Genomic DNA, 113,207 nt, shown 5'->3' with positions numbered 1-113,207 from the left:
GGTGAAGGTACCGCCGAGATCCAGAAAATGATCATCGGTCGCAGGCTGCTCGAAGAGTATCGACTCCAGGGCTAGATGTCCGGGTTGGGGGTGTTTTCTTCGCGAAGAAGATCACACCCCGTCAACACTCTTCCGCTGCCGACTCGGCTTCCTGGCTTGCCCAGTTGTAGCCCGCGACCGGTACGATCGCGTGAAAGCCGCCGTCCCCCTCACGCAGCGCGGCATCATCCGCTACGAAGGTCATCCATGCCCCACAGCCAAACCTCTGCACCACGCGACAGCCTGGCAGGCGTACGCCTGGCGCGCGGAGCATCGCCGTGGCTTCTCCCGACCGTCGCCACCGCAGCCCTCAGCCTGGTCCGCGCGCGCCGCTCCGGCGCCGCCAGAGCCGTGGCCGTACCCGCCACCGCGCTCGCGGCGGGCATGCTGTGGTTCTTCCGCGACCCCGAGCGCGAGATCGCCACGGGCCGGGTCATCTCGCCGGCCGACGGTGTGGTGCAGAGCATCATGCCGTGGAAGGACGGACGTACCCGCGTCGCGATCTTCATGAGCCCGCTCAACGTCCACGTCAACCGTGCTCCGCTCGCCGGTACCGTGGCGTCGGTCGAGCACATCCCCGGCGGGTTCGTTCCGGCGTTCAACAAGGAGAGCGAGAACAACGAGCGCGTAGTCTGGCATTTCGACACCGAACTCGGCGACATCGAGATGATCCAGATCGCCGGCGCGGTCGCCCGTCGCATCGTGCCGTACGTACCGCAGGGCACGAAGGTCGAGCAGGGTGACCGGATCGGTCTGATCCGCTTCGGCTCGCGTGTCGACATCTACCTGCCCGAGGGCGTGGAGGTCGCGGTCGAGGTCGGGCAGAAGACCGTGGCTGGGGTGACTCGCATTGACCGTGACTGATCCTGAGACTCAGGCGGGCTGGGTGCCGGAGGCCGACGAGGTGGTGGACGAAGAGGAGGAGATGCCTCTTTCTCTCCGCCTCTCGATAGCGGACACCCTCACCCTCGGCAACGCCACGTGCGGCTTCATGGCGGTGTACTTCACCACCACCGGCATCCTGATCCCGCACCTCACCGACAGCCAGGAAACCGGCATGGCCCGCAACAGCGCGGCCACGGCGGTCATCCTGATGCTCTGCGCGGCGGTCTTCGACCTGTTCGACGGCCTGGTGGCGCGCAAGCTGCGCTCCTCCCCCATGGGCGCCGAGCTGGACAACCTCTCGGACCTGGTCAGCTTCGGTCTGGCCCCGGCGTACTTCGTCCTGGTCTACGGCATGGTCGCGGACGACGCGTACCAGAAGGTGGCCGCGGTCGGAGCGGTCGTGGTGCTTCTGGCGGTGGTGCTGCGGCTTGCCCGCTTCTCGTGCGTGACACCGCCGAACGGCATGTTCCAGGGCATGCCGAGCCCCTTCGGGGCGCTGACGGTGGTCTCGATCGTGCTTCTGGAGCTGCCCTTCGTGGCGACGCTCCTGGCGATCCTCGGTACGGCCTGGCTGATGGTGAGCCGAGTCGAGTACCCGAAGCCGCGGGGCCGTCTCGCGGTCGCGATGCTCACCTGGATCGTCCTGGGGATGGGCCTCCTCGCGGCCTGGGCGTTCGGCGCTCCCGGCGGACAGCTCCTCCTCCAGACAGGCTGTGCTCTGCAGCTGGTCATGGGCGCGGTGATCCCCCTGTTCGCCACGGCCCGCCGGGTGAACAACTTCCGCGACAACCGGCGTGAGGCACGGGCGGCGCAGCTGCCGTAAACACTGGTCAGCAACACGTAGGGCCCGAACCATCTGGTTCGGGCCCTACGTGTTGCTGCACTCGTTCAGGCACCCGGCGTGTACGCCTCGGCGACCGACGACGCCTCCGCCTCCCGTACGACCTTCATGCCGCCCGTCACGCCCTTGTCCGGCTGCAGGATCACGCTCTGCCGGGACGACGGGGCCTTCGGGTCGGTGAAGTCCTGCGGGATGCCGAAGCCGACGTCGAACGCGTCGATCGTCAGCAGCGCCTTGTCGACGCCCGCGCGCGTGAGGTCCTTGCTCGCGCAGGCCTTCTTCAGGGCCTCGCCGAAGACGGAGACCGCCGTCCAGCCGGCCACCACGCCGTTGTCCAGCGCGTCCTTCGGATAGGCCGCCCGGTAGTCCGCGACGAGCTGCTTCGCCTCCGGGGTGTCGGCGCCGATGGGCAGCGACGGGGAGGCCACCCAGTAGTTCTTCGACAGGGCGGGACCCGCCTGGGTGGCGAGCAGCTGTGGGGCGAAGGCGGAGTTGTTGCCGATGACCGGGACATTGAAGCCGCTCGCCGCCGCGACGCCGACGAGGGAGGCCGCCTGGCGCGGCCCCGCGCTGATCACGACCGCCTTGACGCCCGCCTTCTTCAGGGCGGCCACCTGGGCGGTCATGTCGTTGTCCGTCGGCTTGATCTTCTGCTCGACGACCGTCAGCCCGGATTCCTGCGCCATGTGCTTCGCACCGACCAGGGCGCTCTCCCCGTAGTCACCCTCGAAGTAGACGTGCCCGATCTTGTCGCCCTTCTTGATCCCCTTCTCCTTCATCAGGAAGTCGACGGCGTTGATCGTCTCGATGTCGTACGTCGATCCGATGACACGGATGTACGGGCTGCCGAGCAGCGAGTGCGCCCATGCCTGCGGCAGCACCAGGCCCTTGTCCTGGCCGTCCACGCGCTGCTTGACCGCGGCGACGAACGGCGAGCCGATGAACTGGGTGAAGCCCAGCACCTTCGGCGCCAGCTCCGTGTACCCGGACACGGCCTTCTGCGGGTCGTAGCCGTGGTCGCGGACGGAGAGGGACACCTGGTAGCCGCAGACGCCGCCCTTGGCGTTCAGCTGCTTCACATACAGCTGCTGCGCCTGGGTGACGCTCTTGCCGAGGGTCGCGTAGACGCCGGTCATGTCGGTGAGCACCCCGAGCGTGATCGTCTTGCCGGAGATCCCCTCGCCGGTCTTCACACCGCCCGCGGCGCCCTCGTCCTTGCCGTCGTCCTTGGCCTTGGAGCTGCAGCCGGCCAGCACGAGCAGCGCGGCGAGCGCGCCCGCGGCGACCCTGGCCGCATACGTCGTGGTCATCGTTCCTCCCCTGGTTTGCGTGGGACGCGATTCCGGGCGGCGAGCCTGACCAGGCCGCCCGGCAGAAAGAGCACCACCGCCACGACGGCGGCGCCGTACAGGTACCGGGACGCCTCGCCCGGTGCGATCCCGCCGGTGCCCGGGTCGGAGACCAGCGGGAGCGCGTCGCTGTAGCGGGTCAGCAGCTGGGGCAGCAGCGAGACGAACGCCGCCCCGAGCACCGCTCCCCGGACCGAGCCGAGCCCGCCGATGACGATCATGGCGAGGTACTCCAGCGAGAGCGTGATCCCGAAGTAGTCGGGCACGGTCCGCTGGAAGACCAGCGCGAGCAGCACTCCGGCGAGGCCCGCGTACATCGAGGACAGGACGAAGACGGCGGCCCGGTAGCGGGCGACGGGCACACCGATCACCCCGGCCGCGATGCGGTGGTCGCGGATCGCGTTCATGGCCCGGCCCGGCCTGCCGCGCAGCACTCCGCGGGCGAACAGCGCGCAGCCGAGCAGGACGACGAGTCCGGCGTACCAGAGCTTCTCGGCGGAGCCGAACGGCACGTTGGCGACGAGGAGTTCACGGTCGTCGAAGGTGAGGCCGAAGAGGTTGAGGGCGGGTACGTCGCGGCCGTTGAAGCCCCCGGTGAGGTCGCGAGAGTTGAACAGCACGTGCTGGCCGATGAAGATCAGCGCGAGGGTCGCGATGCCGAGGTAGGCGCCGCGCAGCCGGCCCGCGATGGGACTGAAGAGGCCTCCGGCGGCTCCGGCGACCAGGGTGGCGAGCACGGCGGCGAGCCAGGTCGGCAGCCCGAGTCCGGTCAGGCCGTCGCGCCCGTCGCCGGCGAACACGCAGTAGCCGTAGGCGCCGACAGCCAGGAAGAAGGCGTGGCCCATGGAGAGCTGGCCGGTGGCGCCGGTGAGCAGGTTGATGCCGATGGCGCCGATCGCGGCGGCCATGGCGAACAGGCCCGCCTGGAGCCAGAAGCGGTCCAGGTAGAAGGGCAGGGCGAGCAGCAGGACGGTGCCGCCGGCCCAGACATAGGTACGGGTGCGGGTGAACCACATCGGCCGGGTGCCGCCCGCGATGGCTTCAGACACGGGCGAGCTCCTTCGTGCCGAACAGCCCGGCGGGCCGGATGAGCAGGATCGCGAGCATGACGAGGTAGGGCGCCAGGTCGCCGAGGCCCCGGCCAAGGAAGGTCAGGTCGCTCTGGTAGCCGGTGGCGAGGGACTCGGTCACGCCGATGATCAGTCCGCCGACCAGGGCGCCCGTCGTCGAGTCGAGGCCGCCGAGGATCGCCGCCGGGAAGGCCTTGAGGGCGGCGAGGGAAGTGGCCCGTTCCAGGCCGGGCGTCGGGAAGACGGTGAGGAAGAGGGCGGCCACGGCGGCGAGTCCGCCCGCGACGGCCCAGGCGCCGAGGGACACCCGGCCGAGCCTGACTCCCATGAGGGCGGCGGTCTCCGGGCTCTCGGCCGCCGCGCGCATCGCCACGCCCCAGGTGGTGTAGCGGAAGGCGAGCAGGAACGCGGTGATGAGCAGGGCCGCGGCGACGAAGGCGGCGATCCGGGTGTGGGCGAGGGAGATCGGGCCGAGGGTGAGGACGGCGTCGCCCCAGGGGTCCCCCAGCGTCAGGACGTCCGTGCCGATGCGCCGGGTGAGTTCGGTGGTGAGCAGGATGTCGACGCCGATGGTCACGATGGCCAGCACGCTCTGGTCGCTGCCCCGGTAGCGGCGCATCACCAGGAACTCGACGGCCGCTCCGACCAGCGCGGCGCCCGCGATGCCGGCCAGCAGCGCGGGCCAGAACCCGATGTCGTCGTGCAGGACCGCGGTGACGTATCCGCCGGCCAGCAGCAGTGAGGCGTGCGCGAAGTTGACGACCTCCGTGGCCCGGAAGATCACCACGAACCCCAGGGCGATCAGCGCGTAGACGGAGCCCAACGAGACGCCGTTGAGGAAGAGTTCGGCGAAGGTGCTCACGACGCGGCCTCCTCACCGAGGTAGGCACGCACGACGGCCGGGTCGTTCTGTACGTCGGCCGGTGCCCCGTCCGCGATCAGCCGCCCGAAGTCGAGGACGGTCACCGTGTCCGCGAGCCTCATCACCACCCCCATGTCGTGCTCGACCAGGACGATGGAGATCCCGAGGCTGTCGCGGACCCCGGCGATGACGCCCGCGACCCGGCGCCGCTCGTCGGCCGTCATGCCGGCAACCGGTTCGTCGAGGAGCAGCAGCCGGGGCTCCATGCACAGCGCGCGGGCCAGCTCGGCGAGCTTCTGCTGCCCGTACGGCAGGGAGCCCGCCGGCCGGCCGAGGTGGTCCTCGAGGCCCACGAACGCGGCGATCTCCCGGACGCGTGCCCGGTGCCGGCGTTCCTCGCGCCCCGCCGACGGCAACCGCAGCCCGGCGGCGACGAAGCCGGTCCTGGTCAGCCGGTGCCGGCCCAGCAGCAGGCTGTCCTCGACGGTCGCGTGCGGCGGCAGGGCGAGGTTCTGGAAGATGCGGGCGACGCCGAGCGCGGCGATGCGGTGCGCGGGCATGCCGGTCAGCTCGTGGCCGCCGAAGCGGACGCTGCCGGAGGTGGCCCGGTAGACCCCGGACAGGACGTTGAAGCAGGTCGACTTGCCTGCCCCGTTGGGTCCGATCAGGGCGTGGACGGTGCCGGGGCGCACGGTGAAGGTGACGTCGTCCAGGGCGAGGAGGCCCGCGAAACGGACGGTGAGGTGGTCGACGTACAGGGTCTCCATGTCAGCCCTCCCATCGGGGCAGCGCCGGGTGGGATCGCGTGGCGCCCGCCGCGTCGGCGGCCGCGTCCTCGTCGACCACGCCCAGATAGCGGCGGCGCACCTCGTCGGAGGCGGCCAGTTCGGCGGTCGGACCGGAGAGCGTGACCTCGCCGACCTCCAGGACGTGGGCATGGGTGGCGAGGCGCAGGGCGAGCGCCGCGTTCTGCTCGACCAGCAGGACGGAGGTGCCCTGTTCGTTGATCTCGCGCACGGTCTCGGCGATCCGCGCGGCCATCAGCGGGGCCAGGCCCAGCGACGGCTCGTCGAGCAGCAGCACTTTCGGTACGGCCATCAGGGCGCGGGCGACGGCGAGCATCTGCTGCTCACCGCCCGACAGCAGCCCGGCCCGCTGCTGGGCCCGCTCGGCGAGGACGGGGAACAGTTCGTGGACGCGGCGCAGGGCGGCGGCCCGGTCCGTGCGACCGCCGGCCGCGCCGAGCGCCCCGGCCCGCAGGTTGTCCGCGACGGTCATCCGGGCGAACACCCGCCGTCCCTCCGGCACTTGGGACACCCCGGCGGCCACCACCCGGTCGGGGGCGAGCCCGTCGATACGGCGTCCGCCGAGCGTCACGGTGCCGCCGGTCGTCGCCCCGCCGTGGAAGGCGAGCGTGCGGCTGACCGCCCGCAACAGCGTCGACTTGCCGGCGCCGTTCCCGCCGAGGACCGTCACCACGGCCGCCTCCGGCACCTCCAGCGACACCCGGCGCAGTGCGCGCACCGGGCCGTACCCCACCGACAGATCCCGCACGACCAGATCGGAGCCCCCCATGGCACCGCCCCCTTCCTCCGCCCTGTGTGGCGCTCACCCCAGCACCGGGTGGGGTGTCCGTCCACGGGTCGCGGCCGAAACGCTGCTGGTGACCAGCGAATACGGCCGCCCGTTGTGCACGCGCACAACACTGCGTGTCAGGGGCCTGCCCAAGCCGGGCGGCGGGTGGCATCCTCCGGCCATGGGAGCGCGCAGAAGGCGTACCGGTCACGACTGGAAAGTGCTCGCGGAGTCCTGCACGGCGCTCCTGGAGCGGCTGCCGGAGCTGGTTGACGAGCATCTGCGGCTGCTGGCGGAGCACTCCCCCGTCTACGACCAGGTCCTGCCGTACGACCAGCAGTGGCGGGAGGCGGAGGAAGCGATGCGCATCGGCATCGAGACCATCTCCGCACCCCGCGACGCACCGCGCCGCGACCTGGCGTACGCGGAGGAGGCGGGGCAGCGCCGTGCCCAGCAGGGGCTGCCCCTGGAACTGCTGGTGCACGCGTACCGGAGCGCCGGCTATCTGGTCTGGGACGCCCTCTTGGAGGGCGCCGGGGGTCAGGAGCCCGAGCGGCTCGGGGTGCTGATGCGCTCGGCGACGCTCGTGTGGGCGGCGATAGACGCCCAGACGGCCGTGGCATCGGAGGCGTACCGGGCGACCGAGATGGAACTGCGCCGCCGGACCGACGAACAGCTGCACGCGCTGCTGGACGCCCTCCTGGAGGGTCAGGAGACGCCGGGCCTCGCCGCCAGGGCCGCGGCAGGGCTCGATCTGCCGGAGCGGGGCGCGTACGCCGTGGTGGTGCTGCGGACCGAGCGCCGGGACGCACGGGAGGCCTTCCATCGGCCACTGCCGGCCGCCGGGTACCGCTTCCTCTGGCGGATGCGGGCCGACCGCGAGGTGGGCGTGGTGCTGCTGGGCCCCGGCCAGGACCTGGACACGGTGGCGCGGCTGCTGAGCGGGCGGTGCTCGGGCCCCGGCGGGATCAGTCCCGTCGTACCGGGTCTGGCCGAGCTGGGCCGGGCACGACGCCTCGCCGAGCTGGCGCTGCGCACCTGTCCACCGGACGCCCACGAGGTCGTACGCCTCGACCAGCGCATGCCCACCGCCCTCGTCGTGAGCCAGCCCGAACTCGCGGCCCGTCTGGTCGCGGACGTCTTCGGCGCGCTCATCGGCCTGGAACCCCCCGACCGCGCGGTCCTGCTGGAGACCCTGGACGCATGGCTGGCCTGCGAGGGCTCGGCAGGCCGCGCCGCCGGCCGCCTGTACTGCCACCGCAACACGGTCTTCAACCGCTTGCGCCGCCTGGAACAACTGACGTCCAGATCACTGGCCCGCCCGAGAGACCTGATCGAACTGACGCTGGCGCTGGACGCGTACCGACTGACCTGAGCAGGACGCGCCCCGAAGGGGCGCGGGGAACTGCGCGACCAGCCCCAACGGCGCCGCAGCCGACCGACAACCCACCTAGCTCAGGAAATCCCGGCCGATGTTCTCGGCGACCCGCTCCAGAATCGCCCCCGCATCCGCGATGCACTTCGCCACGTCCGGCTCGACCTCCGTCAGCGGATACGCCCGCCGGATCCCCGCCCGCCCCAGCGCCTCCGGCGGCAGCGCGAGACGCCCACACACCGCGACGACCTCCTTGCCCTGAGCCCGGGCCGCCGCAGCGACCCCCGCCGGGGCCTTGCCGTGCAGCGTCTGCTCATCGAGAGAACCTTCGCCGGTGATCACCAGATCGGCGCGCTCCAACGCCGGTGCAAAACCGAGAACGTCCAGCATCACCTCGATGCCGGGACGAAATACCGCGCCGACGATCAGCGCGCCGTAGCCGATGCCGCCGGCCGCCCCCGCACCGGGCGACGCGGCGTACTCCGCCGCCTTCGGGCCGATCGCCGCCTCCAGGGTCTTGGCGTAGTGCGCGAGGGCCTCGTCCAGCGTCTGTACGTCGTCCGGGGAGGCGCCCTTCTGCGGGCCGTACACCGCCGGGGCCCCCTTCGGCCCGGTCAGCGGGTTGTCGACGTCGCTGGCGAGCACCAGCTCGACCTCGCCGAGCCGCGGGTCCAGGTCGGACAGGTCGGCCGACGCCAGGCCGGCCAGTCCGCCGCCGCCCGGGGACACCGGCTCCCCGTCCGCGTCCAGGAAGCGCGCGCCGAGTGCGGACAGCATGCCGGCGCCCCCGTCGGTGGTCGCGCTGCCGCCGACGCCGAACACGATCGTGCGGGCGCCCGCGTCCAGCGCGGCCCGCAGCAGCTCGCCGGAGCCGTACGTCGATGCCGTGAGCGGCGCGAAGACTCCGGCCGGCAGCCGCTGCAGCCCGCTGGCCTCCGCCATCTCCACGACCGCGGTGTCACCGCGCAGCGCGAACGCGGCCGTCACCTCGTTCCCGAGAGGGCCCGCGACCCGTACCTCACGTCGCTCGAACCCGGCCGCGACCGCCGCTTCGACCGTTCCGTCGCCGCCGTCGGCGACCGGCAGCGCCTCGACCTCAAGGCCCGGCACGACCGTGCGCAGCCCGGCCGTCACCCGCTCGGCGACCTGGACGGCCGTCAGTGACCCCTTGAACTTGTCCGCGGCGATGAGGACCCTCTGGGCCCCCCTGCCTGCAGCGTTCGCCACTTTGCATCCCCTTGCTCTACGGGCCCCGCACATGTCGAGGCCAGTCGCGCCGCTGTGACCTTAACCGGAGGACCCCCCGGCAGTCATGCCCCGAGCGGCCGCGCCCGGAATCGGGTAGACCGGTCCTATGACCCCTGTGGGCACTGAGCACGAGCTCGCGGACCGCATCCTCGGGGGCTGGCTGGGCCGGATCGCGGGCAACATGCTCGGCAAGCCGGTCGAGCAGGGCGATCTGTGGACGCGGGACCGTATCGACCGATATCTGCGGCAGGCCGCCGCCCTGCCCCTCACCGACTATCTGCCCGAGCCGGTCGACGAGAGCGACGGCTTCGAGCTGCGGCCCGAGTGGCGCCAGTGCGTCCGGGGCCGTATCCACGGCAGCTGCCGTGACGACGACGTCGACTACGCGATCCTCGGCCTCGACCTCCTGGAGACCCACGGATTCGGCTTCAGCACCGAGCAGGTCGGCGACCTGTGGCTGCTGCGCATGCCGTATCTGCAGACGTTCACGGCCGAGCGGGCGGCGTACCGGAACCTCGCCAACGGGCTGAAGCCGCCCGTGACCGCCACCGTCGACAATCCGTACCAGGAGTGGATCGGCGCCCTCATCCGCGCCGACATCTACGGCTGGACCTGCCCCGGCGTCCCCCGCCGCGCCGCCTCCCTCGCCCGCCGGGACGCGGTGCTGTCGCACACCGGCAACGGCGTGTACGGGGCGCTCTGGGCGGCGGCCCTGATCTCGGCGGCGTTCACGGCGCCGACCGTGCGGCACGCCGTCGACGAGGCGCTCGCCGTGATTCCGGCGAGCTGCCGGCTCGCCCGTACGGTACGCCGGGTCGTCTCCCTCCACGACACGCGGATGACCTGGGAGGACACGCTCACCACGGTGGCCGGGGAGACCGCCGGGCTCGGCTGGATCCACACCATCCCGAACGCCGCCGTACTGACGGCCGGGCTGCTGTATGGCGACGGCGACTTCACCCGCACCGTCACCCTCACCGTCCGCGGCGGCCTGGACACCGACTCCAACGGCGCGACCGCGGGCTCGGTGGCCGGCGTCCTGACCGGCGCGGACGCCATCCCCGCGCAGTGGAAGGACCCGCTGGAGGACACGGTGCGCAGTGCGGTGTTCGGCTTCGACGGAGTACGGATCAGCGAGTTGGCGGAGCGGACGGTGCGGTTGGCGCAGGCGGAGGGCTGAAGCGGGCCAGCTTGCCGGCCGCACGGGGGCGACCACCAACTTGCCGAAGCAGCGGGGGCTCAGCCCGGCGAACGGGGCTATCCAGGACGGTTCCGATGCCGTGATCACGCCAGCCATCGCAAGATCATCCCACCGCGACCAGGCGCTACAGGAAAGCCTCGGGCGGCTCCTGATCGGGCCGTGACGGGGGACGATGCCTCAAGTACCCCGTAGTTGCCGACCAGAGGCAGGGTTCCTCCTTCCCGCAGCAACCACAGTCGCCCGGAAGATCACCTGCTTGTCCTCAACCGAACTTGAGGTCATACGGTCTCTCCATGACCTGCACGGTGCGCGGGCTCCACACTGAAGTACACGGAGGGGATACCCCATGACGACACAGCAGGTCTCCGACGCCGAACTCGCCGGACAGCCCGCCGCGTACTGGACCGGCGTCGCCTACGAGGCTCTCATCGCGTACACCCGCGCCCGGCAGGCCGAAAAGGGGTACACCCAGCCCCAGTTCTGGCTGCTGCGCAACCTGTCGGTGAACGACATCTCGCCCGACGGTGAGGGGATGACCCTGTCCGAGCTGCGGGAGGCAATGGCCTCCTACATCCGTCCAGAGGACGACCTGGCGGCCGAAGCAGAGGGGCTCCTTGAACGCGGCTGGCTGACCCAGGACGCCGAGGGCCGGCTGTGGCTCACCCCGGAAGGGGAACAGGCCCGCGTCGATCTGGCCCGCAATGCCCCCGCGATCCGCGCCGCCCTCCATGAGGGCATCGACGACGCGGACTACGTCACCACGGTGAAGGTGCTCCAGCAGCTGATCCGGAACGCGGGTGGGGCAGTCGCCTGATGGACCGCAAGCCCGGGACAAAGCGCCCCGGGCCACTCAAACCGATCTTTGCGGGCCAGCCCTTAGTCGATGAAATTCACGACAGGGTGACCGCCGGATTCGAGGGCGCCGAATCGAGCGACCCGATCACCGCCGGGCCGCCCACCTACGACTTGGTCTTCGGGGAGCTTGTAGCGGGCCACCTGCATCGCGGTAAGTGCGGCGCGGACCGATTCAAGGCTCAGGTGGGCCCCCGGCTCCACGACCACCATCGCGCACACCCGCTCCCCCAGGTCGGGGTCGGCCTTTGCGACGGACGCGACCCGGGCGACACCCGGCAGGCGGTAGATGAGGTTCTCGACCTCCTCGGCGGAGATCTTCTCGCCGCCCCGGTTGATGAGGTCCTTGTCTCGTCCTTCGACGACGAGATTGCCCGACGGATGGAGCCGGACGACGTCACCGGTGCGGTACCAGCCGTCGGGGGTGAACGCACGGGCGTTGTGCTCAGCGGCCCGGTAGTAGCCACGTGGGGCGTACGGGCCGCGGGTGAGCAGGGCGCCCATCTCGCCGGGCGGGGCCGGGTTGTCGGAGGCGTCGACGACGAGGATCTCGTCGTCCGGGCGCATGGGACGCCCCTGCGTCTCGATCTTGATGTCGTCGGGGTCGTCGGGGCGCGTGTAGTTCAGCAGCCCCTCCGCCATGCCGAACACCTGCTGGAGTGTGCCGCCGAGCACAGGTTCGGCGCGGCGCGCGACCTCCGGCGCGAGGCGGGCGCCGCCCACCTGCACCAGTCGTGGTGCGGGCGGGGCCGGCCGCCGTGCAAGCGAAGCCGGGTGCCCCGCAAACCGGCAAATCAGGTCATTCCGAAGACACGCGAAACTCGAATTCGGGACGGTCCCACGGCACGGCGGGCGGGTTCGCGAGCGCGGTCCCGATCCGCACTGCACCTGCGCGGTGGTAGAAGTCCGCGGCGGGAAGATGCGACACGACCTTGACACGGTCGAGCCCGGCGGCACGGGCCTCGGACTGCATGTGCGCGACGAGCAGCCGTCCGATACCCCGTCCTTGCGCTTCGTCGGCGACGAACAGCAGGTCGAGCTCCGGCGGAGCGAGGACGAGCGAGTAGAACCCGAGGACCCGGCCTCCATGCTCGTCGGCGCCGACGGCCACGAAGGCGCGGTGGGCCTCGATGTAATCAGGCCCGACCCGGTAGCCCGCGACTGCGGCTGCGTACTTACCCGCGTAGGCGCCTGAGCCACGCACGAGCCGCGTGAGCCGTTTGGCATCCCGCGCAACGGCCCTCCGTATGGTGATCGGCTGGCTGATCGGGGAAGTGCGTGAACTCATCGGGAGAGTCTCTCGCACCGGGGCGTGCCGCCGCGCGGCGGGTCGGCTGCTCGGGCCCCGATCGACCAAGTCACTGCCGCAGCGAGGGCCAGCCTGTGCAGGACGACTTCAGGCCGGCCTCGTGAGCCGCATCAGGAGACGCTGGACTTTGCGCCAACCCACCTGTTCGGAAGCCCCGCCAGGCCGCACCCGCGGGCTTCTCATCGAGTGCCGCTCTCACACAGCCCCTATGGCGGGGGTGGTGAGGATGTGGGTCGCATCAGGTGAACCGCAGCGCGCGCGGTCAGGTCGCCGCCGCCGTGCCCTACGGGTTGTCACCGATCCGCACCGCATCCGGTCGTAGTCATGCACGGCACTGGTGTTGCCGGCTCCGGCACCGTTCCCCCTTTGAGATCAGGACTTCATGAGTCAGTCATCCCACGCGTCCAGCGCTTGGTACCGGCCGATGCTCGCCCGTCATGCCGGCGAGGATCACCGCACGGCCAGTGCGCTGGAGTTGTTCTTCGACCTTTGTTTCGTCGCCGCCGTGGCGCAGGCGTCCTCGGCGTTCGAGCACGAGATCGTCGCGGGCCGTACGCTGCACGGCCTGCTCGGCTACGCTCTCGTGTTCTTCGCGATCTGGTGGGCCTGGATGAACTTCACCTGGTTCGCCTCCGCCTACGACACGGACGACGTGCCGTACCGCCTCCTGACGCTGGTCCAGATCACGGGCGCCCTGTTCATGGCGGCAGGCACCACCCAGGCTCTGGAGCACGGCGACTTCACGGTCGTCACCTGGGGTTATGTCGTGATGCGGCTGGCCATGGTCAGTCAGTGGCTGCGCGCCGCGTACACGGACCGAAAGCGCCGACGGTCCGCGCTGCGGTACGCGGTGGGAATCCTCGTTCTCCAGATCGGCTGGCTGGTCCGGCTGCTCCTCCCGCACGACGGTGGCACCGTCTCTTTCGTCGTCCTCGCGATCGGTGAACTCGCGGTGCCGGTCTGGGCCGAGCGTGCGATAGGCACCACCTGGCACCCGCAGCACATAGCGGAGCGCTACGGCCTGTTCACCCTGATCGTGCTCGGCGAGTCCGTCATGGCCGCCGGTCTGGCCGTCCGCGCCGCCCTGGACACCCACAAGGAGCTCGGCTCCGTCCTGGTCATCGCACTGGGTGGGGTGCTGACCGTCTTCGCGCTCTGGTGGCTGTACTTCGCCCAGGATGCGCCGCGCCGGCTCAGAACCCAGTCCACGGCCATGTTGTGGGGGTACGGGCACTACGTGGTGTTCGCGGCCGCGGCTGCCGTGGGTGCGGGGCTGGCAGTCAACGTTGCCCACGTCACCCACCAGCACGCTCTCACCGACGTCCAAGCCGCAGCCACGTACACGCTGCCCGTCGCCCTGTTCATCACATGTGTGTGGCTGCTGCACCGACGGGCCGCGCAGCCGTCCGGCAGGGCCAACGTGCTGCCCCCTGTCGCGGCGCTCGCCGTACTCGCCACCACGTTCACGGCGGCGTACGCCGTGCTGCTCACCGGCGTCATCGCGTCCCTGCTGATCGGGACGCACCTCGTCGCCGCACGACGCGAAGCCGTCGAACGCTGAACGTTCGCACGCTGAACGTTCACGTACTGAGCGTTCGCGCCCCGCCTCGGCGGGGCGCGGCCGTCAGGCGCGGTCCTCCGGCGCGACATAGTCGAAGGTCGGGCCCACGAACTGTCCGTCCTCGTCCTGCATGGCCATCAGGCTCTGCGCCTGTCCCTTGATCGCATACATCGTGCCCACCGAGATGCCCAGCATCGCCGGGTTGCCGTTGAACGCCTGCTCCAGTTGTTCCAGCATCTTGCAGTACGTCTTGTTGAACGCCTCCTGTGCGCTGCGGATCGCACTGCCCTCGGGGTGATCCTCCAGCCGAGGGTTGGGGCGCAACGGGCGAACTCCCGCCGGGTCGACGGTGACTGCTTCCCCGGTGGGCCCGGACTCGGGCGTGTCACCAGGCTGATAACGCCGGCCCAGGGCCAGTTCCTGGAACCGGTAGTAGTGGGACACCGCCTTCGTCTCGGGGTGGAACAGGTCCATGTCCCCGTCCCAGACCTCGGCTCGGGCCGCGCCCTCACCCTGCTCGACGATCTCCTTCAGCGCCGCGAGCGCCGAGTCGAGGTCCGTGACCGGGCTGAGGTGGCCCGCGGTGTGGGCGAACGGGCCGCCGGCGACCTGGCGGGCGGGGTCCCCGGTGAAGACCTGGTTCTCACCGAGTTCGGCGCACAGGTGGCGCAGCCCCTTCTCGATCGCGTCGTAGAACTGTCCGATGGTCTCGTAGTTGTCGTCCTCGGCCGGATCGCCGGAATGCGCCGGCTGTTCGAGTCGGAGGAACATGTCGAGGGCCTCCTTGCCAAAGGGCAGCAGGGCCAGCTCGATGGACGGATCGGCATGCGGCATGGTCCGCGGGTGCGGCGGCAGCAGGTGCGGTGCGTCGAGTCGGGGCTGTCCACCGACGGCGTTGAGCAGATTCGCCACCAGCGCGAGGTGGATCATCTCCTCGACGAAGACACCGCTGATGAGTTGGGCGGCGTCCGGGTTCCGCTCGGCGTCGAGGGAGTACAGGGTGGTGAGGTAGGGCGGAAGGGTGGCGTGCTCAACTTCGATGGCCCACTGCAGGTGCATACGCAGGTCCTGCAACGTTGCGATGCCTGTCGCTGAAACGGTGTCAAAGTTGTCGGGCCGGGCCTGGGACATGGTCAGGGGCTCACTTTCGAGTCGTCGTCGCAAGGGCGGAGGGTCCGGAGCCGTCTCACGCCGCCGGGAGGATGGGCAGGGCTCCTTGCAGTCAACTCACTGACAGGGCAGGCAAAGTATCTGTGACATCCAGGGCCCCTCCGCCTGTGACCTCCGGCGCCCCTCCGCACACCGGCGGCGACGCACAGTAGGTGTGAGATAGTTTTTCCATCGGGCCGGAGTGGGCGAGGCAACACTCTTCCGGCTCGCGCGCAGCAGCGTGGGCGCCCACCCTCCTGGCCCAGGTTTCCACCCTCCACACTCTTCGGAGGCGCTCCACTCACTCGCGAGCGCCCTCGACATTCCTGTCGCCCCGGGGAGTTGCCCATGAAAGGTGAGTTGCATGGCCGAGCTGTTCTACGACGCCGACGCCGACCTGTCCATCATCCAGGGCCGCAAGGTCGCGGTCATCGGTTACGGCAGCCAGGGCCACGCCCACGCGCTGTCGCTCCGTGACTCGGGTGTCGACGTCCGGGTCGGTCTGCACGAGGGCTCCAAGTCCAAGGCGAAGGCCGAGGAGCAGGGCCTGCGCGTGCTGAGCCCGGCGGAGGCCACCGCCGAGGCCGACGTCGTCATGATCCTGGTTCCGGACCCGATCCAGGCCCAGGTCTACGAGGACTCCATCGCCCCGAACCTGAAGGACGGCGACGCGCTGTTCTTCGGCCACGGCTTCAACATCCGTTACGGCTTCATCAAGCCGCCGGCCGGTGTTGACGTCTGCATGGTCGCCCCGAAGGGCCCGGGTCACCTGGTCCGCCGTCAGTACGAGGAGGGCCGCGGCGTTCCCTGTCTCGTGGCCGTCGAGCAGGACGCGACCGGCAACGCCTTCGCGCTGGCACTGTCGTACGCCAAGGGCATCGGCGGCGCCCGCGCCGGCATCATCAGGACGACGTTCACCGAGGAGACCGAGACCGACCTGTTCGGTGAGCAGGCGGTCCTCGCCGGAGGTGTCAGTGCCTTGGTGAAGGCGGGCTTCGAGACGCTGACCGAGGCCGGCTACCAGCCGGAGATCGCGTACTTCGAGTGCCTGCACGAGCTGAAGCTGATCGTCGACCTCATGTACGAGGGCGGCCTGGAGAAGATGCGCTGGTCGATCTCCGAGACCGCCGAGTGGGGCGACTACGTCACCGGCCCGCGGATCATCACCGACGCCACCAAGGCCGAGATGAAGAAGGTCCTCGCGGAGATCCAGGACGGCACGTTCGCCAAGAACTGGATGGACGAGTACCACGGCGGTCTGAAGAAGTACAACGAGTACAAGCAGCAGGACGCCGAGTCCCTGCTGGAGGCCACCGGCAAGGAGCTGCGCAAGCTCATGAGTTGGGTCGACGAAGAGGCGTGAGTCCTCGGTCGGCCGGTGGCTGACGGGCCCCGCGATCTGGAGTGCTGCCTCCGCCCGGTTCGGTCCGGACGGAGGCAGCACGGTCGGGGAAGGGCAGCGGGGACTTGGCTCCTCCCCCGGTCTGGGTGCTCCCCCAACGGGGAGGGTCAGCGTCGGTGCTGGGCCGGTCAGCCCATCTCCTCCAGCGCCTTGCCCTTCGTCTCCTTCACGTACTTGAGGACGAACGGGATGGAGAGCGCGGCGAAGAGCGTGTAGATCACGTACGTGCCGGCGAGGTTCCACTCGGCCAGCGACGGGAAGCTCGCGGTGATCGCCCAGTTGGCGATCCACTGTGCGGCGGCGGCCACGCCCAGCGCGGCGGCGCGGAACCGGCTGGGGAACATCTCGCCGAGGAAGACCCAGACGACCACACCCCAGGACAGGGCGAAGAACAGGACGAACACGTGGGCGGCGATCAGGGCGACCCAGCCCTGCGTCTGCGGCAGCTTGCCGTCGACCAGGTCGAAGGAGAACGCCCACGCCTCCAGCGCCAGGCCGATCACCATGCCGACCGAACCGATCAGGGCGAGCGGTTTGCGGCCGACGCGGTCCACGAAGATGATCGCGATCACGGTGCCGACGATGTTGATGATCGACGTCGTGAAGGAGTAGAGGAACGAGTCCGTCGGGTCGACGCCGACCGACTGCCACAGGGTCGAGGAGTAGTAGAACGCGACGTTGATGCCGACGAACTGCTGGAAGACCGACAGGCCGATACCGATCCAGACGATCGGCTTGAAGAAGAAACTGCCGCCGAGCAGGTCCTTGAACCTGGACTTCTCCTCGCTGTGCATCGCGGTCTCGATCTCGATGACGCGGGCGTCGAGGTCCACGCCCTTGCCCTCGACCTCTTCGAGGATCCGGCGGGCGCGGGCGTGTTTGCCGACGGAGATCAGGAAGCGCGGCGACTCGGGGATGGCGAAGGACAGCAGGCCGTACAGGACGGCCGGCACGACCATGACGCCGAGCATGACCTGCCATGCCTCCAGGCCCAGGATCTTGCCGCGCTGATCGCCGTCGGCGGCGTTCAGCAGGCCCCAGTTGACGAGCTGGGACACGGCGATGCCTATGACGATCGCGGCCTGCTGGAAGGAGCCGAGCCGGCCACGGTAGGCGGGCGGGGCGACCTCGGCGATGTAGGCGGGGCCGATCACGGAGGCCATGCCGATGGCGAAGCCGCCGACGACCCGCCAGAAGGCTAGGTCCCACAGCGTGAACGGCAGCGCGGAGCCGATCGCGCTGACGGTGAACAGGGCGGCGGATATCTGCATGCAGCGGATACGGCCGATACGGTCGGCGATGCGGCCCGCGGTGGCGGCGCCGACGGCACAGCCGATGAGCGCGATGGCGATGACCTGGGCCAGGGCCGCGGAGCCGATGTCGTAGCGGTCCCTGATGGCCTCGACGGCGCCGTTGATGACGGCACTGTCGTAGCCGAAGAGGAAACCGCCCATCGCGGCCGCCGCCGTAATGAAGATGACGTGCCCAAGATGATCGGGCTGAGCCGCTCCGGCTCCTGACTGGGATGCCTGCGCTGTGCTGGTCACATGTACTCCTCGGGCCACGGCAGCTGTGCCGGGACGTTGCTGGATGTACTGGAAGACAGCTTTCGCCCGGCTCATGTGACGCTTTCGAACCCACGGTTCTTGACCGACGGACGATTCCGCAGGCCGTTTCGGCTTGCCGGGTCGAGGCGCCGGCCCTTCTGACCTGCGCCTCGACCCGCCCGTGGTGACCGAGTCACCTCACGGACATGTCACACTCTCAGTCGCGCACAACGTTGGGGGCGATGTCCTCGGTGAATGCCTCACCACCGGATCGGGCGACCTTGGTGTTCTTGGTGGGGTCGACGCCGCAGAAGGCCGCTTCCAGCGTGCCCGCGAGGGCGGCGTTGACCGTGCCGTTGTTCGACGTGTTGGCCATCGACGTCATGCTGCGCTTGCCGTCGGCCGAGGTGAAGGCGTACGTGTAGTAGCCCTGCATGGTGCCGGTGTGGCCGTAGACCTTCACGCCGCAGGAAAGCACCCTGCCCCGAAGGCCGAGGCCGTAGAACTGGGTGCCGTCCGCGTTCACCGGGACCATGCTCAGCATCTCCTGCAACTGCGGCTGGGGGACCAGCTTGCCGGAGACGACAGCGGCGAAGAACCGGTTCAGGTCCGCCGAGTTGGAGATCACGGCTCCGGCGGACTGAGCCCAGGAAACGGTCTGCTCGGTGGAGTCCACCAGCGGCAGCGTCGTGTCGTCGTCGCGCAGGTAACCCCGTGCGTGGGACCCGGTGATGGTCGTCCGCGGGTGCACGTACGAGGTGTTCCGCAAGTCCAGCGGCTGGAAGATCCGCTGCTCGTAGTGAGTGGTCATCGGCACACCCGTGATGTGCTCGATCAGTTGGCCCAGCACCACGAAGTTGGTGTTGGAGTAGCTGTAGGCGGCCCCCGGAACGACCGTCGGCTGGTGCGCGGTCGAGAGGTCGATGAGCTCTTGGAAGGAGAACACCTTGTTCCGGACTGCCTCGAAGCCCGGAACGGTGTGGTAGAACATGTCGTTCGTGAAGTCCCAGAGACCGCTGCGATGGCTCAGCAGGTGCCGCACGGTGATGCGGTCGTCCGGCAGCGGCTTGGGGAGGTAGTCGTTCGCCGGCGCGTCCAGGTCGACGCGGCCCTCGGCGACGAGCTGCATCAGTACGACGGTGGTGAAGCTCTTGCTGACGCTGCCGACGCGGAACCTGCGGTCCGCGTCCATCGCGGTACCGGCCGCGGTGTCGGCCTTGCCCGAGGCGATCCGGTAGCTGGAGGCACCGAAGTCGATGCGGGTGAGCGCGCCGGGCGCCCCGTTGGCCATCGCCTGCTTCTGCACGGCGAGTACACCCGTGATCGACGGGCCGGGAAGGTTGGTGGTGGCGGCACTGGTCGGAGTAACGGCCAAGGCCGTCATGACGGCGGTGCCTGCGAGCGCGACGCTCACGTTCTTGATGCGCATCCGATTCTCTCTCGTGAAGACGCTGAACAGCATCTCCGGGCCGCGTCTGTCCATGACAGGAGTCGCTGATCCCCAGTCCTGAGGACAGTCGTGGGGCCGGAGGGTGCTGGCCAGAACCATAACGCACACGGTGTGTAACGATGGCAAAGAAGGTGAGCCGGACGAAGGTTACCGATTCGCCGAACTGGCCCGGATCGCTGGGCAGTCGGTCCTCGACGAGGGACCGGACAAACAAGAGCTCTCCTGCGGCACCTACGGTTTCAGGGACTTGCGTTACCTCTGCCCAACGCCCGGCGAGCCGTGGCGCTGCTCGACGACCACGCAGGTGCTGGTACGCAACACTGGACCGGCCCCTGTGTACGTCACCGCCATCCACGGCGCTCGACAGGGCGTGCGTCAGCAGGGCCCGGAACAGGAGATCAACCCCCGTCACACAGTAGCCGTTCGCCCTGGGCCGGGACATCTGTTGTTCGACCTCACCCTGCGCGGCGCCGGCCCCGTCAAGTCTCTGACGGTCGCCTCGGTGCGCTAACTGGCTCTAACAAAAGCTGTTGATCATGTGAGTTTCGAGTTGTCGGCTCGTTGGTCTGGTCATGGGGAACCGTCAGTCTCGGCCGTGGATCGTGTCGGATGAACTGTGGTCACTCATCGAGCCGTTGCTGCTCGAGCCGGCGCCGAAATTGGTCGAGGGCAGGCCTCGAGTGCCGGACCGGCAGGCTCTGTGCGGGATCCTGTTCGTCTTGCACACGGACATCCAGTTGGAGTACCTGCCCCAGGAGCTGGGCGTCGGTTCAGGCATGACCTGCTGGCGGCGCCTGGGACCAACTCCACGTGCTGCTGCTGGAGAAGCTGCGGTCCAAGAACCAGCTGGACTGGTCCCGGGCGGTGATCGACTCCTCGCACGTCCGCACGGCCCGGCGGGGCCCGAAAGCGGTCCCAGCCCGGTCGACCGAGCACCTCCGGGCAGCAAGCATCACCTCATCGTCGACGGGCAGGGCATCCCGCTCGCCGTGTCGCTGACCGGCGGGAACCGCAACGACGTGACCCAGCTTCTGCCTCTGCTGGACAAGATCCCGGCCGTTGCGGGCCGGGACGGCAGACCGTGCCGACGGCCGGACACATCGCTAGCCGACCGCGGCTACGACCACGACACGTACCGGCGCCTGCTCTGGCAACGCGGGATCCGCCCCGTGATCGCGAAACGGGGCCAGCCCCGTGGCACCGAACTGGGCATCTTCCGCTACGTCGTCGAGCGCACGATCGCCTGGCTCCACGGCTTCCGCCGCCTGCGCATTCGCTGGGAACGACGCGACGACATCCCCGAAGCGTTCCTCGGACTCGCCGTCTGCCTGATCACCCACCGCCACGTCCAACGGCTTTGTTGGGGACAGTAAGGCCTCAAGCTGCGCTGAGGACTCACAGAAGGTCCCCGTCACGGAGCACCGCGACGGGAACGGAACCACAACCTTCAACTCGCCCGACGCTATACGGTCAAGCCAGCCAGTCGGTGTAGCGGGTGGCGGCGAGGTGAGCGTTCCTGTCGGTGAGGACGTCTCCCTCGACGACCGCGAACATGCCGGCGGTGGGGTCGGTGACCACAGATCGAGCGTCGCCCTTGCGGGACAGAATGATCCGTCCCAGCTCGTCGAGCTTGAAGATCTCCGGGCCTCCGATGTTGCGGATGCCGTTCAGGGGGGCGCCGACGGCGACCTGCGCCACCGCGTCGGCCACATCCTTGGCGGCGATCGGCTGGATCGGTGTAGCGGGCAGACGGACGGTCTCCGCGTCGGCTGTCCAGGAGAGAACGGAGTCCATGAACTCCATGAATTGCGTCGCCCGGACGATCGAGTAAGGGACGGGGCCTGCCTTGAGGAGGTCTTCCTGCAAGACCTTGGCGCGGTAGTAATCCAGCTGCGGTACCTGATCGACCCCGACGATCGACAGGATGACGAAGTGACCGACCCCACCCTTGTGGGAGGCTGCCAGCAGGTTGTCCATCGACGCCTGGAAGAAGCCCGGCGAGGCCTCGTCGAAGGTCGGCGAGTTGGTCAGGTTGACGACGACGTCGGCACCGGTGACGGCCTGCTCGACGCCCTGGCCGCTGATGACGTCGACTCCGGTGGACTGGGAGTGCGGTACCGCCTCGTGTCCGGAGTCGTTCAGGATCTGGACGACCTGCGAGCCGATCAGCCCGGTTCCGCCGATGACTGCGATCTTCATGTCGCATCTTCCTTAAGCAGTGGGTGCAAATTGGGGCATACGAGACTCCTGTGAGAGCGAACGGTACTTCCAGCATCCGTACGGCTGCTCCAGGACACAGTGCTGACCGAACAGGTCGCTCGTTTGTGACACCGCGTCGCGCCTCCTCGGCAGAGTCCGCTCCCCTCGTCCGCCAGGGCCACCGCCGTACGGCGAGCAGGAGGTGCCGACGCACTGGGACCAGCTCCTCCGGAACCGCCATGGACACGGCTTTGGGAAGTCGGATCAGATGAGTTCCCGCCCGCCGTCGACGGTGATCACGTGACCGGTCGCATGGCGCCCGGCCGGGTCGGGCGAACGGAGAATGCAGTGAGCTAGCTCGTCCGCGCTCGCGATGTGGTGGGTCGGGATGCGGTCGCCTTCACAGGCGTACACACTGTCGGCAGCCCTCGGGGTCACACCAGCGTGCAGCGCCGCGGCACAAGAGTGGGCTGATGCCTCTCAGTGAGCGGCGACGGAGTCGTCCGGTTGGGCATGGGCGATCACGCTGTCACCCGCGTTTCCACAGAGGTAGCGCAGCAGGTCGCTGTCTGTCTCCTCGTTGCCGAGTTGCCGCACGACCTCCTCGACCGCCTGACGCAGAATGGGCGAACCCAGCCGTAGTACGTGGTGCGCGACGGCGGTCAGCTCGATCTCGACGCTCCGACGGTCGACCACCGAGGTGTGCGTGGTGATCAGACCGCGGTCCTGCAGGCGTGTCACCAGGCGACTGGTAGCGGACTGGCTCAGCCCTACCCCGTTGGCCAAGTCGTTCAGGTACAGCAGCCCCGCACCGGCCCGCACCCCCTCACTCAAGGTTCGGAGGGCGTAGAACTCGCTGACGCCCAAGCCCAGTTGCCGGTGAAGGTGTCGCTCTATGGAAGCCTCGATCCGACGATGGACACGAGTCAGACTGTTCCACTGCGTGATCAACGTGGCATCGTCGTTCATGGGCGGTGACCTCTCTGCTGTCCACGGCGTCCAACTGCTCGATGCCGGGACGGGTCCCGGCAGGTGGGCCGCGGCGCTTGCCTGCACCCGAAGGGACATGATCGACGTCGGCCCCCAGACAGAGGGACTCGTCGCGTCTCAATCGAAGCAGGGCTTCCACTCCGCCGCCTGCTGTCACGCGGCATGGCGAGCGGGAAGTTGCGCCGGGCCGGGCGGCCGACGGAGTGACGGCGCCGAACGACGGACACGGTCCTCGGGGACGAGGAGCCGCACGAGGCGTTCCAGGTCGCCGGTGCTGGCAGCTGCCCGGAACGCGGCGACGAGACGACGGTGCGACTCGACGGGGACCGGCCGCTCGCGGTCGCTGTCGAGGCGGGCCTGGGCGCGGTGGACCACCGCCCGGGCGTTCGGGGCACTGATCCGCAGCAGCTTCGCGAGATCGGAGTAGGGGTAACCGAAGCCCTTGCGCAGCACGTAGGCGGCCAGCCGGTCCGGTGTCAGCCTGGCCATGAGCAGGGCCAGGGCCGCCTCGAGCGCCGAGGTTCGCTCGGCGTGCAGCAGAGGGTCGTGGGCGGAGTCGTCACCGAGTTCGGCCAACTGCGGATCGGCCGGCGTCTCGTGACGGTGCCTCCCGGACTGGATGACGTTGATGGCCAGACGGGTGGTGGCCGTGGTCAGGAACGCGCCCGGTTTCTTGATCTCCGCGCGGTGGGTGAGCTGCCAGCGCACCCACACCTCCTGGATCACGTCCTCGGCTCGGGAGACGTCGCCGACGATCCGGTAGGCGATGCGGAACAGTCGTTTGCGATAAGCCAGGAAGTGGTCGAGGGCGATGTCCAGGTCGTCCCCGGCGGGCCGGTCGGCCGGCAAAACATCGGGCGACTTCATGTCTGGACTGGGCGCGGACATCGGGGCTCCTCTTTCACGAACGGCGCCCTTGAGGGCGTTGGTTCCACCCTCCGTCCGCGGCATCCCCCGCCGCGCCCTTAGTGTCCGTAGTCCGGTCCGTGGGCCCCCGGGATTTCCCCTACGGGCGCTCAGCCCGCGCGCATCATGCCCTCGTCATCGGCGCCCCCGGCCAGCGTGCTCTTGAGGGCGCCGGGCAGCGCGCGACGGGAGTTGATCCCGAGCTTCGTGTACACCTTCCGCAGGTGCCACTCGACGGTGTGCGGGCTGATGAACAGCTCCGCGCCGATCTTCACGTTCGTCATGCCGGCGGCGGCGAGCGCGGCGACCTGGGACTCCTGGGGGGTGAGTGCGCTCGCCGGCTTGGTCTCCCGTGCCCTGACCTCCGCGCCGGTGGCGAGCAGTTCGCGGCGGGCCCGTTCGGCGAATGCCTGCGCCGGCATCCCGTCGAACATCTCGTGGGCCGTGCGCAGGTGCTCGCGGGCCAGCGATCGGCGGTTGGTGCGGCGCAGCCACTCCCCGTACAGCAGGTGGGTGCGCGCCACCTCGACGGCCACGCCGCCCCGCCCGAACTCCTTGATCGCGGTCCGGTACAGACGGTCCGCCTCGTCACCGTCGGCGAGCAGTGCCTGGCTGCGGGCGCCGGCGCCACGGGCCCAGCCGGAGTCGGCGGCGCGGGTGAGTTCCACCAACCGCTCCAACGAGTCCCTGGCCTGGTCGAGTTCACCGCAGCGGGTGGCGGCTTCGACGTGTTCGACCAGGGAGAGGCCGGTGAAGTTGAACCCGTCGTGGTCGATGCCGGCGCGAGCGGCCTGCAGTGCCTCCTCGTAGCGTGCCAGGCCGTTGTAGAGCACGCCCTGGACGTAGCCCATGGCGCCCAGCAGGGACACCTCGCCCCGCTGGTCGGCGCGCTGCCTGGCTTCCTCGACGACGCCGGCGACGACATCCGCCTCGCCCCGCCACGCCGCCAGCACCAGGGTCGCGTACTTGTGCGGCGCGTGGCCGGTCGCGGCGGCGAGCGCGTCGGCTTCGTCGATCATTCTGGCGGCTTGGGCGAAGTCGCCGTAGTGGATGTGCACCCCGCCGGCGTAGATGAGAGCCGGTGGCAGCGCGCCGAGCGCTCCTATGTCGCGGGCGAGGCGCACCGCGCGGCTCGACAGCGTGTCCCAGGCGTGCAGGTCCCAGGCGTAGTGGATGAACGCCTCCAGCGCGACCGGTGCCAACAGCAGCCAGCGTACGGTCGCTTCCCGGGTGCGGAGCTCTTCGTGGGCCAGCAGTTCCAGGGCGCCGCGCAGCGCCGGGACACCGGTCTCGTATCCGTCCGCGATGAGCGCGGACACACCGTCCAGAAGCAGGTCGGCGGCCTCGGAGCCGGAAGTGGGAGCGCCCGACCCACGGGCCGCGATCGCGGCGGCGCGGGCGCCCGTGGGGCCGTGCACGCGGCCCGCGAAGATGATCGCGCTGATCGCCTCAAGGTAGGTCTCCCGCGCCAGCGGCGATCCGGCGGCGGTGAATTGCGCGGCGGCGTCGAGGAGCAGGGGCGCCGCTTCGTCGCTGCGGCTGCGGGCGAAGAGGATCCTGGCCCGCAGCCGTGCCAGGCGGGCGCGGTCCAGGGCGCTCAGGGGGCACAGTTCGGCCACCGTCGCGAGCTCCGTGGCGCGGTCCGGCGCCGCGGCCGAGAAGTGCGCCTCCGCTGCCGCCAGGGCGCGGCGTCCTCGCTGCCCACGGTCCGGCGTCACTTCAGCGGCGCGTTCGAGGAGTACCGCCTCGGCCGCTATGCCGCCGCGTTGCCGCGCGCGGTCGGCCGCTTGTTCCAGGCCCGCGGCCACCTCCTCGTCCGGTCCGTCCGCGGCCTGGGCGGCGTGCCAGGCACGGCGGTCGGGGTCCAGGACCGGGTCGGTGGCCTCGGCGAGCGCCCGGTGCACCGCTCGGCGTTCTGCGGGTGCGGCCCCGTGGTAGACCGCCGAACGGACCAGCGGATGCCGGAAGCGCACGGACTCACCGAACTCGATGAGGCCGGCGGCCTTGGCCGGAGCCGCATGGGGCGTGATCTTGAGCGAGGCGGCCGCACGGACCAACAGGCGTGCGTCACCGACCGGTTCGGCCGCCGCGATCAGCAGCAGCGTCCGGGTCGCCTCAGGCAGGGACGTGAGCCGGCCGGCGAAGTCCCGTTCCACACGACTGGCGACCGGCCCGTGAACGGTCGGATGACCGGACGAGTCCAGGCCATAGGCCAGTTCGGCGGCGCTGCGGCCTCGGGAGAACTCCAGCAGCGCGAGGGGGTTGCCGTCCATCTCGGCCACGAACCGGTCCCGGAGCCGCTTCTCCAGTTGTCCGCCGACGGCGGTTTCGAGGAGTTCTCCGGCGGCGGTGGTGTCGAGGCCGCCGATTCGCAGCGCCGGCAGGTCGTTGAGTGCGGCCTGCCCTTCGGGGTCGCGGACCGCGAAGGCCATCGCGACCGCCTCGGCGAGCAGCCTTCGCGCCACGAATTCCAGGGTCTGCAGGGAGACCCGGTCCAGCCACTGGGCGTCGTCGATCAGCACGAGCACCGGTCGGGTCTCCGAGGCGCGGGTGAGCAGGGTCAGTACGGCGAGGCCGACGAGGAAGCGGTCGGGCGGATCGCCGGCTGCCATGCCGAACGCCACGCGCAGGGCGTCGCGTTGCGGTTCCGGCAGCGCGTCGAGCTCGTTCAGGAACGGTGCGCACAGTTGGTGCAGGCTCGCGTAGGGCAGCTCCATATCGGCCTCGATGCCGTGCGCCCAGGTCACCTTCACCCGGGACGCCTGCTCGGCCAGGTACTGCAGCAGCACGGACTTCCCGATGCCGGCTTCGCCCCGGATCACCAGTACTCGGGACCCGACTTCGCGGAGGTCGACCAGCAGGTCGTCGAGTGCCGCGCACTCGCGGTGCCGGCCGACCAGGTCCGGAAGCGGGCTGGCGATCATGAGACGTGGCTCCTTCGGCGGACCGGGATGGGAGTTCCCGCAATGGTGGGAGGAAGGGTCCTTGTCACGATACCTGGAAGAGTGTCCACACCTTATGTGCAAACCTTGTGACACATTCCACGTGAGCAAACCCCGCGAAGCTGTCACACCCGCGTTCATCATCCGGTCGACCACTGCCTACGATCTCGCTCGTCCACTGCAGCAGGAAGGTCCCATGTTGTCACTCGGGCATCAGCTAGCCACATCCGTTCTCGTGATCGGAGCCGGTGAGGAGGGCCTTCGAGCCGCCGTCGAGGTCGCCGAGGCGGGCGTCGCGGTCATGGTGGTGGCGAAACACACGGCTGACGACGATCACAACGTCGAACGGCAGGACGAGGGACCGGTCCTCCGCCGGCGGGTTCTGCGCGAACACACGGAACGACTCGGCATTCCCGTCCTGTCCGGCGTCTACGTCACCAGGCTGCTGGTCGACGACGGCACGGTTTTCGGTGCCTACGGCTTCGACCTGGCCGACGGCGCGCGCTACCTCGTGCACGCCGACTCCGTGATCCTCGCGACCGGAGGTCACACGCGCATCTGGCGGCGTACGTCGTCACGTCGCCACAAGAGCACCGGTGACGCCTTCCGCCTGGCTGTCGAGGCCGGCGCCCGGCTGCGCAACCCCGAGCTGGTGCGCTTCCACCCCCTCGGCCTGATCGCGCCCGAGCCCGCGGCGGGCGTACTCCTCGGTGACGCGGCACGCGATGAGGGCGGAATCCTGCTGAACAACCTCGGCGAGCGGTTCATGGCACGCTACGACGCCGAGCGCATGGAACTCGTCAGCCGTGACCGGGTCGCCCTGGCGTCCTGCACGGAGATCAGGGAGGGCCGGGGCACGCGGGCCGGCGGTGTGTGGCTCGACCTGTCCCACCTGCCGCGTGAGACCGTCCTGACGCGTCTGCCGCAGCTTCACCGGTCCTTGTTGCGCCTCCAGATGCTCGACATCACCCACGACCCGGTCGAAGTCGCGCCGACGGCCCAGTACTCCCTGGGAGGCGTCCGGGTCCGGCCCGAGGACCACGGCACCGACGTCGGCGGGCTCTACGTCGTCGGGGAGGCGGCCGGCGTGCCGCACGGCGGGAACCGGTTCGAGGAGCACTCGCTGAGCGAACTCCTCGTGTACGGCCGTATCGCGGGCCGGGCCGCGGCGGACTACTCGGCCGGACTCGCCGCCCAGCACCGGTCCCCTGCTGCGGTGCGCGCCGCGGCGTCGGACGTGAACCGGCTGCTGGCCTGCGACGGCCACGAGAACGCCCGCGCACTGCTACGGACGGTGCGCCACCTGATGACGGAGTATGCCGGTGTCGTACGGGACGGGAGCGGGCTGGCCGCCGGGCTCGCCGGCCTCGACGAGATCGAGGACCGCATGCGGCACATCGCCGTGCACATCGACATCGGCGGTCACCAGGACCTCGCGCACGCCTACGATCTGAGGTCCGCGGTACTCGCCGCGCGCGCCACGCTGGAGTGTGCGAGGGAGCGGCGGGAGACCCGGGTCGGTCACCACCGGTCGGACCACCCCGATGTCGACCCCGATCCGGGCGTCAACCTGGTCTGGTCCCCGACGACCGGGGTGCGTCATGAGCCCGCCCCCTCCCTCCCCGCCCACCTCGCCGAATTCATGCACGACGTCTCGGCCGACGCGTTCCACTACGGCCATGTCCTCTGATCCGCGGGCCGGCCCAGTGGTTCCGCCGGCCTGCTCACGGGGTCCGCCCGCCCCGCGAGGTCCGTGATTCCGGCAGGTGCTGGGAGGCCCATCCGGCCAGTTCACCGAGGATGGGCATCAAAGCTCTTCCGTCCGCGGTGAGGCGATAGCGCACCGTGACGGGCGGGCCGGGCTCCACGTCCCGGAGCGTGAGACCGGCGGCGGACAGTTCCGAGAGCCGCTCCGAGAGCACCGAGTCGCTGATGCCCTCGACCGCGCGCCGCAATTCGGCGTAGCCCAGGGGCCCGTGCTGCAAGGTGGCCAGGATGACACCGTTCCACCGCTTGCCGAGAAAGCTGAACGCCCTGGTCAGCGCGGAGTCACAGGCCGCCGGATGGTGCTGCCCGACATCCGCGCCGCTCGCCTCGGCCGACTGAGTCTCCTTCGCCTGCTCCATGACCTCAGGGTATCCGGGTGCTAGCCTGCCGGCCGCTGCTCTGTTTTTCATAGCAGCAGTTCTTTTACTAGTTACTTCACTCAGACGAGCCAGGAGATCCCGCATGTCCGTCCCAGGAGCCCTCCCCCGCATCGACGCCGAGGCCCGCGCCGCGCTCTTCACCGACGCACGCACCGCGTACTCCTTCGCGGAAACGCCGGTCGACGACGAGACGCTCACCGCCATATGGGAGCTCGCCCGCTGGGCCCCGACCGCCGCGAACACCCAGCCGCTGCGGGTGCTGTACGTCCATACGCCCGAAGGCAAGGAGCGGCTGCTGCCGCACCTGGACGAGGGGAACCGGCCGAAGTCGGCCTCCGCGCCCGTCGTCGCGGTGCTCGCCGTGGACCGCCGCTTCCACGAGCACATCCCGCAGATCCTGCCGATCCGCCCGGAGATGAAGGAGCACTTCGAGAGCGAGCCCGCCCAGCGTGAGGCCGTCACCGCGTTCAACGGTCCGCTGCAGGCCGGCTACTTCATCCTCGCCGTCCGCGCCCTCGGCCTGGCCGCGGGTCCGATGGGCGGCTTCGACACCGCCGGGATCGACAAGGAGTTCTTCGCCGACGGCGACTGGACGTCCATCCTCGTCGTCAACATCGGCCACCCGGCCGGACCCCCGGCGTTCGACCGCATGCCGCGGCTGGACCACGAGCACGCCCTCGACTGGGCCTGACGCCAGGGGGCGCCGGTCCCTCCTGCCGGTCGGTCCGGGGCCGTGCCCCTACCTGACCGGCAGGAGGGACAGCAGCCGGAGGTTGGTGTGGCTCTCGGTTCCCGGTGCCGCGGTGTACACCACGAGCCGCTGGGACTGGTCGGGGTCGACCAGCGTCTGGCAGTGCAGTTCGAGCGCCCCGACCTGCGGGTGGTGGAAGCGTTTCGGGGCGCAGTACGGCCTCAGCACGGGGCGCTCCCGCCAGATGGCGGCGAACTCGGGGCACTCCCTGTTCAGTGCGTCCACGAGCCCGGCGGCGCGCGAGTCGCGTCCGTCGCGGGAGTAGGCGCTGTGGAGGTCCGCCACCATCAGGCGGCTCTGCTCGGCGTGGTCCTGCTCGGGATGGACGAGGCGGGCGCCGGGGTCCGTGAACCACCGGTAGTGGGAGCTGCGCGCCAGTCCGGTGTGGGCCGTCTGGTCACCCAGCAGCGCCACGGCGGGGCGCGTCTGCCTCAGTGTCTCGCCCAGGTGGTTCATCACCTGGGCGGGCGTGTCCTCCAGCCGGTCCAGGATGCGCATCATCCCGGGGGCGATGTGGTCGCCGCCCGGCGCACGGCGCGGCAGGGCGTTACCGGCGAGTTGGAAGAGGAGGTCTCGTTCTTCCAGCGACAGGTGCAGTCCTCGGGCGATCGCGGCGAGCATCTGCTCCGAGGGATTGGGGCCGCGCGGCTGCTCGAGCCGGCTGTAGTAGTCGACCGACATGTCGCACAGCGCCGCGACCTCCTCGCGGCGCAGCCCTCCGGTGCGCCTGCGGCGACCGCGGGGCAACCCGACGTCCTCGGGTTGAAGGGCCTCGCGGCGGGCTCGCAGGAAGGCGGCGAGCGCTGCCCGGTCTGCCATGGTTGTCCTTTCGCACGCGACGCGGGAAACAGTCGGCTCGCACGCGACGCGGGAAACAGTTGGTTCGCACGCGACTGCGGGAGCCGCTTGGTCTGTCAACACTGTGTGAACAGTCCGACCAGCTCCCGCATTCCATCAAACAGTGTGTTCTCCGGTCCTGACGGCGTCGCGTCAGCGGGTGATCGCCTTGGTCTCGAGGAACTCCTCAAGGCCGGCTCGGCCCATCTCCCGGCCGTTGCCGGACTGCTTGTACCCGCCGAACGGGGCCTGGAAGTTGTGCTGTGCACCGTTGATGTCGACCTGACCGACGCGCAGCCGCCGGGCGATGGCCAGGGCATGGTCCTCGTCACCGGTCACCGCGGCGTTGAGCCCGTACATCGTGCCGTTGGCTATCGCGACGGCGTCATCGTCGTCGGCGTAGGGGATGACGACGAGGACGGGGCCGAAGATCTCCTCCTGGGCGATGACCGACTCGGGGTCGACGTCGGAGAAGATCGTGGGCTGGACGTAGGCGCCGGTCTTGAAGCCCTCCGGGCGGCCGGGGCCGCCCACCACCAGCGTGGCGCCGTCGGCGATGCCGCGCCGGATGTAGTCGTCGACGCGTCGGCGCTGGGTCTCCGAGGCGAGCGGGCCGATCCGCGTGGCCTCGTCGGCGGGGTCGCCGACCACGTACTCCTCGGCCGCTTTCCGCAGCTTGTCGACCACCGTCTCCTGGAGGTTCTCGGGCACGAGCATGCGTACGTAGGCGCCGCATGCCTGACCGCCGTTGGCCCAGGCGAAGGCCAGTCCGCGAGTGACGGCGGAGTCGAGGTCGGCCTCGGGCAGGACGATGTGGGCCGCCTTGCCTCCCAGTTCGAGCGCGACGCGCTTCACCGTGCCGGAGGCGGCGACGGAGACGCTCCGGCCGGCGCGGGTGGACCCGGTGAAGGAGATCATGTCGATCTTCGGATGCCGGGAGAGGGCCTCACCGACGACCGGGCCGGTGCCCTGCACCACATTGAACACACCGTTCGGGACGCCCGCCACGGTGGCGATCTCCGCGAACATGCGGGCACTGAGGGGAGAGGTCTCCGAGGGCTTGAGGACGACAGTGTTGCCCGCGAGCATCGCGGGGACCACCTTGGTCACCAACTGCTGCAGCGGGAAGTTGCACGGGGTGATCGCCCCCACCACACCGATGGGCTCGCGGACGACGAGCGAGTTCTCGATCACTTCCGTCCACTCGATCTGTTCGGCCGAGGCGACCGCGGCCAGGGTCGACGCGACCGGGAATCCGACCTGCGCCTGCCGCGAGAAAGCGATCGGGGCGCCCATCTCCAGGGTGATGGTGGCCGCCAGTTCCTCGCTGCGTGCCTGCAGGCCCTCGGCCAGGCGCCGCATGGCGTCCGCACGGTGCTGCGGGGACGTCGCCGCCCATCCGGGCTGGGCGGCGAGCGCGGCTTCCACCGCCGCGTTCACGTCCTCTTCCGTGCCCTCGTGCACCTGGGTGACGACCGATTCGTCGGCGGGGTTCACCACGTCGATCAACGGCCCGGAACCGCGGACGGAGCGGCCGTCGATCCAGTGGGACGGGGCTGGGAAAGGAGTCTTGACGCTTTCGTTCATGTCGCCAAGGGAACATCGCTCGTCGCGGGACATCCATGCCCTCTCATGCCCATGATCCAGGTCACGCGGCAGTGGATCTCAGCGCTGCGGAGGCACCCTCACAACGGCCTCGGCAGCCAGCGGTGTTGTTATGCTCGCCGCGTGCGGGGGCGGGCGTGAACGGGGGCGGCGCGGAGCGACTGCGCGGTCGGCGCCACGAGTACGGAGCGCTCGAAGAGCTGGTCTCCGAGGTCGAGGCCGGACGCAGCGCGGTCCTGGTCCTGCGCGGAGACGCCGGAATCGGGAAGTCCGTTCTCCTGGATCACCTCGCGGCACGCGTCGCGGTGCACCGCGTCGCCCGTGCGGCGGGCGCCGAGTCGGAGATGGAGATCCCCTTCGCGGGACTGCATCAGCTCTGCGCTCCCTTCCTCGGGCACGTCGATTCCCTTCCGCCGCCTCAGCAAGAAGCCCTGGCCACGGCGTTCGGGGTGAGCGCGGGGCCGCCTCCGGACCGGTTCCTGGTCGGCCTGGCCGTGCTCGGGCTGCTCACCGACGTGGCTGCCCGGCAACCGCTGTTCTGTCTCGTGGACGACGCGCAGTGGCTCGACCGGGTCTCCGCCCAAACCCTGGCCTTCGTGGCGCGACGGATGCTCGCCGAACCGCTGGCTCTGGTCTTCGCCTCCCGTGAGCAGCGCGGACACGACGACCTGGCCGGCCTGCCCGAGCTGACGCTGCACGGCCTGGACGACGCCGACGCCCGCGCTCTGCTGGACACGGCGATCGTCGGCCCGATGGACGAGCGGATCCGCGACCGCGTCCTAGCCGAGGCACGCGGCAACCCCCTCGCGTTGCTGGAACTCCCCCACGGCCGCATCGACGCGGAACCGGTGGGGGGATCCGCTCCTCCCGGCCTCGGGCGGGTGACCGGCCGGATCGAGCGGAACTACCTGGCACGGGTGCGCTCGCTGCCGACCGCGACGCAGCGACTGCTGCTGACCGCCGCCGCCGAGCCGATCGGTGACATGACGCTGCTCAGAAGCGCCGTCGAGCTCCTGGGCATCAGCCCGGACGCGGCCGGCCCGGCCGTGACGGCGGGGCTGCTCGAAGTCGGGGCCCTGGTGCGTTTCAGGCATCCGGTGCTGCGCTCCGCCGTCTACCGGTCGGCCGGACTCGCGGAGCTGCGAGAGGTCCACCGGGCCCTGGCGGAGGTGACCGACCCTGTCCTCGACCCCGACCGCCGCGCCTGGCACCTCGCGCGGGCGACGGTCAGGCCGGACGAGACCATCGCCGCCGAACTCGAGTCGTCGGCCGGGCGGGCGGTGGCCCGGGGCGGCACGGCGGCGGCGGCCGCGTTCCTCGCCCACGCGGCCGTGCTGACGCCCGACCCACGGCGCAAGGCCGAGCGCGCCCTCGCCGCGGCTCAGGCGAAGCTCCGGGCCGGTGCGCCCGCCGCGGCTCGCGATCTGCTGGCCCTGGCGCGGGCCGGAGTTCTCGACGAACTCGGTCGCGCCCGCGCGGACCTCGTCGAGGCCCGGCTGTCGCTCGCCTCCAGTCGCATCGCCGAAGCGCTCCCCCAACTGCTGGTCACCGCGCGGCACATGGTGCCGCTCGATGTCGGGCTGGCTCGCGAAACCTTCCTGGACACCCTGTCGGCCGCCATCTTCGCCGGGCGCCTCGCGTCCGAGGCGGGCGTACGCGAGGTGGCGGCGGCGGCGCAGCAGACGTCCCCGCCGTACACGGGACCGCCGACCAGCGCCGATCTGCTCCTGGAGGCCCTCGCCACCCGCTTCACCGCCGGGTTCCGCGACGCTGTCGCCGTCTCGCGCGCCGCGGTGAGCGCGTTCCGCCGGGAGGCCGAGCCCGACAAGGTGCTGCGCTGGTCGTGGCTGGCCTCGACGCTGGCGGCCGAGATGTGGGACTTCGAGGGCTGGACGGAGCTGACCGCACGCCATGTGCGGACCGCCCGCGCCGTCGGCGCGCTGACCGAGCTGCCGCTCGCGCTCAACTCACGGGTCGTCATCCACGCATGCGCCGGTGAACTGGACGCGGCGGCGCTGCTCGTCGCGGAGATCGACCGGGTCCAGGAGGCGGTCGGCAGCGGCTTCGCGCCGTACGGCACGATGACGCTCGCCGCCTGGCAGGGGCACGCGAGCGAAGCCGCCGCGTTGATCGGGGCCAGGATGGAGGAGGCCGTCCAGCGAGGTGAGGGCCTCGGCGTGGCCGTCGCACGCCGGGCCGGAGCTCTGCTCCACAACGGTCTGGGCAAGTACGAGGAGGCATGGGAGGCCGCCCGGCTGGCGAGTGCCCATCCGCAGGACCTGGTCGCGGCCAACTGGGGACTGGTCGAGCAGGTGGAGGCCGGGGTGCGCAGCGGCCGCCCCGACGCGGCGGAGGAAGCGCTGGTCCGGCTGATCCAGATCACGGACGCCGCCGCCACGGACTGGGCGTTGGGCGTCCAGGCGCGTTCCCGGGCGCTGCTCAGTCAGGGCAGTGCGGCCGAGGAGTTGTACCGGGAGGCGATCGAGCGGCTCGGACGCACCCGCGTCGCCATGGAGACGGCCCGGTCGCATCTGCTGTACGGGGAGTGGTTGCGGCGCGAGGGCCGCACCGCTGACGCCCGTGCGCAGTTGCGGAGGGCGCACGCCCTGTTCGCGCAGTTCGGTGCGGGCGCCTTCGCGGAGCGCGCCGTACGTGAATTGCGGGCCACCGGTGAGTCGGTGGCCCGTCGCGACGGCACCGCCGCGACGGCGCTCACCGCTCAGGAGGCCCAGATCGCACGTCTGGCCCGGGACGGGCTCACCAACTCCGAGATCGGCGCCCAGCTGTTCTTGAGCCCGCACACCGTGGAATGGCATCTGCGGAAGGTGTACGCCAAGCTCGGCATCACGTCCCGGCGGCTGCTGCGCACTGCCTTGTGAGCGGCGCTTCGCGGACGTGGCATCTCAGGACGCCCCGCGGGGCGTGAGATGGGCGTCGAAGGTCCGGCGCCCCCGGACGTACTCTCCACGCGGCAGCAGGCCGCCCGTGGTCAACGCTCTGCCGACCTTGCCAGGAAGCGTCACCGGCACGACGAGGCGGCGCCGGCCCTGGGAGCGCACGATGCGACGCGCCATGTCCACCATGTCCAGTTGGTCGGGCCCCGCGATCTGCGGTGCCATCCCGGCCGGGCCGCGTACCGCGTGCTCGACGAGCGTCTCCGCGACGTCCTGCGCGGCGACGGGCTGGGTGAGCATTCTCGGCATCATGACCACGGGGAATCTCGCGGCCAGCAGGGGCTCGGGGAACTCGAAGAACTGGGTGGCGCGCAGCACCGTCCACGGCACTCCTCCGTCGCGGACCAGTTCCTCCTGCACGCGCTTGCCGAAGTAGTAGCCGAAGTCGACCTCGTCGCTGCCGACGATCGACAGGGTGACCAGATGACCGATTCCGTGCGAGCGCGCCGCGGAGATCAGGTGGCCGGTCGCTCGGGAGAAGAAGTCGACGGCGACCTTCTTCCGCGTGGTGACGACGTTCGCCACGTCGATCACCGCATCGCTGCCGGCCAGCTTCTCCGCCAGGCCTGCGCCGGTGGTCAGGTCCACGCCGTGCGAACGAGCGAGGATCACCGGCGAGTGTCCGGCGGCTCGCAGCTCCGCGACGACGTGTCTTCCCACCAGACCGGTACCTCCGGCCACGGCCACCTGCATGTGATCCCTCTTTCCACCGACCTGGTTGTCAGCTCCGTCCTACAGACAGGACAGGCGCCACGTCTGTGACAGCACACGGCCAGGGTCAACCGTCCGCAGTCCGAGCCGCCGACGCGCCCTCGGGCCGTCCGACGTCGTTCAGGAGGACCTGCTCCAACCGGGCCATGTCACCTGCCTGAGCGGCCGCGAAGAACGCCTGCACGAGGCGGCGGTGCGTGACGGCGTCCACCGAGCGCCGCCGGCCGTGTCCGAGGAGGCGCCGCTGGGCACGGGCGACCTGCTGTCGCGCGTTGACGACGCTGATGTCGAGCAGCGCGGCGATTCGATCGTACGGATATCCGAACCCCTCCCGAAGGACGAACGCGGCGCGCTGCCGGGGTGTCAGCGTCTCCAGCAGCAGGCCGACCGCTCCTTCCACCGCGTCCTGTCGCTCGGCCACGGCCTCCGGTGTGGCGTCGGGGTCGGGCGGCTCCGGAAGCCAGGGGGTGGCGCAGTACTCGCGCCGTCTGCGGGCCGAGTGAAGGACGTTGATCGCCACCCGGACGGTGATCGTCCGGAGCAGCGCCGACGGGCTGTGCACGGCATGGCGGTCCGTGCGGTGCAGCCGCAGCCACACTTCCTGCAGCACGTCCTCGGCCTCGGTCGCGTTGCCGACGATGCGATGGGCGATCGTGATGAGTGAGGGCCGGATCCGCCAGTAGACGGCTGCCGCGTCCTCCAAGTCGTCGATGGTCGAGGCCGCCGGGCGACCGCCCAGGACCGGCGTGCGCCTGGCTTCCCACAGATATGTCTCCACGGTCGACTCCTCCGCCGGGATGGGTCAGCGGCTTCGGAACACCGCTGGTCCCAACCTCGCGCGGCGGCGCCGGCACCGCGCCATTGACGGTCCGTGGGAGCTGCGTGGTGGTGCCGTAGTCAGGCCGTGGTGGGACCGTGGTCGCGCTCCGCGACCCGGGACCGGCCAGGACACTCGATCTTTTCCGGGCCGACCTGTCACATGGCCGTACGCCGCTCGGTCTCTGAGGCAGAGGGATGAGCCACACCATGGTCCCCGCGTCTCGGCCGAGAGGAAGACCCATGACCACGCGCATCGTGACCGTCGCCGAAGGTGGGCGGCTCACCCGATCCGTCACGATCGGCCCTCACCACCTGACGGCCGACGAGCCCGAGCCCATGAGCGACGACTCGGGTCCCACCCCGGGAGAGCTGCTGCTGGCCGCGCTGGGGTCCTGCACCTCCATGGCGGTGCGGGCCATGGCGGACCGGCACGACTGGCCACTGGAACGGGTCGACGTCGCCGTCCGGTTCGGAGAGCAGAAGGACATCGTCAAGAACGTCGGGCTGACCGGCGACCTGGACCCGGCTCAGCGGGAGCAGTTGCTGGCGGCGGCCGGACGCTGTCCCATTCACCGGCTGCTGACCCGGGAGGCGAAGATCGTCACCGTACCCGCTCTGCTGGCGGAACCGGACGCGTCGCCCGTCTAGGCCCCGTCGGCACGTCGGCGGTCAGGATGTGGTCGCCAACGCGTCCAGGTGCACCGAGCCGATCTCCTTGCGGGAGGAGATGCCCAACTTCGCGAAGACCTTGCGCAAATGCCATTCGACCGTGTGCGGGCTGAGGAACAGCCGGGCGCCGATCTGCGGGTTGGTGAAGCCTCCCTGGGCCAGCCGGGCGATCTCGACCTCCTTTGCGGTGAGGGCGGCCGACGCCGTGGAGGCGCGGACGCTCACCTTGACGCCCACGGCCTGCAACTCCCGTCGCGCGCGCTCGGCGAACGCGTCCGCTCCGGCTTCGCTGAGCATCTCGTGTGCCTCGCCGAGCCGGGTACGGGCCTCCGCCCGCCGCTGTTGCAGGCGCAGCCACTCGCCGTAACGGAGTCGTGCCCGGGCGCTGTCCATCCGGGTCTCGGCCGTGTCCAGCCGCTCGATCGCCTCCCGGTGCAGGACGTCGGCGGCCTCCCCCTCGCTCACCAGGGCCCGCGTGGCGGCTGAGGTGCCGAGCGCCCAGGGAGTGCCACTGACCTGCGCCATCTCGTCGATGGTTCGCACGGCCTCGGCCGCACGTTCGGTACGGCCCAGTCGGACGGCCGCTTCGACGAGTTCCACCCGGGACTGCAGGGACAGCCCGAGTTCCTGCGGGTTCTCGCAGCCACGCTCGGCCGCGACGTATGCCTCGTCGTACCGGCCGAGACCGTTGCACAGGACCGCGGTCGCCCACTGGGTGGCCGTCGTCACCTTGCCCTCACCGCGCAGGAGACGGTCGTGGGTGACGGTCTCGATCGCGCGCCGGGTCGTCGACTCCCGTCCCCGGTAGGGCTCCACGACGAGTGCGCCGTAGTGCGCGAAAAAGCTGCTGCCGATGGACTCACCGATCGCGTCCGCCTCGACGACGAGGGAGGCGGCGCCGCGCAGGTCGCCGGCGAACACGCGGTTCGACAGGCGCAGCAGGAGCGCCGACGGCAGCACGGCGAGCGCTCCGTTGTCGCGGGCGAGGTCGACCAGCTCCGCCGACAGCTCGGACCAGGCGGCGAAGTCCCAGGTGTTGTGCGCCGTACGGCACGCGAGCGGAAGCCATCCCAGGCCGTACTCCCGTGAGAGCTTTTCCGACCGGAACTCCGCGACGGCGTCCATGAGGATCGGCGTGCCTACGGAGTAGCCCTCGACGATGACCCGTGCGAGGCCGGTCAGCAGGCGGTCCTCGCGGCTCGCGCTGTCGACGTGTTCCGGTGTCGCCAGCACCGCCTCGGCGACGTCGCGGACCCCGCCCGTGGCCAGCCGGCCGGCGGTCAGGGCCGCGTAGATCGCGTCCCGGTACGTCTGACCGGCGAGTGCGGAGTCGTACGGCTGGAGCCGCTTGGCCGCTTCGAGCAGCAGTGGCAGTCCGGCGCTGGCGCTCTTGCCCGCGGACATGATCTGCCCTCGCAGCAGGGTCGCCCGGCCGGCTCCGAGCCCGTCCAAGGGGCTCAGTTCCGCCGCGTCGACCAGTTCCCGCGCGGTGTCGAAGGCACCTGCCTGGTACTTCGCCCGCGCCGCGGCGAGTGCCCTGGTTCCGCGGCGCACGGGATCGGGCGTGAGTTCGGTGGCCCGGTGCAGAAAGGCCGCCGCCGCCGCGACACCACCGCGCGCGTGCGCCCTCCCGGCGGTTTCCTCCAGTTCGGCGGCCACCGCCTCGTCCGGTCCCGTCGTGGCGCTCGCCAGGTGCCAGACACGGCGTTCTGGGTAGAGCGTCGGGTCGATCGACTCGGCCAGCGCTCGGTGCACGCGCCGGCGCTCCTCGAAGCCGACGACGCGGAACGCAGCGGAGCGCACCAGTGGATGGCGGAAACGCACCCAGGTGCCGAGTGTCATCAGTCCCGCGGCCTCGGCCTCGGTCGCGGCGGCCTCCACGTCGATGCCCAGGCGCTCGGCGGCGTGCCGCAGCAGCGACACGTCACCGACCGGCTCGGTGGCCGCGATCAGCAGCAGTTGCTGGGTCTGCGTGGGCAGGGCTCGGATACGGCGGAGGAAGCCCGCCTCGATCTGGCCGGACAGGGGGCGGGTCTCCAGTCCTCCGAAGCCGCCGGCCATCTCCAGGAGGGTCAGGCCGCGTGGCAGCTCCAGCAGGGCCAGCGGGTTGCCGCGCGTCTCGGCGACGATGCGGTCCCGAACCCGCTGGTCGAGCGGGCCGGTGACGACCGAGTCGAGAAGCTCGCCGGAATCACGCTCGTTCAGTCCGCGCACAGGAAGCTCGGGCAGGTCCGCGAGGACCTCACGGGAGCCGGACTCGCGGACGGCCAGGACGAGCAGGACGGGTTCGGCGAGCAGCCGTCGCGCGACGAACTCCAGGGTCTGGGCGGACACCCGGTCCAGCCACTGGGCGTCGTCGACCACGCACAGCAGTGGCTGGTCTGCGACGGCCGCGGCGAGCAGGCTCAGCGTGGCCAGACCGACCAGGAAGCGGTCGGGAGCGGCGCCGACCTGCATGCCGAAGGCCGTGCGCAGTGCGTCGCGCTGCGGCTCGGGGAGACCGTCGAGGTGGGACAACAGCGGGGCGCAGAGCTGGTGCAGTCCGGCGTAGGAGAGTTCCATTTCAGACTGCACGCCGGCCGCCCGGACGACACGGCATCCGGTGGCCCGGTCGAGTAGATGGTTCAGCAGTTCGGTCTTGCCGATCCCCGCTTCGCCGCGCAGCACCACAACCCCGCTCTGACCGGCCCTGACCTGCGCGAGGAGACCTTCGAGGAGCTGACACTCGTCCTGCCGCCCGATGAGTTCGGTCCGTGCTCCGTCCCTCGCCATGGCGGCCTCCCGGCCGCCACCATACCCCGGCGTCGCACAACCGATCAGTTTCAGTCACTCACGGCCCGTATCTCTCCAGGGGGCCGGGGGACGCGTCCGCGGGTCAGGCCACCGATGCCACGACGACGGCCGTGCACACGAACGTCACCAGGCTGATCACGGCCATCGCGAGCATCGTCCCGCGCAGCCAGCGTCCGAACCGGAGGCGATGCGCCGCCTCGGCCGCGCCGACGCTGTCGGCGATGTGCTCGGTCACCATGCGGGCCACGTACTTCTGCTCCTCGAGATACCACTGCTCGATATCCCGCTTCTGCCCGTGGGTCAGCCCGGCCGTCCTCTCGGTGAAGGCGGACACACGCCGGCGAGCGGCGCCGAGATGCGCCTCGCGGTACAGGTACGCCTGAAGGTCGGCCAGCCCACGAGCGGCCTGTTTGCTCGTGTTCATGATGTGCTCCCAGTGTCGGAGGTGCCCGGTCGGAGTGCGGCCGGTGGTGGCGGTGGGTCGCCGCCGGCCTCGGACGGCCGCGACCCACCGCACACTCAACCGGTCGCCTGCGCCGCCTCGTTGATCAGTCGCGCGACCTCACCGGGACGCGAGACACTGACCGCGTGGGAGGCCGCGACCTCGACCACCGTGGCCTCGGCGCGCTCGGCCATGAATGCCTGGACGCTCGCCGGTATGTTCCGGTCCTCGGAGGCGATGAGCACCCAGGACGGGATGTCCCGCCACGCCGGGGCGGAGGCGCCCTCCGCCAGCGCGGCATCGACCACGGGCCGCTGCGTGGCCGCCATGATCGCCGCGGTCTCCGCGTGGACGTCGGCGGCGAACTGCTGGTGGAACTTGCTCTTCTCGATGTAGAGATCCGCGACCTGGCTCCCGTCGGGGAGCGTGAGCGGCACCGGGTGGAGCGCCTCCCCGAGCGTGCTGCCCGGGAACTTGCCGGACAGGTCGGCCGCGCTCTCGCCCTGCTCCGGCAGGAAGGCCGCGACGAAGACGAGAGCCCTGACGTGGTCGAGTCCCTTGGCGGCGTTGCTGATGACCGAGCCGCCGTAGGAGTGGCCGACCAGGACGACGGGTCCGGCGATGGACACCAGGAGTTGCCTGACGTATTCGCTGTCCCCGGTCAGCCCGCGCAGCGGATTGCTCGCGGCCACCACGGGATAGCCGTGCGACTGGAGCTTGTCGACGACGCCGTTCCAGCTCGACGAGTCCGCGAACGCGCCGTGCACGAGGACGACGGTGGGTTTCTGTGCATTCATGGAAGTGGGCCTTTCAGTCAACCGGCGAATTGCGCGCGTCATCGGGCTCGGCTGTGCGGAAATTCCCACGGAATTGCCGCGCGGAATGGATCAGTCGGTGCCGAGGGCCTTGCGCAGGACGTGAATGGCCTGCTCGATCGCCGCGGTGGAAGCCTGAGTTCCGCGGACCGTGTTCAGCATCATGAAGTCGTGCAGGCTGGCGTTGTAGCGGACGCTCGTGGTCGGCACGCCGGCCTGGATCAGCTTGCGGGCGTACGCCTCGCCCTCGTCGCGCAGCACGTCGTTCTCGTCGACGACGACGTACGCCGGGGGAAGTCCCTGGAGGTCCTCCGGGGTGGCGCGCAGCGGGGAGGCCGTGATCTGGTTCCGCTCCGCCGGGTCGGTGGTGTAGGCGTCCCAGAACCACTCCATGGCCTTGGCGGTCAGGTGCGGTCCGTGGGCGAAGACCCGGTAGCTCTCGGTGTCCTGCGCGGCATCGGTGACGGGGTAGTACAGCGACTGGTGCAGGAAGGTGACGTCGCCGCGCCGCTTGGCCATGTGGGTGAGGGCGGCGCTCATGTTGCCGCCGACGGAGTCACCGGCGACGACCAGCCGGGAGGCGTCCAATCCCTCCTGCGTGCCCTTGGTGGTGATCCACTGGGCGGTGGCGTACGCCTGCTCGATGGCGACGGGGTACTTGGCCTCGGGCGAGCGGTCGTATTCGACGAAGACCACGGCCGCCTCGGCGCCCACGGCCAGCTCGCGCACCAGCCGGTCGTGGGTGCCGGCGTTCCCGAGGATCCAGCCGCCGCCGTGCACGTAGAGGATGACGGGCAGGACGCCGGTGCTGCCGACGGGCTTGACGATGCGCACCCGTACGTCGCCGACCTGGGCGGGTACGGTCATCCACTTCTCGTCCACGTCGAGCTTCTCGACCGGCCCGGACTGTACGTCGTCGAGCAGCTTGCGGGCGCCCTCGACACCGAGTTCGTACAGCAGCGGCGGCTTGGCGGTCGCGTCGGCGAATTCCTGCGCCGCGGGCTCGAGGATGATGTCACTCACGGTTTTGCTCCTTGAGAGAGGTGGATATGGGAAGGCTTTCCACCTCAAGAGACCGTGCCGGGAGCCACAGTGTGACGCGTGCGGGAAACGGCACGACATTTATGTTCGGGTGGGGTCCACGGGCCTCGGCAGCAACGTGCCGTCGATGTACAGATCGACGTGCTCGTTGTAGAACGCGGTGAGCCCGGCGATGCGGTTGGCGTGGATGGTCGGGAAGTCGTAGGTCCAGGCGATGTCCTCGTGGGAGGCGGTTTCGCTGTCGAAGGACCAGTAGCTGCTCGTCGTCCCCTTGTAGGGGCATCGGGTCACCGTGTCCGAGTGCCGCAGCCGCGTCCAGTCGATGTTCGTGCGATCGAGGTAGTAGCGGGTCGGCAGGCCGGTCTCGAACAGCTTCACGCAGTCGGCCGCTTCCGCCAGCACGACGCCGTCCAGCTCCACTCGGACCGAGCTGCTGGAACGCAGAGCGTCCACACGGGAGTACGGACTGCGCGGATGGACGAAGACCGGCTCCTCCTCCTCGAACCAGGAGTCCAGCGCCTCCCACTCGAAACGCACGGTGTCACGCAGGGCTCGCGGGGCACCCTCCCCCCAGACCCACGCCGCCCCCGCACGGACTTCCGGGCCGACGTGCAGGGTGTGACGGTGCGCGGATCCGGCACCGAGCTGCTCGGTGTGCTTGTCGTCGTGGAGCACACCCTCCACCAGGTCCTCGATCGGAGTGCTGAACTGCGGATATGCCTGCCACTCCCAGACGTACAGCGCGCGGCGGGTGTCGAAGGCGACCCGGCCGCCGATCATCCCGCGGATCCGGCGGGGAACGGGCTCGACGTGCCCGATCGGGACGATGAGACTCGGGTGCAGGACACTTTCGGATGCCATGGTGTTCACCTTGTGTTCGGAGGTCACTCGTTCGATGGTATCGGCGCCCGACGGTGTCCCCGGAGGTGGGCCACGCACACAGTGCGCACTCGCACAGTGTTGTGAACGAGGCGTTGTCACAAAACGCGAGGGCTCACGGTCAATGAGCTGTCACTGTTCCCACTTGAGGAGATACATCGTGGACGCGCGCATCAACTACTTCGGCAACGCCCTCGCCGGAAAGGTCATGAAGCACCTCAACTCGGCCGGAGCGGCAGTGCATGCGGCCATCCCGGTCACCACTCAGGAGCTGGTGAAGATCCGCGCCAGCCAGATCAACGGCTGCGGCTTCTGCACCGACATGCACACCAAGGACGCCGCCGCGGCAGGTGAGGACCAGCAGCGTCTGAACCTGGTGGCCGTGTGGCGCGAGGCCACGGTCTTCTCGGACGCCGAGCGCGCCGCGTTGGAACTGACCGAGCAGGGCACGCGCATCGCGGACGCCTCGGGCGGTGTGTCTGACGAGGCGTGGGCGAACGCCGCGAAGCACTACGACGAGGACCAGCTCGCCGCGCTGATCTCGCTGATCGCCGTCATCAACGCCTACAACCGCATCAACGTCATCAACCAGCAGCCGGCCGGCGGCTACAAGCCCGGCATGTTCGGCTGAGTCAGCCGCTCCGGCCCGGCCGGACACGAACCGCCGTCGCCTGGTCGCCCCGACCACCGACCAGGCGACGGGCCAAGCCCGCCCCAGCCGGTCGACGGATGCCCGCCCGGCGGGCCGTACCATCCGCGGCGGGCCACGCATCCCAAGGACCTTCATGTCAGAACGCCACGCACTCGCCCCTCTGCGACGGGTCAGCACGGACGTGTTGGAAGTCGCCTACTACCAGACGGGTTCAGCGGACGGGGACGCCGTGCTCCTCCTGCACGGTTTCCCCTACGACATCCACAGCTACGTGGACGTGGCCCCACTGCTCGCGGACAGCGGGTTCCGGGTCGTCGTTCCGTATCTGCGAGGGCACGGCCCCACCAGATTCCTCCTCGGATCGACTCCGCGCTCCGGTCAGCAGGCCGCCCTCGGCGCGGACGTCGTCGCTTTCATGGACGCCCTGGGCGTGGAGCGCGCCTACCTCGCCGGATACGACTGGGGCGGACGCGCGGCCAATGTCGCCGCCGCCCTGTGGCCCGAGCGCGTCCTCGGCCTGGTCTCGGTCAACAGCTATTTGATCCAGGACATCAGCGCGGCGGCGATCCCTCTCGCACCCGAACGGGAGGCGGGCTTCTGGTACTTCTACTACTTCCTCACCGAGCGGGGACGGGCCGGACTGGCGAACGACCCCCGGGAGATCGCACGGGTCATCTGGAAGCGGAACTCCCCGAAGTGGCCGTTCCGCGAGAGTGATCTGGATCGGGCGGCGGAGTCCTTCACCAACCCCGACTACACCGACGTAGTGCTCCATTCGTACCGGCACCGGCTCGGTTTCGCGCCGGGCGCCGAGCAGTACGCGGAGTTGGAAGCGCGTCTGGCCGGGCTGCCGGCGATCACGGTGCCCACCATCACCCTGGACGGTCTGGCCGACGGCAACTTCCCGGCCACGGACGGCTCTTCGTCCGCGCGTCACTTCACCGGCCCCCGGCTCCACCGCCATGTGGCGGACGCCGGCCACAACCTTCCGCAGGAGCGCCCCGAGGCGTTCGCGGCGGCCGTACGCGACGTGCGCCGCCTGCGGCAGGAGCAGGCCGGCCACGAACCCTTCGCCCGGGGAAGCCAGGACGCGCCATGAACCAGGCCCCCACGCCGGAGGGCACCGCCCTTCTCCGCATCGCCAGTGCACGGGGCCGGTGGACCTTGCTTGCCACCGTCCTGGGTTCCGGCGTCGTGCTGCTCGGCTCGACGGTCACCAATGTCGCGCTCCCCCACATCGGCGAGGACTTCGACGCCGACCTCGCCGTGCTCCAGTGGACGGTCAACGCCTACATGCTGACCCTGGCGGGACTCATCCTGCTGGGCGGCTCCCTGGGAGACCGCTTCGGGCGGCGCCGCGTCTTCGTCCTGGGCATCGTGTGGTTCGCGGTGGCCTCGTTGCTGTGCGGCCTGGCTCCGGACACCAACACGCTGATCGCCGCCCGGGCACTCCAGGGCGTCGGCGGAGCGCTGCTCACCCCCGGCTCACTGGCGATCATCGAGGCCGCGTTCCACCCGGACGACAGGCCGCGCGCGATCGGCCTGTGGTCAGGGTTCGGCGGCATCGGCGCCGCCCTCGGACCGTTCCTGGGCGGGTGGCTGGTCGACGGCCCCGGTTGGCGCTGGACCTTCCTGCTGAGCATCGTCCCGGCGCTGGTGTGCGTGCCCGTGGCGCTGCGTTATGTCCCGGAGTCCGTGGGCGCACCGCACAAGGAGGCGGCCCGCGCGGGAGGGTGGTGGCGGGCCGGTTTCGACATCCCCGGTGCGGCCCTGGGCGCCCTGGCGCTCGCTCTCGTCACCTACGCGCTGACCGAGGCGCGCGACGGAGGTCCGGTGGCCGTCGCCGCGGCCGTCTGCGGCGTGCTGGCGGGGGCCGCGTTCCTCCGCGTGGAGCGACACAGCGGTGACCCGATGATGCCGCCGACGATCTTCGCCTCCCGGCAGTTCACCGCCGTCAATGTGATCACCCTCTGCGTGTACGCCGGTACCGGGGGCTTCTTCTTTCTGACGGCCCTGCACCTGCAGATCGTCGTCGGCTACTCGGCGCTGGCCGCCGGTGCGGCCATGCTGCCCAACACCGTGCTGATGCTGCTGTTCTCGTCCTACTCCGGGATGCTCGCCCAGCGGCTGGGGCCGCGGCTGCCGCTCACCGTCGGACCGTTGGTGTGCGGAGCGGGAATGGTGATGATGCTGCGGGTCGGGGCAGGCGCGTCCTACGTCTACGACATCCTCCCCGCCCTGCTGGTGATGGGCAGCGGCATGGTCATCATGGTCGCTCCGCTGACGGTGACCCTGCTGGCCTCGGTGGACGCCTCGAACGCCGGATTGGCCAGCGGCATCAACAACGCCGCCGCCCGGGCGGCCGGTCTGGTGTCCGTGGCGGCGCTGCCGCTGCTGGTCGGGATGGGCCCCGAGGCATTCCGGTCGGACGCGGCCTTCGACGCGGCGTTCACCCGGGCCATGCCCCTGTGCGCGGCCCTGCTGGCCGTCGGCGCTGCGGTCTCCTTCGGCACACTGCGGCAGACCACCACCGCCCCGCATCCGCCGCACGGGCGGACGCACGGGTGGCTGATGGAACCGCCGTTGGTGTCCCGCTTCATCCGTCACCAAGCCGTCGAATGACACGACCGGCGCGTCACAGCGCGCCGACCGCAGGAAAGGGATCAGACATGTCGTACCCGTACCCGGAACAGAAGTACTGGGGAGAGGACGGTGAGGTCAGCGCCGTCTTCCGGCCGGCCACCACACCGCCGGACATCGGTGAGAGCGGCACCGGGAAGGACGCCCTCCACTATCTGGCGACCACCGGCACCACACGGGGTGAGTTCGGGCTGTACCGCGTGGAGATGCGGCCCAGGGCAGGCGGCCCCAAGACCCACTACCACAAGCGGATCTCGGAGTCGTTCTACATCCTTGACGGCACGGTGCGGGTGTTCGACGGCGTGCGGTGGGTCGACGCCCGCAAGGGGGATTTCCTGCACGTGCCCCAGGGCGGGCTGCACGCTTTCCGCAACGACTCCGACGCCCCGGCCGACATGCTGCTGCTGTTCACCCCGGGCGCCCCGCGCGAGGAGTACTTCGAGCAGGTCTCCCAACTGGCGCACGCCTCCGAGGAGGAGCGTGCCGCGTTCTTCGACAGGCACGACTCGTACTTCGTGGAGTAGGAGCGGCCGTCACCAACGGAAGGGCCCCGTATCCGTGACCTCCCGGCGATGACCGGTGTCACGGGTACGGGGCCCCGCTGTGAGCGTCCGACCGTGAGGTCAGGCGGTGGGCCGCGGGGCGCGCAGGTGGACGCGCTCCTTCAGTTCCGCCTCGTCGACCAGCTCCAGCATGGGCTTGCCGGGGGCGCACATCATGGTGACGACGAACTCGGTCCGCTCGTCGGCCAGTGCGTTGCCGTCCTGGTAGTGGATGGCGTGGCCGCCCGGCTCCCAGAAAGTGCCGCCGGCCTCGATGATGCGTTCGGGCTCGCCCTCCAGCTCGAAGCGAACGGCGCCCTTGACGACATAGCCGAACGCCGGGCCGGAGTGACGGTGCGGCGGGGTGCCGGGGTCACCGGGCTCCCACTGGACGTGGATGGTCATCGCCGAGGCGCCCTCGGGAACGGTGATCGGCGAGGCGTCCTGGAGCATCGTCGCCGCGCGGGTCCAGCTGGGGCCGTCCGCGCCGCCGTCTCCGTGACCGTGGCCGTGGTGGTCGTGCTCTGAGTTCTCCGACACTGGGTCACACCTTCCGTGGTTCCACCGTGCACGGGCGACACATCGTCCGCTGACACGGTTCATGTCCGGTCGTAAGACCGCTCGATCCTTCTGACCAGGTGTCGGCCGGATCTGTGACAAGGGACGACGGTCGGTCGCGTCCGGCGCCCCCGGGAGGCGGGGCGCGGTGTCACAAGAACCGCATGCGCGCTGTCTAGGTCTGATGAGCACGGTGGCACACGACAACGTCCGCCACTGTCTGCCACCGACATCCAGCGGGTTCATGCGCCCCCTGACGGAAGAGGCCCAGATGAAAGTCGTCGTCGCAGGTGCCACCGGCCTGATCGGTTCCCGGACCGTCGTCAGGCTCCGAGACCACGGAGTGGAGGTCGTGCCGATCTCACGCGGCGAAGGAGTCGACGTCAGCACCGGGGAAGGTCTCGCCCGGGCGCTGCGCACCGCCGAGGTGCTCGTGGACGTCACCGACGCGCCCTCCCGGGACCAACAGGTCAGCATGGACTTCTTCACCACATCGACGACCAACCTCCTCAAGGCCGCCGCCGCGGCAGGCGTGGAGCACTACGTGGCGCTGTCGGTGGTGGGCGCCGACCGGGTCGGCTCGGGCTGGTTCCGGGCCAAGGCCGCGCAGGAGGACCTGGTCAGGAACACCACCATCCCGTTTTCCATGGTCCGTGCCACGCCGTTCCACGAGTCGGTGGCGGCCGCCGCCGTGGCCGGCACCCGGTCCGACGGTGTGCACGTGCCGCCCCTGCTGCTGCGGCCGGTCGCGGCGGACGACGTCGCCACGACGGTCGCCCATGTCTCCGTGGGGCTGCCGGAGTTCGGCGTGGTCGAGGCAGCCGGTCCCGAGGAGGTGCGCCTGGACGAGGCCACGGCCGCGCTGCTGGGCGCCATGGCCCGGCCCGGCCCGGTCGTGGCCGACGCGCGTGCCCCGTTCTTCGGCGCCGTGGTCGAGGAGCGGGCCCTCCTCCCCGGGCCGGACGCCCACCTGGGCCACCACACGTTCGCCCAGTGGCTCAAGAGTCGGTGAGGTGACCGGGGGGCGCCGCCTCGTCGCCCGCGCAACCCACCAGGTCGGCTGCCCACGACACCCACCGTGTCCGCGTCCGACATCGCCGGCGCTCACGCCGTGACAGGAAGGCTGCCATGAATGAACCGTCCCGGCCCACTGAGACCCCTGGGATCAGTGAGCTCGACCAGCTACCCGACCGGGACCGCGAGGAGACCGCCGAGTGGCAGGCGTCCCTCGACGCGGTAGTGCGCAACGCCGGGCCGGAACGGGCTGTGTATCTGATGCGGCGCGTGCACGAGTTCGCCGCGCGGACGGCAACGTCGCTGCCGGCGCTGCTGTTCTCGGACTACGTCAACACCGTCCCGGCCGCGGCGCAGCCGGAGTTCGACGGGGATCTGGAGTTGGAGTCCAGGATCACGGCGCTCAACCGGTGGAACGCCGCGGCGATGGTCACCCGCGGTTCCCGGCTGGGACTGGGCGGCCACATCTCCACGTACGCCTCGGCCGCCTGGCTCTACGAGATCGGGTTCAACCACTTCTTCCAGGGCAAGGACGGGGACGGCTCGGGGGACCAGCTCTTCCTGCAAGGGCACGCCTCCCCCGGCATCTACGCCCGGGTCTTCCTCGAAGGACGCCTGAGCGAGGCGCAACTGGACGCCTTCCGGCGGGAGGCGGGCGGTCAGGGCCTGCCGTCCTACCCGCACCCCCGACGGCTGCCGTGGCTGTGGGAGTTCCCGACGGTGTCCATGGGGCTCGGCCCGCTCGGCGCCATCTACCAGGCCCGCTTCAACCGCTATCTGCACGCCCGCGGTATCAAGGACACCTCGGCCTCACGAGTGTGGGCGTTCCTGGGCGACGGGGAGATGGACGAGCCGGAGTCGATGGCGGCCCTGACGCTGGCCTCCCGCGAGGGCCTGGACAACCTGACGTTCGTCGTCAACTGCAATCTGCAGCGCCTGGACGGGCCGGTACGGTCCAACTCGAAGATCGTCCAGGAGCTGGAGGCACGGTTCCGCGGCGCGGGCTGGAACGTGGTCAAGACCCTGTGGGGGGAAGCCTGGGACCCACTGCTGAGCCAGGACACCACCGGCGACCTGGTGCGCCGGCTGGGCGAGGTGCCCGACGCGCAGATGCAGACGCTCGCCGTGCGGGACGCCGCCTACATACGCAAGAACTTCTTCCAGGGTGACGCCCTGTCCGCGCTCTCCGCCTCCCTGAGCGATGCGCAGGTGGTCGAGCTGTTCGAGAACTCGCGGGGCGGACACGAGCCGTTGAAGGTGTACTCCGCCTACCGGGCCGCCGTGGAGCACCGGGACGCGCCGACGGTGGTCCTCGCCCAGACGGTGAAGGGGCACACGCTGGGCTCAGCGTTCGAGTCGCGCAACGCCAACCACCAGATGAAGAAGCTCACGATGGATCAGTTCCGGGCGATGCGCGACCTGTTGGAGCTGCCCATCCCCGACGCGGCGCTCGCCGGGGACCAGGTCCCGTTCTGGCATCCCGGGGAGAACTCGCCCGAGGCGCGATACCTGCGCGAACGCCGAGCGGCGCTGGGCGGTCCCGTGCCGCTGCGCCGGGTGACCGCCAAGCCGCTGCCGGAGCCGCCCGCCAAGCCCTTCGAGGAGTTGGAGAGGGGGTCCGGCCACCAGGAGGTCGCCACCACGATGGCGCTGGTCCGGCTGGTCAAGGACCTGATGCGCGACCCGCACAGCGGGGCCCGCTGGGTGCCGATCATCCCCGACGAGGCCCGCACCTTCGGCATGGAGTCGATGTTTCCCACGGCCGGCATCTACTCGCCGCAGGGCCAGAACTACGACCCGGTCGACGCGGACCAGTTGCTCCACTACAAGGAGAGCGCCACCGGGCAACTGCTCATCGAGGGCATCACGGAGGCCGGTTCGGTCGCCGAGTTCACCGCCGCGGCGACCTCGTACGCCACACACGGCGAGCCGATGATCCCGTTCTACATCTTCTACGCCATGTTCGGTTTCCAGCGCACCGGCGACCAGTTCTGGGCGCTCGCCGACCAGATGGGCCGCGGCTTCGTGGTCGGCGGCACGGCCGGGCGTACGACGATGACCGGTGAGGGCCTGCAGCACGGGGACGGCCACTCGCACCTGCTCGCCTCCACCAACCCCGCGGCGATCAGCTACGACCCAGCGTTCGCCTACGAGATCGCGGTGATCGTCCGCGACGGTCTGCGCCGGATGTACGGCGAGCGGCCCGAGAACGTCTTCTACTACCTGACCGTCTACAACGAGCCCAAGGTCCAGCCCGCCATGCCGGCGGTCCCCGGCATCGAGGAGGGCATCCTCCGGGGCATCTACCGGTTCCGGCCCGCCGATCCCGTCACCGACGGTCCCCGGCTGCAACTGCTGTCCTCCGGTACGGCCGTCCACTGGGCGCTGAGGGCACAGGAACTGCTCGCCTCCGACTGGCAGGTGTACGCCGACGTGTGGTCGGTGACGTCCTGGACGGAGCTGCGCCGGGACGCGATGCGTGCCGACGACGCCCGGATGCGGGGCGAGGAAGGCACACCGTTCGTCACCCGGGCCCTCGCCGGAGCGCCGGGGCCGGTGCTGGCCGTCAGCGACTGGATGCGGCAGGTACCCGACCAGATCAGCCAGTGGGTCGAACAGGACTACTACTCCCTGGGCACTGACGGTTTCGGGCTGTCCGACACCCGTGAGGACGTGCGCCGGCACTTCCGGGTGGACGCCGAGTCGATCGTGGTGACCGCGCTGGACCGGCTGGCCCGAGCCGGGCAGATCCCGCCGGCGACCGTCGCTCGGGCCCGCGCACATTACGGCCTCGACCGATGAGTGCCGGCGTGCCGCGACCGACCCCGCATGCTCCGGGCCGCATGCCGCAATCCGTGGACAACAGGTTCGGGGGGCACTCACGCCCTGCCGATCCATGAGGAGTTGAACGACATCATGACGGTTTCCGTGACCCTGCCGGCCCTCGGCGAGTCAGTCACCGAGGGCATCGTGACCCGCTGGCTGAAGCAGGTCGGCGAACGAGTCGAGGCCGACGAGCCCTTGTTGGAGGTCTCCACCGACAAGGTCGACACCGAGATCCCCTCCCCCGCGGCCGGCGTCCTGCTGGAGATCACCGTCGCCGAGGACGAGACCGTCGAGATCGGCGCCCGCCTCGGCGTCATCGGCACGCCGGACGCCGTCCCGGCGGCCACACCGACACCGACGCCTGCTCCGGCACCGGCCCCGGCGGCCATGGCGCCAACGCCCGCCCCGGCACCCACGCCTGCACCCGCACCTACGCCCGCGCCCGCAGTCCCGGCACCCGCCGCACCGGCCCCCGCACCTATGCCCGCACCGGCGCCTGCGCCTGCACCGGCGGCTGCCGCATCCACCCTTCGCGGTCGGACGGTCCCGATGACTCGCATCCGCAAGGCCATCGGGAACAACCTGAAGAAGGCCCTGCAGGAGCAGGCGCAACTGACGAGCACGGTCGAGGCCGACGTCACGTGGCTGATGCGGCTGCGGAATCGGGCCAAGGACGGTTTCCTGGCCCGCGAGGGCCTGAAGCTCTCCCCCCTGCCCTTCTTCATCATGGCCGCCGCCCAGGCGCTGAAGGCCCACCCGGTCGTCAACTCCAGGATCAACGAGGCCGAGGGGACCATCACCTACTTCGACACCGAGAACATCGGTATCGCGGTCGACACGGAGAACGGCCTGATGACCCCGGTCATCAAGAACGCCGGTGACCTGACGGTCGCCGGGCTCGCCCGGGCCGTCCACGACCTGGCCGAGCGGGCCCGCGGTGGTCACCTCACCCCCGACGACGTGTCGGGCGCGACGTTCACGATCTCCAACACCGGTTCGCGCGGTGCCCTGTTCGACACCGTCATCGTGCCCCCGAACCAGGCCGCGATCCTGGGCGTAGGGGCCACGGTCAGGCGGCCCGCAATAGTGCGCGACGGCGACGACGAGGTCATCGGCATCCGGGACCTGGTGCACCTGTCGCTGTCCTACGACCACAGGCTGGTGGACGGGGCCGACGCGGCCCGTTATCTGACCGCGGTCAGGGCGATCCTGGAGTCCGGGTCCTTCGAGGACGCTGTGTAGTTCCCGCGTCTGGGCGCGGAAAAGGGCCGGTGCGAGCGGACGCTCGCACCGGCCCTTCGTCGTCTCCGCCCGCGGCACGGCCGGGCGTCAGGGTCGACGGACCGACAGCCTGCCCGCCAGATCGTGGACCTGTATCGAGACGGTGACGGCGCCGCCGTCCTCCCTCCGCCCCACAGGGGCGGGTACGTGGCGCAGGATGGCGTCGATCCGTTCGTCGCCGGCGAGGAAGAACCCGTAGAGCGTCTCCCAGCCGCCGGTCAGCGCGTGGTGCCCCAAGTGGCGCAGTAGGCGGGTACCGAGTCCGCGGCCCTGCCAGGAGTCCTCGACGAGGAGTGCTGCCTCCACGCCCGTACGGTCCGGCAGCAAGTGGCCGACGGCGACGACACGACCGATGGTGTCCCGCGCGGCCAGATGCACCGAGCCGGGGCGGGACAGCAGAGTGGGCAGGTAGGTCCGGGGGTCGGCCATGGCCCGGTGGTAGCGGCTCCACACGGACTGCGGTGAGCAGCGGCGGTGCATCGCCACGTGCTGGGCGAGGTCGCCGAGTCCTGTCGGGGTGATGCGCGGTTCGCGGCGCATGAGTACGTCCTTGCGCGGCCGGGCCGGGGCCGGTACGTGTCCGTGCGCGGGCGGTCCGGCGGTCGGTTGAGCGGGGTCGGTTCCGTTGACCGGCCGGACCGGTCGGGTGTGCCCTCCCGGATGCCGGTCGAGGGCCGGCGGTACACCGCCGGCCCTCGATCTCTGGGTGCGGGGTCAGCGCACCGAGCGAGCGGCTTCCTCGATGACCTCGGTCACCGTGCCGGGCCGCGAGACGCTCACCGCGTGGGAGGCGCGGACCTCCGTGGTGTGGGCGCCGGCTCGCTCCGCCATGAACTCCTGAACGGCGGGCGGGATGTTGCGGTCACCCGTGGCCACGAGCACCCAGGACGGGATGGTCTTCCAGGCCGGTTCGGCCGCGCCCTCGGCGAGCGCCGCCTCGGTGATCGGTCGCTGCGTAATGGCCATCAACTCGGTCTTGTTGCGAGGCACATCGGCCGCGAACTGAGGGCGGAACTTGTCGTTCTGGATGTAGAGGTCGGTGCCTTGCGAACCGTCGGCGTTCGTGATCGGCACAGGGCGCAGCGCGGCCCCCAGGGTGCTGCCGGGGAACTTTCCCGCCAGGTCGCCGGCGCTCTCACCCTGCTCCGGGAGGAAGGCGGCGAGGTAGACCAGCGCCTTGACGTTCTCGTTGCCGGTGGCGGCGTTGCTGATCACCGAACCGCCGTAGGAGTGACCCGCCAGCACGATGGGCCCGTCGATGTCGGCCAGGGTGTTCTCGAGGTAGGCCGAGTCGCCGCTCAGGGAGCGCAGCGGGTTGGCGACGGCGACGACCGGATAGCCGTCGTGCCGGAGCCTGCTGATGACGCCGTTCCAGCTCGTGGAGTCGGCGAACGCACCGTGGACCAGGACGACGGTGGGCTTGGGCTCCTGGTCGGGAGTCCCCTTGTCGGCGGAGGCCGGGGCGATCGTGGTGGCGAGCAGACCGGCGGCGATGCCGGCGCCGGCCAGCGCGGTGAGCGCACTGCGGGCCCTGCTGGTACGGGGATTACGGATCATGTCGAGTGCCTTTCGGGCGGTGAAGGTGCGCGCTGAAAGCGGTGAACCGCGGGTGCACGGGGTGAGGCGATGTGGGCGGTGCCGGTCGCACCGGCCACACGTTGTGTCGCCTTTCGTTCCTTAAGACCGGGGAACTGCGGAAGGTGTGACATGTCGCGATGTCAGGTTCCGCCAGGCGTGCACCGGTCAGGACCGGTGTCGGCCGGTGATCTCCTTGTACTCGGCCCGCGTGGGCTTGGAGACCTGTGTGCCGGTGCCGTAGAGGGCACGGCTGAGCCCGGCGCGCAGCCGCTGGGTACGGGTCGGCACGGCACCGTCCGTGTTCCGCACTGCTACGGCTGTCAGGGGCCGGTACTGCTCATGAGCGGTCAGCGTGTGCAGTCGAGCCGGGGCGAGGGGCTCATGGATCTCCACGTAGCCGCCGTCCGGAAGGCGTTTGATGACACCGCTCTCACGGCCGTGCAACACCTTGTCGCGGTCCCGGCATTGCAGGCCCAGTGCCAACCGTTTGGTGACGACGAAGGCCATGACCGGGACGGCGAACAGGCCGATGCGCACGGTCCAGGTCACCGCGTTGACGGACAGGTCCAGCCGGGTGGCGATGATGTCGTTGGCGGCTCCCACGAGAGCCACGGCGTACACGCTGAGCCAGGCCACGCCCAGGGCGGTCCGCACCGGGCGGTTGCGCGGACGGTCCAGCAGGTGGTGATCGCGGTCGTCGTCCGTGACCCAGGCCTCCAGGAACGGATAGGCGCCCATCGCCAGGAAGAGCAGCACGCCGACCAGCAGGGGCAGGAAGTTGTCCAGGGCCAGGGTGTGACCCCAGAAGTCGATCTCCCAGCCCGGCATGACGCGCAGCAGGCCGTCGGCGACGCCCATGTACCAGTCGGGCTGGGATCCGGCGGAGACCTGGTCGGGGCGGAAGGGGCCGTACTTCCACACGGGATTGATCTGCGCGACGGCGGCCATGAAGAAGATCACGCCGGACACGAAGCAGAAGTAGGCGGTGGCCTTGACGGCGTACACCTTGAGCGGGAGGCCGACGACATTGCTGTTGGTGCGGCCGGGGCCGGGGTACTGGGTGTGCCGCTGGCGTACGGCCAGGGCCACGTGGCCGACGATCAACGCGACCATCAGCGCGGGGATGACGAGGACGTGCAGGACGTTGAAGCGGGCGATCAGGTCGTTGCCGGGGAACTCGCCGCCGAAGAGGAAGAAGGACAGATAGGTTCCGACGACCGGGATGGACAGAAGGGTGCCGTTCACGACCTGCAGCCCGGTTCCGGACAACAGGTCGTCGGGAAGGTCGTAGCCGGTCAGTCCCGCGAATATCGCCAAGGTGAGCAGCAGGAAACCGAATATCCAGTTCAGCTCCCGCGGTTTGCGGAACGCGCCCGTGAAGAAGACCCGCATCATGTGCGCGAACACGGCGGCCACGAAGACCAGGGCTGCCCAGTGGTGCGCCTGGCGGATGAGCAGACCGCCGCGGACGTCGAAGGAGATGTGCAGGGTCGAGTCGAATGCCTCCGACACCAACTGCCCCCGCAACGGGGCATAGCCGCCCTGGTAGACCACGAGTTCGGAGGAGGGGTGGAAGTAGAAGCTCAGATAGACGCCGGTGACGAGCAGGATGACGAAGGTGTAGAGCGCGATCTCGCCAAGCAGGAACGACCAGTGTTCAGGGAAGACCAGGCGCCGTGCGGAACGGAGGACACGGCGGCAGCCGAGTCTGCCCTCCGCCCATTGGGCCACCCTCTCCCCCGTGCGCCCCTGCTCCGGCTCGGCCGGCCGGCTGTCGTTGCTCATCTCTTCACCACTCATCTCTGCGTCACCCGACGCTCACCGCACGCCCGCGCCGCAGTCCCGGCCGCGAGGCCCGTTCGGCGTGCATACGGCGCGGTCAGGCCGACTCGTCCACGACTGTGCCGTTCGGGCATGATTCGTGAACTTCTGTCGACACCTTGACCGGTGAGACGGCTGGGGTGTGACACCGGCGGCCCGGCCCGAGGTCAGCGGGATCAGTGGGATCAGCAGGATCAGCGGGTCACGATGTTCTCGAGCTCCTCGCCGGCGACGAATCGGGCCAACTGGCGTCGGATGAGCGCTTCGAGGCGCGGCCACAGGGAGGGGGTGAATGCTCCGACGTGCGGGGTGATGAGCACGCCCGGTGTCGTCCAGAGCGGATGTGCCTGCGGCAGCGGCTCAGGGTCGGTCACGTCGAGCGCGGCCCGCAACCGACCGGTGTGTGCCTCCTTCAGCAGGGCGTCGGTGTCGACGACGGCTCCTCGGGACACGTTGACGAGCAGGGCACCGTCCTTCATGCGGGCCAGCAGGCCCGCGTCGAAGAGCTGACGGGTCTGCGGGGTGAGCGGGATGGACAGCACGACGACGTCCGCGTCCGCGAGGAGGTCGGGCAGCCGGGTCACGGAGTGCACCGGCCCCCGGCGCGAGTCCCGTTCCTCACTCGCGACGCGGATCACCGCGCAACCGAAGGGCGCCAGGAGGTCCTCCACCGCGGACCCGACGGCGCCATAGCCGACGATGAGCACGGACCGGCCGTACAGGGAGGGGGCGAACTGCGGGCTCCACGCCCCGCGGTCCTGGGCGCGGAGTGCCTCCGGTATGCCCCGCAGCGAGGCGAGGATCAGGGTCAGGGCGAGCTCCGCCGTGCTCGGCGCGGGGACTCCTCGCGCGTTGCAGAGCGTCACCGGGCGAGGGAGCCGGTCCAGAGCCGCCCGCAGTTCGTCGGTCCCCGAGCTGAGTGCCTGGACCACGCGCAGACGTGTCATCCGGTTCAGCGGCCGGCTGATGATGTCGATGTCCTGGGTCAGCGGCGGGGCGTAGAACTCGACCTTCGCGGGGTCCGAGGGGAAGTCCGAACGGCCGTCCCAGCGGGCGTAGTCGAGTCCGGGCGGCAGGTCGGCCAGATCGGCGAAGTGGGCGGGCAGCCATACCTGGGGGGAGTTCGCGCTCATGTCGACGGGGCTCTGCTTTCACTCCGGGTTCGTGGGCCGGAAACACCCGGCACCCAGGCCGGCGCACGGCCGGTCCGGCTCCGAGGCCGGACCAAGAGAACTGACTGCACATGTCATTCATCTGTGACAGCACACGCCCGTGACAGCGGTCACTTCCGCGAGACACCGGCCGGTCGTCGCAGGCGACCCGCCTGTCACACGCTCGGCCCACACACTGTCTTGCTGACATGCACCCTGTTGTCAGCACTGAAGCACCGCCCACCCGGCCGTACCAGGACTCCTATGCCGTCACCGCCGAGTTCTACGACATCTTGCAGGCCGACCAGGACGAGACCCGCGTCCGTCATCTCTACGGCGGTGAGGTCGCGAAGGCCCGTCTCGGGGTGCTGGACATCGGTGCCGGGACCGGGCGGGTCACCCTGATGAGCCTGGCCGAGTCCCGGGTCGAGCTGCACGCGGTCGAGCCCGCACGGGCCATGCGCACATCGCTGCTGACCCGCCTCGCCGTCCTGCCCGCGCCCCAGCGGGAGCGGGTGACCGTGCACCCGTACACGCTGGACCGGGCGGGTCTGTACGCGGTCGCGGACGTGGCCGTGTGCCACAACACGGTCGCCTCTCTCCCCCCGGCCGCGCGGGACGTGCTCTGGCCCGCGGTCCGGGCGGCCCTGGTCCCCGGGGGTGCGCTGTTCCTGCAGCTCCCGCCCGCCGTGCTGCCCGCCCGTGACGTCGTACGCCTCCTGCCGGAGAAGCGGGTGGGCGGGCATGTGTACGGGGGGCGCATGACGATGTCGACCACCGGATATCGCATCCGCAACCGCGTCGAATACTGGGTGCGCGGTGCCCAAGGTGTGCTGCAGCAGCACACGGAGACGTTCTGGATGTGGCCCGCCTCGCGCGCTCGCCTCATCGCCGACCTCGAACGGCACGGGTTCGTCCCGCTGCCGGGCCACGACGATCCCCGCGTCCTGGCCGTTACGCGGCCGAACCACACCTGAACCGGCCGCCGGAACGGGCCGGAGACGCCACTGTGACCGCCCCGGCACGCCCGCACAGCGATGTCACAAACAGTGTCGCCGACCGGTCTGATGGATGACCGGACCACACGACTCGGTGTGTGCGCCTCACAAACTGGGACGGGATCTCATGTCGCCTGGGAATACGTTCGTCATCGTCGGGGGCGGCCTGGCCGCGGGCAAGACCGCGGAGGAACTGCGCAAGCACGGCCACGACGGGCCGCTCCTCGTCATCGGTGACGAGCGGGAACGGCCCTACATTCGACCGCCGCTGTCCAAGGGCTATCTGCTGGGCAAGGAGGACCGCGAGTCCCTTCACGTGCACCCCGAGGGCTGGTACCGCGAACACGACGTCGAGCTGCTCCTGGGCACCACCGTGACCTCCGTCGACGCGCATGCCGCGGAGGTCACGCTGGACGACGGCCGTCGTGTGCCCTACGCCAAGCTGCTCCTGGCGACGGGTTCCGCCCCGCGCCGTCTGGCGGTACCCGGCGCGGACCTGGAGAACGTGCTGTATCTGCGGCGCGTCGGTGACAGTGAGCGGCTGAAGGCCGCGTTCACCGAGGGTGCCCGGATTGTGGTGGTCGGCGGGGGCTGGATCGGTCTGGAGACTGCCGCCGCGGCCCGGGCCGCGGGAGCGGACGTGACCGTTCTCGAACGTGGCGAACTGCCGTTGCTGAAGGTGCTGGGCCGGGAAGCGGCCGAGGTCTTCGCCCGTCTGCACCAGGACCACGGGGTGGACCTGCGTCCCCACGCCCGTGTCGAGCGGATCACCGGAACCGGGGGCCGCGTCGACGGCGTGCAACTCGCCGACGGGGTTCACCTGCCCGCGGACGCCGTCGTGGTGGGCGTGGGCATCACCCCCAACGTCCGCCTCGCCGAGCAGGCGGGCCTCGAGGTGCGCGACGGCATCGTGACGGACGAGCGGCTGCGGACCTCCGCGGCCGGCATCCACGCCGCCGGTGACGTCGCCAACGCCTACCACCCGCGGCTCGGCCGGCACCTGCGCGTCGAGCACTGGACGCGGCGGCGGACGCCGGCAACCGCTGGATCTTCCCGGAACTCGCCGAACAAGGGCTCCGGCCCTGGAACGGCGTCCGGTGGGTGGCCGTCGCCAACTCGCCGGCCCCGTCCCACGCCGTGTCCGCCGAGGCCGGCTTCGAACAGGCGGTGCAGTCCATGCTGCGGCACCGGGCCTACCTCAAAGCCCTGACCGACGAGGAACCCGAGACGTATGTGCGCCGCTTCCTGGCCGACAGCACCGGCCTCCACAGCGCGCGGTTCACCGGCGGTCGCGCCGTCGCCTTCGAACTGTTCAGCCGATGACGGACGCCCGCCAACCCGTGCCTCACACGGCAGCCCCGTCATCCGCACGGGGCCGCACCGAGAAGGGACCACTGATGACGTACGAGTTCCCCGCCGTTCTGGACGCCGGGCCGTCCGACGGCGTCGATCCGGACGAGTTCGTACGAGCGGCCATGCGCTGGCACTTCGACCCGGCGACCGGCTCCCGCTACTGGCTCGACCGGGCCGAGCGGCTCGCCTTCGATCCGCGACGGGACGTCAAGAGCGTGGCCGACTTGTCGCTCTTCCCGGACCTTACCGACGAGCTGCGGCACGTACCGGTGGCGGACCTGATCCCCCGGGGCTACGGCAGCGACGCCCGGCTGATCAACGTCTTCGACAGCGGCGGGACGACCGGGGCGCCCAAGCGGGTCGTCCAGCTCGACGACTGGATGCGGCACAGCACTGAGCAGGTCGACCGGCGTCTGCGAGAGCACGGCCTCCCGCTCGGCGCCCAGTGGCTGACCGTGGCGCCGACCGGTCCGCACCTGGTGGGCGACGTACTGCAACGGGCGGCGGCGTCGCTCGGCGGCCCGGGCCTGAGCATCGACATGGACCCCCGCTGGGTGAAGAAGCTGATCGCCGCGGGCCGCAGCGACGAGGTCGAGTCCTACACCGACCATCTCGTCGAACAGTGCCGCCGGATCCTGCTGACCCAGGACGTCGGGGTACTGGCCGCCACCACTGCGCTGCTGGAACGCTTCGCCCGCGAGGACGACCTCCTGGAGCGGATCAACGGTTCCGTCCGGGCGATCCTCTGGGGCGGCACCCACATGGACCCCGACACCCGGCACCTGCTGGCAACGGAGGTCTTTCCCGATGTACCGCTCATCGGCATGTACGGCAACACCATGATGCTCACCGCACTGCTCGAACGCCCCGGACTCGACGCCTCGCAGCCCTGCGTCTTCGACCCGGTGTCGCCGTACGTGTTCCTGTCGGTCGTCGACCCCGCCACCGGGGAACGCGTCGAGGTGGGTGAGCGCGGCCAGGTGATCGTCAGTCACGTCAGCAAGTCCATGCTCATCCCCAACAACGCGGAACGCGACACGGCGGTCCGTGTGCGGCCGGCCGGCGACCACGCGGGCGACGCCGTCGCGGACGTGGCGCCCGTGGCCACGGTGAAGGGCGAGACCGTGATCGAGGGCGTGTACTGATGACGGTCGTGAAGGCCGAGACGGTCGAGAAGTCCGACGAGCCGGTGTACCTGGACGCGCTGGGCCCGGGCTGCCCTTACCGGACGCGCGTGCCGAGCAGCGTGACGGACGTGTCCGGTACCGAGGTGGCGCGACTGAGCCTGGTACCGCCGGTCTACGTCGACCGGGCCCTGGCCGCGCTGCGCAAGGCCGAGGCCGTACCGACGGCCGGCATGGACACCCTCCTGGAGGCGGCCGCCGAGGAGTTCGCCACCGGCACCATCGGCGGGCTGGGCGTCCGCGAGTACGAGCACCTGGTGAGCCGCACCTCCGGCAGCCCGCTGACGGTGGTGCGCACCGCGACACGGGACACCGCGAGATTCGTCAGCCTGGCCCGTTCGTCGGCCGACCGGGGCAGGCCGCGCGGGGCGGCCCGGGACAGTAGGGATCCGGCCCTCGGCTCCGGGCACGCCGTATGGGCCCGCAGGGGCGAGGTGTTCGCTGTCAACGCCTCCGGCAACCATCCCGGTGTCCACCGGTTGTGGCTGGAGGCGCTGACGCTGGGCTACCGCGTCGCCGTACGTCCGTCCCGGCGGGAGCCGTTCACTCCGCACCGCCTGGTCGGAGCCCTGCACCGGGCGGGCGTCCGGGAGGACCAGCTCGTGCTGCTGCCCACGGACCATCAGGCCGCCGGGGCGTTGATCCGAGGTGCCGACCGCGCGGTGGTGTACGGCGGTGACGACGTGGTCGCCCGGTACGCGCACGATGCCCGCGTGCTGCCGCAGGGGCCTGGCCGGACCAAGATCCTCGTCACCGCGGACACGGACTGGCGGGAGTACCTCGACACCATCGTCGATTCCGTCGCCGACGAGGGCGGTACCGCGTGCGTCAACGCCACCGCCGTCCTCGTCGAAGGCGATCCGGCGCTGCTCGCCGAGGCCGTCGCGGACCGCCTGTCCCGGCTGCCCGGTCTGCCGCCCCAGGACACCCGGGCGGTACTCCCGGTGTACCCGCTGGACCGGGCCCGCGCCCTCGACTCCTATCTCCAGAAGGTGGCGGCGGGGACCCGCGCCTGGCTCGGCGGTGACGGCGTCGTCGACGACCTCGGGGATGGAAGTGCCGTACTGCGTCCGGCAGTCCACCAGGTCGACCACGCGGGAGCCCCGCAACTGCGGGCCGAACTCCCCTTTCCCTGCGTGTGGATCGCGCCGTGGAACCGCTCGGACGGAATCGCTCCGCTGCGCGAGACCCTCGTCCTCTCGGTCCTCTCGCGCGACCACGCCCTGCTGGCCACCCTGCTGGCGGAACCCACCATCGCCAATGTGTACGCCGGTGACCGGCCGACCCATTGGATGGCTCCGGGCGTGCCGCACGACAGTTACCTGTCGGACTTCCTGATGCGCAGCAAGGCCGTCGTCGGCTTCGAGTGAACGGCGGTCAGTGGGGCAGGACCAGCATCACGGCCGTCCCCAACGCCATCGCCCCGTCGCGGACGTGCCCGTACGGGTCCGCCGCGGCGGCGCGGTGCGCGGTGCCCGCGGCGGTCCGCAGCGCGGGCATGGGGCGCATCAACGACCGTACGGCGAAGCCGAGGAGACAGACCGTCAGAGCGGTGGTGACCAGGGCGGCCGTCATCGACGCGCCGGCCGCGGGGCCGTGGGGCGTCCGCGACATCCAGGCCATCGCCGCCATGCCCGCGGCCGGAGGCAGCCGCCCGGCGATCGCCGCCACCGTGCCCGTCGCACGGCGGTACAGCGCGGTCAGCGGGAACCACAGCGTCGCCGCCGCACAGAGCACCACCGTGGTCCGGCCGGTCAGCGACCGGCCGAGGCTCCAGGGCATGATCGCCATGGCCGCCGCCATGGCGAAGTGCAGCAGGTGATCCACCCGGTCGAGGCTGTCCGCTCCCGGTGCCCGGACCCCGCGCCGCAGCACATGCAGGGCCACGAGAACGAAGAGCAGCGTCAGCATGCAGTGCACGATGTGGAGTGCTGGCGTCTTGTCCGGCACTGGGTGCGCCTCCTGGTCCATGACGTTCTCAGTCCTGACCAGGTGTGCGATCGATCCGTGACAGCGACGACGGTTGTCCGGGAGTGACAGGGCGACACGGTGTGCCAATGTGGCGGCTGTGGGGTGGTGGGACGGTGGGACGACCATCCGCCGTCGTGTCCGTCCCCGGCCGCTTATAGCATGGGGCGCACGAGGCCAGAAGGGATGACCCATGGACGCTGGCGCCCAACCCGGCACCCTGGACCAAGCGACGAAGGACTTCCTTTCGGCGCGCTCACGGCTTTTCGGCATCGCGTACCGAGTCCTGGGCAGCGCGGTGGAGGCCGAGGACATCGTGCAGGAGACCTGGCTTCGATGGCAGAACACCGACCGTGCGAAGGTCAATGAGCCGCTCGCCTTCCTGACCACGGTCGCCACGAGGCTGGCGATCAACCTGGCCCAGTCCGCGCGGGTACGCCGGGAGTCCTACGTCGGGCCCTGGCTTCCGGAGCCCGTCGACACGGCGCAGGATCCGCAGTTGGGTGCGGAGCGGGCCGAAGCCCTGGAAATGGCGGTGCTGCTCCTGCTGGAGAGGCTGAATCCCCTGGAGCGAACCGCCTATGTGCTCCGGGAGGCATTCGACTACCCCTACGGACGGGTCGCCGAGATCCTGGAGATCACCGAGGCCAACGCCCGTCAGCTCGTGAGCCGCGGGCGCAAGCACCTGGCTGCCGAGCGCAAGGAGCGCGTCACTCCGGCGGCCCATCGGCGGCTGCTGGAGGTCTTCCTCTCCGCGGCGCGGACGGGCGACCTGTCGGTACTGGAGGACGTGCTCACCGCCGATGTCGTCAGCTACTCGGACGGCAACGGAATCCGCAGCGCGTCCAAGGTCCCGGTCGTCGGACGGGCCCATGTCTCTCGGTACCTCGTGGCCTTCGCTCCGCGTTTCTGGCCGCAGTCCGAGATCCGGTGGGTCGAGGCGAACGGCCGGTCGGCCGTGCTGGTCTCGTCCGGCGGGGAGGCGGTCGCCCTGCTGACCGCCGACATCTCGGCGAACGGCATCGAGCGGATCATGTGGGTGATGAACCCGGACAAGCTGAAGCCGTTCGTGGCCTCGCTGCGGGACTGACCGGGCGTCACAGTTACGGCTGCTTGTCGGTCATTCAGTAGTCCCGGACCTCTGCCGGGACTGCGCACTTCGACGACAACGGAGTCATGCCGTGACCGAGCGGATCCCCTTGCCCACCCTGTCGGCCGAGAAGGACTACGACGGAGAGGAGTTCTCGCCCATCTACACGACCACCGTGACCGTCCACGGCGGTGTGGCCTCACATGGACGGGCCTCCGGCCGGGCCCGCTCGTCCGACGGCGCCCTCGACCTCGACCTGCGGATGCCGGCCGAGCTGGGCGGTGACGGCCGGGGAACCAACCCCGAGCAGCTCTTCGCGGCGGGTTTCGCGGCATGCTTCCACGGCGCGCTGAGCCTGCTGGCACGTCAGGAAGGCCTCGATCCCGCGGCGATCTCCGTCGAGGCGACCGTCGCCTTCGGGCGTGACCCGGAGGACGGCGGCTATCTGCTGCACGTCGACCTGGTGGTGCGGTGGCCCGGAGTCGCTCCCGAGACGGCCGACGGCCTGATACAGAAGGCCGACGCGTTGTGTCCGTACGCGCGCATGGCCTGGCGGGGAACGCCGACCACCATCACGCTGGCCCCCTGACCGGCACGCCCGGCGGACCTCGCGGTCAGGACGGGAACCACAGGTTCGCGTCGGCGGCTTCTTCCTTGCGGGCGGTGAAGACGGAGATCTCCTTCTTGCTCGTACTCTGCGGCGGCAGTGCCGCGACGAGAGGGTGATCGCCCACCGTGTCACGCGGTCGGCGGGGCTCCGGAGCCGCCGCGGTGAAGTACTCGGCGTTGACGGCAAGGTAGTGCGTCCCAGTCCGGCGGCAGGTCGTCCTCGTAGAAGATGGCCTCCACGGGGCAGACGGGTTCGCACGCGTGGCAGTCGACGCACTCCTCGGGGTTGATGTAGAGCGTGCGCGATGACGTACGCCATCCCTCCTCCTCGAACGTCGAACACGTCCGGCTGGTCTGTCTGACCAGGGACACCGTCACGTTGTGACACGCGTTCTGCCGCTGTCACAAACCGCGGCCTGACCTGGTCCTAGTCAGTGACCACCCATTGCGACGGGAGCAATCGTGCCTATCACCGAACGACAAATTTCCACCACGGTGCTGGTGATCGGTACCGGCGGTGCCGGCCTTCGGGCCGCGATCGAACTGGCCGAGGCCGGTGTCGACGTCGTCGCCGTCGGCAAGCGTCCCAAGGAGGACACCCACACGTCCCTGGCCGCCGGGGGCATCAACGCGGCTCTGGCCACGATGGATCCCGAGGACTCCTGGCAGCAGCATGCCGCGGACACGCTCAAGGAGAGTTACCTCCTCGGCGACCCCCGTACGGCCGAGATCGTCACCCAGGGGGCGGCCCTGGGCATCGACGACCTGGAGCGGTACGGCATGGAGTTCGCCCGCGAGGGGGACGGCCGTATCTCCCAGCGCTTCTTCGGCGCCCACAAGTTCCGCCGCACCGCGTTCGCCGGTGACTACACCGGCCTGGAGATCCAGCGCACCCTCATCCGGCGGGCGAGCCAGCTCGACATACCCATGCTCGACACCGTGTACATCACACGGCTGCTGGTCCACGAAGGTGCCGTCTTCGGGGCCTACGGCTTCGACCTGAACAACGGCACCGGCTACCTCGTCCACGCGGACGCCGTCATCCTCGCGGCCGGCGGGCACACGCGCATCTGGCGCCGTACCTCCTCCCGGCGGGACGAGAACACCGGCGACTCCTTCCGCCTGGCGGTCGAGGCCGGGGCCCGCCTGCGCGACCCCGAGCTGGTGCAGTTCCACCCGTCCGGGATCATCGAACCGGAGAACGCCGCCGGCACCCTGGTCAGCGAGGCCGCCCGCGGCGAGGGCGGCATCCTGCGCAACGCCCTCGGCGAGCGGTACATGAACCGCTACGACCCCGAGCGCATGGAACTGTCCACCCGCGACCGCGTGGCCCTCGCCTCCTACACCGAGATCAAGGAAGGCCGCGGCACCCCCAACGGCGGGGTCTGGCTCGACGTCTCCCATCTGCCCCGTCAGACGATCATGAACCGGCTGCCCCGGGTCTACCAGACGCTCCTCGAACTACAGATGCTCGACATCACCCGTGAACCCATCGAGGTCGCCCCCACGGCGCACTACTCGATGGGGGGCGTCTGGGTCCGTCCGGAGGACCACAGCACCGACGTGCGCGGTCTGTACGCCATCGGCGAGGCGGCCAGCGGACTGCACGGCGCCAACCGGCTGGGGGGCAACAGCCTGATCGAACTCCTCGTCTACGGCCGTATCACCGGTCGGGCGGCCGCCGCCTACTCCGAGTCGCTCACCGCGCAGCCCCGGTCCGCGACCGCCGTGGCCCAGGCGCGCGCCGAAGTCGAGGAACTGCTCGCCGCCGACGGACCCGAGAACGTCCGCGCGCTCCAGCGCGCGATCCGCAACACGATGACCGAGCACGCCGGCGTCGTCCGCGACGAAGAGGGTCTGCGCAGCGGGCTGGCGGAACTGGACGCCATCGAGAAACGCATGCAGAACGTAGGGGTGCACCCCGACATCGCCGGCTTCCAGGACCTCGCCCACGCCTTCGACCTGAAGTCGGCCGCCCTCGCGGCCCGCGCCACCCTCGAAGCGGCGCTGGAACGCCGGGAGACCCGCGGGTGTCACAACCGCAGTGACTTCCCAGACATGGACCCCGCCCTCCGCGTGAACCTCGTCTGGTCCCCGACGACGGGGATCACCCGCGAGAGCATCCCCGCCATTCCGGACGAGATCGCGTCCCTCATGGCGGAAGTCTCCACCGACGGAAAGCTCGTCGAATAGCGGCTCTCCGGCGGAGAGAAACGCTTCACGCACAGCTCCCGTGTCACAGAAAACGTTCGCACTCGGTCATTCCCAGTGCGGACGACACCGCACATCTCGAAAGGATCGTCACCATGAAGGTTGTAGTCATCGGCGGTACCGGACTGATCGGCTCGAAGCTGGTGGCCAAGCTCAATGAGCACGGTCACGAGGCGGTACCGGCCGCCCCGAACACCGGCGTCAACACGCTCACGGGCGAGGGCCTTGCCGAGGTCCTGACCGGTGCGTCGGTCGTGATCGACGTCTCCAACTCGCCGTCCTTCGAGGACGACGCCGTGATGGAGTTCTTCCGGACCTCGACCACCAATCTCCTCAAGGCGGAGGCGGACGCGGGCGTGACCCACCACGTGGCGCTCTCCGTGGTCGGCACGGAGCGGCTGCAGGAGAGCGGCTACTTCCGCGCCAAGCAGGCGCAGGAGACCCTGATCAAGGAGTCCGGCGTCCCCTACTCCATCGTTCACGCCACACAGTTCTTCGAGTTCATGAAGGGCATCGCCGAGGCGGCGACCGAGGGTGACACCGTCCGGCTGGCCCCGGTCAAGATCCGTCCCGTCTTCTCCGACGACGTGGCCGCCGCGGTCGGCCGCACCGCGGTCGGCGGCCCCGTCAACGGGGTCGTGGAGATCGCCGGCCCCGACGAGTTCCAGCTCGACGAGCTGATCCGCAAGGGCCTGGCCGCCAAGAAGGACCCTCGCAAGGTCGTGGCCGACGTGCACGCCCCGTACTTCGGTGCGGAGCTGAAGGAGACCACGCTGCTCCCCGGTCCGGGCGCGAACATCGGCGCGACCCGGTTCGCCGACTGGCTCGCCCAGCAGAGCTGAGTCGGCGTGTGGCGGGCCCCTCAAGGGCCCGCCGGCCAGATGGATGGGGCCTGTCGTCCGCACCGCGGCACGACGGGCCCCTCTGCACCTCCGGCACAGACAGCAACCGCTCCTGGGGAGGCTCCGCATCAAGGACGTCGAACTGCCTCTGACCGTCGACATCACCTTCGGTGGGGCCGGCAGCGACGCCTTCCGCAACCAGGCGTCCTCGTCGGTGACAAGGTGACCCTGACCCCGCCCACCCACATCCGTCATGGGCCCTGCTTTCAGGCGGCCCTCTTCACGGCCTGCTCGCGCACCGGCCGCCGTCGCATGGCACGGCGCTCCCCTTCCGTGGTTCCTCCCCAGATCCCCTCGACCGGGCCCATCTCGACGGCCCAGGCCAGACACTGCCGCGTTACGGGGCAATGGCGGCAGACGGATTTGGCCTCGTCCGCCTGCAGCGTCGCCGGACCGCTGTTGATACTGCCGATGGGGAAGAAGAGGTCAGGGTCCTCGCTCAGGCAGAGTCCCCTTACGCGCCAATCCATGGAATGCCTCCTGTGCGGGGAACGGCGAAAAGCGCGTGCCGCGCATTACCGCTTTCCACTTGAAAGACCGAACTGTCGGCGCGTGTGTGACATCCGGCCCGTAACGGCGCCCGCCACCGCAAGGCCCGCTCCGAAAAAACTCGCCGCGAAAGTGTCACGAAGCATCCGCGCCCGCGGTCACTTCGGGCGGAGGCGAGCGCAGTGCCCTGCCAGATCCCTCAGTACGCCGGGCCGCCACCGCGGCGGTCCTCGACAGAGAGGCCGATCGCCTTCGCCGACACACCCGTGACACAGAAACGGAGACTGAAGGATCATGCATCCAGAGGCACCCCCCGCGGACAGTGACCTGAGCGAAGCCGTTTCTGTCTTCGTGGAACTCCGGCCACGCCTCTTCGGCATCGCCTATCGCTTGCTGGGCAGTGCGGTGGAGGCCGAGGACGTCGTCCAGGAGGTGTGGCTGCGTTGGCAGCGCACCGACCGCGCGATCGTGGTCAGCCCCGTCGCGTTCCTGTCCACCACCACCACACGGCTGGCCCTCAACGTGGCTCAGTCGGCCCGGCTGCGCCGCGAGAGCTACATCGGTCCGTGGCTGCCCGAGCCCGTCGACACCAGCAACGACCCGGAGGTCGGCGCCGAACGGGCCGAAGCACTCGAACTCGCCCTGCTGCTGGTGCTGGAGAAACTCCCGCCGACCGAGCGCGCCGCGTACGTGCTGAGAGAAGCCTTCGACTACGACTATCCCGAGATCGCGCGCATCCTGGGGCTCAGCCCCGTCAACGTGCGGAAGATCGTGAGCCGGGCGCGCAAGCACCTCACCGACGACCAGCGGGACAGCGTCGACGCCGGCGAGCACCGCAGGCTGCTCGAAGCCTTCGTCGGCGCCGCCCAGCGGGGCGACGTCGGCACGCTGGAGGAGCTGCTGACGCCGAACGCGGTCAGCCTGTCCGACGGGAATGGCATCCGGGGAGCGGCTCGGATCCCCGTCCTGGGCCGTTCCCGCGTGGCGAATCTGTCCACCGCGAACCGACGCTTCTGGCCGACGGTCGAGGCCGAACCGGTAGAGGCCAACGGACGCAGCGGCATCCTGCTCCACAGGGACGGCCGGCCCGCTACCTTCATGACGATCGCCGCCACACACCGTGGCATCCACCAGGTGATGTGGGTCTTCAACCCGGCCAAGATCGCCGCGTTCCTGGACTCCCGTTCCCGTGTCCACCGCGCTGTCGTCAGCGAGGTCTGAGTTCGCCCCGGTTGTCACAGCGCTCCTCACTGTCCGGTCAATGCGGTGTCGACGGCTTGCGTCGATGTCCGCCCGAGTCCCGCAGTGGAGGAGCAGGAACATGGACGTGCGTGAAGCTCGTGAAACAGGCTTCCCAGAAACGGTGGTGGCTCGCACGCATCGGATGCCCGATCCCGCTGCCGCCGCCGCGGCCCTGGCGGCGGAGGCCGCTTTGCTCGAAGGACGGCTGAGCCTGCTCCGAGAGGCGATCGAAACAGTGGACGCCCGTATCCACGCGGTCTCCGAGACTCTGCGGCGGCTGAAGCTCTCCGTCGCAGGGCCCCACGACAACGAGGCGCCCGCGGGCCGGGAAGGCGGCGCCCGCCTCCACCATTCGACGCCGGGCCGTGTCTGACGGAGAGCGTGGACCGTCGCGGTGGACGCGGTGCGGGCCGCCGTTCCCACCGGCCGCGCTCTCCGGTCGGCGGGGGTCTTGATCGATGCCCGGTATCATGCCCCCGATGCCGGGCCGGGTGACGGAGCCCGCACATCGGGCGGCCCCTCCGGAACAAGGGGTGAGGACGAGAGGAACGCATGGTCTCCGTGACCCCCACGGCCCGCAACATCGAGATCACCGCCGAGGGCCTCCAGGAGGACCTGGTCCGCCTGGAGATGCAGAAGCAGGCGCTGGAGAGGGAACTGGCGGCGGTCACCGCGCACTTCGGCTCCGTACAGCGGGCCCTCGGCGCCCTTCAGGCCCTCATGCCGGGGGCCGCTGCGTCGTCCACGGCACACCGTTCCGTGGCCGCGGATGCGGAGGCGCCGGTGACGGTGGCATCGGTGCCCACGCAGCCCGCGCCGGTCGCGGACCCGGCCGAGGAGGGTGCCGCGAGCCGGGCGACGGCCGACCGCGCCGACAGTGACACCGACGGTGTGAGGACGTACGGCAAACTCACCGAACAGATCCTGGCCTACTTCGCGCAAGCCGGCGATGTCGACGTCCGGGCCCGGGATGTGGCCGCCGCCCTCGGCCGTGCCACCGACAGTGGCAGCATCAATGCCATCCGGAGCACGCTCGACCGTCTCGTCGGCTCCTCGCGCGTACGCCGGGTCGGCCGCGGTCTGTACCGCGCGACCAAGCCCTGAGCAACGCCTGGCAGTTACCGGCGGCGGACGCGCTCAGTGTGACTCCTGCCGCCGAGGCTCACCGCTGGAGACAAAGGCGTCCCTCGGGTGCTGGACCGAGGCGAGAGAGACGATGTCACGGCTGTAGAGGGCGGCGGTCGCCCACACGGCGAACACCCTCGCTTTGCGCTCCCAGCTCGGCACGGCCAGGACGTGGTAGCCGCGGTGCATCAGCCAGGCCGGGAAACCCTTGATGACCAGGCGTCGGTACTGGAAGATGCCACGGCCCAGGCCGAGCGTGGCCACCACCCCGAGGCTGTGGTGCACGTAGTTCTTGGTCGGCCGGCCGCGCAGGGACGCCAGGATGTTCTTCGCGAGGCGCTTGCCCCGACGCACCGCGTGCTGGGCGTTGGGCACCGTGCGGGCGTCCGGTCGGCCTACGGCGAGATCGGGCACCGAGGCGTCGTCACCGGCCGCCCAGACGTCCGGCACGACCTCGGTCTCCGTACCCACCCGGAGATCCGCGCGCACCCTCAACAGGCCGCGCTCGTCGACCGGGAGGTCGGTGTGATTGTGCACGATCGGGTTGGAGGCGTTGCCCGCCGTCCACACGAGCAGACCCGAGTCGTACTCCGTTCCGTCCGACAGCACGACGCGTCCGTTCTCGGCGGAGAGGAGCTGAGTGTTCAGATGGACGCGCGCACCCCGCTTCTCCAGGGAGCGCACCACCCACTCACCGGGCCGGTCGGTGACCTCGGGCAGTATGCGGCCCCGCGCCTCGACCAGGTGGAAGGCGAGTTCATCCACCTTGATCTCCGGATAGTGCTTGAGCAGCGCGGACGCCAGGCCCAGCAGTTCACCGAAGCCCTCCACCCCGGAGAAGCCGCCACCGACGACGGTGACGGTGAGCAGCCTGCGCCGTTCCGGCCCGTCCGGCAGCGTCGCCGCACGGTCGAACGACGTGAGCAGCCGGTCGCGGATCGCCACGGCCTCCTCGACGTGCTTGAGTCCGTACGCCTGCTCGCGCAGCCCCGGGATCGGGAAGGTGCGGGTGACGGCTCCCGCCGTCACCACCAGCGTGTCGTAGTGCAGGTCGAACTCCGGCCCGGACTGCGGCCGGATCGTCACGGTGTGCGCGGCGTTGCGGATCTCCGTCACCGAGCCCGCGATCAGACGGGTCCGGTGCAGATGCCGCCGGAGCGACACCGCGGCATGACGCGCCTCCACCGACCCCGCGACCACCTCGGGCAGGAACGGCTGATACGTCATGTAGGGACGCGGGTCGACCACGGTGACCCGTGCCTCACCGCGTCGCAGCTTCTTCTCAAGACCCCACGCGGTGTAGAAACCCGCGTAGCCGCCGCCCACGATCAAGATCTCACGCACGGTGTCCTCTGTTTCTCCTCGGCTTCGACTCTTAGACCGGTCGTCGCCGCCCCGTGTGACAGAAGCCTCAGGCGCCGGAGTGCGCGCTCCAGTGCTTCTCCAGGATCTCGGCGACCTCCGCGGGCCGCTGGAGCAGCGGCCAGTGATTGCAGTCCATCTCGATCACTTCGGAAGCGCGCAGGGAGTCACCGAGCCTGCGCCCGAACTCGATCTGGCAGGCGGGGTCCTGCGCTCCCCAGAAGACCGTGCACGGCGCGGTCACGTCGGCCAGCGCCGGCTCCCACTCCGCGCCCATGGTGACCGCCGAGCGGTACAGCTTGAGGACCGCGTCCTTCATCGTGTCGTCCACCCGGCTCGCCATCTCCCTGGCCAGCGGGAGCGGCACGTCGAAGCCGACCGACACCTCCTCCGCGAACGGCTCCGCGCGCAGTTCGGACATGTAGCGGTCGCCCTCGACCTGGTCCTGCCAGATCTTGGCCAGCGGGTGCCAGACGTACTCCGCGCTGATCGGCCCGTTGCCTCCTGCCCAGGTACGGACGAGGTCGGGGCGCAGGGAGGCCACGCGGAGGGTGAGTATGCATCCCCAGTCGTGACCGACCAGGTCCACCGGCTCGCCGATCCGCTCCAGTCGCCCGATGAGCCAGTCCGCGTACTCCTCCTTGGTGGAACCGAAACCGGCCGGTCGTTCGGTCCCGAAGCCGGGCAGGTTCCAGGCTTCCACGTCGGACCTGGTCAGGTGTCGGCGCACACCATCCCATACGTGCTGGGTGTCAGGAACGCCGTGGACGAGAATCGCGGGCATGGGTGAACCCCTTCATGAGTGGATGCCGTCTCGTGCATGAAATGACATCTCATGTTGTCACACTGTTATTGCCTCGCTGTGTCCCAGTATCCTGTGGCTGCACTCGACGGTGACCCACTGTCACATGATCCGTGCTTGGACAGTCTGAACTGCAGGAGGGCGCTGCGATCCGACTGCGACGGTTGAGTGGCGTGCCGGGTGAGAGGAAGGACGCCTCATGGGCCAGACCGGTGACACGGCACCGATCGCGGAGCTGCTGGACGAGCGACAGCACCTGCTCAACGTGGCCCGCTGGATGCTGGGGAACGGGCGAGCGGCCGAGGACGCCGTCACCGAAACCTACAGACGGTGGTACACGCTGACGGACAAGCAGCGCACAGGGATCACCGACCCGCGCATCTGGCTGACCAAGAGCACGGGCACCATCTGCCTGGCACGCCTGTCCGTGCCCGAGCGCCCGCTCCCGAACCCCGAGGGGAAGGGCCCGGACGCCGGCACGGAATTCGACCCGACCCTGACGGAGGAGATCAGCAACGTCCTGCTCAACGCCCTGGACGCCCTCTCCCCCACCGAACGGGCGGCGTTCGTCCTCAACGACGTCTTCGCGATGCCGCCTCAGACGGTCGCCGACATCGTGGGCCGGACACCACACGAATGCGCCGAACTCGCCGACCGTGCCCGCCGCAGCCTGCGCACCAGCCGCGCGCATCCCACGACACCCCGAGAACACGACAAGATCGTTCGCGCCGTGCGGCAAGCCTGCGTCACGACCGACACCACGCACTTGGGGTCCCTACTGTCTCCCCACGTGACCGCGTTCTTCGACGGCGGCGGCAAAATCCGTGCCCTGACCAGGCCGGTTCACGGCGACCGGTACGTCGCCCGCACCCTCCTCACTCTCCTTGCCCCCCGCCCCCACACCGCCCTGCATCTCAATTCCGCCAACGGCCGCACCGCGATCGTCGTCCGCCACAACGACCAGGTCGCCGCCGTCATCAGCTTCGACATCGCCGACCATCACGTCACCCACGTCTGGGCCGTCCTGAACCCTGACAAGCTGCGCAGTTGGAACCGCCCGCACCTTCCTTCCGGCGGTTCCGACGCACACGGACCACGGGACGTCTGAAGGGTGTGCTTCGGCCGTTGCGTCCTGCGTGTGTCAGTGGCAACAATGGGTGAGGGTTGAGGATGAGAGGAAGACATGGTTCCGGCATCTCGTACGGCACACAACATCGAGGTCACGGCTGAGAGCCTCCAGGAGGATCTCAGCCGTCTGGAACTGCAGAAGCAGGCGCTGGAGCGAGAACTCGCTGCGGTCGTCGCTCATCTCGACACCGTTCAACGGGCGCTGGGAGCCCTTGAGGTCATGCTGGCGGCCGCACCGCAAGCTGGGGCACCCGCGGACACGCTCCCGACCGCCTCCCCTGCCTCCCCCACCACCTCGGCCGACATCGCTCGCACGGAACGCGGGACCGGGCGCGAGAAGGAACCGGCGCGGCGGGCAGCCCGGCCGAAGGGCGCCCCGGAGCGGACGTACGGCAGGCTGACCGAACAGATCCTGGACTACTTCGCGAAGGTCGGCGACACCGATGTGCGCGCCCGCGACGTGGCGGTGGCGTTGAGCCGTGCCACCGACAGTGGCAGTATCAACGCCATTCGCAGCACACTCGATCGGCTCGTCGGCGCCTCTCGTATCCGGCGCACCGGTCGCGGTCTCTATCGCGCATTGTGACCCTGTTCCCGAACAGCTCTTCCGTCGGCACACGACGGGTGGCCCCGGACGCCGGTCTCGGGGGGCGATCGACGTCCGGGGCACACCGCACCCGCTGGCTCTAGGTAGCGGGTGGCACTCCGGACGCCTTGCGTGGGACGCACAACCCGGCACCCGGAACACTGTGTTTATCTTACCGCACTTTTCACACGCTCTGACAACCACAGTGTTGTCCCAGGTCCCACGCCCGTCACGATGCTCCGTCGACAGGCCGTTGCCGTTCAGGGCCCCGCCGACGTCAGGGTGAGTTCGGCGAGGGCGGGCTTCAGCTCGGTCCGCCGCTTGATACCGAGCTTCGCGAAGACCTTGCGCAGGTGGTACTCGACAGTGTGAGCACTGATGAACAGGCGGGCGCCGATCTCCCGGTTCGTCAGTCCTTCGCGCGCCAGGCGGGCCACGTTGAGTTCCTGCTCGGTGAGCTGCGCCGCCGATCCCCGTTCGCGCACCCGCAGGGTTTCACCGCTCGCGCGCAACTCGTCCGCGGCGCGCTGGGCGAAGCCGTTCAGGCCACAGGCCGTCAGCATCTCGTGCGCGGCACGCAGTTGCTCGCGCGCGTCGACGTGCCGGCCCTGGCGGTTGAGCGCCTCGCCGTACAGCAGTCGGCAACGCCCCACCCAGATCGGGATCCGCTCGTGCTCGAAGCGCTTGATCGCGTCCCGGTACAGGTTCTCCGCCTCCTCACCCTCACGCAGCTGCGCCTCCGCCATCGCCAGCACGGCCAGCGCGTAGGAGGTGCCCACCGGCCGTGTGACGCCGGCCAACTGCCTGAGCGCCGTCTCGGCGAGCGCGTACTCACCGGTGTGCGTGGCCGCTTCCACCAGTTCGACCAGCGTGCGCATGGCGAGGTTCAGTTCATGGGTGTACGGCAGTTCTCGGCGGCTGCAGGCGACCGCCTCGGCGAAGCGGCCGAGGCCGTTGTAGAGGACCGCCTGGGAGAAGTTGGCCGCGCTCAGCGCGTATCCCTCGCCGCGCGCCTGTCCGTCGGCCCGGATGCGCTCCGCCCAGCGTTCCACGTCGTCAGCCTGTCCTCGGTACGACGCGAGGAGGAGCCGCCCGTACCGCGGGAGCGGATTGCCGGTGGCTTCCTTGATGGCGTCGATCTCGTCGCAGGAGGCTTCGGCCCTGTCCAGGTCGCCGTCGATCATCTGCACCAGCAGCAGCAGGCTCAGGGCGATCGGCAGCACGGTGACGACGCCTTCGGCACGGGCCAGCTCGACCTGCCGGTCGGCGAGGGCGCGAAGTCCAGCCGGGTCCCACAGGTCCTGGGCGGCGCGGGAGGCGAACCACATCCAGTGCAGTTCGAGGAAATCCGGTGCCTGTTCGAGGAAGGCGCGCTGGGCCCGTCGCAGGGTGGCGATCGCGGCTTCCTGCCCCTCGGCGGCGAGCAGCGCCTGGCCGCGCAGAATGAGGTCGCCCGCCCGGTCGGACTCCTCGGCGGCGGGCGTCGCCGCGAGGATCGCGTTCGCGACGGCGGTCACCTGTTCGGCGTCGCCGAGCCTGCCGCCGTAGGTCGCGGCTGCCAGCGCCTCGATATAGGTGTCGCGGGCGAGTACCGGGTCGAGCCCTTCGAGTCCCTGCGCCGCGGCGAGCAGGTGCTGCACCCCGCTGCGATCACGCCGTAGCGCGTATTCGGCCCGAGCGTGCAGCCGCGCGACGAGCGCCTCCTGCAACGTGGTGAGCGGGAGGGCGCGGGCGGACTCGAGCAGACGGAGGGCGGCGCCCGGCGTGCCCGCGTCGTGCTTGGCCTCGGCGGCCGCGATCAGCCGCTGTCCGCGGTGGAAAGGCGAGGGGGTGAGTTCCGCCGCCCTCTCCAGGAACGCGCCCGCCGCAGCCGGGCCGCCGCGTGTGCGCGCACGCGCCGCGGACCGCTCGAGATCGGCGGCGACCTCCTCGTCCGGGTACAGGGTGGCGATGGCCCGGTGCCAGGCCCGGCGGTCCGGGTCGTGCTCGGCGCTGGTGACGTCCGCCAGGGCGGCGTGGACGCGGCGCCGGTCCGCCGGTGACGCCGCCCGGTACGCGGCCGACCGCACCAGCGGATGACGGATGCCGACGCGGGTGCCGACGACGAGCGCCTCGGCGTCCTTGGCCGCGTCGAAAGCGTCCGGTCCCAGTCCCAGTACCGCGCTCGCCCGCCACAGCAGTCCGGGGTCACCGGTGGGCTCGGCGGCCGCCAGCAGCAGTAGGAGGCGTGCCGGTGCGGGCAGCGAGGCGAGCTGAACGACCAGACTCTGCTCGATGCGGTTCTCCAGCGGCAGGGTGCTGCTCAGGGTGAGGCCGCTGGCGATCTGGGCGGGGTTCAGGGCCCGGGGCAGCTCCCGCAGCGCGAGCGGGTTGCCGCGAGCCTCCGCGATGAGCTGGTCGCGGACCCGCTGGTCGAGACCGCCGGGCACCGCCAGGCGCAGGATTTCGCGCGCGTCCTCGTGGCCCAGCCCTTCCACGACCATGTGCGCCAGGCCCGCGAACACCTCGTCGGGCTGGCGCACGACGAGCACCAGGGCGATGCCTTCCGCGTCCAGCCGGCGGGCGGCGAACGCGAGGGCACGCGCCGAGGCGTGGTCGAGCCACTGTGCGTCGTCGACGACGCACAGCAGTCCGCGGTCCTCCGCGGCCTCGGTGAGCAGCCCCAGCAACGCCAGCCCGACGAGGAACGGGCTCGGCGCGGCGGTGCTGCGCAGCCCGAACGCCGCTTCGATGGCCTCCTGCTGCGGGGCCGGCAGCCGGGCGGCCGAACCCGTCATGTGCCCGCAGAGCTGCTGGAGGCCGGCGTAGGCGAGTTCCATCTCGGACTGCGAGGCCACGATGCGCTCGGTGCGGACGGTTGCCTCGGCCCTCGCGATGACTTGGTCCAGGAGCGCCGTCTTGCCGACACCGGCCTCGCCGCAGACGACCAGTGCCCCACTGTGGCCGACGCGGGCACGGCGCACCAGAGCTTCCAGTTCCGCCAGCTCGTCCCGTCGCCCCCGCAACGGCGCGATATCAGGCACAATGTCCGCCTTTGCCGCAAGTATCGCTCCGCCATGTCTTTGTCCATGCATATTATCCGAGTCGGCTGAACCCACTGGTCATTCGCCAAGACCGGCAAAAAGGCCCGGCGGCTCGTCACACCGTCGACTCGTCGCCGGGCAGGGTGGCATGAGTCATTCCCTGGATTCGAAGACCGGCGTCGCCGGCCCGGTCACTGTCATCAAGAGCTACACCGTGCCCGCGGACGAGGCCGACTACTTCGCCGAGGTGTACCAGGAGAACGCCCGGATCATGTCGACGCAGCCGGGCTTCCTCCGCTGCGAACTCGGCCAGGGCGGCGCCCAGTTCAGCGGTGATCTCCTGGGCCATGCGGTACAGGTCGACCTCGGGCTCTTCCAGTGCGAAGGGCCCGGGCGGTGTGGACACGGGCGGAGCCAGCAGGACCGCCCCTGCGGTCCCGAATCAGGGTTCTGACCGACAAGCTCCAAGAACCGGGTTTTAGCGTGCAGAACACCGTGCCGCTGAGAGACGTGGGGGACGGCAAGTTCGACGGTGTCCTTCTTCCGTTCAATGGGCGGCACGAACGGTGTCTCCGTGCTCGGCGCGGTACTGGCACGGCAGGTCCAGGATCAGATGACGCGCGGCCTCGCCGCAGCCGGCCTGCCCTGCACAGGTAGCGCTGTCGCCGACACTCGTCAGCAACCGGGTGTGGTGCGCGAGATCGTGCGCGTCGCCTACGGCGACGCGACAGCCCAGGTCTTCCTTCTCTCGGCAGCCGCAGCTGTCCTCGCGGTCGTCGCTGCCCTCCTGATGCGTCGGCCGACGATGCATCCGGCGTGCGGCAGCGAAACGAGGCATGAAGGGGGTGAAGGGCTGGTTGCCTGCGCACACCTACCTGACAGCCAAAGAACCCCAGGTCACAACCAAGATCTAGAGTCTCCGGCCAACACTGGGCGGTTCAGCGCCTAGTTCCACCGCCGGTCTCTCACCCATACCTGGAGGTGGGACGCGACTACTTCGGAAATTCCGTCATGCCGTTGGCCGAGTACCGAGCGCTTGAAGAGGCGTTGCGCCGCGCTCGTCCGGAAGGTGATGGCCACCCGCCCCGACGACTGGTGGGGCATCGCCGATCTGGACGAGTTCCACGTCCACAACCGGCCGCCGACCGAGGTCGTCGCATACTGCGAGCGCCACGGGTACGACTACGTCGAGGGCTCCCTCCTCGATCACGTCACGGCCGACGGCCGTCTCGCCGGCCCGGTCGTCGCACCGGTTCCCCGAGGACCGGGCTGCGTGGTCGTGATACGCGTCGACCCGGACGGCGTCCACCGGGAGCGCAGAGAGTTTCGCCGGCATGGCACGGCGGACGGCCCAGGTCAGCGACGACCTGCTCTCCCGGTACCAAGGTCGGACGATCCTTGCCGTCAGCCACGTCACGCCGATCAAGGTGTGACACAGGCTCGGAGCCTCTGTTTGCCATGGAGCTGGCCCCGGTGTGCTTCTCAGGCGTCTCTACACCGGAGCGAGGGCGTCCAAGCGCGTTTCGGACGACACATCACATCTGCGCTGAAAGGACTGTTCCGGGAAGTCGGTGCCCTGGCGGGCCGCAGTCTCTCGTCGCGCTCCGCCGATATTTGCGGGGTGCCGTGCGAAGGTCTCCGACCGGGGATGTTCCGGATTCGAGGGCTTCGCCCACCGGGGTGGCCGGGCAGAGGTTTGCCCATGATCTGTTGACGCGGAAACATGACCATGTCAGGCTCATGGGAGCGCTTCCGGGCCGGAGATGGCGGGGAGCAGCATGTTCTGCGTCCGTATCGAGGTCGGCGTACTGACGTATCGCCGCCCTGGTGTTGTCTACGGGGAATTGAGCGCTGTGATGGCCGTACCAGAACATCCCGATCACCTCCTTACCGTGGGTTTCCGTACACACCGGGCACGGACCCGGTCTCCCCTGACGCCGGTTGTCACCCGAGCGATGCCACGCCTCAGAGGCGCGTCCGCCCGTTGTCCCTGACCGTCACCCTGACGCGTCGGCACCGGACCGGCCGATGGCGCAGTTCGCCTCGGGGCCGGGTATGCCCGTGCCATCGGCGCACGGCTGCTCCTGCCGTCTCGCACTCACCTGCACCTCCACCCGGTGACCGCCGTGACGGACCGGACGCGGTGCGGCTGCCGCCTGCCCGGCATGAGTTCACTCACGCACGAGATGTACGCGACACCGTTCCGTGAGAAGGGAACCAGTGATGACCCAGGTCACGCACACGGCGAAAAGCGCCCGGGACCGGCCTTCGTCAGCCATCCGCACCACGGTGACGATGCCGGTCGCGCGTGCGGACGAACCGGAGGCCACTGCCACCGTCATGCGGCCGTGAGGGCGGCCCACGAGGAGGGGCGGGCCCGGGTGGGCCGGACATCGGGCGCCCCCGTCAGGGCGTTCGGCGACGAGCCCGGCCTCTCCGGCCTTCTCCTCTCCCACCGGATCGGCGAGGAAGGAGGCCGCCCGTCTCCACGACAGCATCGCCGTCCTCTCCACCGTCGCCGCCTCCGGCTGACCGAAGCGGGCCAGGGCCCGACCGCCCCGTCCTCTCCGGCTCACCGGTTTGAGAGTCCCCGTAAATCCGTAGGAGCCGCTGGAAAGGGTCGGTCAACTTGCCTGACTTACCTGTCATTCGCTGTGCGGTCATCGGTGTCGGCCGCAGGACCCTGGACGACTACGTACCCGCCCTCGTCGGCCTGTCGTCGCGCATCGAGCTGGTCGCGGCATGCGATGTGGACCCGGCAGCGGAAGCGCGTCTGATCCTGGCACTCGCCAGGAACGGACACGTCCCCCGTCCGCGGTTCTTCCCCGATCACGCATCCCTGCTGGACGCCGTGGACCCCGGCCTCGTCATCGTCGCCACGCCACACCACACCCACCACGACATCGCTCTGGAGCTGTGCCGCCGCGGCATCCCCGTGCTGAAGGAGAAACCCTTCGCGCTGTCGCCGGCGGAGGCCCACGACATCGCCGCGGCCGTCCGGGAACACGACGGCCACCTGAGGCTCTGTGTCCAGCGGCGCCATCACCCGCTGTACCTGCGGGCGAAGGACGCGCTGGGGCGGATCGGTGCCATCAGGCACTTCGACGCCACCTACCAGCTCAGTACCGATGCCTACCAGGCGGGCTGGCGGGCCGAGACGAGAACCTCCGGCGGCGGGGCCATCATCGACATGGGCTACCACATTATCGATCTGCTCCACTGGTTCTTCGGAATGCCGTCACTCGTCTACGCGAGTGCGGCGCCCAAGCTGAATCCGGACGCCGCCTACGACGTCGAAGAAACCACACTGTCGACACTGACCTATCCGAACGGTGTCACCGGAGTGCTCCGCCTGTCGCTCTGTGAGTCCGAGAAGAGCGAGTTGATACGCGTCTACGGTTCCGGCGGGCACATCGAGCTCACCCGGGACCGTCTCGAGCGGTTCGATCGCTCGAACCGTCCGGTCGAGCGGGTGGCCGGCGAACGTTCCTGGGATTCGGCGTCCGGCGTGCTGGTGAACACGCTGGACCATCTCGCCGACCCGGACGTCACCGAACGCGAGGTGCAGGACGGTGTACGCGTCACCGCCACCATCGAGTCGCTCTACCGCTCCATTTCCCGACAGACCTCTGTACGACCGCTGCACGAGGAGACCCAGGATGCCCGTTTCGGATCTGGCCATCGACGGGGGACAGCCGGTACTGAGCCGACCGACGGCGTATCCATGGCCGAAGCGGCGATCGGAGTGGTCTGAGCGCGTTCTGAAGCAGTTGGAGAGCGGCAGGCTGTCGCTGTACGACCGCTCCGGTGTGGTGGCGGAGTTCGAGGACGCCTGGTCGGCCGCTCATGACCTTCCGTACAGTCTGGTGACCAACTCCGGTACCGCCGCGCTGCATTCGGCGTTCTACGGCATCGGTCTCGGCCCCGGCGACGAGGTTCTCTGCCCGTCGTACACCTTCTTCGCCACCTCCGCGCCGTTGTTCCAGCTGGGCGCGCTGCCGGTGCTGGCCGACTGCCGGCCCGACGGCTCGTTCGACCCAGAGGCTGCGGCGGGGCTGGTGACCGAGCGCACGAAAGCGGTCGTCATCACGCACATGTGGGGTCTGCCGTGTGACATGGACGCCATTGTGGCCTTCGCCGAGGAGCACGGGCTGGCGCTGGTCGAGGACTGCTCCCACGCGCACGGCGCGACCTACCGCGGGCGCCCGGTGGGCACCTTCGGCGCGGCCGCGGCCTGGAGTCTGCAGACCCAGAAGCTCGTCGCCGCCGGCGAGGGCGGCGTACTGGCCACCCGCAGCCGGGCGGTGTACGACCGGGCGCAGCTGCTGGGGCACTTCAACAAACGGGCGATGCAGGAGATGGACCCCCAGGGGCCGCTCTATCCGTACTCCGTGACCGGTCTGGGCCTGAAGTACCGGGCGCATCCGCTGGGCGTCGCCTTCGCCGTGGGCCAGATCGCCGAACTGCCGTCCTGGATCAAGGGAAAGCAGGCGTTCGCGGAGGAGATCGCGGGGCTTTTCACGCGGATCGAGGGGGTCACGCCGCTGACGCTGTCGACGCCGGAGCGGACCTCGGCCCACTACGCGCTGCTCTTCGACGTCGATCCGGACCGGGTTCCGGGCGGCCGCGACCGGCTGGTGGCGGCGTGCAACGCCGAGGGGCTGGACGACGTCGACATCCCGAAGGCGACGTCGCCGCTGCACACGCTGCATCTGTTCCGGCATCCGATGTCGCCGGTGACCACGTACGACCGGGCCTGTGTGCGGACGGAGTTCCCGGTGGCCGAGCGCCTCGCGGCACGCACCTTCAAGATCTCGGTTCCCTGTGCGCCGGCGGGCTTCGAGGAGGAGGACGAGCGGTATCTGGCCGCCGTACGGGCCGTCGCCGGCAAGGTCGCCGCCCATCTGGCGTCCGGAGCGCGCAAGGAGTCCGGATGAGTCCCGTCCCGCCGACCGGTGGCCTCGGCGACACCGGGGCATCCGCCCGGGTCATCGGGTCGACCACCCGCAAACGCGCCGGAGCGGTCCTGGACTCCGGGGAGATCGAGGGCATCGTCACGGACTATGTCCACGGCCGGATCCCGGATTACCAGATGGCGGCCTGGCTCGCGACGGTCGCCTGCCGCGGGCTGTCCACGGCGGAACTGGTGGCCCTGACGCGGGCCCACACCATCGGCGGCGGCCGACTGGACCTGAGCCGGGTGGACGGCCCGGTCGTGGACAAGCACAGTACGGGCGGCGTGGGAGACACCACCACGCTGATCGTGGTGCCGGTGGTCGCGGCGTGCGGGGTCCCGGTGGCGAAGATGACCGGCCGGGCCCTCGGCTTCACCGGGGGCACGCTCGACAAACTGGAGTCGATCAAGGGGCTTCGGACCACGATCCCGATCGAGGAGATCGTGCCGATGCTCACCTCCGTCGGCATGGTCCTCACCGGCCAGAGTGCCGATCTGACACCGGGCGACGGCGCCACGTACGCGCTGCGCGATGTCACCGGCACCGTGGAGAGCATTCCGCTGATAGCGGCCAGCATTATCAGCAAGAAGTCCGCCGTGGGGGCCGACGGGCTGGTCCTCGACGTCAAGACGGGCGCCGGAGCGCTGATCCGGGAACAGGACCGTGCGACCGAGCTGGTCCGAACGATGCTCGGCCTGGCCGCCGAGTTCGGACTGAACGCGCGGGCCGTGCTCAGCGACATGAGCCAGCCGCTCGGGCCTGCGGTGGGCAACGCGCTGGAGATCCGCCAGGCTCTGGCCGTACTCCGCGGGGAGCGCGTCCCCGGACTGTGGGACCTGTGCGCGGCGGTCTGCCGGCTGATGCTGCAGAGCGTCGACGCCGCGCTCACCGACAAGCAGGCCATGGCCAGGATCGACCGGGTCCTCGACGAGGGGACGGCGTACGAGACGTTCGTTCGGTGGGCGGTCGCGCAGGGGGCGGACGCCGCCGCGCTGGAGGCGGAGCGGCTGCCGTCCGCCGGGCGGCGGCTGACGGTCACGGCGCCCGAATCCGGCTGGGTCACCGCGATCGAGCCCCGGTCCGTGGGCAACGCGAGCCTGCTGCTCGGAGCGGGGCGGCTGACGTACGACGCGCCCCTGGACCACGGCGCCGGTGTGCTGCTGCGACGCCGGGTCGGGGACCGCGTCGACCAGGGCGATGTCCTGGCGGAGCTGTGCTACGACGGCGGTGACATCGCCGCCGCCCGGTCACTGGTGGAGTCGGCGTTCCGGCTCGGTGACACGGCGGTCGACGCGCCGGCGACCGTACAGCGGGTCTTCGAGCCGGGAGCGGCCTGAGATGTGCGGAGGTGCCCGATGGGGCAACGCCTGACCGGCTCCGGCCGGGCGGCGTCCCCCGCGCAGCGGACCGGGCTGCGGCAGACCGCCGGGCTGCTGCCCGCGGCCGGACGCGGTCCGGTGGCGTCGACGATCGCCTGCGACGTGCTGCTGGGCGTACTGCCCGTGGTGTTCGTGGTCAGCAGCAGTGTGATGGTGGGCCGGGTGCCCGGCGCGCTGGCGGCGGGCACCGGCTCGGCACGGTGGTCGGGAGTGCTGACGGCGTTCGTGGTGGCGTCCGCCGCGTTCACCGCGCAGCAGGTGCTCGCCCCGTTGCAGGGGGCGCTGGGTGAGCTCGTCGCAAGACGGGTGGACGGGGCGCTCTTCGACCGGCTCATCGCGGCCTCACTGCGCGGACCGGGCATCGGTCCGCTGGAGGATCCCCGGCTGCTGGAGCGGCTCAGCGAGGCGCGGCGGGAGCTGGAGACCGGCGTGGACAGCCCCGGGAAGGCGTGCGCCGGTCTGCTGCATCTGCTGGCGCGGTGGGTGCAGCTGGCGGGCTGCGTGGGGGTCATCGGGTTCTGCTTCTCCTGGCTTGCCGGGCTCGCGGTCTGCGTTGCCGTGCTGGCGATGCGCCGCTCGCTCCGCCGCGGCCTGCGGGGCCACATGGCGAGTTGGTCGTCACTCGTGGGGCGCCGGCGGGAAGAACGTTATCTGCGGGATCTGGCCACGCGCGCCGCGGCGGGCAAGGAGATCCGGGTCTTCGGGCTGGCCGGCTGGCTGCGCGACCGGCACCGGGTGGTGGCCCTGGAGTGGATGGCACCGGCCTGGGCGGAGCGCCGCCGGCTGCTGCTGTGGCCCCATCTGCGGTACACCGTCGTCGGCCTGGTGATCACGGCAGCGGTGCTGGCGGCGGTCGCGGCAGCCGGAGCGGGCGGGGCCACGCTCACCGGGCTGGCGCTGGCGACACAGGCCGTGCTGATCGGCGTCCGGCTCGGTGAGTTCTATCCGGAGTCCGACATGCAGACGATCCTCGGGATGAACGCCCATGACGCGCTGACCGCGTTCGAGGAGGGCGTGGCCCGTCACCCGGCACAGCCGGACACCCCGGAGACGCCGCGGACGCCGGCGCCCGCCCCCCGGCGGGAGATCGCCTTCTCCAAGGTCTCCTTCGGCTACCCCGGCCGGGAGCGGCGCGTCTTCGAGGGCCTCGACTTGAGGATCGAGGCCGGGAAGTGCACGGCGATCGTCGGCGCCAACGGTGCCGGGAAGACCACGCTGATCAAGCTGCTCACCCGGCTGTACGAGCCCGACGAGGGCCGGATCACCGTGGACGGCACGCCGCTCGGGCACTGTCCGGCAGAGCTCTGGCGGTCCCGGATCGCGGTCGTCTTCCAGGACTTCAACCGGTACGAGGCCGACGCCTTCGACAACGTGGGCTACGGCGCCGTCCACCGCAAGGACGCCGCCGGGGCGCGGAGGGAGGTCCGTACCGCGGCGGCCGAAGCGGGTGTGGCGGACGTACTGGAGGCGCTGCCCGGCGGCTTCGGCACCCCGCTGGCCGGGCATCTGACCGGCGGCACCGAGCTGTCCGGCGGGCAGTGGCAACGGTTGGCGCTGGCCCGGGCCCTGTTCCGGCTGCGGCACGGCGCCGGGGTCCTCGTCCTCGACGAGCCCACCGCCAGTCTGGACGTGCGCGCCGAAGCCAGGTTCTACCAGGAGTTCGTCCGCCCCGGGGTGACCACGGTGCTGATCTCCCACCGCTTCGCCACCGTGCGGCACGCCGACCACATCGTTGTCCTGTCGGGCGGCAGGGTGAGCGAGCAGGGCTCGCACGGCGAACTGATGCGCGCGGACGGCGAGTACGCGCGGCTGTTCCGGCTCCAGGCATACCGGTTCACCGAGGAGCGCCCCCCGTCGGCCCTGCCGGGAGCACGCTGATGAGCGGCGGTTTGTACCGGGCGTGCGCGGACCTGCTGAGGATGTGCTGGCGGCACAGCCGTGCCAGGACTCTGACGGCGCTCGGGCTGATGCTGGCCGGCGGCGTCGCGATGCCCCTGGCGGGGCTGGGGCTGCGCGGGCTGTTCGACGCGGCCCAGGAGGGCGCGGCGGGGCGGGCGACGGCGCTGGGGGTGCTGGTCGCCGTTCTGCTCATCGCCGCGCTCACCTGCGGACACTTCGCACACCTCGCGTACTTCGAGCTCGCCGAGCTGAACATGCTGCACTACAGCGACGAGCTGATCGTCCTCGCCAACGGAACCGCCGGCCTGGACAGCCACGAGACCCCGCGCCGCGCCGACCTGTTCGGGGTGCTGGAACGCGAGGTCGGGCAGACCCGCAACACGCTGCAGGCGCTGCTGTCCCTGGCCGGTCTCGGCTGCGGGCTGCTGCTCACGGTCGTCGTGCTGGCCCTGCTGCACCCGCTGCTGCTCCTGCTCCCGCTGGCCGCCGTACCGCCGCTGCTGGCGGGGCGGCGCGCCGAACGGCTCATGGACGACGCCAGGGGCAGGGCTGCCGAACCAACCCGGCGCGCCCTCAATCTGGTCCGCCTGGCGACCGACGCCTCCTCCGCCAAGGAACTCCTCGCCTACCGGCTGGACCAGGAGGTGCGCGGCAGCCACGCGGAACTGTGGGGGCGGGCCGACGGCATCCTGTGGCGGGCGGAGCGCCGGGCCGCCGCATGGCGGGGCCTTGGCCAGCTGGTGTTCGCCGCCTGCTATGTGGGGGCGGTGCTGCTGATGCTGCGGCAGGCGGTCGCCGGCCGGCAGTCGGTGGGCGATGTGGTGCTGGTTGTCCTACTCGCCGCGCAGGCCAACACGCAGGTGGCGCAGACCGTGGCGCTGGTGCCCGAACTGCAGCGGCTGACAGGGGTGGACCGGCGGATGCGGGAGCTGCGGCAGGCACCCGAACCGGAGCCGCCGCCCGCCGCGGCCCCGGCGGCGGTGCCGCGACGGCTGCGGCACGGCATCACGCTGAGCGGGCTGTCGTTCGCGTACCCGGGTGCCACGAGGCCGTCACTGCGGGACGCGGACCTGCACCTACCGGCCGGATCCGTGGTCGCGGTCGTCGGCGAGAACGGGGCGGGCAAGTCGACGCTCGTCAAGCTGCTGTGCGGGCTCTACCGGCCGACCGCCGGCAGCATCCTCGTGGACGGCGTCGATCTCCGGCGGATACCGCCCGAGGCGTGGCGGGCCCGCACGGCGGCCGCGTTCCAGGATTTCGTCCGGTACGAGTTCACGGTCCGGCAGGCCGTCGGCGTGGGCGATCTGCATCGCGCCGGCTCCGAGAAGGCCGTGCGGACGGCTCTGGCACGCGCGCGGGCGGCCGGTGTGCTCGACGCGTTGCCGGAGGGTCTGGCCACCCGGCTCGGCAGGAGTTACACCGACGGGGCGGAACTCTCCGGCGGCCAGTGGCAGAAACTGGCGCTCGGGCGCGCGTTCATGCGGGACCGGCCGCTTCTGCTGGTTCTGGACGAACCGGCCGCCGCCCTCGACGCCGAGGCGGAACACGCCCTTTTCCGGCGGTATGCCGCGCAGGCCGAAAGGTCAGCGGCCGACGGCGGGATCACGCTGCTGGTTTCCCACCGTTTCTCCACGGTGGGAATGGCCGACCTCATCGTCGTGGTCGAGGGCGGCCGGATAGCGGAAGCCGGGGACCACGCCGCACTGCTGCGACGCGGCGGTCTCTACGCGGAGCTGTACACGCTTCAGGCCCGCGGCTACCGATGAATGTGGCCGAACGGGAACCTGGTGTGTCCGGGAAAAACATGATGTGATGTCCGGGTGTCTGACGAAGAGATACTCATCAAGCGTCTCCAGGAAGCGGGATACGCAGCCAGAGAGGTGGAGAAAGCCACCGGTGGAGTGGTCGCAATTGCTGGTCTGGTAACCCTCCAGGACGATTCCCAGATATTCGCGAAAACGCTTCTCGGGCCGGACCGGGACATTTTCCCCGTCGAATCCGCCGGCCTGACGGAGCTCCGCGAAACCGGCGGGGCGATCACGCCGGAGGTGCTGTGCGCCTCGCCCCGGCTGCTCGTGCTGGAGAAGATGCAGCCACGCCGTGACGACGAGCGCTTCTGGGAACGGCTCGCCCACACGATCGCCGCCCTGCACACCTCCACGACCGCCGAGCGGTTCGGCTGGCACCGTCCGGGCTGGCTGGGCCGGCTGCGCCAGGACAACACGTGGGACAGCGACGGTCACGCGTTCCTCGCGGAGCGGCGCATCCTGCGCTGGCTGTCGGAACCTCTGGTCGAGGCGGCCTTCGACGCCACGGAGCGGCAGGCCCTGGAACGGCTCTGCGCCACCCTTCCCGAACTCGTGCCGGACCGGCCCCCGTGCCTGACCCACGGCGATCTGTGGCAGGAGAACATCGTCGCCACCGCCGACGGCGCGCCCGTGCTCATCGACCCCGCCGTGTCCTACAACTGGCCGGAAATCGACCTCAGCATGCTGTGGTGCTCCCCGCGCCCGCCCGCCTCGGACCGCTTCTTCGCCGTGTACGAGGAGATCACCGGGATCGACGGCGACTGGCGGGACCGGATGGACCTGTTCCATCTCCGGGAACTCCTGAGCGTCATCGCCCATGACGACGACGACTGGGGGGCCGCGGAAGCCGTACGGAAGATCATCGCCCCGTTCCGGCGGGACGGTGGCCGGGCGACGGTGTGACCGGCGTGCCGCCGCCGGACTCCGTGCCGAGGGAAGCCCGGCGGCACCGGGTCGCTGCCCTATTCCAGGGCCCCGGCGATACGCCGTTTCTCCCGGCGGGCGGCGTCGTACGCGCGGAAACGGCGGCGCAGCGCGGGCCCCGTACCCTCCCAGCCGGGGTAGTCCGCGTAGTCGAGGGAACAGCGCGCGAAGCGGAAACCGGGGTCGCCCACGTCGATCCTGCCGCCGTTCTTCTCGAGATGGTCGAGGAACCGCTGCGACTCCCCGACGATCGACCGGTGCAGCAGGCGCCACTCCCCCGACAAGTAGGCCGCCACCCGCCTGGTCAGGCGGGGCCGTGCGGAGGCGGTCCACTTGAAGTGGTGAACCTGGGCGTAGATCTCCTCGGCGGGAACACCCCTGCCCGTCCAGGCGCAGTGCTGGCCCAGATCGAGTTCCACGGTGCCCCGGGCGAGCGTCACCTTGGTCGGCCTGCCGTCCAGCAGCCCGACGGTGAGCTGGCCGGCCAGCGGATACTGGCGCCACAGCGGCTCCCGGCCGTACGGCAGCGGCCCGGCGAGCCGGCCGTCGGCGCTGACCCGGTCGAGAAAGGCGCCTTCCACGAAGTCGAATCCGTGCTCCTCGCAGTAGGCGGCGACCTCGGCGAGCGATCTGTCGTAGACATGGAATTCGTCGAGGTCGGCGACGATCCACCAGTCGTCCGGCCAGGCGCTCATCTGTTTCCGGATGAGCGCGGCGTTGAGATCCTCGTGCCACGGGGCCACGCAGACATCGGCGAAGCAGTACCCGGCCTCCCGCATCACTTCCACGGAAGGATCCAGCGTCGGGTCCGCACGGCTTTCGACGTGGCGTATCACATGGAAGCTTTCGACTCCCAGCTCCCGGTAATGGCCCAATGAATAAGGCAGCAAAGACATGTCGCCACCCACAACGGAAACGAAGCGTAAAGTCACACCCATTACTTTCCGGGCGGTCCGGGCATTCTGTCAAGGTGGTGCCGTACGCCGCGACGGCCCGTGCGGTGAGGAGATGCATGAGCTCGAATACCAGAATGGGATGGTTTCTGGCGCACGAGGAATGGCAGCCCGAAGCGCTGATACAGCAGGGAATACTCGCCGAATCGGCCGGCTTCGACGCACTCCTGGTGTCCGATCATCTCCAGCCCTGGACGGACTCCGGCGGAGCGGCTGGGTTCAGCTGGGTCACCCTGGGCGCGCTGGCCGCGTCCACGCGGACGGCGACGCTGATGACGGCGGCCGTGTGCCCGCTGTTCCGGATGCATCCGGTGCTCACGGCGCAGGCGGCGGCGACGGTCGGGCGGATCTGCGGCGGCCGGTTCGAGCTGGGCGTCGGTATGGGACAAGCCGTCAACGAGCAGCCGCTGAGGGGGCCCCTGCCGCCGTATCGCGAGCGGCTCGCGCGGACCGAGGAGGCCCTGCGGCTGATGGATTCGCTGCTGGCGGGCGACGAGGTGAGCTCCGACGGGCCGTACTACACCGTGTCGCCGATGAGGCTGCACAGTCCGCCCCCCGGGCCGGTCCCCGTGCTGCTGGCCGCGTCGGGGCCGAGGTCGGCCGAGGCCGCCGGGCGGCTGGCGGACGGCGTGATCTCGTCGGTGAAGGACGTCGGCCATACGCGGCGGACTGTGGTCGACGTGGCGCGGAAGGCCGCCGCGGCGGTCGGCCGCCGGCCGCCGCGGACCGTCCTCACCTGCTTCCTCGTCTTCGCCCGCAACGACGCGGAGGCATGGGAGGCCCTGCGGCCCTGGCGCGGTATGCGCACCCCGCGCCGGCTCCGGGAGGGCAGCCCGCGCCGGCTGCGCGAGGACGCCGACGCGATGGGCCGCGAGGCCGTCCTCCAGCGGTTCCCCCGCTACGACGACGTCTCCCGGGTGGTGGAGCTGTGCCGGGGCATCATCGACGGGATCGCCCCCGACGTACTGGCCCTGCAGGTGGCGGCCGTCGACGGCGCCGAAGCGCTGAGGCGGCTGAGCGAGGTGCCCGCCCGGCTGCGGGGCTGAGGCACCTACCGGTCGAGGGCTGCGAGCAGAGCCTCCTCTGTCTGTTCGGCCATCCGCTGGAGCGTGAAGTGCGTCAGCACCTGCTCGCGGGCCAGCTCGCCGGTGCGGCCGCGCAGCGACTCGTCGGAGAGCAGCTCGACGAGGGCCTCGGCGAGGTGGGCGGGATCCGGGGACGGCACGAGGAAGGCCGACCGCCGGTCCCGTACCAGTTCGCCGATGCCCGGGAAGTCACAGGTGACCAGCGGCCGTCCGGAGCTCATGGCCTCGAGCATGGCCAGGCTCAGCCCTTCCCCGGTGCTGGGCTGGGCGACGACGTCGGCCAGGGCCAGCACGTCCGGCATCCGGTGGTACGTCACGTCGCTGTCGATGCGCACCACCTCACCGAGCCCGAGCCGGTCGATCTCCTCCCGCAGCTTTCCCGGATAGTCGCCCGAGGAGGAACTGACGGCGCCCGCGATCAGCAGCCGGGTGCGGGACAGCCGGGCGTGCACCGGCGAGAAGGCCCGGACGAGCTCCAGGATTCCCTTGCGCGGCTTGAGCTGTGCGGCGCAGACGACGACGAGGTCGTCCGGGCCGTAACCGTAGTGCCGGCGGATCTGGCCCGTGTCCCGGTCGGGGCGGAATCTGTCCGTGTCCACCCCATGCGGTATCAGCCGGGTGACAGCGGCCGATCCGTGCCGGCGGGCGCGGTCGGCGTAGTTCTCCGCGCAGGCCAGCACGAGCGAGGGGCGAAGTATCTCGTGGACGACCCGCAGCCGGGCGCTGCCCAGGGGCTGCGCCTCCGGCTCGTGCTCATGGAAGGTCGCCACCCAGGGTATGTCCCGGTCCACCGCGATCCACTTGCCGGCCAGGGCGGCGTCGAGCGTGTTGGTGAAGACCAGATCCGGCCGCAACTCCTCGGCGCAGGCGGCCAGTTCCGGTGCCAGCGAGAAGGCCATCTGCTCCCACAGCACCTTGCTGGGGTCCGCGAGCAGTTCCCGGTACGCGGTGAGCCGGCGGACCGTCACCCCCCGCGGATCCCCCTCGACTGCCCGCCCGGCCGGGTCCTCCCGCGGCGCGTCGGTCACCAGCATGACGTCGTGACCGCGATCGGCGAGCCCCTCCGAGATCACGTGCGCATAGGTCTCCGCACCCCCGATAGTGGGGTGGAAGCTGGAAGCGATCATCAACAGTCTCATGTCACTCCGTTATCGCCAGCAACATCCCGCACCGATCCATGCCCCTTCTCCCCCGGCCCTACGCCGAGTCACCGGGCCCTTCGATCAGCCGGTTCGCATATTCGGATCACCGCGTCCGGGCCCACGTGGTACTGATGTACGGGCCGCCGAACGGCGTGTTCCGCCATGTCCTTCCCGTCCGAAGGCGAGGTCACCACCGATGATCAGCGACGCGTCTCCCGCCGGCGGGCCAGCCGGCGCGACCCTCACCGAGTGCCAGGAGCTGACCGGTGCGTTCCGCCGGCGCGCGAACATGCCGATCACCGCGGACGTCGCCCTGCTCGACGCGTGCGCCGAGCTGGGAGAGTTGACCGGCGCGTATCTGAAGAACTGCGGTTACGCGCCCTCAGCCGCCGGCGCCCCGCCCTCGGACCAGGTGCGGTCGGAGTTCGGCGACGTCCTGTTCGCGCTGCTCGGCTTCGCGGACGCGGCCGGGCTGGACGCGGGCGCCGAGTTCGCCGCGACGCTCGACCGGTACGAGGCGCGGTTCGCCGGGAGGACGGCCGAGCGGCATGGGTGACTACCACGTCCATCTCCATCCGCACACGCCCCGTCCGGACAGTCCGCCGCCGGGGGTGTATCCGAAGGGGCACGTCGACGCGTACGTGGACCGGGCCCTGTCGCGCGGCGCGACCGAAGTGGGCTTCACCGAGCACATGCACCGCTTCGTGGACCTGGAGCACGTCGCCGCCGGGTTCTGGAACACAGGCGAGTCGGCCGATCTCTCCGAACGGTCCCGCCGCTACTACTACGACGAGCTGAATCTCCGGCTGGACCGCTACACCGAAGCCGTCCTGGGCGCCCGGGACCGGGGGCTTCCGGTGCTGCTCGGGCTCGAGGTCGACTTCCTGCCCGGCCGGATGGAGAAGATCCTCGACATCCTTGCCTCGTACCCGTTCGACTATCTCATCGGGTCCGTGCACTGGATCGGCTCCTGGGCCGTGGACCACGACGGGATGACGGACGAGTTCGAGCGCCGCGGGGTGCGGCGTTCGTACGAGGACTACTTCCGGCTGGTCGCGGACCTCGCCGAGTCCGGCATCGTCCAGGTGCTGGCCCACCCCGATGTGGTGAAGAAGTTCGGTCACCGCTGCGAGGAGGAGCCCGTCGACCTGTACCGCCGCGTGGTCGACGCCGCGCGGCGTGGGGGCGTGGCGTTCGAGGTCTCCAGCGCGGGTCTGCGGTACGAGGCGATGGAGCCGTATCCGGCGCCGACCCTTTTGCGGATGTGCCACCAGAGCGGCGTGCCGATCACCTTGGCCAGCGACGCCCACTACCCGGACCAGGCCGCGGACCGGTTCCGCACTCTCGTCCGCTACGCCCGGGCCGCCGGATACCGCAGCCGACTGAGGTTCGGCACCGGGGGTGGGCGGGAGCTCGTGCCCCTGCCCGACCCGGACGACGACCGCGACTGGCCGCCGCCGGACGGTGCGTGAGCCGTCAGGCGGCCAGCCCTACGCGGACGGCGCCGCGCACCACCGGCGTCAGGACCGCGGCGGCCGTGGCGAACAGGGGGCGCGGTACGCGGTTGCGCAGCGCGCCCAGCGCCATGGTGCCCATCGCGCGGCGCCCCACCCGGGTCTCCATGCCTTCCGCCGCCGGGGATGCCCCGGCGGCGGCACAGACGCCGAGTCCGTACGCCGCGAGCCACAGCTCCGCCAGCAGATGTCCACCGATCAGCCGCCGAGCGCGCTCCGCATGGGGCTCCCGGCTCAGGGCGTCGTCGGCGAGCCTCAGGACGCGGTCCGGGTCGAAGCCGAGATCCGCGAGCGCCGCCAGGGCCGGCACCTTGCGCCAGCCCTCGTCCGCCGTCGGGTCGCGGAACCGGAAGTAGGCGCCCGGCTCGCCCCACCAAGCCAGCACGGGAACCGCGTCGACGCCCGTGACCGACCGCCGCAGGTCGACCCCGGACAGGGAGGTGGCTCCCGCGGTCCAGCAGGTGGCACAGCGCATGCCGTGACGACTGTTGCCGGTCAGGCTGGCGGCGTCCCGGTGCTCGACCGCGTTGGGCACGGCGACCTGCGGGGTCAGGCCGGCCGAACGCAGGTAGCGGCGCAGCGTGACGTCGTCGGGCTCCCCCCTGCCCAGCGCCTCCTCGAACCAGGCGCTGACGTCCTTCGCGAGGGCCACCGGCATCACGACGGCCTGCGTCGGCACGTAGTTGTCGACGACCTCGGCCCAGCCTGCCCCGCAGAGCGCCGCGACGCGCGCCACGGAGGCGGTCCAGGACCCCCACTCGACGAAGAGGGAGGACACACCGTCCGGGCGGTGCTCGATCAACTCGCCCACGACGTCGAGGAAGTTGCCGGTCAACCGGACATCGTCCTGCAGCACCAGATGATGGGTCGCCCAGGGCGCCGCCACGGCCCACGCCCTGCGGGCGGACCGCAGTGAGCCACGCTCACCCTGCGGACCGCTGTCGCAGACGACACGGATGTCGAGGTGCGGGTGAACGTCCCGCAGCCGCTCGGCCATGCCCCGCCGCCGCTCGTGGGTCATGACCGCGATGGATAACCGCCAGTTCCGCTCGGGCAACTGTCCAGCCTTTCGAGAGTGGACGACACCGGACGACCTCCTGATTATCGTGGTTCGGACCGTGCCGGTGAGGGCGTGGCTACGACAGCGCCTCGACCGAAACTGTCTGGCAGGTCACCGTGTCCGGACAGCGGCCGTCCTCAGGGAGCCTCTGGGAAAAGTGATGCGGGTGTGCTCACGTGAGTCGCGATGACACGACGTGGCGCACTTCCTGGTCCATCAGCACCAGCGCCACGTCCGCCGCGTGCAGCCGGTCGTTGCTGTAGTTCAGCGGAGCGGAACGCAGATCCCGCAGCGTACGTTCCAGCGCCAGGGGCGAGTCGCGCAGATAGCCGTGGAACATGCCCATGAGCTGGACCAGGTCGTCCACGGCGGCCGGGAGGTGAGGGCCACGGCGCACCGGTCCACGTGCGCCGTTCACCCACCGACCTGACGGAGCCAACCCTGCGGACCCTGCCGACCGCACCGGCCTTACGGGCGCTTCCGGCCTCACGCACCTGCCGAACCCACGGCCTGAGCCCTGCTCACTGCGGCACCGCGCGGGCGGCGAGCGCCACGCACAGGACCGCGACGAGCAGCGTCGCCAGGGCCGCGCGCAGACTCCACTTGCCGGCCGGCGCGCCGATCACAGGGGGCGCAAGGAGAAAGCCGGGCCACTGCCCGACGACCGCCACCGAGACTCCCTCCCCCCGCAGTCAGCCCGGGCTGGTTCCCTGCCACCGCGAAGGCCGTAGGGGTGACGCAGGCGATGCCCGGCCCCAGCAGCGCGAACCCGCCGAACGCTGTGGCCGGGTGCGGCCAGGCGACGACGGCCACCGCACCGAGCCCGGCCGCAAGTGAGCACAGGCGCAGCATCCTGCGCCGCCCGAGCCGTTCGGTCAGCCAGTCGCCCCGCAGCCGTATCACCGCCACGGCCACGGCGTATGTGGTGTACACGGCGGCCGCCGACGCGGAGGCGAGTCCCAGGGAGTCGGCGGCGTAGATGGCGCTCCACTGTGTCACCGCCCCCTCGATGAAGGATGCCTGGAAGGCGATGAAGGCAAGCAGCAGCAGGCGCGGGGTGACCCGTCGGCGGATGCGCGGCATCGGCCCTTCCGCGCCCCGGTCGCGAGGGGCCGGCCGCTGATCGGGCAACCAGCGGCCCGTCACCACCAGAGACGCGCCGAGCACCAGACTGGTCACGGCCATCTGCGTCGCGGGGGTGACGCCCAGCGCGGTGGCCAGGGTGCCCAGCAGCCCTCCGCACAGCACGGCGATGCTGAAACTGGCGTGGAAGCCGGACAGCAGGGGGCGGCCGTAGCTCCGTTCGACCTCAACCGCCTGGGCGTTCATGGGGACAGACAGCAGGCTCGCGGCGAACCCCCAGGTCGCCAGGCCCGCGATCAGCGCCACCGGAGTGGAAGCCGACGCCATCAGAGGGGCGTTGACCAGCAGGAGGGCGGCCCCCGCCCAGCTCATCCGGCGGATACCCGTCTGCCCGATCAGTACGGTGACCAGGGCCAGGGCGACCAGATCACCCGCCCGTGGAAGCGGTGTTGGCCAGCCCCCAGGCGGCCTCCCCCATGCCGACGGCATGCCGGACCTCGGGGACGCGCGCCGACCACCCTCCGACGGCCGATCCCGTGATCATGAAAACCAGGCAGACCGAGGCCCGGGCCCGCACGGCCTCGCGGGAGGGGGCCGGTGCACGACACCGCGCGGAGTTGGCACTGGTTTCGTTCACGTGGCTCAGCTCCTCTGGACGACGGGCCCCAGGGCCGGGACGGACCGACTCACACAAGCAGGGCTGTGTCCGCGGCCTCGCGGACCGGGACCGCCGCCGTCTCCCGCCGCCGCAGGGCAAGGCCGTAGGCGCGGAGCAGCTCCGGGATCCGGTGGATCCGTCCGAGGCCGGGGGTGTCCGCGGGAACGAGGAAGTGGTGGTGGACCAGCTCCTCCAGGACACGATCGGCGGTCCTCTCCGGAATACCCAGCTCCGTCCTGAGTGTGCTGGACGAAAAGCGGGAGGTGCCGGACGAGGCGAGCCGTTCGAAGGCTGACCGGGCCACCGGATCGAGTGTGCGGTAACTCTCTGTGAGCCGGGTGCGGACGGACAGGTCGCCGACGACGAGCTCGTCCAGCCGTCGGCTGTGGTCCGCCAGGCGGTGCGCCATCGCTGACAACGATGCTGGCGTCCCCGCGGTCAGCCGGGCGCCGATGATGCGTAGGGCAAGCGGCAGCCGGTCGCATGCCTCGACGACTCTGACCGCCTCCTCGGGTTCGGCGTCGACCTGTCCCCGACCGGCCAGCGCCGCGAGGAGCTGGAGGGACTCGGTGTCGCTGAGCGGAGGCAGGGCGAACCGCTCGTGGACGTCGAGCTCCACGAGCGGTGGCCGACTCGTGATGAGGGCGATGCTGCGTCCGGCACCCGGAAGAAAGGGACGGATCTGCACCGCGTCGACCACGTCGTCCAGCACGATGAGCATGGCGCGCTCGGCGACCATCGCCCGGTACACCGCTGCCTGCTGGTACTCGTCGACCGGGATCGCCGACTGCGGCATCCCGAGGGCGGCGAGGAGTCCCAGCATGACCTCGCTGGTGGCGCGGGGAGCGCCGCTGGGGCTGCGGAACGACACGAAGAGCTGGCCGTCGGGGAACAGGTGACGCATCTGGTAGGCGGCGTTCACCACGGTGGCTGTCTTGCCGACCCCGGCGGGACCGAAGACGGAGACAACGGTGGCGTTGGCCCGCTCGGCGACCGCGTGGCTCTGGGACGCCGCGATCCTGCGCAGTTCCCCGAGAACGTTCTCGCGGCCGACGAAGCCGGGGGGCCGGGTGGGCAGGTCGCAGGGGCCGGGAGCCATGGCGCGGGCCGGTGCCGCGCCCGGGGCGGGAGCGTACAGAGGCAGCGGGCCGGCCGAGCCGTTGAGGATGGCCGAGTGCACACTGCGCAACTCGCCGCCAGGTTCCACAGCCAGCTCCTCCAGCAGACGGCGACGGGCCTGCTGGTAGACCTCCAGAGCCTCGGCCGCGCGCCCGGCGCCGCTGAGCGCCATCATCAGGCGACCCCAGGTTCGTTCGCACAGCGGCCGCTCGACGAGTATCTCCCGCAGCCGAGGGATGACCTGCTCATGGCGGCCCAGGGCGAGTTGCGCGTCGACCAGGGCGGAGGCCGCAGACCACCGTTCCTCCTCCAGGACGGTCAGCTTCGCCATGAGGGCCTGCCCCACGTCCAGTCCCTCCGCGGGACTTCCCCGCCACATGCGCAGGGCCCGGCCGAAGCACTCGGCCGCGCCGTCGTGATCGGCGTTGCGGACCGCTCGTTCGCCCGCGCCGACGAGCGCCCGGAAGTTCAGCACATCCAGTTCGCCGGGCCGGACCTGTAATCGGTAGCCGCCCGGATGGCTGGTCAGACGCTGTGCGCCGTCGTCCAGTCGGTGCAGTTGGCGACGTAACTCGTGCACATAGGTGCGAATGTTGGCCACCGCCGAGTTGGGCGGCTCGCCCGGCCAGATCGCGCCGGTGATCGTGTCGAGGGGAACAGTGCGGCCGTGGTGTAGCAGCAGGACAGCCAGGAGGGCCCGCGATCGTCTGCCGCCCAGTCGCAGCGAACGACCGGCGCTCTGAACGTCCAATGGGCCCAGCAGTCGGAAATCCACTCATTCTCCCTGTGTAGCCGTACAACCATCGGCGGAGCCGTGGCACCGGCCCGCGCACTGCGCGATGGGGTTGCCACGGGCAACCGCCAGGGACAGGTAGAGCAGGGGTACAGGTAGAGCAGGGGCACAGGTAGAGCAGGGGTACAGCTGCACCGGCTACCCAGCCTCACACGTGTCATGCCCGTGCATCGTGAAATCGCTCTCTCGGCGGGCTGTGACCTGGTGTTCGGCGGCGTGTACGGATCCCGTAGCCCGCCTATATCGGCTACGACCAGTGTTGCCACGGCCAGCCTTCACTCCGAACGGCGCGGATGGTGACTCATGAGCAACGGCTGCTTGACCTGCGATGCCACCTCACTCGAAACCGTTTTCTCCTTCCGGCCCACTCCGCCGGCGAACGCCCTGACCGGCTCCGCGCGGGACGCCCGCGAGTTGCAGCGATATCCACTCGATCTCGCGCGCTGCGCGGGATGCGGCCACGTGCAGCTCGCCGACGAGGTACCGCGTGCGGAGCTGTTCTCCGCGTACCGGTACGCGACGGGAGCGGTCCCCGCCCTCCTCGACCACTGCGCCGCACTCGCCGCAGACGTCGTCCGGCGCTGTCGTCTGGCACCCGGCGACCGCGTGGTCGAGATCGGCTCGAACGACGGTACGCTGCTGCGCTGCTTCCGGGACAGGGGAATGCGCGTGCTGGGCATCGATCCGGCCGCGGACCTCACCGAAGAGGCGTCCCGCCGGGGGCTGCCGAGCCTGACCGCCTTCTTCGACGCCTCCGTCGCCGAGAAGGTGCGGCAGGAACATGGCGGCGCGGACGTGGTCGTCGCCAATAACGTCCTCGCCCATGTCGACGACGTCCGCGGGGTGCTGGACGGAATCCGCATCCTTTTGGAGCCCGGCGGTCACGCCGTGGTCGAGGTGGCGCACGTGCTGCCGATGGCCGGCCAGGGCGCGTTCGAGTTCGTCTACCACGAGCACCTGTCCTACTTCTCCCTGCACGCGCTGTCCCGGGTGGCCGAGGAGCACGGACTGACGGTCGTGGACGTGCAGCGGATCCCCACACAGGGCGGGTCGCTGCGCTGCTGGCTGCGCCGCAGCGACGGGCAGCCGCGTCCCGCCCGGACGGCCGCCGTGGAACACCTGCTGACCGAGGAGGCGTCGGCCGGTGTACCGGACGGCAGCTTCCTGGCCGACTTCCCCTCGCGGGTTGAGAGGGTGGCGAGCCGTCTGAACGACGTCATCGGCGGACTCACCCGCCTCGGCCGCCGGGTCTGCGGGTATGGCGCCTCGGCGCGCGCCGTGACCCTGCTGGCGCAGTCGGGGGCCGGCGAGCACATCCCATGGATCGTGGACGACAACGCGCGCAAGGTCGGTCTCTACACGCCGGGGGACGGCATCGAGGTCCGTGACACCGCCCGGCTGCGGGAGGAGGACGTCGACTACTGCGTGCTCTTCGCCTGGAACTACGCCTCCGACATCCGGCGCCGGCAAGCCCGGTTCGGCGGGGCCTTCGTCGCGCCCCTGCCCGAGCTGACCATCACGTGACACCCCCAAAGGAAGGACCACGGAAGGACCACGGCATGCGCGTACTGGTAACCGGAAGCCGGGGCTACCTGGGTTCGGTCCTGTCCAATGTCCTGCGCGCCCGCGGCCACTCGGTCACCGGCTGGGACGCGGGGTACTTCGACCCGGTCGGACGCGGCGCGGCCGTGCGGGACATCCGGGACATCAGGCCCGACGACCTGCTGGGCTTCGACGCGGTCGTCCACCTGGCGGCGCTGTGCAACGACGCCTGCGGCGCGCTCGACGCAGGTGCGACGCACGAGATCAACGGGCGGGCGGCGGGAAACCTGGCCCGTGTCGCCAGGTGCACGGGCGTGGAGCGGCTGGTGCTGGCCTCATCGTGCAGCATCTACGGAGCGGCGGCGGCCGACGGCTTGGACGAGAACGCCGCCGTCAATCCGCTCACCGCCTATGCACGCAGCAAGGTCGACGCCGAGGCGGCGATCCGCAGCCTGTCCGGCGGGACCTTCTGTCCGACGGCGCTGCGCTTCGCCACGCTCTACGGCCTCAGTTCCTCTTTCCGCAGCGACCTGCTGGTCAACCGCATGGTGAGCTGCGCCTGGCGGTGGGACACCGTCTCCGTCCACGGGGAGGGCCGGGCCGCTCGCCCGCTGCTGCACGTGCGGGACGCGGCGACCGCCATCGCCGAGTGTCTCGCGGCGGACGGGGCGACCGTGCAGGGCAAGGCGTTCAACGTGGGCCGGGAGGATGAGAACTACGAGGTCCGTGAAGTGGCGGAACTTGTGCGGCAGCGGCGCCCGACGGCGCGGGTGCGCGCCGTCGGAACGAACGACGACCGCCGCAGCTACCGCGTACGTTTCGACGCCTTCCGGCAGGCCTTCCCCGGGTGGCGGCCGTCGATGACGGTTCCGGTCGGCATCACGGAGCTGGAGGACGCCCTGGACGCCGTCCAGGTGGACGGCCAGCACGAGTGGCGGGACGGGTGGGGGCGCAGCGACCGGAGCCGGTGGCTGCAACGGCTGTGCGGTGAGGGGACCATGTCGCAGTCCTTCCGCTGGACGCCGACCGAGGCCGCTCGCGGCGTACGCGTCTGAAACCTGACGGGCAATCGGAGGTAACCATGGCATCGCAGCAGCACAACGGCTCCCTCTTCACCGGCCAGGAGGGCATCCTGCCGCCGGAGGGCGTGTATCGGGACGCCCGGGGCGAGATCATCAACCTGCCGCCTTTCCCGACGGTCGGGGTGCTGGTGATCAATTCCCGCCGGACGGCCGTGCGCGGCAATCACTGGCACGCGAACGAGAGCCATCTCATGTACGTGGCGTCCGGACGGATGTTGTACATCGAGGAGGACGAGAACGGCGAGCTGTTCACTCTGGAGATGGGTGCCCAGGACGCCGTGGTCAGTCCGAGAGGCCGGGCTCACTGCACCGTCTTCCTCGAGGACTCGGTGATCGTGGTCCTCTCCGACGCCGACCGCACCGGCCGCCGATACGAGGACGAGGTGGTCCGGGTGCCACCGCTGAACGAGCGGCTGGACCTGTCCCGATACGGGCTCGGCCGATGAGCCGAAGCCGGGGAAGGACCGTGTGAGATGCCGTATCCGCCCGGATGTTCACAGAGACCATGAGCAGGACCCCCGCTCGTCCTGCTGTGCCTGGCCAGGGACGCCGGGTCGCACACGGCCTTCACCCAGGCCGGCGTCTTTCTGGTCAACGTCCTGGCCGCCGAACACGCCCATCTGGCGCGGCACTTCGTCACGCGGGGCGGCGAGAGAGTGGCCACCAGCGAGTTCGAGCCGCGCGAGAAGGGGCTGCCGGGGCTGCACGAGGCGGCGGCCCGAGTCGCCTGCAGCACATACGACATCCTCGCCGGCGGGGACCACAGCATCATCGTCGGGCTCGTGGAGGACACCCACATCGGTGACCGTCCCCCTCTTGCCTATTGCGACCGCACGTTCACCAGGCCGGTTCCCGTGCCGGCGGCCACCACGACCGGTGTCATGCCCTGAGAGGAACACCATGCCCACCATCCATGACCGTCCACGGACCTGGCTCAATCCGTCCGACTGCGATCTGGCCGACTTCCGCGCCCATGTGGAGCGCACCACGAATCCGGCGGAGGTCCCTTCCGCCACGGACGTCGTCCACGGCATCCCGCTGTACGACGGTGAACTGCCGCGCCGACGGGGGGGTACGCCGACGGGGCGACGCGAGATCCAGGCCGAGCTGGTCCGCGTGCTGCTGGACGGGCCGGGCATCGTCGCCTGCAAGCGCGCCTATCCCGATCCGTCAGTCGTGGACCGGGTCACCGAGGCGTTTGAGGAGCTGATCGCGGACCAGCGTGCGGCGGGCTCGGCCAGGGGTGACCACTACGCCAGGCCAGGCACCAACGACCGGGTGTGGAACGCGGTCGAGAAGCTGGCGCTGCACGACCCGGAGGCGTTACCAGCTCACCTCGCAGGTCAACGTCGTCAACCCGGGCGCGCCTGCCCAACGCGTGCACCGCGACTACCACTTCGGCTTCTTCTCCGACGAGGGCGCCGCCGCGTTCCCGGCCCACGTCCACCGGGCCGCGCCGTCACTCACCCTGCAAGGCGCCGTCGCGCACTGCGACATGCCGGTCGAAACGGGCACCCGCACCATCACCCTCACCGTCCGCGGCGGCCTGGACACCGATTCCAACGGCGCGACCGCCGGCTCGGTGGCCGGTGTGCTGACCGGGGCGGACGCGATTCCGGAGCAGTGGAAGGACCCGCTGGAGGACACGGTCCGCAGCGCGGTGTTCGGCTTCGACGGGGTACGGATCAGTGAACTGGCGGAGCGGACCGTGCGGTTGGCCGACGGCGAGTGAGGATCACCGGCTGGGCGGCTGGTTACCCTTCCTGCGTGACCACTCCAGACTTCGCCACGTACATCGCGGGCCTGCCCCGTGTCCTCGCCGGGGCCGCCGCTCTCTTCCGTGACGCCGAGGGCCGGGTGCTGCTCGTCGAGCCGAACTACCGTGAGGGCTGGGCACTTCCGGGCGGCACGGTCGAGTCCGACGACGGGGAGACCCCACGGCAGGGCGCGCGCCGCGAGACCGCCGAGGAGATCGGCCTCGACGTCGAACTCGGCCGCCTGCTCGCGGTGGACTGGGTGCACGGCACGGACCGCCCGCCGATCGTGGCCTACCTCTACGACGGCGGCGTCCTCGGCGAGGACGACCTCAAGGCCATCCGCCTGCAAGAAGAGGAACTCCTGTCCTGGCGCCTCGTGCCCCGCGAGGAACTCCCCGCCCACCTGCCGGGCGCCCTGGGCCACCGCGTCCTGACCGCTCTGGACGTCCTGGCGGACGGCTCGGGCCCGGCGGAACTGGAGAACGGCCACCGTGTGAGCTGACGGAACCGGCCGATCCCGGCGCTCAGCCCTCGGCGACCCGCGCTCGATGCAGTCACGCACCACAAGCTCGACGGCGGCCCGCGGATCACCGATCCCCGCGAGCACCATCCCTTCGACGACGAGCCCGGCATCGAGCGAGACGGGCACCTCGGCCATACGCGGGCCCCCGAATACCCGGTCGCCGTCACCGGCACCCCCGTCCTACGCTCGGTGACATGACCAAGCCCCTCGTCGCCATCCTCAGTGGCGCCGGTATCTCCACCGACTCGGGAATCCCTGACTATCGCGGCCCCAACGGGCTGTGGCGGCGGGATCCGGAGGCCGAGAAGCTCGTGACGTACGAGTACTACATGGGCGACCCGGAGATCCGGCGCCGCTCGTGGCAGATGCGGCGCAAGAACCGGACGCTGAAGGCCGAGCCCAACGCGGCGCACCGGGCGGTGGCCGAGCTGGAGAAGTCCGGCGTGCCGGTCAGGGTCATCACGCAGAACGTCGACGGGCTCCACCAGCTCGCCGGAATGCCCGCCCGCAAGGTGCTCGAACTCCATGGCAGCGCACGCGGTTTCGTGTGCACGGGGTGCCATGCCAGGGGCCCGATGGAGGACGCGATCGCCCGTGTCGAGGCCGGCGAAGATGACCCGCCGTGCCTGGAGTGCGGCTCCATCCTCAAGTCGGCCACCGTCATGTTCGGCGAGCGGCTCGACCCGGTCGTCCTCGGCGAGGCCCTCGCCATCACCAAGGCCTGCCAGGTCTTCATCGCCGTCGGCACCAGCCTCCAGGTCCAGCCCGCGGCCGGACTCGCCGGCGTCGCCGCCGATCACGGCGCACGGCTCGTCATCGTCAACGCCGAGCCGACGCCGTACGACGAACGCGCCGACGACGTCATCCGCGAGCCGATCGGCACCGCGCTGCCTGAGCTGCTGCGCACCATCGGCGGCTAGAACAGCGCCGCCCCGCCCTCGAACTCCAGCAGTCGCCGCTTGCGTTCCAATCCGCCTCCGTAGCCGGTGAGGCTGCCGCCCGCGCCTACGACGCGGTGGCAGGGGACGATGATGCCGATGGGGTTCTTGCCGTTGGCGAGGCCGACGGCGCGGGAGGCGCCGGGGTTGCCGAGGGCGTCGGCGAGGTCGCCGTAGGAGCGGGTCTCGCCGTAGGGGATCTTGCGGAGCTGGTCCCAGACGGTGCGTTGGAACGGCGTGCCGTCCAGGCGGAGTTCAAGCGTGAACTCCTTCAGCTCGCCTGCGAAATACGCCTCCAGTTGGTCCTCGGCCTCGGAGAACAGGGTGTCTTCTCGTGGGCCGAAGGACTCCTCCGGTGGACGGTGGCGCTGTTCCGTCATGTAGAGGCCGCACAGGGCGCCGTCGTCGGCGACGAGGGTCAGGGGGCCGTACGGGCTGTCGATCACGGTGTGCTGTTTCACTGCGAAGTCCCCAAACAGGAAAGTCCCTTAGACAGGAAGGAAGTTGATCGGGTGGCTGTCGGTCGCCCACAGGTACTGGACCGCGTACGCCCGCCACGGCGCCCATGCCACCGCCCGCGTCGTGAGGGCCGCGGGGGTGGAAGGCAAGCCCAACTCCTGGGCCGCGCGGCGGATTCCGAGGTCCGTGGGCAGAAACGCGTCGGGGTCGCCGAGGGCGCGCATGGCGATGACGTCGACCGTCCAGGGGCCGAAGCCCGGCAGGGACAGCAGGCGGGAACGAGTTTCCGTCCAGTCGTTGTCCACGCCCAAGTGCAAATTGCCGTCGGCGAGTTCACGGACCAGCGTCGTGAAGGTCGCACGGCGGGTGCGCGGCATCGCCAGCGACTGAGGGTCCAGCGCGGCCAGTGCCTGAGGCGACGGGAACAGGTGCGTCAGGCCGCCCTCCGGGTCGTCCACCGGCTCGCCGTGGGCGGTGACGATGCGGGCCGCGTGCGTGCGGGCCGCCGCCGTGGAGACCTGTTGGCCGAGGACCGCGCGGATCGCGAACTCGGCCTCGTCCACGGTGCGCGGGACACGGCGGCCGGGCGCCTTGTCGACGAGGGGCGTCAGGACCGGGTCCGCGCGGAGCTGCTCGTCCACCGCGACCGGGTCCGCGTCCAGGTCCAGCATGCGGCGGCAGCGGCTGATCGCGACGGGCAGGTCACGCAGGTCGCTGAGGGTGAGACGGCAGGCGATGTGGTCCGGCTCGGGCGTCAGGGAGACGATGCCATGGCCGTACGGCAGTCTGAGCGTCCGGCGGTACGCGCCGTCCCGCCACTCCTCCACCCCGGGTACGGCGGTGGCCGCGAGGTGGCCGAAGAGGTTGTCGGGGTTGAGGGGGGCTCGGAAGGGCAGGCGGAGGGTCAGCACGCCCGGCGTGCCCTGAGCGCCCCGGGACAGGGGCACGCGGGTGCGCAGCTCGCTCGGGGAGAGGGCGAAGACCTCGCGCACGGTGTCGTTGAAGGTACGGATCGAGGAGAAGCCTGCCGCGAAGGCGATCTCCGCCATCGGCAGCGAGGTCGTCTCGATCAACAGCCTCGCCGTCTGGGCGCGTTGGGCGCGGGCCAGGGCGAGCGGGCCGGCGCCCAGTTCGGCCAGGAGCTGGCGTTCGACCTGGCGGGTGCTGTAGCCGAGGCGGGCGGCGAGGCCTGGGACGCCCTCGCGGTCCACCACACCGTCGGCGATCAGCCGCATCGCGCGGGCCACGAGGTCGGCGCGCTGGTTCCACTCCGGGGAGCCGGGGCTGGTGTCGGGGCGGCAGCGCTTGCAGGCCCGGAAGCCGGCCTGCTGGCAGGCGGCGGCGCTGGGGTAGAAGGTCATGTTCTCCGGCTTGGGCGGCACGACGGGGCAGCTGGGCCGGCAGTAGATACGGGTGGTGACGACGGCCGTGAAGAACCAGCCGTCGAAACGCGCGTCCTTGGACTGGACGGCGCGCACGCACCGCTCCCAGTCGGTGTGCATCGCGTTCTGCATGCCTCCAAGCATGGGTCACCGCCCGACCCCGTGGCTGGCGAGAATCCGACATGGACCTCGCGTGCCCTGGGGCCGGGCGGATCACGGCACGGCTTGTGCTCGGGAACTGAGATCGCCGGGGTGGGCGTCGTACGAGACCTATGAGCCCTGAGAGTGCCGTGAGTCCCGTGAGTCCTGCGAGACAGGCCCTGAGCACCTGGTTCCGCCCGCGCGGCGCGTGGATCGCGAGTGTGCTCATCGCCTGCATGCTGACCCTTCACGCCGTCGTGCCGAACCGGGTCGGCCGGCTGGGCAGTCTGCTCGAGACCTTCCTGCCCTGGCTCGGTCTGGCCGTCCCGGTCCTGGCGGGCGTGGCGCTGCTGCGGCGGTCACCTGTCGCGCTCGCGGCGGTGTTGCCGCCGCTGGCGGCCTGGCTGGCTCTCTTCGGCGGGCTGCTGCTCCCGCGATCGGACGGGGCGTACGACCTCACGGCGGTGCAGCACAACGTCAGCGACGTCAACCCGGACCCCGCCGGAACCGCCCGCACCCTGCTGCGGGCGGACGCCGACCTGATCGCCCTCGAAGAGGTGACGCCGTCCCACGCAAGGGAGTTCACGGCGGCCCTCGACTACCCGCACCACGCCGTGGTGGGCACGGTCGGCCTGTGGTCCAGGTACCCGCTCACCGACGTCCGTGCCGTCGACATCAGACCGACGGGCGTCGGGACGGACTGGAACCGCGGACTACGGGCCACCGCGGCCACCCCGTCGGGCGAGGTCGCGGTGTACGTCGCCCACCTCCCCTCCGTCCGCCTCGGCGCCGGCTTCGACACCGCCCTCCGGGACGAGAGCGCGGCCCTGCTCGCCCGCGCACTGGACGCGGAACCACTGCCGGACCTGCTCCTGCTCGGCGACCTCAACAGCACGGTCGACGACCGCGGCCTGGACCCGGTGCGCGCCCACGTGAACGCACCGAGCCGAGGCCTCGCCTTCAGCTGGCCCGCGTCCTTCCCCCTGGCCAGGATCGACCAGATCCTGGCCAGAGACGCGACAGTCACCCGCATCTGGACACTGCCGGACACGGACAGCGACCACGTGCCGATCGCCGCCCGCATCCGGCTGTAGGGCAACTACCGCGCCCCAAAGGGGCGCGGGGAACTGCGCGACAAGCCCCCACCGACCCGCAGCCGAACAAGCCGCCCACCCAGCGGAGCTCTTACGCGCTCACGTCCCCGTCGGCCGACGCGACGCCGCCGTCGCCCCACCCACGTCGCTGATCGGCCGCAGCCGATACGTGTACGCGTAGTCCCGGTCGGCGAACAGCTTGTACTCGTCGTGCGTGTGCGCGCCCCAGCTGTTGTCGCCGCCCACACCCATCTGCCGGTGGTTCACGCGCAGGACGACCTCGTCACGCGGGGTGAGCTGGTAGTCGTGGCGCGCGCCGACCGACAGGTCCTCCGGGGTGAAGTGCGACGCGCTGACCTCCAGGAGGGGTTCGCCGCTGACGAGGAGCCCGTTGCCGCGCCGGTCGGTCAGCGCGAACCAGCGGACGTCGGTCTTGTTGCCGTTCTCCTGCGGCCGGATGTACGGGGTCCACTGCCCGTCGACGGTCCCGGAGTACAGGCCCACGTCGGTGCCGTTGTTGCGGTCCCAGTGGTTCTCCTCGGGACCGCGCCCGTAGTAGTGCACACGGTCCAGCCGCCCCGGCAGGAACAGCATGGTGCCGACCTCCGGGATGTACGGCAGGCTCGACGCGCCCGGATGGAGGGTGTTGTCCACCTTGATCTCACCGTTTCCGAACACGGTGTACGTGGTGGTGTACGTCGACTCGACCGACGTCGGCAGGGTGCCGCTGACCTTGATCTCGACGGCCCTGCCCTGGAGTTCCCGCACACTGACGCCCGTGACCTTGCGACCGGCACCCGCGTCCCGCCAGGTCTGGTTGCGGGTGTGCTGGCCGTTGCCCTTGTCGTTGTCGGTCGGCGCCCGCCAGAAGTTCGGCACGGGCCCGGAGCTGATGAGCCGGGTCCCCCGGGCCTCGTACGAGGTGATGAGGCCGTTGCCCTTGTCGACGGCGACCGAGAAGCCCTTGCCGGTCACCTTTACGGACGCGGTTCCGTCCTGGTGACGCAGCTCGGGCACGCCCGCCAGCGGCACCGGTTTCACGGCCGGACTGCCCGCGTCCAGGGGCAGTTGCTGCTTGGCCACCTCGAAGCCGGCCTTGGCCCACTTCGTGGCTTCCTTGGTGGTGAAGGACAGCTGCAGGAAGTACTCCGCGCCCGGCGCCGGGTTCGCCGGCAGCCGTACGGGCACGGTGATCTTCTTCTCCGACAGCGGCGGTACGTCGAGCTGCGCGCGGGTCAGCTTCCCCCGCTGGACCACCTTGCCGTCGCCGACGAGCGTCCAAGTGCCGTCGAATTCACGGAGGTTGGTGAAGAGGTTCTCGTTGATGAGCGTCACCGCTCCCGGGCCGCCGCTCGCGGTGACGTTGATCGCCTGGTAGGCGTGCTTCACCTCGGCGGCCTTGCCGGTGTGGCCGCGGTCGGCGGTGACGATGCCGTCCGCGACGAAGTTCCCGTCGTTGGGGTTGTCGCCCCAGTCGCCGCCGTACGCGAAGAAGGTCTTCTCCGGCGACCGCTTCTCGGCGAAGCCGACCGTGGCCGCGTCGAACCAGAACCGCACGCCCTCGTCACCGGGTCCACGGCTGCCGGAGGCGAGTTCGGCGGCGGTGAGGGCGCGGGCGTAGACGCGGGCGCGGCGGATGGTGCCGCTGAACTCGCGGGTCCAGTTGTCGACGTCGGTGGCGAGCGAGAGCGGCGCGGTGTTGCTGCCGGGCTTGCGGGTGGTGGTGCGGGTGGCCCGTACCTCGCCGTCCACGTAGAGGGTCAGCGTGCCCGCGTCGGCGTCGAAAACGCCGGCGACGTGATGCTCCTTGCCAGTCCAGTCCGCCGGGACCGGCCAACTGGCCGTGATCCACTGGCCGCCGCCGTGGATGAAGAACTCGATGTTCTTGTTGGTCTGCTTGAGCGCGTACTGCGTGTCGCCCTTGGCGAGGATCGGCTGGTGGTAACCGGTCACGTGCGGGGTGATCCACGCTTCCAGGGTGAGCGAGCCGGTGAGGTCGAGGGAGGCGTCGCGGGCGAAGACGGTTCCGCCGGAGACACCCTTGTCACGGTCGAAGGTGCCGCTGGGCGCGAGGATCTCGCCCTTCAGCTTCTTCGGCCCGGAGTCGGTGAACAGCTTGCGCGTCGGGGTGGGCCAGGACACGGACTGGTCCATGAAGTCCCAGATCCAGCCGCCCTGGAGGACGTCGTAGCGCCGGATGATGTCCCAGTACTTCTTGAAGTTGCCGTTCGAGTTCCCCATCGCGTGCGAGTACTCGATCATGACGTACGGCCGCGTGTCGGCGGTGTCCTTCGCGCGGGCCTCCACGCGCGCGGGACTTTCGTACATCTCGGAGCGGATGTCGCTGACGCCGGGGCGGTCGTCGCCCTCGTACTGGATGACGCGGGTCGTGTCGTACGAGCGGATCCAGTTGTACATGTTGACGAAGGTGCTGCCGGCGCCCGCCTCGTTGCCGAGCGACCAGATGACGACCGACGCGTGGTTCTTGTCCCGATGGACCATGTTCTGGGCACGGGCCACGCAGGCCTCGCTCCAGTCGGCGTGGTCGCCCGGGTATTCGTCGCGGACGCCGTGGGTTTCGACGTTGGCCTCGTCGACGATGTACAGGCCGTATTCGTCGGCGAGTTCGAGCCAGAGCGGGTTGTCCGGGTAGTGCGAGGTCCGGACGGTGTTCATGTTCATCCGCTTGATGACCTCGATGTCCAGCACCATGTCCGCGCGGGTGAGCGCGGTGCCGCGGGCCGGGTGCATCTCGTGCCGGTTGGTGCCGCGGAAGGAGACGGGCTTGCCGTTGATGCGCATCAGCCCGTCCTTGAGCGCGAACTCGCGGAAGCCGACGCGGTGGGAAAGGGTTTCGATCACCTTTCCGGCGGGGTCGCGCAGCCGCAGGACGGCGGTGTAGAGGTTCGGGTGCTCCGCCGACCACAACTGCGGCGCCGGTACGGCCTTTTGAGCCTGTACGGTCGCGTCCTCCCCCGCCGCTCCGACATCGGCGGTCTGCTGGAGGGGCCGGGACCAGACGGCGTGGCCCCGGTCGTCGTACAGCTGCGTCTCGACGGTGTACCGGCCGCCGCCCGCGGTGCCGTACGCCCGCACGCTCGCCGTCACCGACAGCTCGGCGGCCGTGTAGTCGTCGCTCAGCGGGGTGTCCAGCTTGAAGTCGCGCAGGTGCACGGCCGGGGTGGAGTACAGGTAGACCGAGCGGAAGATGCCGCTCAGCCGGATCATGTCCTGGTCCTCCAGCCAGTCACCGTCGGAGTAGCGGTACACCTCCACGGCGATCTGGTTGGTGCCGGGCTTGAGGTGCTCGGTGATGTCGTACTCGGCGGGGGTGTAGGAGTCCTCGTGGTAGCCGACCAGTTCGCCGTTGATCCACACGTAGTGGGCCGACTTGACGCCCTCGAAGTGCAGGAAGGTCCGCCGGCCCGCCCAGTCCTTCGGGACCGTGAAGGTGCGCCGGTACTGGCCGACCGGGTTGTAGCGGGTCGGGGCGGCCGGGGGCTGGGGCTCCTCCCCCAGGCCGTTGGGGCCCCACCAGGGGTAGGTGATGTTGACGTAGATCGGGAAGTCGTAGCCGTGCAGCTGCCAGACTGACGGGACGGGGAGGGTGTCCCAGTCCTTGTCGTCGACGTCCGTGCGGTAGAAGTCGGCGTTCCGGTCGTCGGGGCGGTCGGCGTAGGCGAACTTCCAGGTGCCGTCGAGGCTCTGCCGGTACGGCGAGCGGGTGCGGTCGGCGGCCAGGGCCTGTCTCACGTCCGCGTACGGCATGAGGGTGGTGTGCGGCGGCTCGGTGCCGACCTGGAAGAGGGCGATGTTGCCGTTCCACTCGGGAGTGGCGTCCGGCGCGGCACGCCGGGTTGACGCCTGGGCCGGCACGGACGACAGGGCGAGGGCGCCGAGGACGGCGGCGGACGACTCGAGGAGACGGCGGCGGCTGATGACCGGCCGTTGGGCGGGAGAGGAGTGCTGGTGCGCGTGCGGGTGCGGCATGACCGAGACCTTCCTCAGAACGACAGTGCGCTGCACCTACTGGGTGCTTGCGTCGGATCCTGTCCATATCACTAGGCTCCGAACGCCTCAGAAGCAACATTCCTGTCGGACTTTGTTGAGTCCTGATCGGGTGGCCCTGTTCAACCGTCCGCACGCCCCCGTGCACGGCTTGTCACCACACCGGACTGCGCACTACTGTCACCACGCCTTGGTGAACGGGAAATCGGTGCGATACCGGTGCGGCCCTCGCCACTGTGAATCGGGAAGTCCGGCTCCGGCCCTCACGGGCAGCCACTGGGTCCTCCGGGACCCGGGAAGGCGGAGCACGGGCGGTGGTACCCGTCAGCCAGGAGACCGGCCAAGGCGCGTCAACCATCCACGAGGTGCTGGAGAGGGTCTGCTGAGCCATGCACATTGCCGAGGGTTTTCTTCCTCCGGCGCACGCGGTCGCCTGGGGCGTCGCGTCCGCGCCGTTCGTCGTCCACGGAGCCCGGTCACTCACCCGTGAAGTCAGGGAGCACCCGGAGAGCACCCTGCTCCTCGGTGCCTCCGGGGCCTTCACATTCGTCCTGTCGGCCCTCAAACTGCCGTCGGTGACCGGGAGTTGCTCCCACCCCACCGGCACCGGACTGGGCGCCATCCTGTTCCGGCCGCCGGTGATGGCGGTACTGGGCACCATCACCCTGCTCTTCCAGGCGCTGCTGCTCGCCCACGGCGGCCTCACCACGCTCGGCGCCAACGTGTTCTCCATGGCGATCGTCGGACCCTGGGCCGGATACGGGATCTACCGGTTGCTCCGGCGGTACGACGTGGCGCTGATGGTCGCCGTCTTCTTCGGCGCGTTCGTCGCCGACCTGTCCACCTACTGCGTCACCAGCGTCCAGCTGGCGCTCGCGTTTCCCGACCCGAGCAGTGGATTCCTGGGCGCGCTGGGCAAGTTCGGGTCCATCTTCGCCGTGACGCAGATCCCGCTCGCGGTGAGCGAGGGGCTGCTCACGGTGCTGGTGATGCGGCTGCTCGTGCAGTCGAGCAAGGGTGAACTGACCCGGCTCGGCGTGCTGCTCACCAAGAAGGCGAGCACCGAGGCGGTGGCCCGATGAAGCGGAACACGAAGATCAATCTTCTGCTGCTGCTCGCCGTCGTCGCCCTCGCGGTGCTGCCGCTGGCGCTGGGCCTCGGCGACGACAAGGAGGAGCCGTTCACGGGCTCCGACGGTGAGGCGGAGACGGCGATCACCGAGATCGAGCCGGACTACGAGCCCTGGTTCTCGCCACTGTACGAGCCCCCCTCCGCCGAGATCGAGTCGGGGCTGTTCGCCCTCCAGGCGGCGATCGGCGCCGGCGCCCTCGCCTACTACTTCGGTGTGCGGCGCGGGCGGCGGCAGGGTGAGCAGCGGGCGCTGGCACGGCAGGGCACGGAGGCCGCGGCGGCCGAACGGACCGCACGCGACGTGGGCTCCGCGGCCGAGCCCGACGACCAGGCCGCACGCACCGTGGGCTCCGCGGCCGAGCCCTGCGACCAAGCCGTACGCGACGTGGACGCCACCTCCGACGACCATGCCGCACGCGATGTCGAGGCCGCGACCGGCGACAAGACCGCACCCGACGGGGAAGCCGCGCGCCGTGACCAAGCCACGCACGAACCCGACGTGGACGCCGTGCACCACGACAAGTCCGCGCACCAGCCCGACAGGGCCGCCGCGCGCCACGGCAAGTCCGCGCACCAGCCCGGAGGCGCGCGCGGCGCCGGGCAGGGCTGACGCGCGTGCTGCCCATCGACGCGGCGGCGCACAGCAGCCGCTGGCGCCGCCGTCACCCTGTGGACAAGGCCGTGCTCGGGCTCGGCCTCACCGTGCTGGCGATCTCGCTGCCGCCGTGGCCGGGCGCGGCCCTGGTGCTGCTGACCGCGCTCGCCGTGCTGCTGGGCCCGGCGGGCGTGCCCGGCCGCAAGTTGTGGCGGGCCTACCGTGTCCCGCTGGGCTTCTGCGTGACCGGCGCGGCCACCTTGCTGGTGCAGGTCGGCGGCCCGGACGGGTTCCTGACCCTGGCCGACGAGGGACCTGTGCGCGCCGGGGAACTGCTGCTGCGTACCTCGGCCGCCTCGCTCGGCGTGCTGCTGTTCGCGTTCACCACACCCATGTCCGATCTGCTGCCCCGCCTGGTGAAGGCGGGGATTCCCGCGCCGGTCGTCGACGTCGCGCTGGTGACGTACCGCATGAGCTTCCTGCTGCTGGACTCGATGCGCCGCATCCGGGAAGCGCAGGCCGCGCGGCTCGGGCACACCACGCGGGCCGCCGCCTGGCGTTCGCTGGCCGGGCTCGGCGCGACCGCGTTCGTGCGGGCCTTCGACCGGGCGACGCGGTTGCAGGCCGGGCTCGCCGGGCGCGGTTACGACGGCACGCTGCGCGTCCTGGTGCCCGAGGCCCGCATCTCCGTCCGCTTCACGGCCGTGAGCCTGGCGCTGCTCGCGACACTGGCCGCCCTCACCCTCGTACTGGAAAGGCCGCTGACATGAGCGACGCCGCCCTCGTCGCCCTGCGGGGCGCGTCCTTCGCCTACGAGGACGGTCCGGACGTGC

103 protein-coding genes, 6 pseudogenes and 1 riboswitch (2 of these 110 only partly in view) are annotated in these 113,207 nt (G+C 70.4%); of the genes and pseudogenes, 59 read left to right on the top strand and 50 right to left on the bottom strand.

Annotation, left to right across the window (positions count from 1 at the left end):
* The 3 genes from KCH48_RS09765 to pssA form a co-directional block, all read left to right on the top strand.
* Nucleotides 1-75 carry the 3' end of an acyl-CoA dehydrogenase family protein gene (locus KCH48_RS09765; RefSeq protein ID WP_210572072.1) on the top strand. The gene continues 1,131 nt to the left of window position 1, outside the view, so only the last 75 of its 1,206 coding nucleotides appear in the window; its start codon lies beyond the left edge, outside the window; the stop codon is at nt 73-75.
* Nucleotides 76-246: 171 nt separating this feature from the next.
* Nucleotides 247-903 carry a phosphatidylserine decarboxylase gene (locus tag KCH48_RS09760; RefSeq protein ID WP_210572070.1) on the top strand — a complete coding sequence of 219 codons (657 nt, stop codon included), beginning with the start codon at nt 247-249 and terminating at the stop codon, nt 901-903.
* A gap of 22 nt (nt 904-925) precedes the next feature.
* Entirely contained in the window at nt 926-1,747 is an 822-nt protein-coding gene (gene pssA / locus KCH48_RS09755; protein ID WP_210572267.1) for a CDP-diacylglycerol--serine O-phosphatidyltransferase, read from the top strand.
* A gap of 65 nt (nt 1,748-1,812) precedes the next feature.
* Here the strand turns inward: pssA and KCH48_RS09750 are convergent, their stop codons facing one another.
* Genes KCH48_RS09750 through KCH48_RS09730 form a run of 5 tightly spaced genes read right to left on the bottom strand, consistent with a single transcriptional unit; the run spans nt 1,813 to nt 6,621 of the window.
* The gene (locus KCH48_RS09750) at nt 1,813-3,075 is read right to left on the bottom strand and encodes an ABC transporter substrate-binding protein (protein ID WP_210572068.1); all 1,263 of its coding nucleotides are present in this window, start codon (nt 3,073-3,075) and stop codon (nt 1,813-1,815) included.
* The gene (locus KCH48_RS09745) at nt 3,072-4,130 is read right to left on the bottom strand and encodes a branched-chain amino acid ABC transporter permease (protein ID WP_246885093.1); all 1,059 of its coding nucleotides are present in this window, start codon (nt 4,128-4,130) and stop codon (nt 3,072-3,074) included. Before KCH48_RS09745 ends, KCH48_RS09750 begins: the two co-directional genes overlap by 4 nt.
* 25 nt (nt 4,131-4,155) lie before the next feature.
* Nucleotides 4,156-5,046, bottom strand: coding sequence for a branched-chain amino acid ABC transporter permease (locus KCH48_RS09740; protein ID WP_210572065.1), 891 nt, complete (start codon nt 5,044-5,046; stop codon nt 4,156-4,158).
* On the bottom strand, nt 5,043-5,813 hold the full coding sequence (locus KCH48_RS09735; protein ID WP_210572064.1) for an ABC transporter ATP-binding protein: 771 nt from the start codon (nt 5,811-5,813) through the stop codon (nt 5,043-5,045). The genes KCH48_RS09740 and KCH48_RS09735 overlap by 4 nt, the downstream gene beginning before the upstream one ends.
* 1 nt (nt 5,814) lies before the next feature.
* Nucleotides 5,815-6,621 (bottom strand): ABC transporter ATP-binding protein, encoded by an 807-nt coding sequence (locus KCH48_RS09730; RefSeq protein ID WP_210572063.1) that lies wholly within the window; start codon nt 6,619-6,621, stop codon nt 5,815-5,817.
* 181 nt (nt 6,622-6,802) lie between these two features.
* On the opposite strand from KCH48_RS09730, the gene KCH48_RS09725 reads away from it, so the two are divergent.
* Complete coding sequence (locus tag KCH48_RS09725; RefSeq protein WP_210572062.1) at nt 6,803-7,996, top strand: CdaR family transcriptional regulator; 1,194 nt, start codon at nt 6,803-6,805, stop codon at nt 7,994-7,996.
* 75 nt (nt 7,997-8,071) lie between these two features.
* Here KCH48_RS09725 and KCH48_RS09720 read toward each other — a convergent pair whose 3' ends face one another.
* Nucleotides 8,072-9,256, bottom strand: a complete 1,185-nt coding sequence (locus KCH48_RS09720; protein ID WP_374104665.1) for a glycerate kinase — start codon at nt 9,254-9,256, stop codon at nt 8,072-8,074.
* Between the two features lie 94 nt (nt 9,257-9,350).
* Here KCH48_RS09720 and KCH48_RS09715 point away from each other — a divergent pair, with 94 nt between their 5' ends.
* Complete coding sequence (locus KCH48_RS09715; RefSeq protein ID WP_210572060.1) at nt 9,351-10,424, top strand: ADP-ribosylglycohydrolase family protein; 1,074 nt, start codon at nt 9,351-9,353, stop codon at nt 10,422-10,424.
* A gap of 26 nt (nt 10,425-10,450) precedes the next feature.
* On the opposite strand, the pseudogene KCH48_RS09710 reads toward KCH48_RS09715, so the two are convergent.
* Nucleotides 10,451-10,541: pseudogene (locus tag KCH48_RS09710) on the bottom strand (IS5/IS1182 family transposase); the annotation flags it as partial.
* Between the two features lie 250 nt (nt 10,542-10,791).
* Here KCH48_RS09710 and KCH48_RS09705 point away from each other — a divergent pair.
* Nucleotides 10,792-11,259, top strand: coding sequence for a MarR family winged helix-turn-helix transcriptional regulator (locus KCH48_RS09705; protein WP_210572059.1), 468 nt, complete (start codon nt 10,792-10,794; stop codon nt 11,257-11,259).
* Between the two features lie 62 nt (nt 11,260-11,321).
* On the opposite strand, the gene KCH48_RS09700 is transcribed toward KCH48_RS09705, so the two are convergent.
* Nucleotides 11,322-12,185 (bottom strand): AMP-binding protein, encoded by an 864-nt coding sequence (locus KCH48_RS09700; RefSeq protein ID WP_307840849.1) that lies wholly within the window; start codon nt 12,183-12,185, stop codon nt 11,322-11,324.
* A complete protein-coding gene (locus tag KCH48_RS09695) occupies nt 12,097-12,585 on the bottom strand; it encodes a GNAT family N-acetyltransferase (protein WP_210572058.1) in 489 nt (162 codons plus the stop codon). Before KCH48_RS09695 ends, KCH48_RS09700 begins: the two co-directional genes overlap by 89 nt.
* A gap of 403 nt (nt 12,586-12,988) precedes the next feature.
* Here KCH48_RS09695 and KCH48_RS09690 point away from each other — a divergent pair, with 403 nt between their 5' ends.
* Nucleotides 12,989-14,167 (top strand): low temperature requirement protein A, encoded by a 1,179-nt coding sequence (locus tag KCH48_RS09690; RefSeq protein ID WP_210572055.1) that lies wholly within the window; start codon nt 12,989-12,991, stop codon nt 14,165-14,167.
* A 63-nt stretch (nt 14,168-14,230) separates the two neighbouring features.
* On the opposite strand, the gene KCH48_RS09685 is transcribed toward KCH48_RS09690, so the two are convergent.
* Nucleotides 14,231-15,226, bottom strand: a complete 996-nt coding sequence (locus KCH48_RS09685; protein ID WP_246885047.1) for a ferritin-like protein — start codon at nt 15,224-15,226, stop codon at nt 14,231-14,233.
* 454 nt (nt 15,227-15,680) lie between these two features.
* Here KCH48_RS09685 and ilvC point away from each other — a divergent pair, with 454 nt between their 5' ends.
* On the top strand, nt 15,681-16,679 hold the full coding sequence (ilvC, locus tag KCH48_RS09680; protein ID WP_210572052.1) for a ketol-acid reductoisomerase: 999 nt from the start codon (nt 15,681-15,683) through the stop codon (nt 16,677-16,679).
* Nucleotides 16,680-16,846: 167 nt separating this feature from the next.
* On the opposite strand, the gene KCH48_RS09675 is transcribed toward ilvC, so the two are convergent.
* Nucleotides 16,847-18,265: a sugar porter family MFS transporter gene (locus tag KCH48_RS09675; RefSeq protein ID WP_210572050.1), complete on the bottom strand. Its 1,419-nt coding sequence runs from the start codon at nt 18,263-18,265 to the stop codon at nt 16,847-16,849.
* Nucleotides 18,266-18,482: 217 nt separating this feature from the next.
* Nucleotides 18,483-19,694, bottom strand: coding sequence for a serine hydrolase (locus tag KCH48_RS09670; RefSeq protein WP_210572265.1), 1,212 nt, complete (start codon nt 19,692-19,694; stop codon nt 18,483-18,485).
* Between the two features lie 103 nt (nt 19,695-19,797).
* Between KCH48_RS09670 and KCH48_RS09665 the strand changes: the two genes are divergently transcribed.
* Together KCH48_RS09665 and KCH48_RS09660 are read left to right on the top strand one after the other, a co-directional pair.
* Entirely contained in the window at nt 19,798-20,226 is a 429-nt protein-coding gene (locus KCH48_RS09665) for a hypothetical protein (RefSeq protein WP_210572048.1), read from the top strand.
* Nucleotides 20,227-20,287: 61 nt separating this feature from the next.
* Nucleotides 20,288-21,088, top strand: a pseudogene (locus tag KCH48_RS09660) (IS5 family transposase).
* A gap of 97 nt (nt 21,089-21,185) precedes the next feature.
* Here KCH48_RS09660 and KCH48_RS09655 read toward each other — a convergent pair.
* The 4 genes from KCH48_RS09655 to KCH48_RS09640 form a co-directional block, all read right to left on the bottom strand.
* On the bottom strand, nt 21,186-21,914 hold the full coding sequence (locus KCH48_RS09655) for an SDR family oxidoreductase (protein ID WP_210572046.1): 729 nt from the start codon (nt 21,912-21,914) through the stop codon (nt 21,186-21,188).
* A gap of 480 nt (nt 21,915-22,394) precedes the next feature.
* Complete coding sequence (locus KCH48_RS09650; RefSeq protein WP_210572045.1) at nt 22,395-22,883, bottom strand: MarR family winged helix-turn-helix transcriptional regulator; 489 nt, start codon at nt 22,881-22,883, stop codon at nt 22,395-22,397.
* A gap of 174 nt (nt 22,884-23,057) precedes the next feature.
* Complete coding sequence (locus tag KCH48_RS09645) at nt 23,058-23,792, bottom strand: sigma factor (protein WP_210572043.1); 735 nt, start codon at nt 23,790-23,792, stop codon at nt 23,058-23,060.
* A gap of 128 nt (nt 23,793-23,920) precedes the next feature.
* Nucleotides 23,921-26,734 (bottom strand): LuxR family transcriptional regulator, encoded by a 2,814-nt coding sequence (locus KCH48_RS09640; RefSeq protein ID WP_210572041.1) that lies wholly within the window; start codon nt 26,732-26,734, stop codon nt 23,921-23,923.
* 214 nt (nt 26,735-26,948) lie between these two features.
* On the opposite strand from KCH48_RS09640, the gene KCH48_RS09635 reads away from it, so the two are divergent.
* Entirely contained in the window at nt 26,949-28,442 is a 1,494-nt protein-coding gene (locus tag KCH48_RS09635; RefSeq protein ID WP_210572039.1) for an FAD-binding protein, read from the top strand.
* Nucleotides 28,443-28,476: 34 nt separating this feature from the next.
* Here KCH48_RS09635 and KCH48_RS09630 read toward each other — a convergent pair whose 3' ends face one another.
* On the bottom strand, nt 28,477-28,878 hold the full coding sequence (locus tag KCH48_RS09630) for a helix-turn-helix domain-containing protein (RefSeq protein WP_210572037.1): 402 nt from the start codon (nt 28,876-28,878) through the stop codon (nt 28,477-28,479).
* Nucleotides 28,879-28,981: 103 nt separating this feature from the next.
* Between KCH48_RS09630 and KCH48_RS09625 the strand changes: the two genes are divergently transcribed.
* Nucleotides 28,982-29,590, top strand: a complete 609-nt coding sequence (locus KCH48_RS09625) for a malonic semialdehyde reductase (protein WP_210572033.1) — start codon at nt 28,982-28,984, stop codon at nt 29,588-29,590.
* A 48-nt stretch (nt 29,591-29,638) separates the two neighbouring features.
* Here the strand turns inward: KCH48_RS09625 and KCH48_RS09620 are convergent, their stop codons facing one another.
* Nucleotides 29,639-30,469, bottom strand: a complete 831-nt coding sequence (locus tag KCH48_RS09620) for a helix-turn-helix transcriptional regulator (protein ID WP_210572032.1) — start codon at nt 30,467-30,469, stop codon at nt 29,639-29,641.
* A gap of 171 nt (nt 30,470-30,640) precedes the next feature.
* Nucleotides 30,641-32,107, bottom strand: coding sequence for an aldehyde dehydrogenase family protein (locus KCH48_RS09615; RefSeq protein WP_210572031.1), 1,467 nt, complete (start codon nt 32,105-32,107; stop codon nt 30,641-30,643).
* A gap of 122 nt (nt 32,108-32,229) precedes the next feature.
* Here KCH48_RS09615 and KCH48_RS09610 point away from each other — a divergent pair, with 122 nt between their 5' ends.
* Complete coding sequence (locus KCH48_RS09610) at nt 32,230-34,971, top strand: AAA family ATPase (RefSeq protein ID WP_307840848.1); 2,742 nt, start codon at nt 32,230-32,232, stop codon at nt 34,969-34,971.
* 24 nt (nt 34,972-34,995) lie between these two features.
* Here the strand turns inward: KCH48_RS09610 and KCH48_RS09605 are convergent, their stop codons facing one another.
* Together KCH48_RS09605 and KCH48_RS09600 are read right to left on the bottom strand one after the other, a co-directional pair.
* Complete coding sequence (locus KCH48_RS09605) at nt 34,996-35,739, bottom strand: SDR family oxidoreductase (protein ID WP_210572029.1); 744 nt, start codon at nt 35,737-35,739, stop codon at nt 34,996-34,998.
* Nucleotides 35,740-35,824: 85 nt separating this feature from the next.
* Nucleotides 35,825-36,535: a sigma-70 family RNA polymerase sigma factor gene (locus tag KCH48_RS09600; RefSeq protein WP_210572027.1), complete on the bottom strand. Its 711-nt coding sequence runs from the start codon at nt 36,533-36,535 to the stop codon at nt 35,825-35,827.
* 281 nt (nt 36,536-36,816) lie between these two features.
* Here KCH48_RS09600 and KCH48_RS09595 point away from each other — a divergent pair, with 281 nt between their 5' ends.
* Nucleotides 36,817-37,224: an OsmC family protein gene (locus tag KCH48_RS09595; protein ID WP_210572026.1), complete on the top strand. Its 408-nt coding sequence runs from the start codon at nt 36,817-36,819 to the stop codon at nt 37,222-37,224.
* A gap of 21 nt (nt 37,225-37,245) precedes the next feature.
* Here KCH48_RS09595 and KCH48_RS09590 read toward each other — a convergent pair whose 3' ends face one another.
* The 5 genes from KCH48_RS09590 to KCH48_RS09570 all read right to left on the bottom strand — a co-directional run bounded on the left by KCH48_RS09590 (nt 37,246) and on the right by KCH48_RS09570 (nt 43,197).
* Entirely contained in the window at nt 37,246-40,017 is a 2,772-nt protein-coding gene (locus KCH48_RS09590; RefSeq protein ID WP_210572025.1) for a LuxR family transcriptional regulator, read from the bottom strand.
* 103 nt (nt 40,018-40,120) lie between these two features.
* Nucleotides 40,121-40,462, bottom strand: coding sequence for a hypothetical protein (locus KCH48_RS09585; RefSeq protein WP_210572024.1), 342 nt, complete (start codon nt 40,460-40,462; stop codon nt 40,121-40,123).
* A gap of 95 nt (nt 40,463-40,557) precedes the next feature.
* Nucleotides 40,558-41,277 carry an alpha/beta fold hydrolase gene (locus KCH48_RS09580; protein ID WP_210572021.1) on the bottom strand — a complete coding sequence of 240 codons (720 nt, stop codon included), beginning with the start codon at nt 41,275-41,277 and terminating at the stop codon, nt 40,558-40,560.
* 90 nt (nt 41,278-41,367) lie between these two features.
* On the bottom strand, nt 41,368-42,318 hold the full coding sequence (locus KCH48_RS09575; RefSeq protein WP_210572019.1) for an alpha/beta hydrolase: 951 nt from the start codon (nt 42,316-42,318) through the stop codon (nt 41,368-41,370).
* A gap of 99 nt (nt 42,319-42,417) precedes the next feature.
* Complete coding sequence (locus KCH48_RS09570) at nt 42,418-43,197, bottom strand: DUF427 domain-containing protein (RefSeq protein WP_210572017.1); 780 nt, start codon at nt 43,195-43,197, stop codon at nt 42,418-42,420.
* A 178-nt stretch (nt 43,198-43,375) separates the two neighbouring features.
* On the opposite strand from KCH48_RS09570, the gene KCH48_RS09565 reads away from it, so the two are divergent.
* The 4 genes from KCH48_RS09565 (at nt 43,376) to KCH48_RS09550 (ending at nt 47,031) form a co-directional block, all read left to right on the top strand.
* Nucleotides 43,376-43,846 (top strand): carboxymuconolactone decarboxylase family protein, encoded by a 471-nt coding sequence (locus tag KCH48_RS09565; RefSeq protein WP_210572015.1) that lies wholly within the window; start codon nt 43,376-43,378, stop codon nt 43,844-43,846.
* Nucleotides 43,847-44,000: 154 nt separating this feature from the next.
* A complete protein-coding gene (locus tag KCH48_RS09560) occupies nt 44,001-44,966 on the top strand; it encodes an alpha/beta fold hydrolase (RefSeq protein ID WP_210572013.1) in 966 nt (321 codons plus the stop codon).
* Complete coding sequence (locus KCH48_RS09555; protein WP_210572011.1) at nt 44,963-46,489, top strand: MFS transporter; 1,527 nt, start codon at nt 44,963-44,965, stop codon at nt 46,487-46,489. Before KCH48_RS09560 ends, KCH48_RS09555 begins: the two co-directional genes overlap by 4 nt.
* Nucleotides 46,490-46,536: 47 nt before the next feature.
* Nucleotides 46,537-47,031 (top strand): cupin domain-containing protein, encoded by a 495-nt coding sequence (locus tag KCH48_RS09550; RefSeq protein WP_210572009.1) that lies wholly within the window; start codon nt 46,537-46,539, stop codon nt 47,029-47,031.
* Nucleotides 47,032-47,130: 99 nt separating this feature from the next.
* Here KCH48_RS09550 and KCH48_RS09545 read toward each other — a convergent pair whose 3' ends face one another.
* The gene (locus KCH48_RS09545) at nt 47,131-47,589 is read right to left on the bottom strand and encodes a cupin domain-containing protein (protein WP_210572006.1); all 459 of its coding nucleotides are present in this window, start codon (nt 47,587-47,589) and stop codon (nt 47,131-47,133) included.
* A 289-nt stretch (nt 47,590-47,878) separates the two neighbouring features.
* Between KCH48_RS09545 and KCH48_RS09540 the strand changes: the two genes are divergently transcribed.
* From KCH48_RS09540 to KCH48_RS09530, 3 genes are all read left to right on the top strand, one after another.
* Entirely contained in the window at nt 47,879-48,619 is a 741-nt protein-coding gene (locus tag KCH48_RS09540) for an SDR family oxidoreductase (protein ID WP_210572263.1), read from the top strand.
* A 116-nt stretch (nt 48,620-48,735) separates the two neighbouring features.
* The gene (gene aceE / locus KCH48_RS09535; RefSeq protein ID WP_210572005.1) at nt 48,736-51,423 is read left to right on the top strand and encodes a pyruvate dehydrogenase (acetyl-transferring), homodimeric type; all 2,688 of its coding nucleotides are present in this window, start codon (nt 48,736-48,738) and stop codon (nt 51,421-51,423) included.
* 114 nt (nt 51,424-51,537) lie between these two features.
* Nucleotides 51,538-52,689 (top strand): 2-oxo acid dehydrogenase subunit E2, encoded by a 1,152-nt coding sequence (locus KCH48_RS09530; protein ID WP_210572004.1) that lies wholly within the window; start codon nt 51,538-51,540, stop codon nt 52,687-52,689.
* Between the two features lie 87 nt (nt 52,690-52,776).
* Here KCH48_RS09530 and KCH48_RS09525 read toward each other — a convergent pair whose 3' ends face one another.
* The 4 genes from KCH48_RS09525 to KCH48_RS09510 all read right to left on the bottom strand — a co-directional run bounded on the left by KCH48_RS09525 (nt 52,777) and on the right by KCH48_RS09510 (nt 57,260).
* On the bottom strand, nt 52,777-53,268 hold the full coding sequence (locus tag KCH48_RS09525) for a GNAT family N-acetyltransferase (RefSeq protein ID WP_210572003.1): 492 nt from the start codon (nt 53,266-53,268) through the stop codon (nt 52,777-52,779).
* Between the two features lie 174 nt (nt 53,269-53,442).
* Nucleotides 53,443-54,285 carry an alpha/beta fold hydrolase gene (locus tag KCH48_RS09520; protein ID WP_210572002.1) on the bottom strand — a complete coding sequence of 281 codons (843 nt, stop codon included), beginning with the start codon at nt 54,283-54,285 and terminating at the stop codon, nt 53,443-53,445.
* Between the two features lie 186 nt (nt 54,286-54,471).
* Nucleotides 54,472-56,091, bottom strand: a complete 1,620-nt coding sequence (locus KCH48_RS09515; protein WP_210572001.1) for a ubiquinol-cytochrome c reductase cytochrome b subunit — start codon at nt 56,089-56,091, stop codon at nt 54,472-54,474.
* 230 nt (nt 56,092-56,321) lie between these two features.
* Nucleotides 56,322-57,260 carry a 2-hydroxyacid dehydrogenase gene (locus KCH48_RS09510; RefSeq protein WP_210572000.1) on the bottom strand — a complete coding sequence of 313 codons (939 nt, stop codon included), beginning with the start codon at nt 57,258-57,260 and terminating at the stop codon, nt 56,322-56,324.
* A 227-nt stretch (nt 57,261-57,487) separates the two neighbouring features.
* Here KCH48_RS09510 and KCH48_RS09505 point away from each other — a divergent pair, with 227 nt between their 5' ends.
* From KCH48_RS09505 to KCH48_RS09485, 5 genes are all read left to right on the top strand, one after another.
* Nucleotides 57,488-58,255, top strand: a complete 768-nt coding sequence (locus KCH48_RS09505; RefSeq protein ID WP_210571998.1) for a class I SAM-dependent methyltransferase — start codon at nt 57,488-57,490, stop codon at nt 58,253-58,255.
* A 148-nt stretch (nt 58,256-58,403) separates the two neighbouring features.
* Entirely contained in the window at nt 58,404-59,486 is a 1,083-nt protein-coding gene (locus KCH48_RS09500) for an NAD(P)/FAD-dependent oxidoreductase (RefSeq protein WP_246885045.1), read from the top strand.
* Nucleotides 59,453-59,599 (top strand): hypothetical protein, encoded by a 147-nt coding sequence (locus KCH48_RS42145; protein ID WP_246885044.1) that lies wholly within the window; start codon nt 59,453-59,455, stop codon nt 59,597-59,599. The genes KCH48_RS09500 and KCH48_RS42145 overlap by 34 nt, the downstream gene beginning before the upstream one ends.
* A gap of 74 nt (nt 59,600-59,673) precedes the next feature.
* A complete protein-coding gene (locus KCH48_RS09490) occupies nt 59,674-60,774 on the top strand; it encodes a phenazine antibiotic biosynthesis protein (protein ID WP_210571997.1) in 1,101 nt (366 codons plus the stop codon).
* Nucleotides 60,774-62,183 carry an aldehyde dehydrogenase family protein gene (locus KCH48_RS09485; RefSeq protein ID WP_210571996.1) on the top strand — a complete coding sequence of 470 codons (1,410 nt, stop codon included), beginning with the start codon at nt 60,774-60,776 and terminating at the stop codon, nt 62,181-62,183. Before KCH48_RS09490 ends, KCH48_RS09485 begins: the two co-directional genes overlap by 1 nt.
* Nucleotides 62,184-62,190: 7 nt before the next feature.
* Here the strand turns inward: KCH48_RS09485 and KCH48_RS09480 are convergent, their stop codons facing one another.
* Nucleotides 62,191-62,724: a DUF5134 domain-containing protein gene (locus KCH48_RS09480; protein ID WP_246885043.1), complete on the bottom strand. Its 534-nt coding sequence runs from the start codon at nt 62,722-62,724 to the stop codon at nt 62,191-62,193.
* 250 nt (nt 62,725-62,974) lie between these two features.
* Between KCH48_RS09480 and KCH48_RS09475 the strand changes: the two genes are divergently transcribed.
* Nucleotides 62,975-63,871, top strand: a complete 897-nt coding sequence (locus tag KCH48_RS09475) for an RNA polymerase sigma-70 factor (RefSeq protein WP_210571989.1) — start codon at nt 62,975-62,977, stop codon at nt 63,869-63,871.
* Nucleotides 63,872-63,962: 91 nt separating this feature from the next.
* Nucleotides 63,963-64,460 carry an Ohr family peroxiredoxin gene (locus KCH48_RS09470; protein WP_210571988.1) on the top strand — a complete coding sequence of 166 codons (498 nt, stop codon included), beginning with the start codon at nt 63,963-63,965 and terminating at the stop codon, nt 64,458-64,460.
* Nucleotides 64,461-64,683: 223 nt separating this feature from the next.
* Here the strand turns inward: KCH48_RS09470 and KCH48_RS43180 are convergent.
* Nucleotides 64,684-64,786 (bottom strand): annotated as a pseudogene (locus tag KCH48_RS43180) (ferredoxin family protein); the annotation flags it as partial.
* 156 nt (nt 64,787-64,942) lie between these two features.
* Between KCH48_RS43180 and KCH48_RS09460 the strand changes: the two are divergent.
* Together KCH48_RS09460 and KCH48_RS09455 are read left to right on the top strand one after the other, a co-directional pair.
* On the top strand, nt 64,943-66,673 hold the full coding sequence (locus KCH48_RS09460) for an L-aspartate oxidase (RefSeq protein ID WP_210571985.1): 1,731 nt from the start codon (nt 64,943-64,945) through the stop codon (nt 66,671-66,673).
* A gap of 113 nt (nt 66,674-66,786) precedes the next feature.
* Nucleotides 66,787-67,533, top strand: a complete 747-nt coding sequence (locus KCH48_RS09455; RefSeq protein ID WP_210571984.1) for an SDR family oxidoreductase — start codon at nt 66,787-66,789, stop codon at nt 67,531-67,533.
* Between the two features lie 266 nt (nt 67,534-67,799).
* Here KCH48_RS09455 and KCH48_RS09450 read toward each other — a convergent pair whose 3' ends face one another.
* On the bottom strand, nt 67,800-68,063 hold the full coding sequence (locus KCH48_RS09450; RefSeq protein ID WP_210571983.1) for a WhiB family transcriptional regulator: 264 nt from the start codon (nt 68,061-68,063) through the stop codon (nt 67,800-67,802).
* A 313-nt stretch (nt 68,064-68,376) separates the two neighbouring features.
* Between KCH48_RS09450 and KCH48_RS09445 the strand changes: the two genes are divergently transcribed.
* The 3 genes from KCH48_RS09445 to KCH48_RS09435 all read left to right on the top strand — a co-directional run bounded on the left by KCH48_RS09445 (nt 68,377) and on the right by KCH48_RS09435 (nt 70,428).
* Complete coding sequence (locus KCH48_RS09445) at nt 68,377-69,303, top strand: RNA polymerase sigma-70 factor (RefSeq protein WP_210571982.1); 927 nt, start codon at nt 68,377-68,379, stop codon at nt 69,301-69,303.
* A gap of 145 nt (nt 69,304-69,448) precedes the next feature.
* The gene (locus tag KCH48_RS09440; protein ID WP_307840847.1) at nt 69,449-69,697 is read left to right on the top strand and encodes a hypothetical protein; all 249 of its coding nucleotides are present in this window, start codon (nt 69,449-69,451) and stop codon (nt 69,695-69,697) included.
* A 179-nt stretch (nt 69,698-69,876) separates the two neighbouring features.
* Entirely contained in the window at nt 69,877-70,428 is a 552-nt protein-coding gene (locus tag KCH48_RS09435; protein WP_210571981.1) for a hypothetical protein, read from the top strand.
* Between the two features lie 33 nt (nt 70,429-70,461).
* Here KCH48_RS09435 and KCH48_RS09430 read toward each other — a convergent pair whose 3' ends face one another.
* Both KCH48_RS09430 and KCH48_RS09425 read right to left on the bottom strand, forming a co-directional pair.
* Nucleotides 70,462-71,793 (bottom strand): NAD(P)/FAD-dependent oxidoreductase, encoded by a 1,332-nt coding sequence (locus KCH48_RS09430; RefSeq protein ID WP_210571980.1) that lies wholly within the window; start codon nt 71,791-71,793, stop codon nt 70,462-70,464.
* A gap of 67 nt (nt 71,794-71,860) precedes the next feature.
* Nucleotides 71,861-72,595: an alpha/beta fold hydrolase gene (locus KCH48_RS09425; protein WP_210571976.1), complete on the bottom strand. Its 735-nt coding sequence runs from the start codon at nt 72,593-72,595 to the stop codon at nt 71,861-71,863.
* A 217-nt stretch (nt 72,596-72,812) separates the two neighbouring features.
* Between KCH48_RS09425 and KCH48_RS09420 the strand changes: the two genes are divergently transcribed.
* Together KCH48_RS09420 and KCH48_RS09415 are read left to right on the top strand one after the other, a co-directional pair.
* Nucleotides 72,813-73,721, top strand: a complete 909-nt coding sequence (locus KCH48_RS09420; protein ID WP_210571975.1) for a sigma factor — start codon at nt 72,813-72,815, stop codon at nt 73,719-73,721.
* A gap of 75 nt (nt 73,722-73,796) precedes the next feature.
* Nucleotides 73,797-74,327 (top strand): hypothetical protein, encoded by a 531-nt coding sequence (locus tag KCH48_RS09415; protein WP_210571974.1) that lies wholly within the window; start codon nt 73,797-73,799, stop codon nt 74,325-74,327.
* Nucleotides 74,328-74,587: 260 nt separating this feature from the next.
* On the opposite strand, the gene KCH48_RS09410 is transcribed toward KCH48_RS09415, so the two are convergent.
* Nucleotides 74,588-77,350 carry an AAA family ATPase gene (locus KCH48_RS09410; RefSeq protein WP_307840846.1) on the bottom strand — a complete coding sequence of 921 codons (2,763 nt, stop codon included), beginning with the start codon at nt 77,348-77,350 and terminating at the stop codon, nt 74,588-74,590.
* 148 nt (nt 77,351-77,498) lie between these two features.
* Between KCH48_RS09410 and KCH48_RS09405 the strand changes: the two genes are divergently transcribed.
* A complete protein-coding gene (locus KCH48_RS09405; protein WP_210571972.1) occupies nt 77,499-77,804 on the top strand; it encodes an antibiotic biosynthesis monooxygenase family protein in 306 nt (101 codons plus the stop codon).
* Between the two features lie 93 nt (nt 77,805-77,897).
* Here the strand turns inward: KCH48_RS09405 and KCH48_RS09400 are convergent, their stop codons facing one another.
* A complete protein-coding gene (locus tag KCH48_RS09400; protein WP_210571970.1) occupies nt 77,898-78,188 on the bottom strand; it encodes a hypothetical protein in 291 nt (96 codons plus the stop codon).
* Between the two features lie 171 nt (nt 78,189-78,359).
* Complete coding sequence (locus tag KCH48_RS09395; RefSeq protein ID WP_210571967.1) at nt 78,360-78,686, bottom strand: hypothetical protein; 327 nt, start codon at nt 78,684-78,686, stop codon at nt 78,360-78,362.
* On the opposite strand from KCH48_RS09395, the gene KCH48_RS09390 reads away from it, so the two are divergent.
* Complete coding sequence (locus KCH48_RS09390) at nt 78,685-78,783, top strand: hypothetical protein (protein WP_210571965.1); 99 nt, start codon at nt 78,685-78,687, stop codon at nt 78,781-78,783. The two genes, KCH48_RS09395 and KCH48_RS09390, sit on opposite strands and share 2 nt — an antisense overlap.
* Nucleotides 78,784-79,521: 738 nt before the next feature.
* Here the strand turns inward: KCH48_RS09390 and KCH48_RS09385 are convergent.
* Entirely contained in the window at nt 79,522-79,926 is a 405-nt protein-coding gene (locus KCH48_RS09385; RefSeq protein ID WP_210571963.1) for a hypothetical protein, read from the bottom strand.
* 53 nt (nt 79,927-79,979) lie between these two features.
* Here KCH48_RS09385 and KCH48_RS09380 point away from each other — a divergent pair, with 53 nt between their 5' ends.
* From KCH48_RS09380 to KCH48_RS09355, 6 genes are read left to right on the top strand one after another with little or no spacing between them, the layout of a single operon-like run.
* On the top strand, nt 79,980-81,104 hold the full coding sequence (locus KCH48_RS09380) for a Gfo/Idh/MocA family protein (RefSeq protein ID WP_210571961.1): 1,125 nt from the start codon (nt 79,980-79,982) through the stop codon (nt 81,102-81,104).
* The gene (locus KCH48_RS09375) at nt 81,010-82,287 is read left to right on the top strand and encodes a DegT/DnrJ/EryC1/StrS aminotransferase family protein (protein ID WP_210571958.1); all 1,278 of its coding nucleotides are present in this window, start codon (nt 81,010-81,012) and stop codon (nt 82,285-82,287) included. Before KCH48_RS09380 ends, KCH48_RS09375 begins: the two co-directional genes overlap by 95 nt.
* The gene (locus KCH48_RS09370) at nt 82,284-83,642 is read left to right on the top strand and encodes a thymidine phosphorylase (RefSeq protein WP_210571956.1); all 1,359 of its coding nucleotides are present in this window, start codon (nt 82,284-82,286) and stop codon (nt 83,640-83,642) included. Before KCH48_RS09375 ends, KCH48_RS09370 begins: the two co-directional genes overlap by 4 nt.
* 18 nt (nt 83,643-83,660) lie before the next feature.
* On the top strand, nt 83,661-85,562 hold the full coding sequence (locus KCH48_RS09365) for an ABC transporter ATP-binding protein (protein WP_210571951.1): 1,902 nt from the start codon (nt 83,661-83,663) through the stop codon (nt 85,560-85,562).
* Complete coding sequence (locus tag KCH48_RS09360) at nt 85,562-87,349, top strand: ABC transporter ATP-binding protein (RefSeq protein WP_210571950.1); 1,788 nt, start codon at nt 85,562-85,564, stop codon at nt 87,347-87,349. Before KCH48_RS09365 ends, KCH48_RS09360 begins: the two co-directional genes overlap by 1 nt.
* A gap of 54 nt (nt 87,350-87,403) precedes the next feature.
* Nucleotides 87,404-88,294, top strand: coding sequence for a fructosamine kinase family protein (locus KCH48_RS09355; protein ID WP_307840845.1), 891 nt, complete (start codon nt 87,404-87,406; stop codon nt 88,292-88,294).
* A 59-nt stretch (nt 88,295-88,353) separates the two neighbouring features.
* Here the strand turns inward: KCH48_RS09355 and KCH48_RS09350 are convergent, their stop codons facing one another.
* Nucleotides 88,354-89,211, bottom strand: a complete 858-nt coding sequence (locus KCH48_RS09350) for a glycosyltransferase family 2 protein (RefSeq protein WP_210571948.1) — start codon at nt 89,209-89,211, stop codon at nt 88,354-88,356.
* A gap of 134 nt (nt 89,212-89,345) precedes the next feature.
* Between KCH48_RS09350 and KCH48_RS09345 the strand changes: the two genes are divergently transcribed.
* Nucleotides 89,346-90,314 (top strand): LLM class flavin-dependent oxidoreductase, encoded by a 969-nt coding sequence (locus tag KCH48_RS09345; protein WP_210571945.1) that lies wholly within the window; start codon nt 89,346-89,348, stop codon nt 90,312-90,314.
* A gap of 5 nt (nt 90,315-90,319) precedes the next feature.
* Here KCH48_RS09345 and KCH48_RS09340 read toward each other — a convergent pair whose 3' ends face one another.
* Entirely contained in the window at nt 90,320-91,492 is a 1,173-nt protein-coding gene (locus KCH48_RS09340) for a glycosyltransferase family 4 protein (protein WP_210571943.1), read from the bottom strand.
* Nucleotides 91,493-91,691: 199 nt separating this feature from the next.
* On the opposite strand from KCH48_RS09340, the gene KCH48_RS09335 reads away from it, so the two are divergent.
* A complete protein-coding gene (locus tag KCH48_RS09335) occupies nt 91,692-92,051 on the top strand; it encodes a hypothetical protein (protein WP_210571941.1) in 360 nt (119 codons plus the stop codon).
* Nucleotides 92,044-92,967, top strand: coding sequence for a histidinol-phosphatase (locus KCH48_RS09330; RefSeq protein WP_210571939.1), 924 nt, complete (start codon nt 92,044-92,046; stop codon nt 92,965-92,967). The genes KCH48_RS09335 and KCH48_RS09330 overlap by 8 nt, the downstream gene beginning before the upstream one ends.
* Before the next feature lie 4 nt (nt 92,968-92,971).
* Here the strand turns inward: KCH48_RS09330 and KCH48_RS09325 are convergent, their stop codons facing one another.
* The 5 genes from KCH48_RS09325 to KCH48_RS09305 form a co-directional block, all read right to left on the bottom strand.
* Nucleotides 92,972-94,030, bottom strand: a complete 1,059-nt coding sequence (locus KCH48_RS09325) for a hypothetical protein (protein WP_210571937.1) — start codon at nt 94,028-94,030, stop codon at nt 92,972-92,974.
* Nucleotides 94,031-94,241: 211 nt separating this feature from the next.
* A complete protein-coding gene (locus KCH48_RS09320) occupies nt 94,242-94,487 on the bottom strand; it encodes a hypothetical protein (RefSeq protein WP_307840844.1) in 246 nt (81 codons plus the stop codon).
* A gap of 68 nt (nt 94,488-94,555) precedes the next feature.
* Nucleotides 94,556-95,641, bottom strand: coding sequence for an MFS transporter (locus KCH48_RS09315; protein ID WP_210571930.1), 1,086 nt, complete (start codon nt 95,639-95,641; stop codon nt 94,556-94,558).
* Entirely contained in the window at nt 95,580-95,789 is a 210-nt protein-coding gene (locus tag KCH48_RS09310; protein WP_210571928.1) for a hypothetical protein, read from the bottom strand. The genes KCH48_RS09315 and KCH48_RS09310 overlap by 62 nt, the downstream gene beginning before the upstream one ends.
* A 49-nt stretch (nt 95,790-95,838) precedes the next feature.
* Nucleotides 95,839-97,704, bottom strand: a complete 1,866-nt coding sequence (locus tag KCH48_RS09305; RefSeq protein WP_210571927.1) for an AfsR/SARP family transcriptional regulator — start codon at nt 97,702-97,704, stop codon at nt 95,839-95,841.
* Between the two features lie 321 nt (nt 97,705-98,025).
* Here KCH48_RS09305 and KCH48_RS09300 point away from each other — a divergent pair, with 321 nt between their 5' ends.
* From KCH48_RS09300 to KCH48_RS09265, 8 genes and pseudogenes are all read left to right on the top strand, one after another.
* Complete coding sequence (locus tag KCH48_RS09300; protein ID WP_210571926.1) at nt 98,026-99,246, top strand: class I SAM-dependent methyltransferase; 1,221 nt, start codon at nt 98,026-98,028, stop codon at nt 99,244-99,246.
* Between the two features lie 35 nt (nt 99,247-99,281).
* Nucleotides 99,282-100,319: an NAD(P)-dependent oxidoreductase gene (locus KCH48_RS09295; RefSeq protein WP_210571925.1), complete on the top strand. Its 1,038-nt coding sequence runs from the start codon at nt 99,282-99,284 to the stop codon at nt 100,317-100,319.
* A 26-nt stretch (nt 100,320-100,345) separates the two neighbouring features.
* Complete coding sequence (locus tag KCH48_RS09290) at nt 100,346-100,792, top strand: cupin domain-containing protein (protein WP_210571924.1); 447 nt, start codon at nt 100,346-100,348, stop codon at nt 100,790-100,792.
* An 81-nt stretch (nt 100,793-100,873) separates the two neighbouring features.
* Nucleotides 100,874-101,236, top strand: coding sequence for a flavin reductase family protein (locus KCH48_RS09285; RefSeq protein WP_210572258.1), 363 nt, complete (start codon nt 100,874-100,876; stop codon nt 101,234-101,236).
* A gap of 10 nt (nt 101,237-101,246) precedes the next feature.
* Nucleotides 101,247-101,859: pseudogene (locus KCH48_RS09280) on the top strand (phytanoyl-CoA dioxygenase family protein); the annotation flags it as partial.
* Nucleotides 101,860-102,078 (top strand): annotated as a pseudogene (locus tag KCH48_RS09275) (ADP-ribosylglycohydrolase family protein); the annotation flags it as partial.
* Between the two features lie 35 nt (nt 102,079-102,113).
* A complete protein-coding gene (locus tag KCH48_RS09270) occupies nt 102,114-102,605 on the top strand; it encodes an NUDIX hydrolase (RefSeq protein ID WP_210571923.1) in 492 nt (163 codons plus the stop codon).
* A 215-nt stretch (nt 102,606-102,820) separates the two neighbouring features.
* On the top strand, nt 102,821-103,546 hold the full coding sequence (locus KCH48_RS09265) for a Sir2 family NAD-dependent protein deacetylase (RefSeq protein WP_210571921.1): 726 nt from the start codon (nt 102,821-102,823) through the stop codon (nt 103,544-103,546).
* Here KCH48_RS09265 and KCH48_RS09260 read toward each other — a convergent pair.
* Nucleotides 103,543-104,025, bottom strand: coding sequence for a methylated-DNA--[protein]-cysteine S-methyltransferase (locus KCH48_RS09260; protein ID WP_210571919.1), 483 nt, complete (start codon nt 104,023-104,025; stop codon nt 103,543-103,545). The two genes, KCH48_RS09265 and KCH48_RS09260, sit on opposite strands and share 4 nt — an antisense overlap.
* Before the next feature lie 27 nt (nt 104,026-104,052).
* Nucleotides 104,053-105,525, bottom strand: coding sequence for an AlkA N-terminal domain-containing protein (locus KCH48_RS09255; RefSeq protein WP_210572248.1), 1,473 nt, complete (start codon nt 105,523-105,525; stop codon nt 104,053-104,055).
* Nucleotides 105,526-105,677: 152 nt separating this feature from the next.
* On the opposite strand from KCH48_RS09255, the gene KCH48_RS09250 reads away from it, so the two are divergent.
* Nucleotides 105,678-106,640 carry an endonuclease/exonuclease/phosphatase family protein gene (locus KCH48_RS09250; protein ID WP_210571917.1) on the top strand — a complete coding sequence of 321 codons (963 nt, stop codon included), beginning with the start codon at nt 105,678-105,680 and terminating at the stop codon, nt 106,638-106,640.
* Nucleotides 106,641-106,739: 99 nt separating this feature from the next.
* Here the strand turns inward: KCH48_RS09250 and KCH48_RS09245 are convergent, their stop codons facing one another.
* On the bottom strand, nt 106,740-110,630 hold the full coding sequence (locus KCH48_RS09245; protein WP_210571916.1) for a glycoside hydrolase family 2 TIM barrel-domain containing protein: 3,891 nt from the start codon (nt 110,628-110,630) through the stop codon (nt 106,740-106,742).
* Nucleotides 110,631-110,822: 192 nt separating this feature from the next.
* Nucleotides 110,823-111,008, top strand: a riboswitch (cobalamin riboswitch).
* A 29-nt stretch (nt 111,009-111,037) separates the two neighbouring features.
* Here KCH48_RS09245 and KCH48_RS09240 point away from each other — a divergent pair.
* The 4 genes and pseudogenes from KCH48_RS09240 to KCH48_RS09225 form a co-directional block, all read left to right on the top strand.
* A complete protein-coding gene (locus KCH48_RS09240; protein ID WP_210571914.1) occupies nt 111,038-111,730 on the top strand; it encodes an energy-coupling factor ABC transporter permease in 693 nt (230 codons plus the stop codon).
* Nucleotides 111,727-112,056, top strand: a pseudogene (locus KCH48_RS42130) (energy-coupling factor ABC transporter substrate-binding protein); the annotation flags it as partial. The gene KCH48_RS09240 and the pseudogene KCH48_RS42130, both read left to right, overlap by 4 nt.
* A gap of 338 nt (nt 112,057-112,394) precedes the next feature.
* Nucleotides 112,395-113,144 (top strand): cobalt ECF transporter T component CbiQ, encoded by a 750-nt coding sequence (cbiQ, locus tag KCH48_RS09230; RefSeq protein ID WP_210571912.1) that lies wholly within the window; start codon nt 112,395-112,397, stop codon nt 113,142-113,144.
* Nucleotides 113,141-113,207, top strand: partial view of an energy-coupling factor ABC transporter ATP-binding protein gene (locus tag KCH48_RS09225; protein ID WP_210571911.1) — the beginning only. Its footprint extends 767 nt past the window's final position; only the first 67 of its 834 coding nucleotides appear in the window; it begins with the start codon at nt 113,141-113,143; the stop codon falls past the right edge of the window. The genes cbiQ and KCH48_RS09225 overlap by 4 nt, the downstream gene beginning before the upstream one ends.

The sequence above is a fragment of the Streptomyces sp. GESEQ-4 genome (assembly GCF_017948455.1).
Taxonomy (GTDB): Bacteria; Actinomycetota; Actinomycetes; order Streptomycetales; family Streptomycetaceae; genus Streptomyces.
This window is presented reverse-complemented; position numbering and strand designations above follow the sequence as displayed.

Bases quoted from the DNA above. Each gene is read 5' to 3' on its own strand.
- KCH48_RS09760 (WP_210572070.1), top strand. From the start codon at position 247: ATGCCCCACAGCCAAACCTCTGCACCACGCGACAGCCTGGCAGGCGTA.
- KCH48_RS09750 (WP_210572068.1), bottom strand. From the start codon at position 3,075: ATGACCACGACGTATGCGGCCAGGGTCGCCGCGGGCGCGCTCGCCGCG.
- KCH48_RS09745 (WP_246885093.1), bottom strand. From the start codon at position 4,130: ATGTGGTTCACCCGCACCCGTACCTATGTCTGGGCCGGCGGCACCGTC.
- KCH48_RS09735 (WP_210572064.1), bottom strand. From the start codon at position 5,813: ATGGAGACCCTGTACGTCGACCACCTCACCGTCCGTTTCGCGGGCCTC.
- KCH48_RS09730 (WP_210572063.1), bottom strand. From the start codon at position 6,621: ATGGGGGGCTCCGATCTGGTCGTGCGGGATCTGTCGGTGGGGTACGGC.
- KCH48_RS09725 (WP_210572062.1), top strand. From the start codon at position 6,803: ATGGGAGCGCGCAGAAGGCGTACCGGTCACGACTGGAAAGTGCTCGCG.
- KCH48_RS09720 (WP_374104665.1), bottom strand. From the start codon at position 9,256: ATGTGCGGGGCCCGTAGAGCAAGGGGATGCAAAGTGGCGAACGCTGCA.
- KCH48_RS09715 (WP_210572060.1), top strand. From the start codon at position 9,351: ATGACCCCTGTGGGCACTGAGCACGAGCTCGCGGACCGCATCCTCGGG.
- KCH48_RS09705 (WP_210572059.1), top strand. From the start codon at position 10,792: ATGACGACACAGCAGGTCTCCGACGCCGAACTCGCCGGACAGCCCGCC.
- KCH48_RS09695 (WP_210572058.1), bottom strand. From the start codon at position 12,585: ATGAGTTCACGCACTTCCCCGATCAGCCAGCCGATCACCATACGGAGG.
- KCH48_RS09690 (WP_210572055.1), top strand. From the start codon at position 12,989: ATGAGTCAGTCATCCCACGCGTCCAGCGCTTGGTACCGGCCGATGCTC.
- KCH48_RS09685 (WP_246885047.1), bottom strand. From the start codon at position 15,226: ATGCACCTGCAGTGGGCCATCGAAGTTGAGCACGCCACCCTTCCGCCC.
- ilvC (WP_210572052.1), top strand. From the start codon at position 15,681: ATGGCCGAGCTGTTCTACGACGCCGACGCCGACCTGTCCATCATCCAG.
- KCH48_RS09670 (WP_210572265.1), bottom strand. From the start codon at position 19,694: ATGCGCATCAAGAACGTGAGCGTCGCGCTCGCAGGCACCGCCGTCATG.
- KCH48_RS09655 (WP_210572046.1), bottom strand. From the start codon at position 21,914: ATGAAGATCGCAGTCATCGGCGGAACCGGGCTGATCGGCTCGCAGGTC.
- KCH48_RS09650 (WP_210572045.1), bottom strand. From the start codon at position 22,883: ATGAACGACGATGCCACGTTGATCACGCAGTGGAACAGTCTGACTCGT.
- KCH48_RS09645 (WP_210572043.1), bottom strand. From the start codon at position 23,792: ATGTCCGCGCCCAGTCCAGACATGAAGTCGCCCGATGTTTTGCCGGCC.
- KCH48_RS09640 (WP_210572041.1), bottom strand. From the start codon at position 26,734: ATGATCGCCAGCCCGCTTCCGGACCTGGTCGGCCGGCACCGCGAGTGC.
- KCH48_RS09635 (WP_210572039.1), top strand. From the start codon at position 26,949: ATGTTGTCACTCGGGCATCAGCTAGCCACATCCGTTCTCGTGATCGGA.
- KCH48_RS09630 (WP_210572037.1), bottom strand. From the start codon at position 28,878: ATGGAGCAGGCGAAGGAGACTCAGTCGGCCGAGGCGAGCGGCGCGGAT.
- KCH48_RS09625 (WP_210572033.1), top strand. From the start codon at position 28,982: ATGTCCGTCCCAGGAGCCCTCCCCCGCATCGACGCCGAGGCCCGCGCC.
- KCH48_RS09620 (WP_210572032.1), bottom strand. From the start codon at position 30,469: ATGGCAGACCGGGCAGCGCTCGCCGCCTTCCTGCGAGCCCGCCGCGAG.
- KCH48_RS09615 (WP_210572031.1), bottom strand. From the start codon at position 32,107: ATGTCCCGCGACGAGCGATGTTCCCTTGGCGACATGAACGAAAGCGTC.
- KCH48_RS09605 (WP_210572029.1), bottom strand. From the start codon at position 35,739: ATGCAGGTGGCCGTGGCCGGAGGTACCGGTCTGGTGGGAAGACACGTC.
- KCH48_RS09595 (WP_210572026.1), top strand. From the start codon at position 36,817: ATGACCACGCGCATCGTGACCGTCGCCGAAGGTGGGCGGCTCACCCGA.
- KCH48_RS09590 (WP_210572025.1), bottom strand. From the start codon at position 40,017: ATGGCGAGGGACGGAGCACGGACCGAACTCATCGGGCGGCAGGACGAG.
- KCH48_RS09585 (WP_210572024.1), bottom strand. From the start codon at position 40,462: ATGAACACGAGCAAACAGGCCGCTCGTGGGCTGGCCGACCTTCAGGCG.
- KCH48_RS09580 (WP_210572021.1), bottom strand. From the start codon at position 41,277: ATGAATGCACAGAAACCCACCGTCGTCCTCGTGCACGGCGCGTTCGCG.
- KCH48_RS09570 (WP_210572017.1), bottom strand. From the start codon at position 43,197: ATGGCATCCGAAAGTGTCCTGCACCCGAGTCTCATCGTCCCGATCGGG.
- KCH48_RS09560 (WP_210572013.1), top strand. From the start codon at position 44,001: ATGTCAGAACGCCACGCACTCGCCCCTCTGCGACGGGTCAGCACGGAC.
- KCH48_RS09555 (WP_210572011.1), top strand. From the start codon at position 44,963: ATGAACCAGGCCCCCACGCCGGAGGGCACCGCCCTTCTCCGCATCGCC.
- KCH48_RS09550 (WP_210572009.1), top strand. From the start codon at position 46,537: ATGTCGTACCCGTACCCGGAACAGAAGTACTGGGGAGAGGACGGTGAG.
- KCH48_RS09540 (WP_210572263.1), top strand. From the start codon at position 47,879: ATGAAAGTCGTCGTCGCAGGTGCCACCGGCCTGATCGGTTCCCGGACC.
- aceE (WP_210572005.1), top strand. From the start codon at position 48,736: ATGAATGAACCGTCCCGGCCCACTGAGACCCCTGGGATCAGTGAGCTC.
- KCH48_RS09530 (WP_210572004.1), top strand. From the start codon at position 51,538: ATGACGGTTTCCGTGACCCTGCCGGCCCTCGGCGAGTCAGTCACCGAG.
- KCH48_RS09525 (WP_210572003.1), bottom strand. From the start codon at position 53,268: ATGCGCCGCGAACCGCGCATCACCCCGACAGGACTCGGCGACCTCGCC.
- KCH48_RS09520 (WP_210572002.1), bottom strand. From the start codon at position 54,285: ATGATCCGTAATCCCCGTACCAGCAGGGCCCGCAGTGCGCTCACCGCG.
- KCH48_RS09515 (WP_210572001.1), bottom strand. From the start codon at position 56,091: ATGAGCAACGACAGCCGGCCGGCCGAGCCGGAGCAGGGGCGCACGGGG.
- KCH48_RS09510 (WP_210572000.1), bottom strand. From the start codon at position 57,260: ATGAGCGCGAACTCCCCCCAGGTATGGCTGCCCGCCCACTTCGCCGAT.
- KCH48_RS09505 (WP_210571998.1), top strand. From the start codon at position 57,488: ATGCACCCTGTTGTCAGCACTGAAGCACCGCCCACCCGGCCGTACCAG.
- KCH48_RS09500 (WP_246885045.1), top strand. From the start codon at position 58,404: ATGTCGCCTGGGAATACGTTCGTCATCGTCGGGGGCGGCCTGGCCGCG.
- KCH48_RS42145 (WP_246885044.1), top strand. From the start codon at position 59,453: ATGCTGCGGCACCGGGCCTACCTCAAAGCCCTGACCGACGAGGAACCC.
- KCH48_RS09490 (WP_210571997.1), top strand. From the start codon at position 59,674: ATGACGTACGAGTTCCCCGCCGTTCTGGACGCCGGGCCGTCCGACGGC.
- KCH48_RS09485 (WP_210571996.1), top strand. From the start codon at position 60,774: ATGACGGTCGTGAAGGCCGAGACGGTCGAGAAGTCCGACGAGCCGGTG.
- KCH48_RS09480 (WP_246885043.1), bottom strand. From the start codon at position 62,724: ATGCTGACGCTGCTCTTCGTTCTCGTGGCCCTGCATGTGCTGCGGCGC.
- KCH48_RS09475 (WP_210571989.1), top strand. From the start codon at position 62,975: ATGGACGCTGGCGCCCAACCCGGCACCCTGGACCAAGCGACGAAGGAC.
- KCH48_RS09455 (WP_210571984.1), top strand. From the start codon at position 66,787: ATGAAGGTTGTAGTCATCGGCGGTACCGGACTGATCGGCTCGAAGCTG.
- KCH48_RS09450 (WP_210571983.1), bottom strand. From the start codon at position 68,063: ATGGATTGGCGCGTAAGGGGACTCTGCCTGAGCGAGGACCCTGACCTC.
- KCH48_RS09445 (WP_210571982.1), top strand. From the start codon at position 68,377: ATGCATCCAGAGGCACCCCCCGCGGACAGTGACCTGAGCGAAGCCGTT.
- KCH48_RS09435 (WP_210571981.1), top strand. From the start codon at position 69,877: ATGGTCTCCGTGACCCCCACGGCCCGCAACATCGAGATCACCGCCGAG.
- KCH48_RS09425 (WP_210571976.1), bottom strand. From the start codon at position 72,595: ATGCCCGCGATTCTCGTCCACGGCGTTCCTGACACCCAGCACGTATGG.
- KCH48_RS09420 (WP_210571975.1), top strand. From the start codon at position 72,813: ATGGGCCAGACCGGTGACACGGCACCGATCGCGGAGCTGCTGGACGAG.
- KCH48_RS09415 (WP_210571974.1), top strand. From the start codon at position 73,797: ATGGTTCCGGCATCTCGTACGGCACACAACATCGAGGTCACGGCTGAG.
- KCH48_RS09405 (WP_210571972.1), top strand. From the start codon at position 77,499: ATGAGTCATTCCCTGGATTCGAAGACCGGCGTCGCCGGCCCGGTCACT.
- KCH48_RS09400 (WP_210571970.1), bottom strand. From the start codon at position 78,188: ATGCCTCGTTTCGCTGCCGCACGCCGGATGCATCGTCGGCCGACGCAT.
- KCH48_RS09390 (WP_210571965.1), top strand. From the start codon at position 78,685: ATGGCACGGCGGACGGCCCAGGTCAGCGACGACCTGCTCTCCCGGTAC.
- KCH48_RS09395 (WP_210571967.1), bottom strand. From the start codon at position 78,686: ATGCCGGCGAAACTCTCTGCGCTCCCGGTGGACGCCGTCCGGGTCGAC.
- KCH48_RS09375 (WP_210571958.1), top strand. From the start codon at position 81,010: ATGCCCGTTTCGGATCTGGCCATCGACGGGGGACAGCCGGTACTGAGC.
- KCH48_RS09370 (WP_210571956.1), top strand. From the start codon at position 82,284: ATGAGTCCCGTCCCGCCGACCGGTGGCCTCGGCGACACCGGGGCATCC.
- KCH48_RS09365 (WP_210571951.1), top strand. From the start codon at position 83,661: ATGGGGCAACGCCTGACCGGCTCCGGCCGGGCGGCGTCCCCCGCGCAG.
- KCH48_RS09360 (WP_210571950.1), top strand. From the start codon at position 85,562: ATGAGCGGCGGTTTGTACCGGGCGTGCGCGGACCTGCTGAGGATGTGC.
- KCH48_RS09350 (WP_210571948.1), bottom strand. From the start codon at position 89,211: ATGTCTTTGCTGCCTTATTCATTGGGCCATTACCGGGAGCTGGGAGTC.
- KCH48_RS09345 (WP_210571945.1), top strand. From the start codon at position 89,346: ATGGGATGGTTTCTGGCGCACGAGGAATGGCAGCCCGAAGCGCTGATA.
- KCH48_RS09340 (WP_210571943.1), bottom strand. From the start codon at position 91,492: ATGAGACTGTTGATGATCGCTTCCAGCTTCCACCCCACTATCGGGGGT.
- KCH48_RS09335 (WP_210571941.1), top strand. From the start codon at position 91,692: ATGATCAGCGACGCGTCTCCCGCCGGCGGGCCAGCCGGCGCGACCCTC.
- KCH48_RS09330 (WP_210571939.1), top strand. From the start codon at position 92,044: ATGGGTGACTACCACGTCCATCTCCATCCGCACACGCCCCGTCCGGAC.
- KCH48_RS09325 (WP_210571937.1), bottom strand. From the start codon at position 94,030: ATGACCCACGAGCGGCGGCGGGGCATGGCCGAGCGGCTGCGGGACGTT.
- KCH48_RS09315 (WP_210571930.1), bottom strand. From the start codon at position 95,641: ATGCCGTCGGCATGGGGGAGGCCGCCTGGGGGCTGGCCAACACCGCTT.
- KCH48_RS09300 (WP_210571926.1), top strand. From the start codon at position 98,026: ATGAGCAACGGCTGCTTGACCTGCGATGCCACCTCACTCGAAACCGTT.
- KCH48_RS09295 (WP_210571925.1), top strand. From the start codon at position 99,282: ATGCGCGTACTGGTAACCGGAAGCCGGGGCTACCTGGGTTCGGTCCTG.
- KCH48_RS09290 (WP_210571924.1), top strand. From the start codon at position 100,346: ATGGCATCGCAGCAGCACAACGGCTCCCTCTTCACCGGCCAGGAGGGC.
- KCH48_RS09265 (WP_210571921.1), top strand. From the start codon at position 102,821: ATGACCAAGCCCCTCGTCGCCATCCTCAGTGGCGCCGGTATCTCCACC.
- KCH48_RS09255 (WP_210572248.1), bottom strand. From the start codon at position 105,525: ATGCACACCGACTGGGAGCGGTGCGTGCGCGCCGTCCAGTCCAAGGAC.
- KCH48_RS09250 (WP_210571917.1), top strand. From the start codon at position 105,678: ATGAGCCCTGAGAGTGCCGTGAGTCCCGTGAGTCCTGCGAGACAGGCC.
- KCH48_RS09245 (WP_210571916.1), bottom strand. From the start codon at position 110,630: ATGCCGCACCCGCACGCGCACCAGCACTCCTCTCCCGCCCAACGGCCG.
- KCH48_RS09240 (WP_210571914.1), top strand. From the start codon at position 111,038: ATGCACATTGCCGAGGGTTTTCTTCCTCCGGCGCACGCGGTCGCCTGG.